The 115343-nt window shown below is 59.6% G+C and carries 93 protein-coding genes and 1 tRNA gene (2 of these 94 cut by a window edge); 45 read left to right on the top strand and 49 right to left on the bottom strand.

The features are described from left to right. On the bottom strand, window positions 1-769 hold the 5' portion of the coding sequence (locus KVG87_RS00265) for an alpha/beta hydrolase (RefSeq protein WP_217848484.1). 158 nt of this gene lie to the left of the window's left edge; 769 of the gene's 927 nt are visible here — the first part of the coding sequence; the start codon lies at window positions 767-769; its stop codon lies beyond the left edge, outside the window. Between the two features lie 118 nt (window positions 770-887). On the opposite strand from KVG87_RS00265, the gene KVG87_RS00270 reads away from it, so the two are divergent. Further along, window positions 888-1793, top strand: coding sequence for a LysR family transcriptional regulator (locus KVG87_RS00270; protein ID WP_076563151.1), 906 nt, complete (start codon window positions 888-890; stop codon window positions 1791-1793). A 140-nt stretch (window positions 1794-1933) separates the two neighbouring features. Here the strand turns inward: KVG87_RS00270 and KVG87_RS00275 are convergent, their stop codons facing one another. The 3 genes from KVG87_RS00275 to KVG87_RS00285 form a co-directional block, all read right to left on the bottom strand. Then, entirely contained in the window at window positions 1934-4393 is a 2460-nt protein-coding gene (locus KVG87_RS00275; RefSeq protein WP_225930725.1) for a fimbria/pilus outer membrane usher protein, read from the bottom strand. 197 nt (window positions 4394-4590) lie between these two features. Continuing rightward, on the bottom strand, window positions 4591-5340 hold the full coding sequence (locus tag KVG87_RS00280) for a fimbrial biogenesis chaperone (protein ID WP_041478776.1): 750 nt from the start codon (window positions 5338-5340) through the stop codon (window positions 4591-4593). A gap of 68 nt (window positions 5341-5408) precedes the next feature. Beyond that, window positions 5409-6014: a fimbrial protein gene (locus KVG87_RS00285; protein WP_016774577.1), complete on the bottom strand. Its 606-nt coding sequence runs from the start codon at window positions 6012-6014 to the stop codon at window positions 5409-5411. Window positions 6015-6334: 320 nt separating this feature from the next. Between KVG87_RS00285 and KVG87_RS00290 the strand changes: the two genes are divergently transcribed. The 6 genes from KVG87_RS00290 to KVG87_RS00315 all read left to right on the top strand — a co-directional run bounded on the left by KVG87_RS00290 (window position 6335) and on the right by KVG87_RS00315 (window position 15069). Continuing rightward, window positions 6335-7555 carry an EAL domain-containing response regulator gene (locus KVG87_RS00290; RefSeq protein WP_024012832.1) on the top strand — a complete coding sequence of 407 codons (1221 nt, stop codon included), beginning with the start codon at window positions 6335-6337 and terminating at the stop codon, window positions 7553-7555. Window positions 7556-7728: 173 nt separating this feature from the next. Further along, window positions 7729-8436: a response regulator transcription factor gene (locus KVG87_RS00295; RefSeq protein WP_217848488.1), complete on the top strand. Its 708-nt coding sequence runs from the start codon at window positions 7729-7731 to the stop codon at window positions 8434-8436. A 7-nt stretch (window positions 8437-8443) separates the two neighbouring features. Further along, complete coding sequence (locus KVG87_RS00300) at window positions 8444-12076, top strand: transporter substrate-binding domain-containing protein (RefSeq protein WP_217848490.1); 3633 nt, start codon at window positions 8444-8446, stop codon at window positions 12074-12076. 102 nt (window positions 12077-12178) lie between these two features. Then, entirely contained in the window at window positions 12179-12556 is a 378-nt protein-coding gene (locus tag KVG87_RS00305) for a type 1 fimbrial protein (RefSeq protein WP_016774580.1), read from the top strand. 308 nt (window positions 12557-12864) lie between these two features. Further along, window positions 12865-13326 carry a hypothetical protein gene (locus tag KVG87_RS00310; RefSeq protein ID WP_073474637.1) on the top strand — a complete coding sequence of 154 codons (462 nt, stop codon included), beginning with the start codon at window positions 12865-12867 and terminating at the stop codon, window positions 13324-13326. Between the two features lie 114 nt (window positions 13327-13440). Then, entirely contained in the window at window positions 13441-15069 is a 1629-nt protein-coding gene (locus KVG87_RS00315; RefSeq protein WP_073474635.1) for a methyl-accepting chemotaxis protein, read from the top strand. Between the two features lie 38 nt (window positions 15070-15107). Here the strand turns inward: KVG87_RS00315 and KVG87_RS00320 are convergent, their stop codons facing one another. After that, window positions 15108-15692, bottom strand: coding sequence for a hypothetical protein (locus KVG87_RS00320; RefSeq protein WP_217848492.1), 585 nt, complete (start codon window positions 15690-15692; stop codon window positions 15108-15110). A 329-nt stretch (window positions 15693-16021) separates the two neighbouring features. Between KVG87_RS00320 and KVG87_RS00325 the strand changes: the two genes are divergently transcribed. Continuing rightward, window positions 16022-16978: a fimbrial protein gene (locus KVG87_RS00325; RefSeq protein ID WP_056785684.1), complete on the top strand. Its 957-nt coding sequence runs from the start codon at window positions 16022-16024 to the stop codon at window positions 16976-16978. Here the strand turns inward: KVG87_RS00325 and KVG87_RS00330 are convergent. Both KVG87_RS00330 and KVG87_RS00335 read right to left on the bottom strand, forming a co-directional pair. Next, window positions 16973-17332, bottom strand: a complete 360-nt coding sequence (locus tag KVG87_RS00330) for a response regulator (protein WP_122507244.1) — start codon at window positions 17330-17332, stop codon at window positions 16973-16975. The genes KVG87_RS00325 and KVG87_RS00330 overlap by 6 nt on opposite strands. Before the next feature lie 23 nt (window positions 17333-17355). Then, a complete protein-coding gene (locus KVG87_RS00335; RefSeq protein WP_122507245.1) occupies window positions 17356-18795 on the bottom strand; it encodes an ATPase domain-containing protein in 1440 nt (479 codons plus the stop codon). A 313-nt stretch (window positions 18796-19108) separates the two neighbouring features. On the opposite strand from KVG87_RS00335, the gene pstS reads away from it, so the two are divergent. The 6 genes from pstS to KVG87_RS00365 all read left to right on the top strand — a co-directional run bounded on the left by pstS (window position 19109) and on the right by KVG87_RS00365 (window position 24361). Then, window positions 19109-20140, top strand: coding sequence for a phosphate ABC transporter substrate-binding protein PstS (pstS, locus tag KVG87_RS00340; protein WP_051600442.1), 1032 nt, complete (start codon window positions 19109-19111; stop codon window positions 20138-20140). A 74-nt stretch (window positions 20141-20214) separates the two neighbouring features. After that, window positions 20215-21180, top strand: coding sequence for a phosphate ABC transporter permease subunit PstC (pstC, locus tag KVG87_RS00345; RefSeq protein ID WP_024012838.1), 966 nt, complete (start codon window positions 20215-20217; stop codon window positions 21178-21180). Further along, complete coding sequence (gene pstA, locus KVG87_RS00350; RefSeq protein WP_110646555.1) at window positions 21180-22091, top strand: phosphate ABC transporter permease PstA; 912 nt, start codon at window positions 21180-21182, stop codon at window positions 22089-22091. Before pstC ends, pstA begins: the two co-directional genes overlap by 1 nt. A 75-nt stretch (window positions 22092-22166) precedes the next feature. Beyond that, window positions 22167-22928: a phosphate ABC transporter ATP-binding protein PstB gene (pstB, locus tag KVG87_RS00355; RefSeq protein ID WP_016774591.1), complete on the top strand. Its 762-nt coding sequence runs from the start codon at window positions 22167-22169 to the stop codon at window positions 22926-22928. 93 nt (window positions 22929-23021) lie between these two features. After that, window positions 23022-23720 carry a hypothetical protein gene (locus KVG87_RS00360; RefSeq protein ID WP_024012840.1) on the top strand — a complete coding sequence of 233 codons (699 nt, stop codon included), beginning with the start codon at window positions 23022-23024 and terminating at the stop codon, window positions 23718-23720. Next, the gene (locus tag KVG87_RS00365; protein ID WP_225930727.1) at window positions 23720-24361 is read left to right on the top strand and encodes a hypothetical protein; all 642 of its coding nucleotides are present in this window, start codon (window positions 23720-23722) and stop codon (window positions 24359-24361) included. Before KVG87_RS00360 ends, KVG87_RS00365 begins: the two co-directional genes overlap by 1 nt. 137 nt (window positions 24362-24498) lie before the next feature. Here the strand turns inward: KVG87_RS00365 and KVG87_RS00370 are convergent. Further along, a tRNA-Ser gene (locus tag KVG87_RS00370) sits at window positions 24499-24586 on the bottom strand. A gap of 123 nt (window positions 24587-24709) precedes the next feature. Between KVG87_RS00370 and KVG87_RS00375 the strand changes: the two genes are divergently transcribed. Next, window positions 24710-25381, top strand: a complete 672-nt coding sequence (locus tag KVG87_RS00375) for a Bax inhibitor-1/YccA family protein (protein WP_008006561.1) — start codon at window positions 24710-24712, stop codon at window positions 25379-25381. A gap of 65 nt (window positions 25382-25446) precedes the next feature. Here KVG87_RS00375 and KVG87_RS00380 read toward each other — a convergent pair whose 3' ends face one another. After that, window positions 25447-25776, bottom strand: a complete 330-nt coding sequence (locus KVG87_RS00380) for a YceK/YidQ family lipoprotein (RefSeq protein WP_217848494.1) — start codon at window positions 25774-25776, stop codon at window positions 25447-25449. Between the two features lie 58 nt (window positions 25777-25834). Beyond that, window positions 25835-26272: an Lrp/AsnC family transcriptional regulator gene (locus KVG87_RS00385; protein WP_056785725.1), complete on the bottom strand. Its 438-nt coding sequence runs from the start codon at window positions 26270-26272 to the stop codon at window positions 25835-25837. A 147-nt stretch (window positions 26273-26419) separates the two neighbouring features. Between KVG87_RS00385 and KVG87_RS00390 the strand changes: the two genes are divergently transcribed. Further along, the gene (locus tag KVG87_RS00390; protein ID WP_217848503.1) at window positions 26420-27313 is read left to right on the top strand and encodes a DMT family transporter; all 894 of its coding nucleotides are present in this window, start codon (window positions 26420-26422) and stop codon (window positions 27311-27313) included. 3 nt (window positions 27314-27316) lie between these two features. Here KVG87_RS00390 and KVG87_RS00395 read toward each other — a convergent pair whose 3' ends face one another. From KVG87_RS00395 to KVG87_RS00410, 4 genes are all read right to left on the bottom strand, one after another. Then, window positions 27317-28357 carry an FUSC family protein gene (locus KVG87_RS00395; RefSeq protein ID WP_217849359.1) on the bottom strand — a complete coding sequence of 347 codons (1041 nt, stop codon included), beginning with the start codon at window positions 28355-28357 and terminating at the stop codon, window positions 27317-27319. 57 nt (window positions 28358-28414) lie between these two features. Beyond that, window positions 28415-29374, bottom strand: a complete 960-nt coding sequence (locus tag KVG87_RS00400; RefSeq protein WP_016774598.1) for an HlyD family secretion protein — start codon at window positions 29372-29374, stop codon at window positions 28415-28417. Between the two features lie 2 nt (window positions 29375-29376). Then, window positions 29377-29733, bottom strand: a complete 357-nt coding sequence (locus tag KVG87_RS00405) for a DUF3302 domain-containing protein (protein WP_095179895.1) — start codon at window positions 29731-29733, stop codon at window positions 29377-29379. 102 nt (window positions 29734-29835) lie between these two features. Then, on the bottom strand, window positions 29836-31461 hold the full coding sequence (locus KVG87_RS00410; protein ID WP_217848512.1) for an NADP-dependent glyceraldehyde-3-phosphate dehydrogenase: 1626 nt from the start codon (window positions 31459-31461) through the stop codon (window positions 29836-29838). Window positions 31462-31874: 413 nt separating this feature from the next. Here KVG87_RS00410 and KVG87_RS00415 point away from each other — a divergent pair, with 413 nt between their 5' ends. The 10 genes from KVG87_RS00415 to KVG87_RS00460 all read left to right on the top strand — a co-directional run bounded on the left by KVG87_RS00415 (window position 31875) and on the right by KVG87_RS00460 (window position 42060). After that, window positions 31875-32486: a transposase gene (locus KVG87_RS00415; protein ID WP_217848514.1), complete on the top strand. Its 612-nt coding sequence runs from the start codon at window positions 31875-31877 to the stop codon at window positions 32484-32486. 54 nt (window positions 32487-32540) lie between these two features. Further along, complete coding sequence (locus KVG87_RS00420) at window positions 32541-34139, top strand: ShlB/FhaC/HecB family hemolysin secretion/activation protein (protein ID WP_217848516.1); 1599 nt, start codon at window positions 32541-32543, stop codon at window positions 34137-34139. A gap of 12 nt (window positions 34140-34151) precedes the next feature. Then, entirely contained in the window at window positions 34152-35951 is a 1800-nt protein-coding gene (locus tag KVG87_RS00425; RefSeq protein WP_217848518.1) for a DUF2341 domain-containing protein, read from the top strand. A gap of 11 nt (window positions 35952-35962) precedes the next feature. Further along, the gene (locus KVG87_RS00430; RefSeq protein WP_047228946.1) at window positions 35963-36388 is read left to right on the top strand and encodes an ExbD/TolR family protein; all 426 of its coding nucleotides are present in this window, start codon (window positions 35963-35965) and stop codon (window positions 36386-36388) included. Between the two features lie 3 nt (window positions 36389-36391). Continuing rightward, on the top strand, window positions 36392-37096 hold the full coding sequence (locus KVG87_RS00435; RefSeq protein ID WP_095179904.1) for an energy transducer TonB family protein: 705 nt from the start codon (window positions 36392-36394) through the stop codon (window positions 37094-37096). A 39-nt stretch (window positions 37097-37135) separates the two neighbouring features. Then, window positions 37136-38833 carry a putative porin gene (locus KVG87_RS00440; protein ID WP_024012852.1) on the top strand — a complete coding sequence of 566 codons (1698 nt, stop codon included), beginning with the start codon at window positions 37136-37138 and terminating at the stop codon, window positions 38831-38833. 17 nt (window positions 38834-38850) lie between these two features. Next, the gene (locus KVG87_RS00445) at window positions 38851-39480 is read left to right on the top strand and encodes a DNA repair protein (protein ID WP_217848520.1); all 630 of its coding nucleotides are present in this window, start codon (window positions 38851-38853) and stop codon (window positions 39478-39480) included. Window positions 39481-39497: 17 nt separating this feature from the next. Next, a complete protein-coding gene (locus tag KVG87_RS00450) occupies window positions 39498-39968 on the top strand; it encodes a YbjN domain-containing protein (protein ID WP_217848523.1) in 471 nt (156 codons plus the stop codon). Then, the gene (locus KVG87_RS00455) at window positions 39965-40912 is read left to right on the top strand and encodes a peptidylprolyl isomerase (protein ID WP_217848525.1); all 948 of its coding nucleotides are present in this window, start codon (window positions 39965-39967) and stop codon (window positions 40910-40912) included. The genes KVG87_RS00450 and KVG87_RS00455 overlap by 4 nt, the downstream gene beginning before the upstream one ends. Before the next feature lie 167 nt (window positions 40913-41079). After that, complete coding sequence (locus tag KVG87_RS00460) at window positions 41080-42060, top strand: substrate-binding domain-containing protein (protein WP_217848527.1); 981 nt, start codon at window positions 41080-41082, stop codon at window positions 42058-42060. Between the two features lie 203 nt (window positions 42061-42263). Here KVG87_RS00460 and KVG87_RS00465 read toward each other — a convergent pair whose 3' ends face one another. The 4 genes from KVG87_RS00465 to KVG87_RS00480 all read right to left on the bottom strand — a co-directional run bounded on the left by KVG87_RS00465 (window position 42264) and on the right by KVG87_RS00480 (window position 48175). Then, the gene (locus KVG87_RS00465) at window positions 42264-43211 is read right to left on the bottom strand and encodes a cytochrome D1 domain-containing protein (protein ID WP_076563115.1); all 948 of its coding nucleotides are present in this window, start codon (window positions 43209-43211) and stop codon (window positions 42264-42266) included. A 213-nt stretch (window positions 43212-43424) separates the two neighbouring features. Further along, entirely contained in the window at window positions 43425-43784 is a 360-nt protein-coding gene (locus KVG87_RS00470) for a DUF6124 family protein (protein WP_217848529.1), read from the bottom strand. A 426-nt stretch (window positions 43785-44210) separates the two neighbouring features. Beyond that, entirely contained in the window at window positions 44211-47423 is a 3213-nt protein-coding gene (locus KVG87_RS00475) for a hypothetical protein (RefSeq protein ID WP_217848542.1), read from the bottom strand. A 392-nt stretch (window positions 47424-47815) separates the two neighbouring features. Beyond that, window positions 47816-48175 carry a DUF6124 family protein gene (locus KVG87_RS00480; RefSeq protein WP_217848544.1) on the bottom strand — a complete coding sequence of 120 codons (360 nt, stop codon included), beginning with the start codon at window positions 48173-48175 and terminating at the stop codon, window positions 47816-47818. Between the two features lie 493 nt (window positions 48176-48668). Here KVG87_RS00480 and KVG87_RS00485 point away from each other — a divergent pair, with 493 nt between their 5' ends. Beyond that, entirely contained in the window at window positions 48669-49187 is a 519-nt protein-coding gene (locus KVG87_RS00485; RefSeq protein WP_217848546.1) for a GNAT family N-acetyltransferase, read from the top strand. A gap of 1 nt (window position 49188) precedes the next feature. On the opposite strand, the gene KVG87_RS00490 is transcribed toward KVG87_RS00485, so the two are convergent. Further along, window positions 49189-49881, bottom strand: coding sequence for an aspartate/glutamate racemase family protein (locus tag KVG87_RS00490; RefSeq protein WP_217848548.1), 693 nt, complete (start codon window positions 49879-49881; stop codon window positions 49189-49191). A gap of 197 nt (window positions 49882-50078) precedes the next feature. Here KVG87_RS00490 and KVG87_RS00495 point away from each other — a divergent pair, with 197 nt between their 5' ends. The 10 genes from KVG87_RS00495 (at window position 50079) to KVG87_RS00540 (ending at window position 66043) form a co-directional block, all read left to right on the top strand. Then, window positions 50079-50570: a hypothetical protein gene (locus tag KVG87_RS00495; RefSeq protein WP_217848550.1), complete on the top strand. Its 492-nt coding sequence runs from the start codon at window positions 50079-50081 to the stop codon at window positions 50568-50570. A gap of 247 nt (window positions 50571-50817) precedes the next feature. Beyond that, on the top strand, window positions 50818-51792 hold the full coding sequence (locus KVG87_RS00500; RefSeq protein WP_217848552.1) for a hypothetical protein: 975 nt from the start codon (window positions 50818-50820) through the stop codon (window positions 51790-51792). A gap of 129 nt (window positions 51793-51921) precedes the next feature. Continuing rightward, window positions 51922-52599 carry a DUF3313 domain-containing protein gene (locus KVG87_RS00505; RefSeq protein ID WP_039760442.1) on the top strand — a complete coding sequence of 226 codons (678 nt, stop codon included), beginning with the start codon at window positions 51922-51924 and terminating at the stop codon, window positions 52597-52599. A gap of 286 nt (window positions 52600-52885) precedes the next feature. After that, on the top strand, window positions 52886-53386 hold the full coding sequence (gene tpx, locus KVG87_RS00510) for a thiol peroxidase (protein ID WP_076563099.1): 501 nt from the start codon (window positions 52886-52888) through the stop codon (window positions 53384-53386). A 174-nt stretch (window positions 53387-53560) separates the two neighbouring features. Continuing rightward, window positions 53561-54865 carry an MdtA/MuxA family multidrug efflux RND transporter periplasmic adaptor subunit gene (locus tag KVG87_RS00515; RefSeq protein ID WP_217848554.1) on the top strand — a complete coding sequence of 435 codons (1305 nt, stop codon included), beginning with the start codon at window positions 53561-53563 and terminating at the stop codon, window positions 54863-54865. Further along, window positions 54862-57954 carry an MdtB/MuxB family multidrug efflux RND transporter permease subunit gene (locus KVG87_RS00520; protein ID WP_041481000.1) on the top strand — a complete coding sequence of 1031 codons (3093 nt, stop codon included), beginning with the start codon at window positions 54862-54864 and terminating at the stop codon, window positions 57952-57954. The genes KVG87_RS00515 and KVG87_RS00520 overlap by 4 nt, the downstream gene beginning before the upstream one ends. 112 nt (window positions 57955-58066) lie before the next feature. Continuing rightward, a complete protein-coding gene (locus KVG87_RS00525) occupies window positions 58067-61174 on the top strand; it encodes an efflux RND transporter permease subunit (RefSeq protein ID WP_041480999.1) in 3108 nt (1035 codons plus the stop codon). Further along, a complete protein-coding gene (locus tag KVG87_RS00530; RefSeq protein WP_217848556.1) occupies window positions 61171-62640 on the top strand; it encodes an efflux transporter outer membrane subunit in 1470 nt (489 codons plus the stop codon). The genes KVG87_RS00525 and KVG87_RS00530 overlap by 4 nt, the downstream gene beginning before the upstream one ends. A gap of 436 nt (window positions 62641-63076) precedes the next feature. Continuing rightward, window positions 63077-65158, top strand: coding sequence for a putative bifunctional diguanylate cyclase/phosphodiesterase (locus KVG87_RS00535; RefSeq protein ID WP_095179932.1), 2082 nt, complete (start codon window positions 63077-63079; stop codon window positions 65156-65158). A gap of 138 nt (window positions 65159-65296) precedes the next feature. Then, complete coding sequence (locus tag KVG87_RS00540; protein ID WP_041480996.1) at window positions 65297-66043, top strand: SDR family oxidoreductase; 747 nt, start codon at window positions 65297-65299, stop codon at window positions 66041-66043. Window positions 66044-66174: 131 nt separating this feature from the next. On the opposite strand, the gene mapR is transcribed toward KVG87_RS00540, so the two are convergent. The 3 genes from mapR to KVG87_RS00555 all read right to left on the bottom strand — a co-directional run bounded on the left by mapR (window position 66175) and on the right by KVG87_RS00555 (window position 69828). Further along, window positions 66175-67584 (bottom strand): GntR family transcriptional regulator MpaR, encoded by a 1410-nt coding sequence (mapR, locus tag KVG87_RS00545; RefSeq protein WP_217848558.1) that lies wholly within the window; start codon window positions 67582-67584, stop codon window positions 66175-66177. Between the two features lie 369 nt (window positions 67585-67953). Beyond that, complete coding sequence (ccoG, locus tag KVG87_RS00550) at window positions 67954-69384, bottom strand: cytochrome c oxidase accessory protein CcoG (RefSeq protein WP_217848560.1); 1431 nt, start codon at window positions 69382-69384, stop codon at window positions 67954-67956. A 195-nt stretch (window positions 69385-69579) separates the two neighbouring features. Then, a complete protein-coding gene (locus tag KVG87_RS00555) occupies window positions 69580-69828 on the bottom strand; it encodes a DUF3203 family protein (RefSeq protein ID WP_217848562.1) in 249 nt (82 codons plus the stop codon). 121 nt (window positions 69829-69949) lie between these two features. Between KVG87_RS00555 and KVG87_RS00560 the strand changes: the two genes are divergently transcribed. Continuing rightward, window positions 69950-70462 carry an MgtC/SapB family protein gene (locus KVG87_RS00560; protein ID WP_041480993.1) on the top strand — a complete coding sequence of 171 codons (513 nt, stop codon included), beginning with the start codon at window positions 69950-69952 and terminating at the stop codon, window positions 70460-70462. A gap of 60 nt (window positions 70463-70522) precedes the next feature. Here the strand turns inward: KVG87_RS00560 and KVG87_RS00565 are convergent, their stop codons facing one another. Then, a complete protein-coding gene (locus KVG87_RS00565) occupies window positions 70523-70681 on the bottom strand; it encodes a hypothetical protein (protein ID WP_217848564.1) in 159 nt (52 codons plus the stop codon). Between the two features lie 217 nt (window positions 70682-70898). On the opposite strand from KVG87_RS00565, the gene KVG87_RS00570 reads away from it, so the two are divergent. The 3 genes from KVG87_RS00570 (at window position 70899) to glgB (ending at window position 78658) form a co-directional block, all read left to right on the top strand. After that, the gene (locus tag KVG87_RS00570; protein ID WP_217848566.1) at window positions 70899-72896 is read left to right on the top strand and encodes an alpha-1,4-glucan--maltose-1-phosphate maltosyltransferase; all 1998 of its coding nucleotides are present in this window, start codon (window positions 70899-70901) and stop codon (window positions 72894-72896) included. 186 nt (window positions 72897-73082) lie between these two features. Further along, window positions 73083-76424: a maltose alpha-D-glucosyltransferase gene (gene treS / locus KVG87_RS00575; RefSeq protein ID WP_217848575.1), complete on the top strand. Its 3342-nt coding sequence runs from the start codon at window positions 73083-73085 to the stop codon at window positions 76422-76424. A gap of 2 nt (window positions 76425-76426) precedes the next feature. Continuing rightward, entirely contained in the window at window positions 76427-78658 is a 2232-nt protein-coding gene (gene glgB / locus KVG87_RS00580; protein WP_217848577.1) for a 1,4-alpha-glucan branching protein GlgB, read from the top strand. 128 nt (window positions 78659-78786) lie between these two features. On the opposite strand, the gene KVG87_RS00585 is transcribed toward glgB, so the two are convergent. The 18 genes from KVG87_RS00585 to KVG87_RS00670 all read right to left on the bottom strand — a co-directional run bounded on the left by KVG87_RS00585 (window position 78787) and on the right by KVG87_RS00670 (window position 101973). Further along, complete coding sequence (locus KVG87_RS00585; protein WP_217848579.1) at window positions 78787-79839, bottom strand: autotransporter outer membrane beta-barrel domain-containing protein; 1053 nt, start codon at window positions 79837-79839, stop codon at window positions 78787-78789. Window positions 79840-80218: 379 nt separating this feature from the next. Then, the gene (locus tag KVG87_RS00590) at window positions 80219-81001 is read right to left on the bottom strand and encodes an endonuclease/exonuclease/phosphatase family protein (protein ID WP_056786852.1); all 783 of its coding nucleotides are present in this window, start codon (window positions 80999-81001) and stop codon (window positions 80219-80221) included. 214 nt (window positions 81002-81215) lie between these two features. After that, a complete protein-coding gene (locus KVG87_RS00595; protein ID WP_016774638.1) occupies window positions 81216-81974 on the bottom strand; it encodes a PIG-L deacetylase family protein in 759 nt (252 codons plus the stop codon). A 178-nt stretch (window positions 81975-82152) separates the two neighbouring features. After that, window positions 82153-82812 carry a glycosyltransferase family 2 protein gene (locus KVG87_RS00600; RefSeq protein ID WP_217848581.1) on the bottom strand — a complete coding sequence of 220 codons (660 nt, stop codon included), beginning with the start codon at window positions 82810-82812 and terminating at the stop codon, window positions 82153-82155. Beyond that, window positions 82809-83408, bottom strand: coding sequence for an SAM-dependent methyltransferase (locus tag KVG87_RS00605; protein WP_217848583.1), 600 nt, complete (start codon window positions 83406-83408; stop codon window positions 82809-82811). Before KVG87_RS00605 ends, KVG87_RS00600 begins: the two co-directional genes overlap by 4 nt. Further along, window positions 83405-84163 carry a PIG-L deacetylase family protein gene (locus KVG87_RS00610; RefSeq protein ID WP_217848585.1) on the bottom strand — a complete coding sequence of 253 codons (759 nt, stop codon included), beginning with the start codon at window positions 84161-84163 and terminating at the stop codon, window positions 83405-83407. The genes KVG87_RS00605 and KVG87_RS00610 overlap by 4 nt, the downstream gene beginning before the upstream one ends. Further along, complete coding sequence (locus tag KVG87_RS00615; protein ID WP_217848593.1) at window positions 84160-85158, bottom strand: acyl-CoA dehydrogenase family protein; 999 nt, start codon at window positions 85156-85158, stop codon at window positions 84160-84162. Before KVG87_RS00615 ends, KVG87_RS00610 begins: the two co-directional genes overlap by 4 nt. 1 nt (window position 85159) lies before the next feature. Further along, the gene (gene glgX / locus KVG87_RS00620) at window positions 85160-87319 is read right to left on the bottom strand and encodes a glycogen debranching protein GlgX (protein ID WP_076563068.1); all 2160 of its coding nucleotides are present in this window, start codon (window positions 87317-87319) and stop codon (window positions 85160-85162) included. Between the two features lie 239 nt (window positions 87320-87558). Continuing rightward, the gene (locus KVG87_RS00625; protein WP_217848595.1) at window positions 87559-87897 is read right to left on the bottom strand and encodes a DUF2934 domain-containing protein; all 339 of its coding nucleotides are present in this window, start codon (window positions 87895-87897) and stop codon (window positions 87559-87561) included. Between the two features lie 21 nt (window positions 87898-87918). Then, window positions 87919-90693 (bottom strand): malto-oligosyltrehalose synthase, encoded by a 2775-nt coding sequence (locus KVG87_RS00630; protein ID WP_217848596.1) that lies wholly within the window; start codon window positions 90691-90693, stop codon window positions 87919-87921. Further along, complete coding sequence (gene malQ / locus KVG87_RS00635; protein WP_217848598.1) at window positions 90690-92768, bottom strand: 4-alpha-glucanotransferase; 2079 nt, start codon at window positions 92766-92768, stop codon at window positions 90690-90692. The genes KVG87_RS00630 and malQ overlap by 4 nt, the downstream gene beginning before the upstream one ends. Then, a complete protein-coding gene (gene treZ, locus KVG87_RS00640; protein ID WP_217848600.1) occupies window positions 92765-94567 on the bottom strand; it encodes a malto-oligosyltrehalose trehalohydrolase in 1803 nt (600 codons plus the stop codon). The genes malQ and treZ overlap by 4 nt, the downstream gene beginning before the upstream one ends. 17 nt (window positions 94568-94584) lie before the next feature. Then, window positions 94585-96171 (bottom strand): glycogen synthase GlgA, encoded by a 1587-nt coding sequence (glgA, locus tag KVG87_RS00645; RefSeq protein WP_076563059.1) that lies wholly within the window; start codon window positions 96169-96171, stop codon window positions 94585-94587. Between the two features lie 590 nt (window positions 96172-96761). Next, window positions 96762-97715 carry a D-2-hydroxyacid dehydrogenase family protein gene (locus KVG87_RS00650; protein ID WP_217848602.1) on the bottom strand — a complete coding sequence of 318 codons (954 nt, stop codon included), beginning with the start codon at window positions 97713-97715 and terminating at the stop codon, window positions 96762-96764. Between the two features lie 12 nt (window positions 97716-97727). Next, complete coding sequence (locus KVG87_RS00655; RefSeq protein WP_076563056.1) at window positions 97728-98774, bottom strand: alpha/beta fold hydrolase; 1047 nt, start codon at window positions 98772-98774, stop codon at window positions 97728-97730. An 86-nt stretch (window positions 98775-98860) separates the two neighbouring features. Continuing rightward, a complete protein-coding gene (locus tag KVG87_RS00660; protein ID WP_217848604.1) occupies window positions 98861-99295 on the bottom strand; it encodes a YqaA family protein in 435 nt (144 codons plus the stop codon). Continuing rightward, window positions 99295-99741: a DUF411 domain-containing protein gene (locus KVG87_RS00665; RefSeq protein ID WP_076563052.1), complete on the bottom strand. Its 447-nt coding sequence runs from the start codon at window positions 99739-99741 to the stop codon at window positions 99295-99297. Before KVG87_RS00665 ends, KVG87_RS00660 begins: the two co-directional genes overlap by 1 nt. A gap of 240 nt (window positions 99742-99981) precedes the next feature. Then, on the bottom strand, window positions 99982-101973 hold the full coding sequence (locus KVG87_RS00670; RefSeq protein WP_217848607.1) for a methyl-accepting chemotaxis protein: 1992 nt from the start codon (window positions 101971-101973) through the stop codon (window positions 99982-99984). Window positions 101974-102326: 353 nt separating this feature from the next. On the opposite strand from KVG87_RS00670, the gene KVG87_RS00675 reads away from it, so the two are divergent. Further along, entirely contained in the window at window positions 102327-102854 is a 528-nt protein-coding gene (locus tag KVG87_RS00675) for a hypothetical protein (protein ID WP_024012886.1), read from the top strand. Window positions 102855-102899: 45 nt separating this feature from the next. Here KVG87_RS00675 and KVG87_RS00680 read toward each other — a convergent pair whose 3' ends face one another. The 5 genes from KVG87_RS00680 to KVG87_RS00700 are packed head-to-tail and all read right to left on the bottom strand — an operon-like array spanning window position 102900 to window position 109948. Continuing rightward, a complete protein-coding gene (locus tag KVG87_RS00680) occupies window positions 102900-103835 on the bottom strand; it encodes a GNAT family N-acetyltransferase (RefSeq protein ID WP_217848609.1) in 936 nt (311 codons plus the stop codon). Continuing rightward, window positions 103804-105114 (bottom strand): phenylacetate--CoA ligase family protein, encoded by a 1311-nt coding sequence (locus tag KVG87_RS00685; protein ID WP_217848611.1) that lies wholly within the window; start codon window positions 105112-105114, stop codon window positions 103804-103806. The genes KVG87_RS00680 and KVG87_RS00685 overlap by 32 nt, the downstream gene beginning before the upstream one ends. Before the next feature lie 42 nt (window positions 105115-105156). Beyond that, a complete protein-coding gene (locus KVG87_RS00690; protein ID WP_217848613.1) occupies window positions 105157-107559 on the bottom strand; it encodes an aldehyde dehydrogenase family protein in 2403 nt (800 codons plus the stop codon). A gap of 1 nt (window position 107560) precedes the next feature. Continuing rightward, window positions 107561-108691, bottom strand: a complete 1131-nt coding sequence (locus KVG87_RS00695) for a LuxE/PaaK family acyltransferase (protein ID WP_217848615.1) — start codon at window positions 108689-108691, stop codon at window positions 107561-107563. A gap of 9 nt (window positions 108692-108700) precedes the next feature. Continuing rightward, complete coding sequence (locus tag KVG87_RS00700; protein WP_217848617.1) at window positions 108701-109948, bottom strand: MFS transporter; 1248 nt, start codon at window positions 109946-109948, stop codon at window positions 108701-108703. Window positions 109949-110258: 310 nt separating this feature from the next. On the opposite strand from KVG87_RS00700, the gene KVG87_RS00705 reads away from it, so the two are divergent. Beyond that, the gene (locus KVG87_RS00705) at window positions 110259-110447 is read left to right on the top strand and encodes a hypothetical protein (protein WP_122507300.1); all 189 of its coding nucleotides are present in this window, start codon (window positions 110259-110261) and stop codon (window positions 110445-110447) included. A 9-nt stretch (window positions 110448-110456) separates the two neighbouring features. Here KVG87_RS00705 and KVG87_RS00710 read toward each other — a convergent pair whose 3' ends face one another. After that, window positions 110457-110834 carry a fe2+ zn2+ uptake regulation protein gene (locus KVG87_RS00710; protein ID WP_041480968.1) on the bottom strand — a complete coding sequence of 126 codons (378 nt, stop codon included), beginning with the start codon at window positions 110832-110834 and terminating at the stop codon, window positions 110457-110459. A gap of 243 nt (window positions 110835-111077) precedes the next feature. On the opposite strand from KVG87_RS00710, the gene pvdQ reads away from it, so the two are divergent. Continuing rightward, window positions 111078-113423, top strand: coding sequence for a bifunctional acylase PvdQ (pvdQ, locus tag KVG87_RS00715; RefSeq protein WP_217848619.1), 2346 nt, complete (start codon window positions 111078-111080; stop codon window positions 113421-113423). A 53-nt stretch (window positions 113424-113476) separates the two neighbouring features. Here pvdQ and KVG87_RS00720 read toward each other — a convergent pair whose 3' ends face one another. Next, on the bottom strand, window positions 113477-114478 hold the full coding sequence (locus KVG87_RS00720; protein WP_217848621.1) for a FecR family protein: 1002 nt from the start codon (window positions 114476-114478) through the stop codon (window positions 113477-113479). A 153-nt stretch (window positions 114479-114631) separates the two neighbouring features. Between KVG87_RS00720 and KVG87_RS00725 the strand changes: the two genes are divergently transcribed. After that, window positions 114632-114901, top strand: a complete 270-nt coding sequence (locus tag KVG87_RS00725; protein ID WP_041480965.1) for a PepSY domain-containing protein — start codon at window positions 114632-114634, stop codon at window positions 114899-114901. 71 nt (window positions 114902-114972) lie between these two features. On the opposite strand, the gene KVG87_RS00730 is transcribed toward KVG87_RS00725, so the two are convergent. Further along, on the bottom strand, window positions 114973-115343 hold the 3' portion of the coding sequence (locus KVG87_RS00730; protein ID WP_217848623.1) for a dermonecrotic toxin domain-containing protein. Its footprint extends 4477 nt past the window's final position; only the last 371 of its 4848 coding nucleotides appear in the window; its start codon lies beyond the right edge, outside the window; its stop codon occupies window positions 114973-114975.

Consider the following 115343-nt stretch of genomic DNA (forward strand, 5'->3'; position numbering starts at 1 on the left):
TGGCCAGACGCATGGCGTCACTGAGCATCAGTTCGTTTTCGCCGATCTGCACCAGAATCGGTGGCAGTCCGGTGACGTCGGCGAACACCGGCGACGCCAGCGGATGGTTGGCCAAGGTGTCGCCGAGAAAGGCTCGCGCGAGGATATCCAGCACGGGCTTGGAGTTCAGCGGGTCAAGGCCTTCACGATTGCTCATGGAGGCGCCGGTGTGTTCGAGGTTGGCCCAAGGCGAGATGGACGAACCCACTGCGGGCAAGGGCAAGCCTTTGGATTTTGCCGCGACCATCACGCTGACCACCATCGCGCCACCCGCCGACTCGCCTGCGAAGGCAATCTTGCTGGCGGCGATGTTCTGCTCAAGCAACCACTCATAGGCGCGCAAAGTGTCATCGATGGGGGCGGGGAACTGATGCTCGGGTGCGAGGCGGTAATCCGGCATGTACACCCGCGCGCCGAGCATTTTTGCGTAGTTGCCGCCGATGCCGTGGTAGCCGTCAGGTCGACCGACGATGTAGGCACCGCCGTGGATGTACATCAGCACCGCGTCGGTCTTGAGTTCATCCGGAGTCACCAGCGTAGCGGGCACGCCGCCCATGTCGACTGCTTCAAACCTCACGCCAGCCGGTGTTTGATTCTGCCCTAACATTTTTGCGTAGGCATCGCGGATGTCGCTCATCTTAGTGGTGGTATCGATACCCTTCAGCACGGGCACCAGATCGCTGAGGCTGTTGGCCCAGGTTTTTACAGCTGCTTTTACTTCAATGTTCATATGACCTCGATCAGACGTTAGTGATGGCTTAACTAATCGAGATGGTATGCTCATGATTGGGGAATGGGGTTCCCCATAACCGGTGCCAAGCCGCCTGAATGCCAAACCCGGAGGCCACATGGAACTGCATAACCTGAACGACATCGCCGCCTTCGTCGCCTCGGTGGATACCGGAAGTTTTACGGCGGCTGCCAGGCAACTCGGGCTGACCCGCTCGGCCGTTGGTAAATCGATCGTGCGGCTTGAATCGCGTTTGCAGGTCCGCCTGCTCAACCGCACCACCCGCAGCCTGAGCCTGACCGACGATGGTCGGGTGCTGTATGAGCGATGTGTGGGCATCCTGCAGGATCTGGACGAGGTCGAAGATGCCTTGGCGTTCCGCCGTTCGACGCCCAGCGGCCGCTTGCGCATGAGCCTGCCGGTAGCACTGGGCCGGCTGCACGTTGTGCAGCACATCGAGCGCTGCTTGAGAGACTGGCCGTCGCTCGCCATCGACGCGACGTTTTCCGATCGGCTGGTCGACCTGATCGACGAGGGTTTCGATCTGGCGATTCGCATCGGTCCGCCCAAGGAAGACTCCGGACTACTCACGCGCACGGTGGCTTACCAGCAAATGATCACCTGTGCCTCGCCCGATTATCTGAAAGAACATCCGGCACCGCAGACACCCGAAGATCTGGCCGGGCATGCGTGCCTGCACTTCGTCAGCGGCGGCCGATTGCTGGCGTGGAATTTTCGCGTCAATGGTCAGCCTGTGCCGGTCATTCACGCCGGGCGGCTGCAGATGGACAGCGCTGAAGCCTTGCATCAGGCGACTGCCGCCGGCCTCGGTATCGCGACGTTGCCATCCTATGTAGTCAACGATGACTTGCGCAGTGGCAAGCTCGTGCAGTTGCTCGCAGAGTACGCTGAGGCTGCCGAGCCGATCCGGGTGATTTACCCGAGCAAGCGACACCTGTCGCCGAAGATTCGGCTGTTTATCGACAGGCTGGTGGAAGCGTGGTCACCGGCGCCTTGGGAGTGATTGCCTGGTCATTGCAGCTGTTTTGCAAACTCCGATGTTATTGATGACGGCAATGTCCAAACTGTGCGCATTAAAAAGCCCTGAATCATCAGGGCTGAGTTCTGGCTGAGGGGGCGTAGGGTGACAAGCTCGCGGTCGGTCTACTTCGCGCTCGAAGAGCAAGCCAACCGATATTGCTCGTAGTTCAAACCTTCGACCTTTTCCGGCAGCTTGTATGGCACGGGGCAGCTTTTGCCTTGCCACTTGATGGTGATGACACCGTGATCTTTGGTCACCAGCGCCAGGGCCTTGCCCGTCGGATCTGACAATGCCAGTTGTTTGCCGTCGCTATCCAACAGCACCGCGCCGAATGGAATCGGCTGGCCGTTGGCATCGTACAGTTCAAACTGGACGCGTCTGCCGTTGCTGCCTTCGAAGCGTGCAAGAACTATCGAACCTCGTCTTGGCACCAGTTGCTGGGTGGCATTGTCCAGCTCGATCTCACCGCCCAGGTTACGCGTGTCCAGCGTTACCCAGTTCACGCGGTACGGTTGCGCGTTAGGCAGAACCGCATAGCCGTTCAGGCCGGTTTTCACACCCGAATAGCTGCTGACTTCGACGCCCGACATGCCGGGCACTTCCACCAGACCGAACGTTTCACCGACGGTCTGGCCCATATTGATGCCGCCGGCATGAGCCACGATCGATCCGGCCGCACTCAGGTTCTGCGACTCATAGCCGCTGCCTCGGTTGTAGCCAAAGCCCAGATCGCCCATCGACGTACGGGTACTCAAACTGAGCGAGCCAGAGCGCTCGCCCTGGACGCTGCGCCCGGTCTGCACGGAATAGTAGGTGTCGCTGTCCTCGGTCAGATAACCATTGATCCCGGCTTGCGTGCTGGTACCGGCGTTCTGATGGTTACTGGAAACGTAGGCACGCGGTGCGCGTGGTGTCGATCCGAGCGGGAACGATATTGAAACGCTTAATTGCGTATCGTTGCTGGTGTCACCGCGTGCGCCGAATTCCTGGGTTTTGCTCAGGCTGATGTTGTAGTTCAGGTCGCGCCAATTGTTGTTGTAGCCGGCGGAAAAGCTGCGCGAGCCACCGCGATCCCAATAGCGCTGGTCACTGGCATTCAAATAAAGCGAGCCGAACTGGCGCGCTTCGCCAAGGGTCTGGTTGACCGTGAGATCTGTACGGGTTTTGGCATTGCCCGCGCGCCGCGTAGCGCCAGCGCTGGTGTCCTGCACATGGTCGGTCAGCGTGCGGTAACCCTCGGTCGAATAACGATAGGCGGCGAGAGTGAAGCTGGTATCGGTACCGGTGAAGGTCTTTGCATAGAGCGCGCGGACACTGCTGCCCTGGGTAGTTTTGCCGAATGCCTTGCTGGACGATTGCGTAACGTCCAGGGACATCGCGCCAATCGAGGTGTTCTTCGCCGCACCGATGGACAGCGCCTTGAAGCCGTTGCTCGCCTGAATGCCGGCAATGCCCGTCAGATTGCTGGTCAAGCCGTAGGCGAAAGTGCCCCCAAGGAAAGCCGGTTTGTCATAGCCCTCGCTGTTGTTGTTGAACTTGCCGCTCGACAGGCTGTACTTCAGTTGCCCCTCACGCACCATCGTCGGCAGGGCGGAGAACGCCTGCCGGGTTACCTTGCGCCGACCATCCGCTTCGACAATGGTGATCTCCAGGTCACCGTTGGAGCCCGATGGGTAGATATCACTGATCTCGAACGGACCCGGCGGTACATTGGTGGTGTAGAGAATGTAGTTGTCCTGGCGGACCTCGATCTTCGCATTGGTTTCCGCCACGCCACGAATGATCGGTGCATAACCGCGCTCACTGTCCGCACGCATGCCTTCATCAGAAGCGATCTTGACGCCTTGGTAGCGCACGCTGTCGAACAGATCCGAGTCGGAAAAGATTTCACCCGCGCTCAGTTGCCCCTTGATCGCCGTGAGGTCGCGCTGGATGAACGTGCGGTTGCTGACAAAACGGTTGGGCCGGCCGGTGGAGCTGCTCAGGTTGGATTCGTTGCGCAGACGCCAGGCACCAAAGTTGATGCCGTTGCGCAGCCCCAGGTTATTGGAGATTTGCGTGGTGTAATCGGTTTTGCTGCGGGTGCTGCTCAGCTGGTAGTTGATGAAACCGGCGGCCACACCTTGGTCCCAAAGCTCTGGATCTACATAGCCGCGCATGCCACGCGCCATGGCGACCTGCGGCACACTGATATTGAGGCGCAGGCGGTTGGCATCGAAATTGAGACTCGCTTGCTCGATCATTGCAGGCAGGTCGTAGTGATCGGCAGGGTGCTGCTCGTCAACAAGACCCTGCTCACGCAGTTTGCGCATGTCCACACCCAGCTGCTGCAACAGTTCCAGGGTGATGCGTGGCTCGACTTTGCCGTTGACCGGGTTGGCCGCGAAATCGATATCGCGACGCCCGACCAGCGTGCCGTTGCTGAACACGTCGACACGGTATTGGCCTGGCAAGACGCTGTTGGCATTCAGCAACGGTTGCAGATCGACCGCCGATGAACCTTCAAGGAACAGCGTATTGAAAGATTCACTCGCCACTGCGGCCGGGGCTTCGGCGCCCACGGCGAATCCGCAAATGGCCATGTTGATAGCAAAGCACAATGGATGCAGGCAGCCCAACGCCGCTTTGTTTTTCTGGCGCGCAACATGATGCTTAACACAACTTTCAGATGTGTGGTGTTGGGAGGAAAACATGCAATTTGCCTTATCAGTCCGTGTTGCTTCAACCGGAGTCCGGAACTTGTGAATAGCTTGTAAGTTGGCAGGGTGGGGCGGGGGATTTACTGGGCGGAGGCATCTTTCACGCGCTCGGCATGGCTTTCGGCAACGCTTAGTGGTGCATCGAATCGTTGTTGTGCGCCGTAATCGTTAATTGCTGAAAAACTCAAATGCGAAGTACCAGCTGGCAGATCTTTCAGATTGAATGAGCGAACTTCCCCTGGAACGATCATTGTCGAATCAATTACCAATTCCGCTTTTTTCCCTGCAACGACTTTCAGATCCGCCAGCGACACGTGGTAGTTGCTTTGGTTTTTTACTTTCAGCACCGACTTGCCAGCCTGAGTGACCAATTGCCATGCAAGTTGCTCCGGTGCCTTTGCGGCATCACCGGTGAGTCCGTCCGGGCGGAAGAAGACCTTGATACGCTGACGTACCGCCAATTGCAGCGTGTTGACATCGGCAGCACTGGCCTGGGGGATTTCCTGCACGTTCAGCCATACCACCGACTCCTTGTCCGCAGGCATGCCGCGGCCTTCATAAAGAATCCTCAGTAATTGCTGTTGATTGGGCTCAAGTTTGGCCAGTGGTGGAGTAACTGCGAAAGGCGGTGCGCTGCCAGCCGTGTCGCCGGCATCCAGCCACGATTGCGCCAGAATGGTTTGTCCGCCGTTGCGCACGGTGACATTCGCCTCTTTGTGCGCACCATCGAAGATAATCCGGGTGGAGCTCAAGGAGATGCTGGCGAATGCCGAGTGCGTCATCAACACCCCGGCAAGCCCCAGGCAAAGCGGAAAGTAGCGACTTAACATAGATTTCACCGATTAATCTGGTCGGGAAGGACGAGGCACAGCGGCCCCGTCCAGGTATTGCGGGCTGCTTATTCGTATTCGAGAACGAACGGCAGAGTGGCGTTACCGGTACCGGCAGTAGCGGTGGTCTTGTCGCCGGTGGTGACGTAAGCGGCTGCGAACGACAGGGTGCCGTCACCGCCTGTGGTTGCGTCGCCAGTCAGGTTGGTCTGCACTTTGGCAGTGGCTTCGGAGCTCAGGTCGATCAACTGGCCATTGCTGTCCAGCAGTGCGATACCAACGCCTTTGGCCGCGTCTGCACCCTGTAGCTTGAGAACTTTCTTGCCATCAACCAGGCCCGAACCGCCGTTTACGGTTGGTTTGAACAGCATCGAAACCTTGGTGCCAGCGTTGCAGTTCACTTTCAGGTTGAAATCGTTGGCGGCCACACGACCGGCGCCCGGAGCGGAGTCGGTGCCCATGTCTTTGATCGACACGCTGCCCATGTCCACGGCAATCATCTTGTCGTTACCCAAGGCGCCATCTACCGAGCAAGCGTCGTTATTGATAACGCCGGTGAAGCTGATTTGACCGCTGCCGCCCTTGACAGCTTTGGCCGCTTCTTCTTCAGCCACTGCGCCAGTGGAGGCAGCCAGTACGGAAAGAGTGAGTACTGCGAAAGCGAACTTTTTCATGTTTATATCCGAAGTTATTGTGAAGTGCTGCATTGAAATGCCAGGCCATATTAGGTGTGCGGTGGTGGCGGGTCTTTGGGATTTGTCTTAAAGCGATAAAGGTGCGAGCCAGTCAGTAATATGGCAGTGGCGTATTCATATTTGCGGTAATGGTGCAGCGAACCAAATGAGACAATTCTCAAAGTCGTGCGGTCTTTGTCTGGCTAGTATTCACGGATGCAGAAATTCTCAGTCAACGCAAAGTTTGTGAGCGGGCGTCCTGCTTGAAAGATTATTCAAACTTTCGCTATTAACGACTGATAGAAAGAGGTTCCAGGTTTGTGAACACGCTTCGTATATTGGTCTTGGAAGATCACGCCTTTCAGCGCACGGCGGCAGTCAGTGCGCTTAATAGTCTGGGGTACAAAAATATCTTTCAGGCGGCTGACGGCAAGGATGCGCTGGCTGTGATATCCCAGGCTGGAGGCGTGGACGTTGCATTGTGTGACTTGAGCATGGCCGGGATGGATGGTTTGACGTTCTTGCGCCTGGCGAGAGAGGCCGGTTTGATTCGTGCAGTGATCATCTGCAGTTCACTGCCTGAAGACTTGTTGCGCACGGTTGACCGGATTGTCACGTTGCAGGGGCTGGAATTGCTTGGCAGTGTCGGCAAGCCTCTGATGGTCGATGTGCTGGGGCCATTGTTGGCGCGTTATCGGCCGCACACTCCGGGCGATGCCAAAGTGGTGGAAAGTCATCTCGATCAGCCTTCGGAGAACGAAGTGCTCGAAGCGATACGCCGTCAGGAATTTCGCGCCTATTTCCAGCCCAAGTTTCATCTGCGCAGTGGTGAGGTGGATGGCGCCGAGGTGCTGGTGCGATGGCAGAGCCCCAGTCGCGGCTTGCTCTCGCCAGGCATGTTCTTGCCGACGATCGAGCGTTGCGGTCTGCTCGATGAGATGTTTTTCAGCCTGCTCACGCAAGGCTTGAGTCTGCAGCGCTTCGTCCAGTCTCACGGCAAGCCGTTCAAGCTGGCGTTCAATCTCGACGTGACGCAGATGGCCAATCCGAATCTTGTCGACCGGATCAAGGCGCTGTTGCGCATCCATGGCGCCTCGCCAGCTGGGCTCATTTTCGAGCTCACGGAAACCGGCCTGCTGCAGATGCCCGAGATCAGCATGGAAAACATGGTGCGTCTGCGCATGCTCGGCTTCAGTCTGGCAATCGATGATTTCGGTGTCGGCTATTCTTCACTTGAGCGGCTGTGCCAGATGCCGTTCAACGAAATCAAACTCGACGCCGGCTTCGTGCAGAATTTCCATCAGGCGCGCTACAGCGCGGTCATCCACGGGGCGTTGGCCCTGGCCCGGGAATTGGACATGCGCGTGGTGGCAGAGGGTATTGAAACCGCAGATCAGGTTCAGCATCTGGCGCGGCTTGGTTGTCAGTGGGGGCAGGGCTTCTTCTATGCTCGCCCGATGAATTGGGCGCATTTGGTCGACTGGCGTTTCGAAGGCCAGAAGTCGTCCTGGCGCCGCGCAATAGGCACGTCCGATCGTTGATGCAAGCGGCATTCTGACTTTTGGGACAAAGCCCTATTTCGTCACGCCTTTAAAACACTCATCATGTGCCGAGAAATCAATCAGATGCACCTGAATGCTTCGGTGATGCCCGGGATTTGCTGCGGTTGCCAAGTGCTGATGGTCCTCCAACACTCTTCATCATGGAGCTGTTCATGCATTGGTCAGTCGTGAATCCGTTACGCGTTGCCATCCTTGATGATCACTCGCTCATACGTCTGGCGATGAAGTCGCGGCTGACGCGCGAAGCCGAGTTCAGTGTCGTAGGTGTGTATGGCAGCAGCGCGCAGTTGCTCGCCGGATTGCGCGAAATCGACATCGACCTGCTGATACTCGATTACAAACTGCACGATGGGGAGCTGGACGGGCTCAATCTGATCCGCCTGCTGCGCAAGCAATATCCGGGCATGCGCATCCTCGTCTCATCTTCCGAAGAACGCCCGGCGGTGGTGAACATGGCGATCGGGGCGGGCGTCAGCGGATTCTTCGGCAAGTCGCAGTCGGTCGATGACCTGATCACCGCCATCCGCAGTGCTGCGTCCGGGCAGTTGTATCTGTCGCCGGAAATGGCCTTCGAACTCGATGTGCTGCCTGCGTCGGTCGATGAACCTGCCGGTGCCAATGACGACGGTGCGGCGCACAGCGACGATTTCCTCAGTAATCCTCTGCTGTCACCTAAAGAGAAAGAAGTCTTGCGCTGTTGTCTCGAGGGGATGGGGGTGACGCAGATTGCCTTGAAGTTCTCGCGCAGTCGCAAAACCATCAGTGGGCAAAAACAGGCCGCTTTCAAAAAGCTTGGCATTCGTGGTGACGCAGAGCTGTTCAAGTTGCAGCACAGCCTGACAGCCGACAACCAGGGATAACACGCTTATGTTTCATCTGTTGCGCGGTGTTTTGCTAATCAGTGTGCTTTTCGTATTCAGTAGTGGTGTGTTATTGGCAGCAGAGCCGCGCACCTTGCAGGTGTTCGGTCGCTCGGACTGCAAGGAGCTGCAAGTCGATCTGCCCAATGAAGACTGGAGTTGGCTGCGGCAAAAGCGCAGCCTGATATTGGGTTCTGCGCTTCCGGATTTCCCGCCTTATGTCATGACCGCCAGCGGTACGCGCTATGAGGGGATTGCCGCCGATATCGCCTGCATTATCGGTCAGGCACTGCATGTCGAGATTACCGTCAAGGCTTACCCTGACCGGCGTGACGCCATGGCCGCACTTGAGCGCGGTGACATTGACATGTTGGGCAGTTCCAACAGTTTCGAATTGATCGATGGCCTCGTCACGCTCAGCAAACCTTATGTCGAAGACGTGCCGGCGATGTTCATGCGCGGCGATGATCGACGACCGATGCCGGCCAATCTGGCCGGTTTGCGTATTGCGGTTGCCGACGATTACCTGCCTTCCAGTCAATTACACGCGTTATACCCCAACGCCGAATTCGTGCTTTTTCCATCGAACGAGTTGGCACTGGCTGCGCTGGCTTTTGGCAAGGTCGACCTGTTTCTCGGCGATACGGTGTCGAGCAATTACCTGATCAACCTCAACTACTTCAACTATGTGCGGCTGCACTCTTTCGTCAAAACCCAAACCAGCGGTTTCAGCTTTGCCTTGCGCCGGGGCAACGACCAATTGCTGCGTCTGATCGATTCGACCCTCGAGTCGCTGGGTGATGCGAAGATTGCCGAAATTACCAAGCGCTGGTCGGGCGGCGGCGGGGCGCTGACGCCCAAACGCATTGACCTGACACCCGGCGAAGCACGTTGGCTTGAGCTGCATCCGGTCGCGCGGTTCGTGATCAATGACGATCAGGCACCGTTTGCATTCTTTGATGGTGACGGCAACTTTGGCGGGATCGGCGCTGATCTGCTCGAGCTCATCCAGCGGCGTACCGGCTTGCAGATCAATGTCGAGCGCACCGACAGCTTTTCCAGTCTGAGCACGCGTCTGCTGGATGGCAGCGCGGATATTTCTCTGCTGACACCAACGGTCTCGCGGGAAGTCGGCATGCGTTTCACTCATCCGTTCCTTGCCAGCCCCTTTGTGATCGTCACCACCAAGGACGCAGGCGCGCCTTCAAGCCTGCAGGAGCTGCGCGGCAAGCGCGTCGCAGTGCCCGAAAGTTCGGCTGAGCGTGAGCTGCTCAAGGACTACCCCGACATCGAGATCGTTGATAACGAAACAGTTCTGGGCGCCTTGGCTGACGTGAAGGACGGTCGAGCGGACGCGATGATTACCACGTTGCACAGTGCGCGCTACTACATCGCCCACATCTACAGCGACAGCTTGCGTATCTCCAACATCGTCGGCATGAACAAAGGCTTCCTCGCTTTCGCCGCGCGGCGTGCCGATACCGAACTGGTCAGCATTCTGAACAAGGCGTTGCTGAGCATTCCGCCGGATGAGCTGGACGTAATCCTCAACAGGTGGCGTCCCATTGCAGCGTTTTCGGGGTTGTCGTGGCGCGATTACAAGGCGCTGATCTACCAGATCAGCGCTGGCGCGTTCCTGATTATCCTGGGATCGCTGGCGTGGAATTTCTATATTCGCCGGCAGATCCGCGAACGCAGCCGGGCAGAGCGCTTGCTGGGCGATCAGTTGAAGTTCATGGGCGCGTTGATCAACGGCACGCCGCATCCCATCTACGTACGTGATCGTGAAGGTCGGCTTGTCACCTGCAATAATAATTATCTGCAAACATTTGGCCTGCTGGAAAAGGACGTGATCGGCAAGACCGTGCTCGAAAGCGGCAAGCGCAATCGTCAGGAGGCGTTGCAATTTCACGACGACTACCTGCGCGTCATCGAGCAGGACGAACCTTACGAGGTGGATCGCACGCTGCATGTCGGTGATACGCGGCTGATCATTTACCACTGGATCCAGCCGTATCACGACACGGCGGGTGAAGTCAGAGGCGTGATCTGCGGCTGGATCGATATCAGCGAACGCCGTGAACTCATCGAGGAGTTGCGTTCGGCGAAAGAGCTGGCTGACGAGTCGAGCCGCGCCAAAACCACGTTCCTGGCGACCATGAGCCACGAAATCCGTACGCCGATGAGCGCCGTGATCGGCATGCTCGAACTTACCCTCAAGCGTGCCGAGCAGGGACACTTCGATCGGCCGGCGATTGAAGTGGCATACGACTCGGCAAAAGGTCTGCTGGAACTGATCGGCGATATCCTCGATGTGGTACGCATCGAATCGGGCCATGTCAGCCTTTCGCCGAAACGTGCCAACCTGCGCGAATTGGTCGAATCCGTGGCGCGGGTGTTCGACGGCTTGGCCAGGCAGAAGAGTCTGGTGCTGAAGCTCGACATCGACGCCACTGTCGGCTGTGACGTATTGGTTGATCCGATGCGCTTCCAGCAGGTGCTCTCGAACCTGGTGGGCAACGCGATCAAGTTTACCGACACCGGTCATGTCAGCGTCTCGATTCGCGGCCAACGTCTCGCTGACGAACGCTTACAGGTCGACCTCAAGGTCGAGGACACCGGCATCGGCATTTCCAGCGCCGATCTGCAGAATCTGTTCCAGCCGTTTTCCCAAGCCAATCATGGTCCCTCCAGCAGAGGCGGCACCGGTCTGGGACTGGCGATCTCCCGTTCATTGTGCGAATTGATGGGCGGGCGGCTGAACATTACCAGTACGCTTGGCAAAGGCACGTGCCTGGAAGTGTCGCTGTTCTTCAATATTCTCAGCCCGCTTGGCGGCAAAGTGCTGCCTGTTTCGGTTGTTCAGGACAAACCGGTACCGACACTCAGGATTCTCGTAGTCGATGACCAGAGCGCCAACCGCCTGCTGTTGACGCAGCAGCTGAGTTTCCTTGGCCAGGCGGTGCGTGATGCCGCCGACGGTGCCCAGGCATTGGCGCTGTGGCGCTCGGAGCCGTTCGACATTGTGATCACGGACTGCAACATGCCGGTCATGAACGGCTATGAGCTGGCCCGCACCATTCGCCAGGACGAACGCGAAAGTGGTGGATCGCCGTGCATCGTACTGGGCTTCACGGCCAACGCGCAGCCGGAAGAAAAAGTGAAATGCCGGGAGGCCGGGATGGATGATTGTCTGTTCAAACCGATCAGTCTCGGCACCTTGTCGATCATGCTTGCAGGCTGGGAAAAAAATGTTGAAACCCAGCCATTTGAAAGCCCGCCTGCGGCGACTATCAAGGAGCTGGGTTCGATTCGCGAGCGTCTTGACGAGCTCACCGGAGGCGATCTCGACATGATGAAAGAACTTCTGCGCGAGGCGCTGTCGAGTTGCGAAAAGGATCTGGAGGAGTTGCATTCGCTAATACCCGAAAGCGATCCCGGGCTGTTGGCTGACCTGGCGCACCGCATCAAGGGGGCGGCGCGCATTGTTGCCGAGCATCAGGTCATTGAGGCGTGTAACGAGCTTGAAGCCGAGTGCGAGGCGCCTGTTATCGATCCGCTGGACCTCAATCGCAGTGCATTGAAGCTGGAGCATGCACAGGCTGATCTGATCAAGAAAATCAAACGGATCGAGCTGTAAACGTATCGGCTCATGACCATCCGACTGGCCTTGCATTGAAGCTGACGTTAAAGATCATTTTGCAGCGGGCGATACCTTGGTTAATAACCATGGAGTTTCGCGATGATCATTCGACGTCCTTTATTGATTGCCTGCCTTTGCCTGCTCGGTTTTGACACCGTCAGCGCAGCCCAGTCTGCGCCGGTCAGCGGAGTGATTCGCTTCAGCGGTCGAATTGTCGAGGCAAGTTGCATTGCCAGTGGCGCCAGCCATTCTTCTGTCGAGTTGCTTGATTGCCCCCAGGCAAGCACCGGGCAGATTTTTACCGTGAACAACGTCAGTGCGGCAGGGCGAGGTGAGTCGCGCCAGCAGGTGTTTGTGAAGGTGATTGCCGATACTCATGAGCAGGACGATTATTACGACCAGCGCTTGCTGCTCACGGACAACAAGGGTCACCAGATAACGAGCGGTAATTACGTAGTGACGATGACGCTGCCTTGATGGCTTGGAAAGAATGAGTCTGCGCCCCTTGTTTCAAGGTTACTGACAAAAAGGGGCGTTAATAATGAGAATTGTCTGGTTCGCACAGAACCGTCCCGCGCTTCTGGCTTGTCGCCACTCCCCTGCGTTGCAAAATCCCTCCTTCAACACTTTCTGAGCCAGACCATGCGCCGATCGCGTGGGCTGTCGTCAAGGTGTGGCTTTTTATTATCTATCCCTGCGTTCACTTTTGAGACAAGTCTCATATCAGGCAGCTTGGCCCTTGGTTATTTTCTTGAAAGGAAGAATGGAGCTGCCAAAGGTGTCCGATGTTTCTTGAAAATAACCGCAGTCGATCCTTGCGGATCCTGATCGCCGACAGCGACGTGCGAAGAGGCCAGTCGATCGAACAGCAGTTCAATAAGCTGGGCTGTCTCAGCGTCTTGAACGTTTGCACTTATCGTGACCTGAAAATACTGACGTATTACTGCCCTCAACGGTTGAGCCTGGTCGTCGTCAATGCTGAGTTGCTCAGCGAAATGGCGATGGATCCGCTCGACTTTTTCGGGGAAAACCCGCTGATTCGTCATCTGCTGATTTTCAATCCCAACGATGATCACCAGTGGTCGAAGACCTTCTTCAACCCGCATCCGCAACGCTGGATGCGCCTGGTCTCGAAAATCAATCTGCCGCGACTGGCAGATTTTCTGATGCTGGCCGATCCGGCGCTCAAGGAAATTGCGGAGCCGGCCTCGACCAACTCCACACTCTCTCCGTGCGCCAACCGCTAGCTACCGCACCTTCCCGCGTTGATCCAGGTATGCGCCGAGGCGCTATACCGCAGCGCCGCTCTGCTGCCCACTCGTTTACCCCATTGTCTTGAATACACTCTAAGGTAAGGCATCATGCTGCTTCGTAAACTCAATCTCGCGCCGCGTTCGGCGCTGTGTTTCGGCTTGTTCTGTCTCATGATTATCGCGATCGGATTGATCGCTCTGCAGCAAGTCGACTTGCTCAACAAGGCAGAAACGTACGTCGAGACGACGATCGTGCCGAGTATCAAGCTGCTCGGCCAACTCGATCGAGAGTTCGTCGAAATCAAGGGCAACAACGCTCGCTTGCGCAATCCCATTGAAACGAGTGAGCGCAAAGCGCAGGCCCTGATTGACATCCAGCAGTCGCGTCAGATGATCAAAAATCATCAGCGTGCGCTCATTGACCTGCTGGCGACTGACGCCGGGCGCGAGGCGTTCGAGGAGTTTGCCAAAGCACAGAAGGTCAACGATCAGGCGCAGGATCAATACCTTGAAACAGTGGCGAACGGGCAGCTTGAAGCGGCCATTGCGCTGTCCAGGAATCAGATGCGTGCGGCGTCGGATGGCGTACAGGTCGCGCTAAAAAAGTTGATTGCTCTCAACGAGATAGAAGCTTATGAGGCGGGCAAGCAGGCCGACAATGTCTATGAGCACACGCTGTTGATCGTCAGTGTGTTCATTCTCATCGCGATCGGTGCTTCGTTGGCCCTGGCCGTGTTGTATACCCGCAGCCTGACGGTACCCATTGCAGGCTCGCTAAGGGTGGCCGAATGCATCGCCGCCAATGATTTGAGCGAAACCATTGCGCTGGATGGCTCCGATGAGGCGGCGCAAATGCTGTCGTCATTGGCGGCGATGCAAACCAGTCTGCGAGATGCCTTGATCATGATCCGTGATTCGTCCACGCAGTTGGCCGAGACCTCGGAGGTCATGCACGGCGTCACTGAAGATATCTCGCGTATCACTCAACGTCAGAGCCATGAAATCGAAATGGCCGCCACCGCCGTCACTGAAATGAGTGCAGCGGTGGAGCAGGTTGCAGACAACGCCGCATCGACCTCGCAGCTGACGTCGGAATCAAGCGCGGCAGCCATTGCCGGTCGAAGTCAGGTCAGCGACACGGTAGCCGCAATCAACCTGATGGTGTCCAGCGTGCACAGCACCTCGGCTGAGGTGCAGGCGCTATCGACCATGGCGAGCGATATCAGCAGCGTGCTGGACGTTATCCGAGAGGTTGCCGAACAAACCAATCTGCTTGCCTTGAACGCAGCGATCGAAGCGGCGCGGGCGGGGGAGGCGGGTCGCGGTTTTGCCGTGGTTGCCGATGAGGTGAGAGGGCTGGCGCAGCGTACTCAGAAGTCGACCGAGGACATCGAGTCCATGGTCAGCTCCATTCAGTCGGGCACCAGCCGCGCAGTTTCCTCCATGAGCCACACCCGCGCTCAGGCCGAGAGAACGCTCGAAATGGCCAATATCGCCGGCGAAGTGCTGACCGACATCACTGGCTCGCTGAATCTCATCAACGAGCGAAACCTGCTGATGGCAACCGCTGCAGAAGAGCAGGCTCAGGTTGCGCGTGAAGTGGATCGCAGCCTGATCAGCATTCGCGACCTTTCGTGTGAAACCGCAGAGGGATCGAAACAGACCGCAGTCGCATCGGCGGAGCTGTCGCAATTGGCGGCGTCGCTGAACAAATTGACCAAGGAATTCAAACTTTAATCAGTAAACGTAAAGCCCTGGCTACCAGGGCTTTTTGATCAGCGCTCGATCGGCGCAGCAAAGTCTTGCGCATGGGGTGCAGAGTCAGTTTGTGCTGGCGATGCGGTTTGTGCTGTCAACTGCTCAATGCAGCTGGCGAGTTGTTTTTCATAGCTTTCAAGTACCGCTTCGGCTTCAGCTTCGCGCTCATCACGCAGGCGGAAGAAATCGTCGCGATTGAGTTGGTCCGCAACAAGTCGGATGTTTTGCTCGATGATCGCGCACAGTGAATCTTCATCCTCTAACGCCGCGCTGGTCAGGGCTGCCTGTCGATTGTTTTCGAGTTCGGTTTTTGCGTGCTCAGCGGCCTTCGCCTGTTCCTTTGCGCTAAGCAGGTCGGCTTCCAAAACCCGTTTCTGTTCCGCCAGGCGCTTCAGTTCTGCGCTCATCGACTGGATTGCATCGGCGCGCTGGGTGAGTTGGACCTCCTGTTGTTGCACCACAGCCTTCAGTGGAAACAGTTCATTGAGTTGGTAGCCGGCGACCACAGTCATGGCGATCAGTGCCAGCGCAAGAATGGTCAGGCAGTAGATGGCGGCGTTGCTCTGGGGTTTTGAGCTATTGAGGGTATCGAGGGCTCTCACGGAATCGTTTCTCCTATCAAGAGTAGACAGTGTAATAACCTCGATTCGCTGGGCCTTTAAGACGAGTCTTAAATTGTGCTCTATTTGCGTATGTCGATAACGGCTAACATTTGTTAACGAATTCGCAGAAGGCTTCTTGTTTAAACCGACTATCTAAAGTTTCTTGTGGGTCCATGAGAATTGTCTTGTTTGCGAATAAATAAACTTTTTGCTCAAGCTCCTTTTTTTCATTATCGTCTGCTGCCGCTTTGGTGGCGTTACTGCTGATAGTTTACGCAATCGTCCGCCATTCAATTGTTTGCAAACACGGCGAGTCCAGAGAGATTGCTATGAAGTTTTCCCATGTTTTAATTGTCGGTTTTTTGTATTTACTGCCATTTAACGCAATGGCTGCAGTTTGCGAATTTTATCCCGACCATTCCAAGGGCAGTGTCAGGGTGGTTCTTCCAGCCACGATCTCGGTGCCTCGTGACACGCCCAACGGCACGGTTATCTATGAAAGCCCGATCGTGACCCTGGGCGCCATACCCAGCTCATTCAGGTGCTCTGCGGTACACAACGAAGGTGTACGCAATACTGTCGGCGTTACTCAGCCGGGCGCGGAGATTTTTCCTATCGGAAATACCGGAATCGGCTGGCAATGGGTCCGACCGCCATCGGGGAAAGCGTGGAAAGGCTTTCCAGGAACTACCGACACTGCTGGCGGTTGGGGTTGGAATGGTTCTGAGCACATCTTGCGTTTTGTAAAGACGGGAACTATTTCCGGCAGTGCGACGATACCCTCAGGCCAACTTGGGACCTTCGTCGCTGCAGAAATCGAGCCTCTGGCAATGAATACAAATGGCACGCGGATCGTCTCGCAGTCTTGTGAAACGCCTGATGTGAAAGTGGATATGGGCAGCTACACCATGAGCGATTTTTTGCAGAACGGTGACTATGCCAAGGAGAAATACTTCTTTCTTGATATGAAAAACTGTCCTCCCGGAATCAATAACTTCAGGTACTCCTTTTCGCCCACTGCGGGCAGCCCTGCATGGAGCGCTGATACCGGCGTGGTACACCTCAACAGTAATTCCACTGCCAAAGGGCTGGCATTGCAAATGCGCTTCAGTGACAGGACGATACTCAAGCTGAACCAGAATTACATAATGAAAGCGCCAACATCGAGCGGCGGTAATGCATCCGTTTCCTTGCAAGCCCGCTTCGTGCGCATCGAGCCTTCCAATGCGCAAATGCGGGCGGGCGATGCCAATGCCGAAATTGCCTTTGTCGTCGAGTATCTATGAGCCCAACAGCCTCTTTACCTCAGCCACAATCACCGCAATATCAAACGGCTTGGGCACCACCACATCAAACAGATCCGAACGCTGCATGCCGATGTGCGCTTGCGCGCCACTCATGAGAATGATCGGCAAGTGTTTGACGGACGGCTGGGCACGCACGGCTTCGGCGAATTCGAGGCCGTCCATGATCGGCATCATGAAGTCGGTGATGACCAGCGCCGGACGTTCTCTTTCCAGCACCTCGAGCGCTTTCTTGCCGTTGCTGGCGGTCACTGTCATGAAGCCCTCATCCTCAAGCGCAAAGCCAAGAATGTCAGCAATCAGATACTCGTCGTCGACTACCAGAATGGTGGTCATGTTATTTCAACCCGCTTGAAGACTTACGAAATTGAACCAGGCAATGACTCAGCTGCGACTGAAGGTTCATTTTTCAAAGCCTTTTCCAGGAACACATCTTGATCGCGTACAACCACCTCGAACCGCGACGGGTTGTAGGAGCTATCGCGTACCTTAAGAATGGAAAGCGTCCTGCGAAGTTCAGCGTGATTTTCAAAGAAACGCATGAGCATCAGGTTGTCGACAATACTGGACAGGTCAGAGTTCGGTGCGCTGACCTCGGAGCCGAACAAATCGCGCATTTCCCATGAGGCGAACACCGTAACGCCTCTGGATCGAAGCTCATTCATCAGCGCGCTGAAAAAGTCGGTGATGCGTTCCGGTGTGGTTGAAACCCGAGTCATGCCGCTGAGGCTATCGATGAACAGGCGCTTGATGCCTTTTTCATCGACCAGGCTCAGCAAGCGTGCGCCGAGGCCGTCCAGCAAGCCTTCGGTAGTTGGCTGCCAGGCAATGCTCAGCGCACCGCTGTGTTCCATGTGTTCGATATCAATGCCCAGCGAACGGCCTTTCAGCCGCAGCCGCTGCGGGCTTTCATAGAAGCCGAAGTGCAGGCCCGGCGCTTCGGCCGTCGACTGTGCGATGAACTTCAGACCCAGCGTGGTCTTGCCGATCCCGGAAGGCCCCATGACCAGCGTCACGCTGGAGCTGTGCAAGCCACCACCGAGGATGTCATCCAGTGAAGCAATGCCGCTTGGAATGCGCGTCATGTCCGCGCTGTCAGGGGCGGAAGGGCGCTTGTAGAGACTTTCGAGGCGCGGGTAGACGACCAGGCCGTTATCGGTGATCTCGCACTCGTGAAGACCGGTCAACGCGCCGCTGCCGCGAGTCTTGCGCAAATGAATGCGGCGCACCGAACGGGTACCGAACAGCTCTTCGCCCATTTCGATGACGCCGTCGACCATCGTGTGCTCGGGGCTGCCGTCATCCAGGCGCGAGCTGGTCAGGAACAGCACGGTGCAACCGGCAAATGCGGCATGGCCTTGCAGTTCAGAGATGAATTTTTTCGTGTCGATCGGCGAGTCGGCTTTGGAACGTGCATTGAGCAGGCCGTCAACGACCATGACGGTCGCCTTCTGCCGGGTGATTTCGCGTCGCAGCAGTTTCACGACTTCATCGAGGCCTTCGTTTTCCAGCGTATCGAATGCGCTGACAAACTGAATTTCCGCGCCGACTCGCGAAGCGTCGAAAAAACTCATGGTCGACAGGAACTGGAACAGGCGGTCGTGGGACTCGGCCAGCAACGTGGCGACCAGCACACGACCGCCATTACGGGCATGGTGAAACCCTAGCTGGTTGGCAAGGATGGTCTTGCCGGAGCCCGGACGCCCTTGAATGATGTACGAGGCACCGGCGACAAAGCCCCCCTGAAGCAGCGCGTCGAGCCCTTCGATCCCGCTTTGAAGGCGTTTTAGCTTTTCCACAATGCGACCCTGATCTGAATAAACAGGCTTGTTCAGCCGAATGAGTGAAATGCTAACGCCATTTCCGGTTGAGGGCCATAAAGGCTGGGGAAAAGTAGCGTTTTTGCAATGTGAACCTGGCACGTGACTGCTCGGGATCAGGGGGTAGTGACAAGTCCGGCACAGGAAGATTCGATTTTTCGAAACCCGGAAGCCGATTACATCCATAGGCGCTGCTGCGGACCGTGAGGGTAACGCTTGCCACTTTGCTTTCATGAAATCGTCACAAAACTGCTGCAGAGTTCGGGAGCCCGTAATCACTAGGTGTCATTTAATGAAAAGTTTGATGAAGTCTGCTGCGCTCGCCATTGCGGTATCTCTTTGTGCCACCTCGGCCTCATTTGCAGCAGAAAATGTTCGCCTGACGGGGTCCGGAGCAAGTTTCCCGGCACCGATCTACCTGACCTGGTTCAAGGATTTCAGCAAGAAGTCCGATGGCGTCACTGTCGATTACCAATCCAAGGGCAGTGGCGCGGGCGTACAGGACTTCTTGAACAAAACCGTGGATTTCGCTGCCAGTGACTCGGCAATGAAGGACGAAGATATCGCCAAGGTCGCCGAAGGCGTGCAGTTGCTGCCAATGACCGCCGGGGAAATCGTGCTGGCCTATAACCTGCCGGGCAATCCCAAGGGCCTGAAGCTGCCACGCGACGTCTATTCCAACATTTTCCTGGGCAAGATCACGCGCTGGAACGATCCGCAGATCGTCGCAGCCAACCCGGACCTGAAACTCTCCGATACGCCGATCACCGTTGTCGTGCGTGCAGATTCCAGCGGTACGACCGCGGTATTCACCAAGCACCTGGCAACCGTCAACGCCGAGTTCAAGCAGGCGTTGGGTGAGGGCAACACCGTCAACTGGCCGGCCAGTGACAAGTTCATCAAATCGCCGAAAAACGATGGCGTAACCGCTACCGTACGCCAGACCCCTGGTGCGATTGGTTACATCGAATATGGCTTCGCCAAGCTGGCCAAGGTCGACTTTGCGCAGTTGCAGAACAAGGCTGGCAATTACGTCGTGCCAAACGCCGAAAGCGGTGCCGAGGCCCTGGCGGCGGTGAAGATGCCGGAAAACCTGGTGGCCTGGCTGCCTGATCCGGACGGTGCCAAGTCCTATCCGATCACCTCTTATACCTGGATGATTTTCCGCAAGGACAATGGCAACCCGGCCAAGGCCAAGGCCATGCGTGAAATGGTCGAATACAGCCTGACCGAGGGGCAGAAGATTGCCGATTCGATGGGTTACATCCCGTTGCCGCAATCGGTCGTCGAACAGGTTCGCAAAGCGTCCGCCAACATTCAGTAACGCCGTGAGGTCTCTCCCGGCGTGTGCGTCTGCGCCACGCCGGGAGAGTTTTCCCCCTGTTCCGGACTTAGCCCATGAACAAACCTTTTGTCGTACCGGTTAATCCCGACTCTGCCTGCCAGCCGCCTTCGACGAAGGATTTTCTGGTTGATCGCACCTTCCGCGCGCTGGCGCGCATCGGTGTGGTACTGATTCTGGCGCTGGTATTTGCACTGGTGTTCGAAGTCGGACGCAAGGCACTTCCCGGTATGGAGAAGCACGGCTTCGATGTGCTTCTGGGCAGCGTATGGGACGTCAACCAAGGCAAATACGGCATTCTGCCAGCCATCTGGGGCACGCTCTACAGCGCCTTCATCGCGTTGCTGATCGCCGGTGTTTTTGGTGTGAGCATGGCGATTTTCCTGACCCAGGATTTCCTGCCGACCAAGCTCGCTGCGCTGTTTCGCACCATCGTCGAACTGCTCGCGGCCATTCCCAGCGTGGTCTATGGCCTGTGGGGGATCTATGTGGTGATCCCGGCGATTCGGCCGCTGACGACCTGGTTGAACAGCGAACTGGGCTGGATACCTTTTTTCGGCACGTCCCTGAGCGGTCCGGGCCTGCTGCCCGCAGCGCTGGTGCTCGCGATCATGATTCTGCCGACCATTGCCGCCGTGTCGCAGGACGCGCTGACGGCTGTGCCGATGAAAACCAAACAGGCCGCGTACGGCATGGGCACAACCCATTGGGAAGCGATTCTCAAAGTGATGGTGCCTTCGGCCGCCACCGGCATTTTCGGCTCTCTGGTGCTGGGCCTGGGCCGCGCGCTGGGTGAAACGATGGCGCTGGCCATGCTGGTCGGCAATGCCAACAACATTTCCCTCTCGTTGTTTGCACCGGCCAACACGCTTGCCGCTCTGCTGGCGCTGAACTTCCCCGAAGCCGGGCCGAACGAGATCGAGGTGTTGATGTATGCCGCGCTCGTGCTGATGTTGATTACGCTGATCGTGAACATTTTCGGCTCGATGATCATGATGTACGCCCAACGGGGTAACAAGTGATGACTGATCTGACCGCAGCAACAGACCTGACGGCGCCAACCGGTGCGATGCCCAGCTTGCAACGCAGGTTCGAAGGCCGTGCGCTGCGCAGCCTGATCCTGACCACCCTGGTCTGGGCAGGTGCTTTGCTGGCCAGCGTGCCGCTGATTTCCGTGCTCTACATGCTGATCACCCGCGGTGGTGCGCGTCTGAACCTGGAAGTCTTCACCGAACTGCCGCCGACCGGCTTCGAGATGGGCGGCGGTTTCGGCAACGCGATGGCGGGTACCTTTGTGATGGTCGGTATCGCGGCAGCGATCGCGGTGCCGGTCGGGATCATGGCGGCCATTTTTCTGGCTGAACTGGGGCCTGACAGCAAGCTGGGGAACGCCGCACGTTTTGCCGCCAAGATGCTCACGGGCCTGCCGTCGATCCTGGCGGGGGTGTTTGCCTACGCTTTGGTAGTAATGACCACCGGCACGTATTCGGCACCGGCAGGTGGCGTGGCGCTCGCCGTCCTGATGCTGCCTATCGTGGTGCTGACCGCCGAAGAATCGATGCGGATGGTGCCCAAGATCATGAAAGATGCTGCTTATGGCATGGGCTGCACTCGCTCGCAGGTCATCTGGAAAATCATCTTGCCGACCGGCATGCCGGCGATCCTGACTGGCGTGATGCTCGCCGTGGCGCGTGCCGCAGGCGAGACGGCCCCTTTGTTGTTTACCGCGCTCTTCAGCAACTACTGGATCTACCACCAGGGCAGTCTCGATGTCATGAATCCGACTGCCTCGCTGGCGGTGCTGATCTACAACTTCTCCGGCATGCCTTTCGATAACCAGCTCGAGCTCGCATGGGCGGCCTCGTTGGTGCTGGTGATGATCGTGCTGTTCGTGAACATCATCAGCCGGATTTTCGGCAAGCCCAAGTATTAAGAACGGGAGCATCTGATTTTGAACGTATCCACTGCGCAAATTGCCGCTCCGTTTGTCACCCAGGCGCCTGTAGTCATGGACTGCAAACTGGACAAGATTTTCTACGGCAACTTCATGGCAGTACGTGACAGCCACGTGCCCATCGAGAAAAACAAGATCACCGGATTCATCGGTCCCTCGGGCTGCGGCAAAAGCACCGTGCTGCGCAGCCTCAACCGGATGAACGATCTGGTGAAGGGCTTTCGTTTCGAGGGCCATGTGCATTTCCTCGGGCAGGACGTCTACGGCAAGGGCGTCGATCCGGTGGTCGTACGTCGCTACATCGGCATGGTGTTTCAACAGCCTAACCCGTTCTCGATGAGCATCTTCGACAACGTCGCGTTTGGCCTTCGCCTCAATCGCTACAAAGGCGATATCGGCGACCGCGTCAAGCATGCGCTGCAAGGCGCCGCGCTGTGGGACGAAGTCAAGGACAAGCTCAAGGTCAGCGGCCTCTCGCTCTCCGGTGGCCAGCAGCAACGCCTGTGTATCGCCCGGGCGATCGCCACTGAGCCGGAAGTCCTGCTGCTGGATGAGCCTTGTTCGGCACTGGACCCGATCGCCACTAGGCGCGTCGAAGAATTGATGGTCGAGTTGAAGAAGGACTACACCATCGCACTGGTGACCCACAACATGCAGCAAGCCATCCGTGTTGCTGACACCACGGCGTTTTTCTCGGTGGATATTTCCCAGGGCACACGCACCGGTTATCTGGTCGAGATGGGCCCGACGGCGCAGATCTTCGACAACCCCCGTGAACAGATGACCGGCGATTACATCAGCGGCAAGTTCAGCTAAGTCACAGCACCGGTCACGGCCGCCTACCTGCACAAGCCAAATGGATTTGGCGGGCATCGGTGGACATTTACCAAGCGTTTCCAAGGAGCTCCAATGCCTGCCACGCATCGTCTTGATTTGCCTGCGATTGAACGTGCACTGCGGGAAGTGCAGAGCCGTTTCGCCGAGCTCAGCCGGCACTTCACCGAGCCCCGAGACCCGTTGACTGATGAAGTGCTGCACAACGTGCTTGAAGGCTATGCGTTGGTTGACGAGTATGTTGCCCGCGGCGTCGACCTGTTCGATCTGCAGCAACTGAACCTGATGCTGGAGATCAATGCCACGGTGCTTTGTGGCCGGGATCCGGCGCGCCGGCTGGAATACGCCCAGCATCTGGCAGCCACCGAGGCGCATTTCTTCAACAACGTCGAGGGCGGCATCAAGGACTTGTACAACTGGTATTGCGCTTATCGCAGTGAGTCAGTCTGGAAGCGTGCAGCGGGTGTCTATGTGCGCATTCTGAGCAAGCCGCAGCTGTTTATCGAAGGCAACAACCGCAGTGGCTCGCTGATTGTCAGCTACTTGCTCATGCGGGCAGGGCTGCCTCCATTCGTGTTGACCCTGGAAAATGCCGAGGGCTATTTCAACCCGTCTTCGGTCATCCGCAATTCCGCCAAGCATGGCGTCAAGGCGTTGTACGAATTGCCAAAGATCAAGAAAAAATATGCAGCATTCTTAGAAGAACAGGCGCCCGATCCAATGAAGTTCTTTCTCAAAGGCAAGCCTTTGCCTCTCTCTCAAGGTGGCCATTGATGAACTGGGCACCAGCATTTGCCAGATTGACAACCTTCGGCAGCCGGGCAGGGCAGGCTATCCGCTGCGCTTTGCCGCAGTTGTTCGAACGTCAGCGCATACGGATTTCGTTCGATATCGATGACACGCTCGCCTGCCAGCTTCATCACTGCGCAGTCGAGAACAGTCGACTACCGGCCTGTATTCATCGTTGGCTGGGTGAGCCGTTGCGGATGGGCACACGATCGCTGATCCGAGAGCTGCGTCGCCAGGATTGCAGTGTCTGGGTCTACACCTCATCCGGGCGCACGCCGTCCTATATCAGGCGCTGGTTGGCGCTGTACGGTATCCGCGTCGATGGCGTGGTCAACAGCGTGCTGCACAACCGTGCGCTGACGGCGCACGGGATGTCGAATGCGCCTTCCAAGTATCCGCCAGCGTTCGATATCGACTTGCATGTCGATGATTCGGAGGGCGTGCAGATTGAAGGCAAGGATCATGGCTTCCGGGTGGTCGTGGTGCATCCCGAGGATGATCGCTGGGCGCAGAAAGTGCTGGATTCGGTGGCCAAGGTCCAGGCGCAGCTCGCTTGGCAGCAAATGCTCAGACCTCAGGCGCCGGTGCAACAGCGTGCGGAGGCTGTCTTTGAGTCGCTTGGCTGAGCGAGTACGCATTGGCTATCTGGACAGCAGCGCCTCAGGTGTACGAGGCACTGCTGAGAAATGACTCAATAGATGCGCAAAACATGTCTCGCAGAAACGACAAAGCCCTGAATAATCAGGGCTTTGTCGTATAAAGATGGCGGAGGCGATGGGATTCGAACTCATGGACCTGTTACAGTCGACGGTTTTCAAGACCGTTGCCTTAAACCACTCGGCCACACCTCCGTTTGCGTTGCGGGCGCCATAATACCTGAATGAAACACACTGTCAAACTCTCTGCATGGCTTGTTACAGAGCGTCTGTTATGATCTTTGCGACTGAACGTTTCAAACCAACAGGAGTGTCGCCATGCGCGAACAGGATTACGCAGTTAATAACAGCGTGCAGGCTGAGCAGCTAGAGGTTAGCCGCGTCCTGCGCAACACTTATGGTCTCTTGGCTCTGACCCTCGCATTCAGCGGCGTGATGGCCTTCGTAGCCCAGCAGATGCGTGTCGGCTACCCGAACATTTTCGTGGTGCTGATCGGCTTCTACGGGCTGTTCTTCCTCACCAACAAACTCCGTGATTCCGCGTGGGGCCTGGTATCCGCCTTCGCGTTGACCGGTTTCATGGGTTTCCTGCTCGGCCCGATCCTCAACCGTTACCTGGGCATGCAGGGCGGCGCTGAAGTGGTCAGCTCGGCTTTCGCCATGACCGCACTGGTGTTCGGTGGTCTGTCGGCCTACGTGCTGATCACCCGCAAGGACATGAGCTTCCTCGGTGGATTCATCACCGCAGGTTTCTTTGTCCTGCTGGGCGCTACGCTGGCGAGCTTCTTCTTCCAGATCAGCGGCCTGCAACTGGCGATCAGCGCCGGCTTCGTGCTGTTCTCGTCGGTCTGCATTCTGTTCCAGACCAGCGCGATCATCCACGGCGGCGAGCGCAACTACATCATGGCGACCATCAGCCTGTATGTATCGATCTACAACCTGTTCGTCAGCCTGCTGCAACTGTTCGGCATCATGAGCCGCGACGACTGATCGTAATGGCTGCAATAAAAAACCCGCTTCGGCGGGTTTTTTATCGTCTGGAGAAAAGTGTCTGCTCAGTTGATGACGATGCTGCCGTCCACTTGCTGACGGTAGATCGTGTAGGGCAGCAGCAAGGTATCGAGCGCGCCGGACACCACGGCGTCCACCAGCACCACCGGAATGGCCGCGTTGCGGTGATCATCGGGATCGATGCCTGAGGCCAGCGGAGCGTTCAGCGTGCAGAAGTCATAAGCGAGGCCGCTGTAGATTCTCGGTACCGCGCCGCAATAACTTTTCTGCTGCTTGAGTCCGTCAACGGCAGCCTGATCGTTGCGCGCTATTGTTTGAATCGTGCCACAGCCGCCGAGCAGCATGCCGGCCAGCAGTATTGCCTGAATTTTCATAGCGCCATTCCTTAGCCGCGAAAAACCCCAATCTACCCTGATCATTGGTAAAAGACACCTACGCCATCGGTGGCAGTCGCCGCTTGACCGGGGTCTTCTTGACGATCGCGGTGTTGGTTTCGGCCAACGTATTCAGTCGGTCGAGCAGGGTATCGAGCTGCTCCATCGAGCGCACGTGCAGGCGGGCAATAAAGCAGTCGTCGCCGGTGACCTTGTCGCACTCGGTGAACTCCGGGATCGACATGATCTGCCGCTCAACCTCCTGCAGTTGCCCTGGCAGCGGCCGCACCCGGACGATCGCCTGCAACTGATAGCCGAAGCATTTCGGATCGATCTCCACCGTGTAGCCCTTGAGCACGCCGCGTTCTTCCAGACGCCGCAACCGCTCGGCCACGCTGGGCGATGACAGGCCGCTGATCTGCGCCAGCGCTTTGAGCGAGCGACGCGAGTCTTCCATCAGCGCGCTGATAAGGATCTGATCGATATCGTCAGTCACATTCAAACTCCGGATTAGGCAAAGGACGCAAATCACCCTCGATAAAAAAGGCAAAAACCAAGTTTAGCCTGCTTTATGCGCTGGAGCAGCCCGAGGTGCGCTTGGCATACTTTTGCCATGCTTCGCTCACAGCCTCAGGAGAAGATGATGGACAACGCAATCCGCCGCGGTTCGCTGGAAATGACCGCCGCCATGCTGATATCCGGGACGATCGGCTGGTTTGTGCTGGTGTCCGGGCAACCGGTGCTGGAGGTGGTGTTCTGGCGCTGCGTGTTCGGCGCCGGCACCTTGCTGTTGGTCTGCGCCGCGTTCGGCTTCCTGCGTCCGGGGATGCTGACCCGCACAACGTTTCTGCTGGCGGTGCTCAGTGGAATGGCGATTGTCGGCAACTGGGTGCTGCTGTTCGCATCCTATTCCCGCGCCTCGATAGCCATTGGTACGGCGGTCTATAACGTGCAGCCGTTCATGCTGGTCGGTTTGGCAGCGTTGTTCCTCGGCGAGAAAATTACCCTGCAGAAGCTGTTCTGGCTGGCGATTTCGTTCATGGGCATGCTGGCGATTGTCAGTGCCCATAGCACGCAAGGCGAGGAGGGTAACGATTACTTGATGGGAATTGCCCTGGCGTTGGGCGCGGCGTTTCTCTACGCGATTGCCGCACTGATCATCAAGCGCCTGACCGGCACGCCGCCGCACCTGATTGCGCTGATTCAAGTCTGCACCGGTGTGTTGTTGCTCGCGCCGTTCGCGCATTTCGATGCGTTGCCACAGGGCGCCGATGCGTGGGCGAGTCTGGTGACGCTGGGCATTGTGCATACCGGTTTGATGTACGTCTTGCTGTATGGCGCGATTCAAAAGCTGCCGACGGCATTGACCGGCGCACTGTCGTTCATTTATCCGATCGCGGCGATTTTCGTTGACTGGTTCGCCTTCGGCCATCGCCTCGAATTGCTGCAATGGATAGGCGTTGCAGCGATCCTGCTGGCCGCCGCCGGCATGCAACAAGGTTGGGGCTGGAAAGCCCGGCGGCTGGCGGCGCAGTAAGGATCAGATGTTCCAGCGCGGTGCGGTGGCTGCCAGGCGCTGGCGCATCTCGCTGATATTGGCGGCGAGTTGCCGGGTCAGCATCCGGTAGCCGTCGAGCGTATTGGCGACTGGCGCATCAAGGTCCGCTGCTGGCAGCTCCATCGGTCGCTCCAGCCGTTGCGAGGCCCCGGTTTTCAACGCGCGAGCCATGCCGATCAGTTGCACACGAATCTGCCGGTGCTCAGCCTTCAGTGCCGTTTGCAGATGTGCCGTGGCCTGCGGGTCGCTTGCGTTGGGGCGGATATTGCCGAGGATCTCCAGCGTGCTGATGCACATGCGCAGGTTGCGCTGAATCGCGTCGAGCTCGGTCATGGAAATCTTCACTTCCTTGGACACCGACGGCATCAGCGAGCGTAACTGCACCATCACCGCCCCCACCTTGCTCATCAGCCGCACATGCTCGTCGGCGCTGACCGCTTCACCGTTGATGATGCGCCCGTACACTGTGGCGCAGTCGCGCAAGGCGTCGGCGAGGTTGTAACGCCACGAGTAGACCGCGTACAGCGGCAGGGCGAAGGAAAACGCCAAGGCGAGGGCGATGCCGATCAGGATGTCGACGCCGCGCCACAGTCCATCGGTGATCGGGTTGTCGCCATGCCCGGCAACGATGAACACGGTGATCGCCGAGAGCAGGGCGGTGTAGCCGCCCTTGCCAATCGCGTGATACGAGAAAAAACCGCACACCACAGCCATGGAAAAGTAGGTCAGCCACGGCATGTCCAGCCAGGCGTGCTGCGCCACTAGGGCCAATCCGACCCCCGCGCCGATCAAGGTACCAATGGCGCGCTCGGCGGCTTTTTTGCCGATGTTGCCGTGATGCTGCAAACCGCCGATGACCACCAGCATGGTCACTGACGCCCATTCGCCGTGGGGCAGATTGATGCCAGTGGTCAGCAGAATCGTCGCCAACAATCCCAAGGCCACCCGCACGGAATGGATCAGTCGGGCGTGACGGTAGCGCCGATACGGGTCCAGTAACGGACGCAGGATACGGCGCAACAGCGGTGGCAGGCGGTGGGTGCTGTAAGTAGTCAGTGCGAACCTCGTGAGTCAGTCAAATCAATGGAAGGGGAAAATGTAATTCATCCAGGCGGACATGCGCAGCAGGATTTTGCGCATCGCGCCGATGTGATGAAAGTGCTGACTGTAAAGCGCCGCTTGCCCGTAGGCGCCGCCCGGCATGAGCGCGCTGTATTCGGCGAACGCCGGGTCAGTGATTTCAATGATCACCGGCACGCGTCCGGCCGGTGGCGAACCGGTGTAGCTGATCAGGGTACCGGAAGGTTGCACCTGGCCCTCGGCGATCACCCCGATCACACTTTTCACCCGACCGGCGAAGACCTTGCCGGGAATGCCATCGAAGGCGACTTCGGCCTCGTCGCCCACGGTCAGACGCAATAGGCTGTTCTGGCGCATCCAGGCGGCGAAGTATTGACCTTCCTGCGGAATAAACACCATTGACGGGCGCAGCGGCAGCTTGCTCGCCATCATCCCCGGTCGCAGCGAAACGTGGGTGACGAAGCCTTTGCTCGGCGCTCGAACCACGGTGTTGTCCAGCTCGAACTGCGCATTGTCCAGTTGCGCCTGCAGATCGTCGGTGCGAGCAATGGCCGCGTCCAGTTCTCGCTGGGTGCCGAAGTTGCGGCGGATCAGTTCGGTGATGCGGTAGCGGTCGCCTTTGGCTGCAACCAGTTGCGCCTTGAGCGATTTCAGACGGTTCTGGAAAGGCGTTGGATCGATGCGGAACAGCACGTCGCCTTTTTCCAGGGGTTCGTTGCCCTTTACCGGCACGTCGATCACCTGGCCGCTGATGATCGGAATGACCGGCACCGAGACGAAGTAGGAGCGCGCCACCTCAGAATAGGGATGGTTGTAGTTCATGGTGAAAATCAGCGCGCCGATGATCAGCACGCCACCCAGGACAGCGGTGGGCACCGTCCATTTGTTCAGCGGAATGCGGAAGATCTTGAAAATCGCGACGCAGAGCGCGGCATACGTGAGGATGAGCAACAGATCCATGCTCAGATCCCCCGGCTGTCAGAGTGAGGCGCAACCGGCGACTGCGCTTCCAGCCGCTCGATCCGGGCTTGCAGCTCGACGACCTGTTGCTCCAGTTGATCGACGTGATTCTGAATGGGTTTGCCATCGCCGAAACCCCAACCGCGATCCTCGCGATAGGCCATCGCCCAGATCCACAGAAATGGCCAGAGTGCATGCAAGGTGAACAGACTGACCCAGCCAGTGGCATGGATCGCGTCCTGGTGCGGGTGGTTGCGGTGGACAGCGATCTCGTACGGGATGTCATGCAGCACGATGATCCCGTAAAACAGCACGAGACCGACAAAAACCAACAGACCCAATGCGAAGTAATCGAGCATGGTCAGCCTCCCGGGCATCCAGCAATGCTGGGCTGAGTGTAGTCACTGAATCGCCGGGGGGCTGACGGATCGGCAGGATCATTCAATCCTGCCGATCACCCGTCAAAAGATGTAATCGGTGGTCAGGAAGCTCGAATCACGCCCGCGAATGATCTCGCTGATCAGATCCTTGTTGCTCTCCTGGAACTTGGTCGCCACCAGGGTGCGGATCGAAAACACTCGCAATGCATCGTGAACCGACAGCGTGCCTTCGGCGGAGTTTTTGCGACCGTTGAACGGGTAAGTGTCCGGGCCGCGCTGGCACTGGGCGTTGAGGTTGATACGCCCGACCTGGTTGGCGAAAGTGTCGACCAGCCGGCCGACCGCCACCGGGTTGGTGCCGAAGATGCTCAACTGCTGGCCGAAATCGGATTCCAGCACATAGTCGATCACCGTATCGAGGTGGCGGTACGGCACGATGGGCACGACCGGACCGAACTGTTCTTCCTGATAGACGCGCATTTGCGGATTCACCGGATACAGCACTGCCGGGTAGAAGAACGAGGCGTGGGATTCACCGCCATTCGGGTTGACTACCTGAGCGCCTTTGCTTTGCGCATCCGCGACCAGACCGTGCAGATAATCGACCTTGCCCGCCTCCGGCAGCGGCGTCAGCGCCACGCCGCTGTCCCACGGCATGCCCGGTTTCAGCGTGGCCAGTCTGGCGTTGAATTTCTCGATGAAGCTGTCGACCACGTCTTCATGCACGAAAAGAATTTTCAGTGCGGTGCAGCGCTGACCGTTGAACGACAGCGAACCGGTGACCGCTTCGCTGACGGCGTTGTCGAGATCGACTTCAGGCAGGACGATACCCGGGTTCTTGGCGTCCAGACCCAGAGCCGCGCGCAAACGGTGTGGTTTCGGGTGCAGCTTCTTCAGGTCACTGGCAGCCTTGTTGGTGCCGATGAAGGCGAAGATGTCGATCTTGCCGCTGGCCATCAAAGCACTGACAGTCTCGCGGCCGCTGCCGTAGATGACGTTGATCACGCCGCTCGGGAAGCTGTCGCGGAAGGCTTCGAGCAACGGGCGAATCAGCAGCACGCCGAGCTTGGCCGGTTTGAACACCACGGTGTTACCCATGATCAGTGCCGGAATCAGCGTGGTGAAGGTTTCGTTCAGCGGATAGTTGTAAGGCCCCATGCACAAGGCGACGCCGAGCGGCACGCGGCGGATCTGGCCGAGGGTGTCCTGCTCCAGCTCAAAGCGGCTGGAACGGCGGTCGAGTTCTTTCAGGGCATTGATGGTGTCGACGATGTAATCGCAGGTGCGATCGAACTCTTTTTCCGAGTCCTTGAGGTTCTTGCCGATCTCCCACATCAGCAGCTTGACCACCGCCTCGCGCTGCTCGCGCATGCGGCCGAGGAATGCTTCGACGTGCTGGATGCGCTCGGCCACGCGCATGGTTGGCCACAGGCCTTGGCCGCGATCGTAAGCGCGAACGGCAGCGTCTAGGGCGGTAAGGGCGGTGTCGGCATCCAGCAGCGGCGTGCTGCCGAGGATCACCTGTTCTTCGCCGTTTTCGCTTTTCAGATACACCGGGCTGCGCACCTGCGCGAGCGGGCCGTCCCAGCGGCGCAACTGGCCATCGACCAGATATTCACGCTGCTCGACCTGAGCGTCGAGGCGATATTTTTCCGAGATGTCGCTGACCGAAGGGAACAGGTTGCCAAGGATGTTTGCTGTGGTCATGTCACTACCCTGTGTTGAAGTCGGCGTGCCGATTGAAAGTCTTGTGAAGGTTATACGCCTGAACGGGCCGGGATTTAACCCTGTGAATGTCACGCGAATGTCACGCAACGGTACAGAGCAAAAGGGCAGGCGCGTCGCCGAATCTCATGCCACCCCTAATCCCTGTGGGAGCTGGCTTGCCAGCGATGGGGTCGGCACATCCACCCGCTTGATTGAATGACCCACCGCCATCGCTGGCAAGCCAGCTCCCACAGGGTCTGAGTGATTTCGCGGGCCATGTGCAGTTTCGTAATGAAGCTTTTATGACAAAAGTTCGGTAGCCCTTTGCCAGTCCGGTCATGCCTGTGTAACGCGCTTGAGGGGCCTTTCGGGGCGCACTTTGCAAGCCGAGGCGGGACGCCGGGAGTGAGGCAATGGGGACTATGGAACGCTATTCGAAAGTGGGCATGCAGGAGCTCGATCAACGCCTGTCGAAGATCGTCGAAGCCGCGCGCAAGAAGCCGGTTTCGGTGTATCGCTACGGCGCGCCGTGGGTCTGGATCGTCTCGCAGGATGACTGGCAGGGCGCTTTGAAAGAAGTCTCCAGCTACATTCCGCCGGGCCATTCGCTGGTGCTGCTGCGCCCGCAGATCGACGATCTGCTCGACGCCCATCGGGACCTGCTGCGCGACCTCAACGCCGCGCCCGGCATGCTCATTCCCGCGCAGACGGTGATGCACATCCTGCTCCTGCAATTGCTGTATTCGGTGCCCAGCGAACAGCAGCTCTATGAACAGCTCAATTACAACCTGCTGTTCCGCTGGTTCGTCGGCCTTGGCCTGAACCAGAAGGTCTGGAGTTTCACCGCCCTCAGCCGTGACATCGCCACGCTGCTCAACGAGCCGCGTGCGGTGCTGCTGATTCAGAAAATCATCGGCGAAGTGTTCTGCGGTGCCTTGCTGCAAATGCCCGAGTTCTCGCTGAACTTTGCGCTGTTGCACACCTGGCTGGGCAAGCACGCCTGCGCCACAACGATCAGCAATTGACGCAGCACACCGGGCGCTAACGCCCACAGGTCATCGCGAATTTCAGGGGGTAATGTGGAACGGATTTTCACGTCACGGCTGGCGCTGTGGGGCTGGCTGCTGGTGACGGCGGGCGCGCAGCCGGCTCTGGCCGAGGAGGGCACAGAAGCGCCCGCCGCGCAGCGGCTGGTCGACGTCAACGAATACTTCGTGCGCGGCAATACCGTGCTCGATGCCCGGGCGATCGAAGAAGCGGTGTACCCGTTTCTCGGCCCGCAGAAAGCCTTGAGCGATATCGAAGGCGCCCGCGATGCGTTGCAGAAGGCCTATCAGGAGCGCGGCTATCAGTCGGTGTTTGTCGAGCTGCCCGAGCAGGCTGTGGCCGATGGCATCGTCTATCTGCAAGTCAGCGAAACCAAGGTCGGCCGGGTGCGCGTGGTCGGCGCCAGACACTATTCGCCGCTGGACATCCGCGACAACGTCCCGGCGCTGAAAGAAGGCGAGGTGCCGGACTTTGCCAAAGTCCAGGGCGAACTGGCGCAGCTCAACAAGACCCCCGGTCGCCAGGTCATGCCGCTGGTGCGTGAAGGGCAGCGCCCCGGCACCATGGACGTCGACTTGCAGGTCGAAGACCAGAACCCGTGGACGGCCAGCGTCGGCCTCAATAACGACTACAGTGCCGACACCGAAAAGCTGCGCAGCGTCACCAGCCTCGGTTACAACAACCTCTGGCAGCTTGGCCACAGCGTCAACCTGACGTTCTTCACCGCGCCGCAGGAAACCGACAACGCCAAGGTCTGGTCCGGGTCCTACACCGCGCCGCTGAGCGAGCGCTGGAGCGTGCAGTTCTCCGGTTACCAGTCCGACAGCAACGTCGCCACCATCGGCGGCAGCAACGTGCTCGGCAAGGGTCACAGCTACGGCGTCGCGGCGATTTACACGCTGCCCTCGAGCGGCAACTGGTCGAACTCGTTGTCCGCCGGCATCGACTTCAAGGACTTCGACGAGCGCCTGAGCCTGTCCGGCGAAAGCGACAAGGTGCCGCTCAAATACGCGCCGTTCACCTTCGCCTACAACGGCTATCGCTACAGCGAAAAGAGCCAGCTCGGCCTCGGCCTGAGTCTGGTTGCCGCCACCCGCAGCGTGTTCGGCTACGGCAGTGACGACGAAGATTTCGACTACAAACGCTATCGCGCCAAACCGAGTTTCGCCGTGCTCAAGGGCGACACCAACTACACCTGGACCTTCGACAGCGACTGGCAGAGCGCAAGCAAAGCCGCATTCCAACTCGCCTCGGGGCCGCTGGTTTCCAACGAACAATTCTCCGCCGGCGGTGCCACTTCGGTGCGCGGCTATCTCGCTGCCGAGCGCACCGCCGATGACGGCTACCTGCTCAGCCAGGAATTGCGCACACCGTCGCTGGCGAAATTCGCCGGCACGTGGATGCAGGACTGGCGCTTCTATGCCTTCGCCGAAGGTGCGCAGCTGTACCTGCGCGACGAACTGCCGGATCAGGACGCCAATTACGCTCTGGCCAGCGTCGGCCTCGGCACCCGCGCCAGCCTCAGTAAATGGCTGTCCGGCAGCCTCGACTGGGGCTACCCGCTACTCGAAGGGCCGAACACCTCAAAGCAGGAATCGCGCCTGCACTTCAACCTCCAAGCCACTTTCTAACGGAGCACGTCCATGCAACGCCTCTTCCTTTCGTTGTTGATCTGCCTGGGCTTCGTGCTCCCGGCCACGGCTCAGGCCTGGTGGCAGGACGACTGGCATTACCGCAAGCAGATCGCCGTCGACACCACACCGCAAGGCGCGGCGATCAATCAGGCCCTCGGCCGCACCGCGCTGCTGGTGCGCCTGCACACCGGCAACTTCACCTTCGACGGCGTGAAAGAGGACGGCTCCGATCTGCGCTTTGTCGCCGCCGATGACAAAACCGTGATCAACCACCAGATCGAGAGTTTCGATGCGCTGATGGGCATGGCGCTGATCTGGGTCGATGTGCCGAATGTCGAGGGCGGTCAGCGTCAGGACATCTGGATGTATTACGGCAACCAGAAAGCCCCGGCTACCGGCAACGGCCAACTGACTTTCGATCCGAATTACACCGCGCTGTATCACTTCGACGGCGCCACCGGCACCCCGGCGAAAGACACCACGGCGTACGGCAACACCGCGCAAAGCGCGACCGGCACAGCGATCGATGGCGTCGTCGGCCGTGCCTTGCAGTTCAGCGGTCAGCCGTTGTTGCTGCCGGCCAGTCCGTCGCTGCAACACAACGCTGGTAGCGCGTTCACTTTCAGCGCCTGGCTGCGTCTGGATCAGGCCACTGGCGAGCAACTGATCCTGGCTCGGCGCGAAGGCATGCAAAGTCTGCTGATCGGTGTCAGCCAAGGCCTGCCGTTCGTGGAAATCGACGGCCAGCGCGCTGCCGCCACGCAAGCTCTGGCTCCTTCGCAATGGCAGCACGTTGCGCTGACTGCCGAGGGCTCGAAAGTCACGCTGTACGTTAACGGTCGCGAGAGTGCTGCGTTGGCCCAGGCGATGCCGGCGTTCAACTCGGTCATGGCCATCGGCGCTGATCTGCAGGAAGGCGCGTTCCAGCCATTCGCTGGCGCTATTGATGAACTGCGCCTGTCGAAGGTCGCCCGTCCGGCCGCGCTGTTGCTGGCGGATGCCACCTCGCAAGGCGCCGAGTCGAAACTGGTCGCTTACGGCGTCGATGAAGAACAGTCGGGGTTCGGTTTCGGCAGCCTCGGCTTCCTCCTTAACGCGGTGCCCATCGACGCCTGGGTGATCATCGCCGTGCTGGTGCTGATGATGTTCCAGTCGTGGATCATCATGCTGCGCAAGAACCGCAGCCTCAGTCGCGTCACTGCGGCCAACGAAGACTTTCGCGTGCAATTCGCCAAGGTCGGCACGCGTCTGGAAATGTTCGCCGACGACGCGCAACTGGCTCAGCGTCTGCAGCATTCGTCGCTGTGGCGCCTGTATCTGGTGGCAGTCAAAGAGATCCGCACCCGCCGCGAGCAGGGCGCCGATACCTCGTCGGTTTCCGCCGCGACCATCGAAGCCATTCGCTGCTCGATGGACGGTGTGCGCACCCGCGAGAACCAGCAACTGAGTTCGAAACTCTCGACCCTGTCCAACGCCATCGCCGGCGGCCCGTACATCGGCCTGCTCGGTACGGTGCTGGGGATCATGGTGGTGTTCCTCGGCACGGCAATGGCCGGCGACGTCAACATCAACGCCATCGCGCCGGGCATGGCCGCAGCACTGCTCGCCACGGCGATGGGCCTGTTCGTCGCGATCCCCGCGCTGTTTGGCTACAACCGCCTGATCACCCGCAACAAGGAAGTCAGCGCCGACATGCGCGTGTTCGTCGACGAGTTCATCACTCGTCTGGCGGAGATGCATGGCGAGAGCCAGTTCAGTGAGGCGTCGCACCAGCGCGGCCATCACGCCAACCACTCCGTACCGGCCTGAGGAGCATTGACATGGCGTCCGTAAATGCCTCCCACGACGATGATGACGATGCCGCCGTCGACAGCATCAACATCACTCCGCTGGTCGATGTGCTGATGGTGGTGCTGGTGATGTTCATCCTCACTGCCACCGCGCAGGTCTCCGGGATCCAGATCAACCTGCCCAAGGCCAGCGCTTCGGTGTCGCTGTCGGAGGCCAAGACCAAGGCGATCTCGGTCAACGACGGCGGCCAGGTGTTTCTCGATGCCTATCCGGTGACCTTGGGCGAGTTGGAAGAGCGCCTGCGCATCGAGAAAGCGCAGAGCCCGGATTTTCCGGTGATCGTGCGTGGCGATGCGACGGTGCAGTACCAGAAAGTCATCGAAGTGCTCGACCTGCTGCGCCGGCTCGAACTGTCCCAGGTCGGTCTCGTCACCGGCAAACCGAGTCAGGGCTGAGTCATGACCGCACAACTCCCAATCGAACCGCCGCCCGTGAAAAAGTCGCCGTTGCGCTATGTGAAGTGGGGCGCCGGATTGCTGGTCGGCGCACTCGCCGCGTGGTTCCTCTGGCAGTGGGCCAACGACATGGCCGGCGTGCGTCGCGAAGCGCCGAAGGTGCCGACGATCATTCCGTTGCCGCCACCGCCACCACCGCCGCCGGAGAAACCGCCAGAGCCGGAAACGCCGGTGGAAGAAAAAGTCGTCGAGCCCGAGCCAACGCCGGAGCCGGAGGAGGTCAAGCCTGAAGAAGAGGCGCCGCCATCGCCGGCCGACGATCTGGCCAACCCGATGCAAATGGACGGCGACGCGCAGTCCGGTAGCGACGCTTTCAACATCGGCGCAGGCAAGGGCGGCGGCATGGCTGGCGCGGGTGGTGGGCGTTTGGGCACGGGCACGTACAGCCAGTTTCTCGCGTTCACCTTCCAGCGTTTGCTGCGTGAGAACCCCGAGCTGCGCAACCTCGCATTCTCGCTGCAGGCCGATGTCTGGCTGAGCAGCGTCGGCGAGATCACCCGTGTCGAGCTGATCAAGTCCAGCGGCAACCCGCAAATCGATACCCAGGTGCTGGCCGCTTTACGCGGTGCGCCAGCCCTCAGCGAACGGCCTCCGGCCTCTATCACTTTGCCCGTGCGCCTGTCCCTGCAAGGGCGGCGTCCGGGTTAATTCACTTATTCAAGCTTTGGCAAAAGGAGTTGTGTGCAGATGATTTCCAACGTGAATCGATTGTCCCTGGCGGTCGGCATGGTCATTGCGACCCTGGTCGGTCAGGCCGTGGCAGCGCCTGCGCCGTCGGAGAACGCCACGATCAATCTGATCCGCTTGCTGGTCGAGCAGGGCATTCTCAAGCAGGACAAGGCCGACGCGCTGATCGCCCAGGCGCAGAACGAAGCGGCGCAGGCCAAACAGGCTGCCGCGTCCACCGCGGTCGCGGCCGGGCCGGTCGCCGCGCCGGGGGATGTGCGCGTGCAGTACGTACCGGCAGCGGTGCGCGACCAGATCCGCGATCAGGTCAAAGCCGAGGTGATGGCCACCGCCAAACAGGAAAACTGGGCAGCGCCGAATACCTTCCCGGACTGGGCCTCGCGCATCAGCTTCGACGGCGACATTCGTCTGCGTGACGAATCGCGTTACTACTCGGGCAACAACAGCAACGAAATCGTCGACTTCGCCAAGCTCAATAACAATGGCCCGTACGACGTAAACCCCAACAGCAGCACCAGCCTGCCGCCGTTGCTCAATACCCGCGAAGACCGCGAAAACCTCTTTCGCCTGCGCGCTCGTCTGGGCATGAAAGCGGTGATTTCGGAGGAATGGACCGCCGGCATTCGCATCGGCACCGGTTCGGACAACAACCCGGTATCGACCACGCAGAACCTCGGCGGCGGCTTCGCCAAGAAGGACATCTGGCTCGATCAGGGCTACCTGACCTGGAAGCCAATGGACGAATTGACTCTGACCGGCGGACGCTTCGCCAACCCGTTCATGTCCACCGACATGCTCTATTCCAACGACCTGAATTTCGACGGTGTGGCGGCGATCTTCGACCACAAGCTCAACCGCGATTGGGGTGTGTTCGGCACGGTCGGCGCGTTCCCGGTGGATTACACCAACGACACCTCCAGCAGTAACGGTTTCGACAAGGAAGAGAGCGACAACAAATGGCTGTATGGCGCGCAGCTCGGCGCGAAGTGGGCGATCAATAGCAACAACCGCCTCAAAGGCGCGCTGGCCTATTACCGCTTCGACGACATTCAGGGCCAGCGCTCCAGCCCCTGCGAACCGTGGGCCGGCGCGCCGGGCTGCGACAGCGATGGCACCCGCGCAGCGTTCATGCAGAAGGGCAACAGCGTGTTCCTGCTGCGTGACATCACGCCGAACCCGCTCAACCCGAGCGCCACGCCGCAGCCGCAATTCGTCGGGCTTGCGTCCGAGTTCAACCTGCTCGATCTCAACGTCGTGTGGGACGCCGACCTGCCGCAGGACTTCAAACTGCGCAGCCAAGGCAACTACATCCACAACCTCAGCTACGACGAAGGCGACATGCGCAAGCGTTCCGCCGGGCAGATCGTCAACAACCTCGACAGCAACGGCGAGATCGAAAGCGGCGCCAATGCATGGATGGTGCAGTTCACCCTCGGCAACGCACTGGACCTCAAACGCAAGGGCGACTGGAACCTGTTCGCCGGCTACAAGTACATCCAGCCGGACGCCTTGCCGGACGGCTTCAACGACTCCTCGTTCCACCTCGGCGGCACCAACGCCAAGGGCTATTTCATGGGCGGCAACTACGGCCTGGCGAAGAACGTTTCCGCCACGGGTCGCTGGATGAGCACCGAAGCGGTGTACGGCGCGCCGTTCGACATCGACGTCTTGCAGCTTGAGATCAACACGCGCTTCTAAGGCGCCGGGAGAGCTTTATGAACACGCGTTTTCTCGCGCTGGGCCTGGGTTTGCTGCTTGCCACCGGGGCGAACGGCGAAGGCATGGAAGAACGCCTGCGCACGCAATTGCGCAGCACCACCCAGCAATTGCAGGCCCTGCAAAGTCAGCAGGCCCAGGCCAGCGCCGCGCAACTGGCGGCGCAGAACGAGGCCAAGGCAGCCCAGGCGCAGATCAAGCAGCTGACTGCCGAACTGACCAAGGCCAAAGGCCTCGCCGAGCAACTCGCAGGGCAGCAACAGAGCCTGCATAGCCAGGCGCAGGCGCAAGTCGCGGCCAGTGCCGAGCAGACCGGCAAGTTCAAGAAAGCCTACGACGAGTTGCTGGTCCTCGCTCGCGGCAAGGAAGCCGAACGCTCGAAGCTGCAAGCGCAACTGGCGGAACGTGACACACAAGTGCAGCAATGTTCAGCCAAGAATCAGCAAATGTACGGCGTCGCCAAACAGATCCTCACGGCCTACGAAAACATCGACGTCGCCGAAGTGATGAAGATCCGCCAGCCCTTCGCCGGCAGCGCCCGGGTCAAGTTCGATGAACTGGCGCAAGGCTTTGGCGACGAGCTGTACAAAACCCAATTCGACGCGCCGCAAGCGGCGATCGCTCACTGATAGCAAGGAAGAAAGCCATGACTCAATTGATCACCCACGTTTCCCCGCAATCGCTGACCGACGTTCTGCAAGCCGCCGGTTATCGTGTCAACCAGAGTGAACAGAACGGCATCGTCCAGTTGCTCAGCGCCAGTCAGGGCATCGGCTACGCCGTGCGTTTCGGCAACCCGGCGGTGGAGCAGGGCAGCTTTGTTGATTTCACCTTCAGCTGTGCGCTGCGCGTGCAGGGCGACTTGCCCCAGGGCGTGGCCGAGCAGTGGAACGCTACGCGGCGGTTTGCACGGTTGTCGTTGCAGGGCGAGTTTCTGCTGATGGAAATGGACGTGGTCGTGGCCGCTGGGGTGAGCAACGAGCACCTGCGCGGCAATCTGGAACTGTGGGATCGCCTGTTGCAGGAATTCATCGTTTACCTGCGCGACTTCAGCCAGACCAATGGTGTGCAAACCGCCAAATCCGCTGTCGCCGAACAAGAGGAAGTCGCACTGTGAAAAAGCCTGCCATGGTGATCGGCGCCGGAGCGCTGGCGTTGTTGGTGGTGGCCGTGGCATTGGTGCTGCGGCCGGGCAGTGATCCGGTCGCCGCTCAGCAGCCCTCGCCGGTGATGGCGGTTGCAGCCGGGCCAGCAGTGGCGCGGTTAGGCAATCAGCAGGTTTCGCCAGAGGAATTGCAGGCGCTGCTGGCCACCGTCCCGGCGCAAACCCGCGAACAGCTGCGCGGCAACCGTGAGGCGCTGGAGCGCTGGATTCGTGCGCGGCTGGCGGAAAAAGCCGTGCTTGAACAGGCCGATGCGCAGGGTTGGGCGCAGCGGCCGGACGTTGCCCGGCAGACTCGCGCAGCGACTGAGCAAATCGTGTTTCGTGATTATTTGCGCTCGGTGAGTCAGGTGCCGGCGGAGTATCCGAGCGCAGCTGAATTGCAGCAGGCGTACGACGCCGGCAAGGCCAATTGGCAGACGCCGCCGATGTACCGGGTCAGTCAGATTTTCCTTGGCGTCAGTGACGCAGCGAATGTGGAAACAGTGCGCAAACAAGCCGCTGAATTGAGCAAGAAGGTGCAGACAGCACCGGGCGATTTTGCGGCGCTCGCTACGCAATATTCGCAGGATCGCGTCACGGCAGAGCGGGGCGGTGATACCGGCCTGCAACCGTTGCAACAACTGGTGCCGGAAGTGCGTGGCGCTGTGGCGCGGCTCAAGGTCGGCGCCGTGTCTGATCCGGTGCAAAGTGCCGCCGGCTTCCACGTGATCAAGCTCACCGAACAACAACCGGCCCGCACCGCGACGCTGGAGGAACTGCGCGACCAACTGACCCAGGCCCTGCGCGCACAACGCCAGGAACAGATCGCCCAGGCTTACCTGGACGGCATGCTCAACACCGCCACCCTGAGCATCGACGGCGCTGAACTGAACAAAATCCTCGAGGAAAAACACTGACGTCAGCCAAACACCATTCACCCCTGTGGGAGCGAGGCTGCTCGCGAATGCGGTGGGTCAGTCAGCGAGGATGTTGAATGTGCCAACGTTTTCGCGAGCAGGCTCGCTCCCCCAATGAGAATCCGGTGTATTCAGAGCAACCACATTAGATCGACAGGGAGTCATCAATGTCATTCACCGAACCCGCAGGACGCGACGCCGCCAGCGTTCACCTTTCGCCGCGAGACAACTCCGAACCCTGGCTCAACCAGGCCGCGACCATCGACAGCGAAGTCGCCCAATATTTCCTCGTCAGCGCCCGCTGCGGTTGCTTCATGCAAGCCGCGCGCAGCCTGAATGTGCGCTCGACGCTGCTGCGCAAACAACTCGCGCAACTCGAACAACAACTGCAACACAGCCTGTTCAGCTTCCAGGGTAGCGCCCTAACGCTCACCCGCGAAGGCCAACAGTTGCAGGCCCGACTCATCACCCTGGCCCACGAACGCAAACTCCCGGTCATCGAACAGCCACTGATCCGCCTCGCCGTCGCCGCATCCATCCTCCACGACATCCTCGGCCGCGACCTCATCGCGTTGCTGCGCCGCAATGCCAGCCTGCGTCTGGAAATTATTGCTCTGGATAGCGAACTGGCCCGGCGTGCGGTCAGTGCTGACATCGTCCTCTGGCTCGCTTCTGGCGAGCGCCCAAACCCCGGCCCGACCTTTTCCACCAGCGAACCGCAACACCTCGCGCGGATCGAGTATCTGCCGCACATTGCCAAGCGCTATTCACGGGTGACAGCGCGACCGGAAACGCCGGAAGATCTGGCGGACTTCATGCTGGTGCAGTGGCAGTGTGATCGGCAGGTTGAGAGCTTTCGGCCTTGGAATGAGTTGGTGGAGGAGAGGTTGGCTGGGGTGGTGCAGATGCAATCTTATGAGTTGATGCTGGAGATGATCCGGTGCGGCGCCTGCATTGGCTTGCTGCCGGCGTATATGAGCCGCTTCGACCGTGGCCTCATCGCACTGCCCGGATTATTCGCCGAAGCGATGCAGCTACACGCGTGGCTCGCCGTAAACACCGACTCGCAAAACTCCCCCGAAATCAAAGCCCTCATCGACCTCATCCAGCAAACCTTCAACGAACGCCACGAATGGTTCCAGCCCTGATGCGGTCCTCCTGTCGTAGCGAGCCTGTTCGCGAAGGCGATGTAGATCCGGGCGCGTTTTCTTCGACTTAAACGACCGCAGATGCCAGAGCGCAAACCTGCGGCCAACGCCTGCGAACCCCTTGCCCAAACGCACGCATAGCGTGCGGTTCGGGAAGGGATGCGGAGCTTCTTGGTGGCGTTGTTTGCTGCAGATGAATGTGATTAAGCTACCTCGATCACCCACACTGCGTTGTCCTGGAACTTGCAAACATAAGCGTGTTTACCATCCTTACTAAAGGCCATTTCGGTAGGGAAGCGGCCTACGTCGATGTTCCTGCGTACTTGAAGCGTTGCCGTATCAATTACCGCGATCATGCCATCTCTGCAGGAGGCGTACAGAAGGCTACCGTCCTGACTGAAAACGAGGTTTTGTGGACCGTGTGGGACTTCGATTTTCGCCAACACTTGCTTTAAATCCTGGTCAAACACCCAGACCTTAGTGCTTTGGTCCTGACTGACATAAACGCGGGTACCGTCCGGGCTGACAGCGACGTAAAAGCCTCTAAGATCAAACGCGACTCCAGTCGAGGTTTGATTTGTTTTAGTGTCAATCAACCGAACCGCCAGCCTGTCGGGACAAGTGAAATACGCGCGGGTACCGTCCGGACTGAAAGCAATATGATACGGATGGCCGTCGACCGAGAAGGTGGTCAGGACTTCATTCGTCGACGTATCAATGACAGAGATGCTTTTATCACTGGCATTACAAACATATGCACGGGTACCGTCCGGATTGACGGCGATCCCGGACGCGGCAAGTCCGACTTGAACTCTCTTCACGACGGTACTGCTCGCCGTGTCAATCACCAAAACCGTGTCTCCAGTACTGCCCATGTAAGCGCGCTTACCATCCGGCCTAAAGGCGATATGCCTGGCTATGTACGGGATTTTGGCGCTGACCTTATTTGTTGCGGTGTCAATCACCCATACTGATTCTTCTTCAAAATGGGCGACATAAGCCCGGGTACCGTCCGGGCTGATGGTGATGTACCTCGGTTCGTATCCGACCTTGATTTCGGCGATTGGCGTGGGCTCAACCGAGTTAGCTGATACAGGACTGCTACCGGTAATATCGAGTTCTTGAACGAGGGTATCTTTGGGACTGGACATGGCGCTGACTCCGTTCTGTGAAGTGACGGAATGAGTTAATGCGCGTTGGCGAAATTGCGCACCTGTCAAAGTTGACAGGTGCGCAGTGGTATCCGACGAGTGGTTGTCGCCGCGAACCGGCCCGCAGCCACGCTTGGAATGCGGTCAAACTGTGGGAGCGAGCCTGCTCGCGAAGGGGCCAGAATGGACACCCAACAGCTCAGCTTTCCTGCATTACTGTGGCAACTCCAGATTATCCAGCACCCGATTCACCGCCAATTCCCCGAGCATGATCAACTGCGCGATCCCCATCAGCGTGCGGCGTTGCGATGGCTTGACCAGTCCGGCGAATTCCTGGGCGATGGTTTTGGCCGAGGCGAGGGTTTCGCAGGCGTTGGCCAGCAGGTCTTCGTTTTTGGTGTCGGCGGTGACGGCGTACATGGCGCGGGGGCTGAGGGGCGGTGGGGTGGAGCCGGGTGGGCAGAGGTAGTGGTCGAGGGCGCGGTCGGCGGCTTGGTGGAGTTTTTTTGAGTCGAGGGATTCGTAGGGGGAGGTGGGGTCGGATTCGGGTGGGTTGGGTGTTGGTTTGATCATGGTGAAGCCTCTAGAGTGGTGAAGCTGCCACCGTTCGCTGCTAACGAAGGAGGTGGCGGCTGTACGCGGGTTAGCAGACCAGGACTCTAGAACCCGGCGCACCGAAGTGCCCCACGCAAAGCCGCCATAACGGCAAGACCTTGTGCGTCTAGAGATAACCCGGGCTGCTAAACCCGATCACTGAACATTCAGCGATCGGACCACAATAGAATCCGCCCCCAAGGCGCACAAGCCGGCGGATTCTGACTTGGCTGTAGGCAATGGCGCAAGGGTTTGTAGCCTGGAAGGCGTGTCAGCGCGTGTCTTTTAAACGCCTTGGTTTAAATCAAAAAATTGCGCCAAACCTGTCGGCCCTTTCGCGATCAGAAGAGATGCCTTGATCATGCCCGCTGCTTAAATCACCGGTTGGATAGATCCGCCCCATATTTATGAGTAAAGCTTGAAGGTGTCAAAATAAAAGCCTGTACCCGTTGCAGGCGGTGCGGGTATGTATGGAATGATCCTGATTTTTCGAATGTCTTTGCCCGAGAAATCAATATTTTTCTGGCTTGGAGTTGGCGAGGCTACCATGTCAAACTTTCCCAAAAGTTGGTTTTGAATGTCTAGAAATTCGATGGAGCCTACAGTTTGATGAAAATTATTTATATTAACGGCGCAATACCAGAAATTCACTGCATGGTAATTTGAGTGAAGGTGCAGAGTGAATTCGCTCACGTATGGCGCTGTATTTGTAACCGTGTAGAGCGCTTGGTTTTGCATCTCTTCGGTTATCGGGAGAGGGGGGTTCGAAGGCTTGTCTTGAAGCTTGAGTAAAAAAAGTGTGCCTTTAGTGCATGCAAATTTCATTAACGGGCTATCTATTGACTGACCTGCAGTAATCGTAAAAGAGCGTAATAAATCAAAGTTTTCTAATGTATAGCTCGGATTCGCAGTGAATACATATGTTCGCGCAGGAAAAAATATTTCAGTATTGTTGTTCGCGTCGGCTTCTGGTTTCGTGCCAAAGTTGATATTTAGCTTGCTTTGGCTTTTAAGTGTACGCAGCCACTCCATTGGTGCTGCCACAGATAATCCGTCGGTCGAATAATGGGGTTGCCCGTTATATATCACTTGTTCCGTGCTATTTCCCTCGGTGTCAATGCCTTCCAACTTCAAAAAAACCGGATTTCCACTTTCCTGAAATGACCATCTGCTGACAATTATTTCAGCGTTGTCCGGAAGTAGATCAATATTGAGTTGATCACCGGTTTCCCCTGCAATATTTGGCGTCGGCAACCGCGGGTCGTACTCGGCTATGGCATTGATAACCAACGTCAACTCCGGCGAATTCCCCACCGGGTCACCGTCACTGATCAACGTCCAGTAAAAACTTCTACTGCTTCCCCGGCGCGCCACCAGAAACGCTGAACTGAGCGAAAAATCAGCCTGTTTACCTGGATCAAGCGCCAGTACCGGAAACGGTTTACTCCCCGGCAACGGATCATGTTCCTTGAGCTGCGCTTGTTGCCCTGGTAACGCTTCCGGAAACATGACACGCAAGATGACACCTTGTACGTAGGCCAGGACATCGATGGGGGTGACAGCTGGAGACAGCAATACTGGCGGCTGCATGGCCACAACATTGATCGTATAGACATCGGAACTCTGCCCCGCTCCATACAGTTCCTTCGCCACGAAAACGTGTGTGGTCTTATCTAGCGCGGTAATGAGCAGCGTCCAGACGCCTGTTACCGGGTCGGCAGTCGGCTGCCCCTTTGAAGTAATGCCATCCAGTACATCGACTTTCTGCCCTTTGGCAGCAACCCCGCTCAAGGTTATGGCGGTTTCGACGGTGGTGCCGCCGTTGGGAATCTCCTCGCCGTTGTCAGTAGCTGTAATCGAATCAATCGTCGGCGCAACATCCGCTGTCACCGTAAAACTCCGCGCGCCAGAATCCACCTCACCACTGTGATACAACGATCTCGCAAATAACCGGTGCTTCCCTTCGGCAACAGTTACTTCCCGTGTCCAGATTCCCGTCAGCGGGTCGGCCGTCGCTCGGCCTTTGGCAACCGCGCTCGACCCATCATCATCGAACACCTCAATCTCCAGCCCCTTACTCGCAGTTCCCGACAACGTTAAGTTAGTGCTGACCGTCCATCCCCCTTCCAGCACTTCCTCACCGTTCGAGTCCAATACCCTGTCCAGTGTCGGCACAACCAGTTCCACAGACTTGATCGTGTAAACCCGATCCGGAAATTTCACTGCGTTCGTTTCGATATTGCTTTTGTCGAGCGCCACCAGGTATTTAAGCGTCAGCGTCGTGCAATGCCCCAATTGAACGAGATAACTGTTTGCCAGTGTCTGTGGCCAGAAACCCTGGTTGATCCAAGTGCTGTTGACTCTAGCTGGCAACCCAGCCCAGAGAGTCAAGTCATGTGCAGTGCCATCAGCCTTCTTACCCTCAAGCCGCAGCCAGCAGGGCTGTTCGGCTTCAATCAAGGTATGCAGCAGCGCATGAATGGTTGCGTTTTTGGTGCCAAGCGCCGTTATGTCGAGAAAATTGTTGGCATCGGCCTCGACAATTTTCGGGGGGTTCAAGGCGGTTGCCGGCAGCGGCAGAATGTCCAGCAGCAACACAGCCGACTCCACGGGTTTGTCGTCGCGGTCGATAAAATAACTGACTGCAACCCGTTGGCCCAGGCTGTAGGCGAGCACCGAGCGCGGTACCGCAATCTCCAGGCCGGCACTGACCAGCCGAGGCGGGCTTGGGTAGGAGCCTTCAGGGACAGCCGTCGCGCCTTGCCAGTTCACCCACAACGTGTCGGTGGGCAGTAACGAACCCTGCGGTACGAGGACTCTGATTTCCGGAGTGGTCGGACTGAACTGATTGCCGTTCATGCCACGGACGGTGGGTGCCAGCAGAGAAAGGCGACCGAGGTGAATGTCCACGCGCTTTTCACCTGACATGACGGCATTGCCCAATTGGTCAAATACTCTGAATTCCGCCACAGCATTCGGGTTGTCACCGGCACGCTGGAAGGTATCGGTGAGCAGGGTCAGGTTGATCGGGGCCGGCGCGTCGGGCACGTCGAAGCGCACGGTGGTATCGCCGAGCGCAAAAACGATGGAGTCGAAGTGGCGTCGGTTGGTGTAAGTAAACGCAAATGTCACACCTCGTGCGGCGAGCTCCGGCCCCACGCCTTCACGTACTACTTCCGGCGGAATGATCAGATCCAGAGATTCCGGCAGACGCAAATGGTAGAGGGCTAGCGTGTCCCGAGACGATTCATCGTTACCTCCTACGCGCGTGACCTTGTAATACAGGCGATTGACGCCCTGATTGAGCCAGCCGTGGGGCAAGTACAAGCGCACCCGCTGTTGTTCTTCGCCCGGGGCAACGGTCTTGCCCGTTGCGGGAGTAGGGTTGTCGTTGACGTACAGATCGACGCGGTCATCAGCGGCCATGGTCCAGGAAGCGAGCTGCATTTCCGTCCACGGATCTATCAGACATTCCAGACCCTGCGTCTCGCCATCGTAAAGCACCTTGGGAATCCCGCCTTGGGCAATGCCCTGCGGCTTCACCGGTGTGACCCAGCCCCTGATGATGACCGGATACAAGACAAACAATTCGTTGAAAATCGAAGACTGGATATCCATGGAAGCGCTCCCTGAGAATTTTGCCGTGCCGTGCCGTGCCGTGCATTGAATGGGATCCATCTCACTCCAGTTTGAAAAAAAGCACACCTGTCAGATCTGACAGGTACAAGCGGTATTCAGACGAGCGGTCGAGCCGGCTCTTGTTTGCGCGGTTGTTGTGGGAGCGAGCCTGCTTGCGAATTTGTCGTAATGTTCGGTTGCAACGCTGACTGCTCCGACGCTTTCGCGAGCAGGCTCGCTCCCACAGGAATCTTCATTGCTTACGCATTGATCTTTCCCGCGCTCCGCGTGGGAATGCAGCCCGGGACGCTCTGCGTCCCCCCAGAACTGGAACGCGGAGCGTCCCTTGAGGCATTCCCACGCAGAGCGTGGGAACGATCATCAAAGGCCCGCTACTGCGGCAACTCCAGATTATCAAGCACCCGATTCACCGCCAGTTCGCCGAGCATGATCAACTGCGCAATCCCCATCAGCGTTCGGCGCTGGGATGGCTTGACCAATCCGGCGAACTCCTGGGCGATGGTTTTCGCTGAGGCGAGGGTTTCGCAGGCGTTGGCCAGCAGGTCTTCGTTTTTGGTGTCGGCGGTGACGGCGTACATGGCGCGGGGACTGAAGGGTGGCGGGATAGAGTCGGGTGGGCAGAGGTAGTGGTCGAGGGCGCGGTCGGCGGCTTGGTGAAGTTTTTTTGAGTCGAGGGATTCGTAGGGAGAGGTGGGGACGGTTTGGGGTGGGTTGGGTGTGGGTTTGATCATGGTAAAGCTCCTAGAGTCAACGGAGCTGCCACCTTTCGCTGCGATACGAAATGGTTGGTGGCAGCTGTACGCGGGTCGCAGACCGGGACTCTAGAACCGGCAGACCCGAAGGTCTCCCACGTACAGCCGCCATAAAAACAGCGGGTGTTGTGCGTCCAGAGATCGACGGGCTGCGAGACCCGATCGCTGATTCGTCAGCGACCGCACCACAATAGAACCCGCCCCCAAGGCGCACAAGCCGGCGGATTCTGGCTTGGCTGTAGGCAACGACGCAAGGATTTGTAGCCTGGAAGGCGTGTCAGCAGGTGTCATTTAAACAGCGGTGTTTAAAAAGCAAAAAATTGGCGACAGCACGGTAGACGTTTTTGCCGGGAAGCAGGTGTTGGCTATGAGGTCGCTTTCGCGAGCAGGCTCGCTCCCACAATTTCATCTCGCCAGATTCCAGATCAGCGGTTTAGAGTGACCAGCCACACGCTGATCACGGACCGATCCCATGTCAGACCCAACCTCCACGATCCATCTCGAACGCTCCAACGAATCCCACCTCGAGGGTATCACCGCGCTTTACAACGACCCCGTCGTTGCACGGCAAGTGCTGCAAATGCCGTTTCAATCCACCGAGGTCTGGCGCCAGCGACTGCAGGCCGACAACGAGCGCGCGCTGAAACTGGTGGCGCTGCATCAGGGCGTGGTGATCGGCAATCTGGGCCTGGAAGCTTATTCACGCATGCGCCGCGCCCACGCCGGCAGTTTCGGCATGGCAGTCGGGGCGGCTTGGCAGGGCAAGGGCGTCGGTTCGATGTTGTTGGCGGCGGCGCTGGAGGTCGCCGATAGCTGGATGAATCTGCACCGCGTCGAACTCACGGTCTACGCCGATAACGAGGCAGCCATCGGCCTTTACCGCAAGTTCGGTTTCGAGGCCGAAGGGCTGTTGCGTGATTACGCGGTGCGCGACGGGCAGTGGGTCGACACCCTGAGCATGGCCCGTCTACGCAATAGCCCGAAAGCCTGAGTCAGTCGCCCAGTGCGAACGCCACTGCCGACTGCGCGTGCAGTTCAGTGGTGTCGAGCAGGGGCAAGGCGCTGTGTTCGGGTTTGATCAGCAGACCGATTTCGGTGCAGCCGAGGATGATCGCCTGGGCGCCACGGGCGGTCAGGGATTCGATAACGCTTTGATAGATTTCTCGCGATTGTTCACTGATCACACCCACGCAGAGTTCGTCGTAGATGATCCGGTGCACCTGTTTGCGTTCGGCATCATCCGGCACCAGTACGGTCAGGCCTTGGGCGATCAGACGCTGCTTGAGAAAGTCCTGCTCCATGGTGAACGCGGTGCCGAGCAACCCGACGGTGCGCGCTTCGATTTCCAGTGCAGCCTGCGCGGCGGGTTCGGCAATGTGCAAAAACGGAATGCTGATCGCGGCCTGAATCTGCTCGGCGACCTTGTGCATGGTGTTGGTACACAGCACCACGCATTCTGCGCTACCAGCCTCAAGCCTGCGTGCGGCATCCACCAGAATCGCCGCTGCATCGTCCCAGCGCCCGGCGTGCTGGGCCTGTTCGACCGGACCGAAATCGACGCTGTACATCAGCAACTGCGCCGAACGCAAAGGGCCGAGGCGCTCGCGAACCTGTTGGTTGATCAGGCGATAGTATTCGGCGCTGGACTCCCAGCTCATGCCGCCGATAAGGCCGATGGTGCGCATTGAATTTCCTCAAGCAAATGTCAGTGTCGGGCATTCAGGTGTGCCCGAAGTTTCCTTCTGTTCGAGACTCGACGCCAGTACCGACTGACTGTACCGCCGATCTTTCCCGCAACTGTGCATCTGCAAGAACTAAACGTACGCCGCGCCGGGGATCTGCCACTATCAACCTTCGCAGGTCCTTTCCGAGGAACACCGCAATGAACGACATACAGCAACTGGGCGAAATGCTTCGCCACTATGCCGAAAGCGAAGCGCACAAGAAGCAACTGTTCACCACGCAATCGGCTGCTTGGGCGGCTCGGATTGGCGCGCTGTTCGACGAGATCGAGCAATGGCTTGAGCCGGTCAAGGCGCCCAATCTGCTGGAGGTAAGCCGCGAGGCGTATGTCGCGTCCGGGCCGAGCGTGCCGGTGGAGACCTCGACGTTCAAGACGGAAAAATTGAGCATTGTGATTGCCGGCAAACCGGTGGAGTTTGTGCCGGATGTGATGGGCAGCGGCGGGCAGATTTCCCTGGCAGTGATGGGGCTGACGGCGGCCCGGTATGGGAGCATTTCCCTGGTTGGCTTGGCGGATGGTGCGTGGCAGTGGCGCAAGACCAATGGTTTGAAGGATCCGGATACCTTTGCCTTCGATGCCGATTTCCTCGCCCAGCAACTGCAAAGCCTGATTCCTCGCGATCGCAGCTGACTGCACGCGACGTCTGTAGGAGTGAGCCTGCTCGCGATAGCGGTGGGTCAGTCACCTCATTTGAACCTGACAAAACGCTATCGCGAGCAGGCTCACTCCTACAGGGGGTGAGGCGTAGACCGGGGAAACCCTTAGGTTCGGTGCCAATCCGGCATTTTCCCTTGGGTCACTGATGGCCTTTTGGTAGAGTCGCCGTCGCCAGCGGGTTTTCGGCTGGACGATGGAACCGAAGAAGGGAGTCTTATCAGTGAGTCCGGGTAAAAAAATCCTCGGTCTCACGGCGTCGCTTTTGCTGCTGACGCTGTGGGCCAGCTACTTTTATGTATTCAAGGAAAACCGCGACGGTCAGCTCGGCGGTGTCGGCGAAAGCACCGCGTGGTGCGGCACGCCACCGACCAGTGCAGCGGCGTTGCTGGGCAAGGATCAACTGACCTTGCGCGTCACCAACAACCTGCGCGGCGAATTCATGGTTGGCGGCTCGCTGGTGGTTTCCGAACGAACCTTCAACCGCTACGACCTGGGCCGCAACGAACTGCGCCTGCGTCTGGAACCGCTGCAGTGGTCGTTCGGCGTCACGCCGATCTTCCTCGAGCAGGTCAAGGTGCAGCCGTTGAGCCGCAACCTCTCGTCGACCAATAAAAGCGCCTTCGCCGAACTTGAGCCTCGCGCAATCGGCGTGCATGCTCAGACTGCCGCGTTCCCGTTCGATACCTATCGCTACGGCTATAAACCGGTGCTGTATTACCTCAAGGGCAGCGAGCGCATCGATCTGCGCTTCAAGAACATCACCACGCTGATGGAGATGTCCAACACCTTCACGCCGATCCAGAAGTACAACCGCGCCGACTACATCAACGAGAAAAACTCGATGATCCGCGATGAGGACTACAAGCCGTACGGGGCGCATGAGTGCGCGTTCAGCGTCGAACGCAAAGGCTCGTTCAAGGTGGTGGTGCTGTTGCTTCTGCTGGTGCTGTGCCTGCCGCTGATGCTGGTGTTCTACCGCGATGAACCGGGGATCGACTTTCTCGCGACGCTGGTGGGGATTGCGGTGGTGCGCACATTGCTGATCGGGCCGGTGGAAGATTTCCAGCTGTACAACATCGATTTTCTGTTTGGTGCGGCGATTTTGCTGGTGGGAACGGTATCGCTGATCAAGGCGATGCGCGCCAATAGCCGGCGAGAGATGGCGTTGCGCAGTGGCGAGACATCGTCCTGGTAATACCGGTTGGCGAGGCACACGCGCTGTCGGATGTGAACTTTGCAATTGGCCATCGCATTTGCCGGGGTTTTGGCTATACCTGTATCTCCCCTATGCAAAATGTCTTGGCCTTCTCAAAGGAATTACAGCATGAAGCTAGCCGTCGTGATGGGCACGCTGTGCATTGCCACCCTTGGCGTGGTGGGTTGTTCCAGCAAAACCGTCGAGCCTGACCAGTATTCCGGCTTTCTCAAGGATTACAGCCAGCTGAAGGAGGCCAAGTCACCCTCTGGTGCCGAGGTGATGCGCTGGATGGACCCGAAACTCGACATCAATAAATTTACCAGCGTTTACGTAGAGCCAAGCCAGCTCTACCCGAAGCCGCAAGCCACCGAGAAAATCCCCCAGCAGACTCTCAATGGCATCACCAGTTATTACGATCAGGCGCTCAAGCGCGAACTCGGCAAATCGCTGCCTTTGGCCGCAGGTCCCGGACCGGGCGTAATTGTGGTGCGTCCGGCGATTACCGCAGTCAGCAGCAAGACCGAAGGCCTGCAAGTCTATGAAGTGATTCCGATCGCACTGGTCGCCGCAGCAGTAAGCACGGCCACTGGGATCCGCGACCAGGAAACCACGCTGGCCACCGAAGCGGTATTCATGGACGGCGCGACCAATCATGTCATCGCGCAGGTGGTGCGCAAAGGTACCGGCAAACCGCTGGAAAACTCTTCCCAGGTGATGAAAGCCGACGACATGAAAGCGGTGATCGATGGCTGGGCAAGCGATCTGCATCAGTCGTATCTGAAACTCAAATCTGAAAGCAAATGATGCAGTAAGGCTGGTTGCCTTTTCGCGAGCAGGCTCGCTCCCACTGGACACGTATTCAGTATGGGAGTGAGCCTGCTCGCATTTCGGTGTATCAGTTTCGAGTGTGCTGCCTGACACAACGCTTTTGCTAGCAGGCTTACCCCTTCAGGGAAGCTGCGGCGGGTTGTATACAATGTCACCGCTCAGCACCCAACAATTTCAAACAGGGCATAGGTCGTCAGCCGATTTCGTGGTTAACTTCCGCCTCTTGCATGCTTTCCAATCAAAAAACAGAAGGACTCAAGTCATGGCTCAAGTCACCCTCAAAGGCAATCCGGTTCAAGTCAACGGCCAGTTGCCACAAGCCGGTTCCAAGGCGCCAGCCTTTTCCCTGGTAGCCGGCAATCTGTCCGACGTTACCCTGCAAGACTTCGCCGGCAAGCGCAAAGTCCTCAACATCTTCCCAAGCGTCGACACCCCGACCTGCGCCACCTCCGTGCGCAAGTTCAACGCCCAGGCCAACGACATCAGCAACACCGTGGTGCTGTGCATCTCCGCTGACCTGCCATTCGCCCAGGCGCGCTTCTGCGGTGCTGAAGGCCTGGAAAACGTACAGAACCTGTCGACCCTGCGCGGCAGCGAGTTCATCGAAAACTACGGCGTAGCCATTGCTGACGGCCCATTGAAAGGCCTGACCGCTCGCGCCGTTGTGGTGCTGGACGAAAACGACACCGTCCTGCACAGCGAACTGGTCAAGGAAATCGCCGAAGAGCCTAACTACGAAGCGGCACTGTCCGTTCTCAAGTAAGGCTTTTACAATTGTTAACGGCCTGGCCCTGTCCAGGCCGTTTTCATTTGTGTATCAGGGTTTTGCCTCACACCTTGAAACGTAAGTGGAAGGTAAATTGCCGGTAAAGCTGCTTTGCTTAAATCCACTCAGTGCTTATCGTTCAGCCTCCCGTAATAGAAGCCCACGCGCCCAATGGTCAATAACTCCATGCAATCGTCCCCCCGCAAATCCCGTCGCTGGCTGATCAGCCTGCTGGTCCTGTTGGTCATCGCTGTCCTGTGCTGGAAATTCTGGCCCGCCGGCTCTGCTGACAAGGCGGGCGGCGACAAAGCGGCCGCCGGGCATACCGGGCGCTCGGGGATGATGCGGCCGGGCTTCGGCGGCGGTACCGGGCCGATTCCGGTGCGTGTGGCGCCGGCGGTGAAGGGCGACTTCCCGCTGTATTACAAGGCACTGGGCACGGTCACCGCGCTCAATACCATCAACGTGCGCAGCCGGGTGGGCGGCGAACTGGTGAAGATTCATTTCGAAGAAGGGCAGATGGTCAAGGCGGGCGACCTGTTGGCCGAGATCGATCCGCGTCCTTACCAGAATGCTTTGCTCCAGGCCGAAGGCACGCTGCTGCAGAATCAGGCGCAACTGAAAAACGCCCAGGTCGACGTCGAGCGTTACCGCGGTCTGTATAAAGAAGACAGCATCGCCAAACAGACCCTCGACACCGCCGAAGCGCTGGTTGGCCAGTACCTGGGCACGGTCAAGACCAATCAGGCCGCGGTCAACGATGCCAAGCTCAATCTCGAATTCACCAAGATCCGCGCGCCGATTGCCGGCCGCGTCGGTCTGCGTCAGGTCGACGTCGGCAACCTCGTCGCCGCCAACGACACCACGTTCCTCGCGGTGATCACCCAGACGCAACCGATCAGCGTGGCCTTCACCTTGCCGGAAAACAGCCTCGACACCGTGCTGGCCCGTTACCGCAGCGGCGCCAAATTGCCTGCCGAAGCGTGGGATCGAGGCGACACCAAGCTGCAGGCTACCGGTGTGCTGCAAAGCTTGGACAACCAGATCGACGTGGCCACCGGCACCCTCAAGTTCAAGGCCCGCTACGACAATCGCGACCAGTCGCTGTTTCCCAATCAGTTCGTCAACGTCCATTTGCTGGCCGACACGCTCAAAGATGTAGTGCTCGCGCCGTCGGCAGCGATTCAGTTCGGCACCAACGGCACCTTCGTCTATGCGCTCGACGGCGACAAGAAAGTCACCATTCGCCAACTGAAAATCGGTGCCAGTGACGGTGACAACACCGTGGTTACCGAAGGCCTCGCCGCGGGTGATCGCGTTGTGCTTGAAGGCACCGATCGCCTGAAGGAGGGCAGCGAAGTCGAAGTGGTCAATGACAGCAGCGAAGTGCCGACCTCGCCGACCGAACACCTGCAAGGCAAATCCGCCGCCAATCCTGATGCGACCACAGCCGATAAGGCCAAGAAGGGCGCATGAACATTTCGCGGCTGTTCATCCTCCGTCCGGTAGCCACCACCCTGAGCATGCTGGCCATTGTTCTGGCCGGCCTGATCGCTTATCGCCTGCTGCCGGTTTCGGCCTTGCCGCAGGTCGATTACCCGACCATCCGCGTCATGACCCTGTACCCCGGCGCCAGTCCGGACGTGATGACCAGCGCCGTCACCGCGCCGCTTGAACGTCAGTTCGGGCAGATGCCGGGCCTCACACAAATGGCCTCGACCAGCTCCGGCGGCGCTTCGGTGCTGACCCTGCGTTTCAGCCTCGACATCAACATGGACGTCGCCGAACAGCAGGTGCAGGCCGCGATCAACGCCGCGACCAACCTGCTGCCCACCGACCTGCCGGCGCCGCCGGTGTACAACAAGGTCAACCCGGCGGACACCCCGGTGCTGACCCTGGCCATCACTTCGAAAACCATGCTGCTGCCCAAGCTCAATGACTTGGTCGATACGCGCATGGCGCAGAAGATCGCCCAGATCAGCGGCGTCGGCATGGTCAGCATTGCCGGCGGTCAGCGTCAGGCGGTGCGGATCAAGGTCAACCCCGAAGCGCTGGCGGCCAACAGCCTCAACCTGTCGGATGTGCGTACGCTGATCGGCGCCTCCAACGTCAACCAGCCGAAAGGCAACTTCGATGGCCCGACCCGGGTGTCGATGCTCGATGCCAACGACCAACTGACCTCGCCCGAGGACTACGCGAATCTGATCCTGACCTACAAGAACGGCGCGCCGTTGCGGCTCAAGGACGTCGCGGAAATCGTCGATGGCGCCGAGAACGAGCGTCTGGCCGCGTGGGCCAACCAGAATCAGGCGGTGCTGCTGAACATCCAGCGTCAGCCGGGCGCCAACGTCATCGAAGTGGTCGATCGCATCAAGGCCTTGCTGCCAAGCATCACCGACAACCTGCCGGCCGGCCTCGACGTCACGGTGCTGACAGACCGCACCCAGACCATCCGCGCCTCGGTCACCGACGTGCAACACGAACTGCTGATCGCCATCGCGCTGGTGGTCATGGTCACGTTCCTGTTTCTGCGCCGCGCCAGTGCGACGATCATTCCCTCGGTCGCCGTGCCGCTGTCGCTGATCGGCACCTTTGGCGTGATGTACCTCGCCGGTTTCTCGGTGAACAACCTGACGTTGATGGCGCTGACCATTGCCACCGGTTTCGTGGTCGACGACGCCATCGTCATGCTCGAGAATATTTCGCGCTTCATCGAGGAGGGCGACAGTCCGATGCAGGCCGCGCTCAAGGGCGCGAAACAGATCGGCTTCACCCTGATTTCCCTGACTCTGTCGCTGATCGCCGTACTGATTCCGCTGCTGTTCATGGCCGACGTGGTGGGGCGCCTGTTCCGCGAATTCGCCATCACCCTGGCGGTGGCGATCCTGATTTCCCTGGTGGTGTCGCTGACCCTGACGCCGATGATGTGTGCGCGACTGCTCAAGCGTGAACCGCAAGAACACGAGCAAGGCCGTTTCTACCGCGCCAGCGGTGCGTTCATCGACTGGATGATCAAGGAATATGGGCGGATGCTGCGCTGGGTACTCAAGCATCAGCCGCTGACCTTGCTGGTCGCCATCGGCACGCTGGCGTTGACGGTGTTCCTGTACGTGATCGTGCCGAAGGGTTTCTTTCCGGTGCAGGACACCGGGGTGATTCAGGGCATTTCCGAAGCGCCGCAGTCGATCTCTTTCGCGGCGATGGGCGAGCGGCAGCAGCAACTGGCGAAGATCATTCTTGAAGATCCGGCGGTGCAGAGCCTGTCGTCCTACATTGGCGTCGACGGCGACAACGCCACGCTCAACAGCGGCCGCTTGCTGATCAACCTCAAGCCCCACGGCGAGCGCGATCTGACGGCCAGCGAAGTGATCGCTCGCCTGCAACCGCAACTGGACAAACTGGTCGGCATTCGTTTGTTCATGCAGCCGGTGCAGGACCTGACCATCGAGGATCGGGTCAGCCGCACCCAGTACCAGTTCAGCATGTCCTCGCCGGACTCGGAATTGCTCAGCCAGTGGAGTGGCCGTCTGGTCGAAGCCCTGGCGCAGCGTCCGGAGTTGACCGACGTTGCCAGTGATTTGCAGGACAAAGGCTTGCAGGTCTATCTGGTGATTGACCGTGACGCCGCATCGCGCCTGGGCGTGTCGGTGGCGAATATCACCGATGCGCTATACGACGCCTTCGGCCAGCGGCAGATTTCGACCATTTATACTCAGGCCAGCCAGTACCGCGTGGTGCTGCAAGCCCAGGCCGGGGAGAAGATCGGCCCGCAGGCACTGGATCAGATTCACGTCAAGACCACCGACGGCGCGCAGGTGCGCCTGTCGAGTCTGGCGCATGTCGAAGAGCGTCAGGCGCAATTGGCGATCACCCACATCGGCCAGTTCCCGGCGGTGATGATGTCGTTCAACCTCGCGCCGGGCGTGGCGTTGGGGCATGCCGTGGATATCATCGAGCAAGTGCAGCAGGACATCGGCATGCCGGTCGGCGTGCAGACTCAGTTCCAGGGCGCGGCGCAGGCGTTCCAGGCTTCGCTGTCGAGCACCTTGCTGCTGATTCTGGCGGCGGTGGTGACCATGTACATCGTCCTCGGCGTGCTCTACGAGAGCTACATCCACCCGATCACCATTCTTTCGACCTTGCCGTCCGCCGCAGTCGGTGCCTTGCTGGCGTTGCTGCTCAGTGGCAACGACCTGGGCATGATCGCGATCATCGGCATCATTCTGTTGATCGGTATCGTCAAGAAGAACGCGATCATGATGATCGACTTCGCCCTCGACGCTGAACGCACCCAGGGCATGGCCCCGGCGGAGGCGATCTATCAAGCGGCGTTGCTGCGCTTCCGACCGATTCTGATGACCACACTGGCAGCGTTGTTCGGCGCGGTGCCGCTGATGCTGGCCACTGGGTCTGGTGCTGAATTGCGTCAGCCGTTGGGTCTGGTGATGGTCGGCGGCTTGTTGGTGAGCCAGGTGTTGACGCTGTTCACCACGCCGGTGATTTACCTGGCTTTTGATCGGTTGGGGCGGCGTTGGACCAAGCCTGTCGCGGGAGAGGTGGTGTGAGCGGCGTGGTGAAAGCAGCTGCAAGCTGCAAGCTTCAAGCTGCAAGAAAACAGCAGCCTGCGCGCGCAGGAAGAGCTTGTAGCTCGCAGCTTGCAGCTTGGAGCTCGACGCTATGAATCTTTCAGGCCCTTTCATCAAACGCCCCGTGGCAACCATGCTGCTATCCCTGGCAATCATGTTGCTCGGCGGTGTCAGCTTCGGTCTGTTGCCCGTATCGCCATTGCCGCAGATGGATTTCCCGGTGATCGTGGTTCAGGCCAGTCTGCCGGGCGCGAGTCCCGAGGTGATGGCTTCGACGGTGGCGACGCCGCTGGAGCGGTCGTTCGGTGCGATTGCCGGCGTCAATACCATGAGCAGCCGTTCCAGTCAGGGTTCGACGCGGGTCATTCTGCAGTTTGACCTCGACCGCGACATCAATGGCGCGGCGCGGGAAGTGCAGGCGGCGATCAATGCTTCGCGCAATCTGCTGCCAAGCGGGATGCGCAGCATGCCGACCTATAAAAAGGTCAACCCGTCGCAGGCGCCGATCATGGTGCTGTCGCTGACTTCGGACGTGCTGGAAAAAGGCCAGCTCTACGACCTGGCCTCGACCATCCTCTCGCAAAGCCTGTCGCAGGTGCAGGGCGTTGGTGAAGTACAGATCGGTGGCAGTTCGCTGCCGGCGGTGCGCATCGAGCTCGAACCGCAGGCGCTGAACCAGTACGGCGTGGCCCTCGACGATGTGCGCAAGACCATCGCCGACGCTAACGTGCGCCGGCCCAAGGGCTCGGTCGAGGACGGCGAGCGCTTGTGGCAGATCCAGGCCAACGACCAGTTGGAGAAAGCCAAGGATTATGAGTCGCTGATCATTCACTACGCCGACGGCGCCGCGTTGCGTCTCAAGGATGTGGCGAAAGTCAGCGATGGCGTCGAAGACCGTTACAACAGCGGTTTCTTCAACGACGACGCGGCGGTATTGCTGGTGATCAACCGTCAGGCCGGCGCTAACATCATCGAGACGGTCAACGAGATCAAGGCGCAGTTGCCCGCGCTGCAAGCGGTGCTGCCGGCCAGCGTCAAACTCAATCTGGCCATGGATCGCTCGCCAGTGATCAAGGCCACGCTGCACGAAGCCGAAATGACCTTGCTGATCGCCGTCGCCCTGGTGGTGCTGGTGGTTTACCTGTTTCTGGGTAACTTCCGCGCCTCGCTGATCCCGACCCTGGCGGTGCCGGTGTCGCTGGTCGGTACCTTTGCGGTGATGTACCTGTACGGGTTCTCGCTGAACAACCTGTCGCTGATGGCGCTGATTCTCGCCACCGGACTGGTGGTGGACGACGCCATCGTGGTGTTGGAGAACATTTCCCGGCATATCGACGAAGGCGTCAAGCCGATGCAGGCCGCGTACCTCGGCGCCAAGGAAGTCGGTTTTACCCTGCTGTCGATGAACGTCTCGCTGGTGGCGGTGTTCCTGTCGATCCTGTTCATGGGCGGGCTGGTCGAAAGCCTGTTCCGCGAGTTTTCCATCACCCTGGCGGCGGCGATCGTGGTGTCGCTGGTGGTCTCCCTGACGCTGACACCGATGCTTTGCGCGCGCTGGCTCAAGCCGCACACGCCGGGGCAGGAAAACCGCCTGCAACGCTGGAGCCACAAGACCAACGACTGGATGGTCGGCAAATACGCCACCAGCCTCGACTGGGTGTTGCGTCATCGGCGTCTGACCTTGTTCAGTCTGCTGCTCACAGTGGGCGTCAACATTGCGCTTTATGTGGTGGTGCCGAAAACCTTCCTGCCGCAGCAGGACACCGGCCAGTTGATCGGTTTCGTGCGTGGCGACGACGGTCTGTCGTTCAACGTCATGCAGCCGAAAATGGAAACCTTCCGCCGCGCCGTGCTCAAGGACGAAGCGGTGGAAAGCGTGGCCGGCTTCATTGGTGGTAACAACGGCACCAACAACGCCTTCATGATCGTGCGCCTCAAACCGATCAAGGAGCGCCAGCTGTCGGCACAGAAAGTCATCGAACGTCTGCGCAAGGAAATGCCCAAGGTGCCCGGGGCGCAGTTGATGCTGATGGCCGACCAGGACCTGCAATTTGGCGGCGGCCGCGAGCAGACCAGTTCGCAATACACCTACATCCTGCAAAGCGGCGACCTCGCCGAGCTGCGCAAGTGGTTCCCGAAAGTGGTCACCGCGTTGCGTGCCTTGCCCGAGCTGACCGCCATCGATGCCCGCGAAGGTGCCGGGGCGCAGCAGGTGACACTGATTGTCGACCGGGATCAGGCCAAGCGCCTGGGGGTCGACATGAACATGGTCACCGCCGTGCTCAATAATGCCTACAGCCAGCGGCAGATTTCGACGATCTACGACAGCCTCAACCAGTACCAGGTGGTGATGGAGGTCAATCCGAAATACGCCCAGGATCCGGTGACGCTCAAGCAGGTCGAGGTGATTACCGCTGACGGTGCGCGGGTGCCGCTGTCGACGTTCGCCCATTACGAAAACAGCCTGGAAAACGACCGGGTCAGTCATGAAGGCCAGTTCGCGTCCGAAAGCATTTCCTTTGACATGGCAGAAGGCGTGACCGTGGAGCAGGGCAGTGCCGCCATCGAACGAGCGATCGCCAAGGTCGGCTTGCCGGAGGATGTGATTGCGAAAATGGCCGGCACTGCGGACGCCTTCGCGGCCACGCAGAAGAGCCAGCCGTTCATGATCCTCGGTGCGTTGCTGGCGGTGTATCTGGTGCTTGGTGTGCTGTATGAAAGCTACATCCACCCGCTGACCATTCTCTCGACCTTGCCCTCGGCCGGGGTTGGCGCGTTGCTGTCGATCTATGCGTTGGGCGGCGAGTTCAGCCTGATTTCCCTGCTGGGGATATTCCTGCTGATCGGCGTGGTGAAAAAGAACGCCATTCTGATGATCGATCTGGCGCTGCAATTGGAGCGGCATGAGGGCCTGTCGCCGCTGGAGTCGATCCGCAGCGCCTGCTTGCAACGCCTGCGTCCGATTCTGATGACCACGCTGGCCGCGATTCTCGGCGCCTTGCCGTTACTGCTCGGCCGCGCCGAGGGTGCGGAAATGCGCCAGCCGCTGGGCCTGACCATCATTGGCGGCCTGGTGTTCAGCCAGGTCCTGACCCTTTACACCACCCCGGTGGTTTACCTTTATCTCGACAAGCTGCGCCATCGTTTCAATAAATGGCGTGGCGTGCGCACTGATGCCGCTCTGGAAACTCCGCTATGACTGACCGTTCGCTTCTCCAATTGGCCACCGTTCGCGGCTCGCGCCTGTTGAGCCTGTCACTGTGCGTGGCGCTGCTCAGCGCTTGCGCAGTCGGCCCGGACTACCAGCGCCCGCAAACCGCCGAAATCGCTCAGTTCAAGGAAGCCGAGGGCTGGCGTCAGGCCAATCCCAGCGACTCGCTGGCCCGCGGCGCCTGGTGGGAGTTGTACGGCGACCAACAGCTCAACGCCTTGATCGAAAAACTCAACAGCTCCAACCAGACCGTCGCCCAGTCCGAGGCGCAGTTTCGTCAGGCGCAGGCTTTGGTGCGCAGCGCGCGTGGGGCGTTTTACCCCAGCGTCGACCTGAGTCTGGGCAAGAACCGCTCCAGTCAGGGCACCGGCAGCAGCAGTTCGAGCCTGAGCAGTTCCTCAAGCGGTATTCGTGATACCTACACCGCGCAACTGGGCGTCAGTTGGGAAGCCGATGTCTGGGGCAAGCTGCGCCGTGGGCTGGAGGCGGATGAGGCCAACGCCCAGGCGAGTTTTGCCGATTTGGCAGCGATGCGTCTGAGTCAGCAATCGGAACTGGTGCAGAACTACCTGCAACTGCGCGTGATCGATCAGCAGAAGCGTTTGCTTGAGGCCACCGTTGCCGCTTATGAGCGTTCGCTGAAAATGACCCAGAACCAGTACCGCGCCGGGGTATCCGGGCGCGATGCGGTGGCGCAGGCGCAAACCCAGTTGAAAAGCACCCAGGCCGATCTCGTCGACCTGATCTGGCAGCGCGCACAGTTCGAAAACGCTATTGCCGTACTGACCGGCGAAGCACCGGCCAACTTCAGCATCGCCGAAAGCCAGAGCATCCCGAATCTGCCGCAAGTACCGCTGAGCTTGCCTTCAAAACTGCTGGAACGCCGTCCTGACATCGCTTCGGCAGAGCGCTCGGTGATCGCCGCCAACGCCAATATCGGCGTGGCGAAAGCCGCGTATTACCCGGACCTGACCTTGAGCCTGAGCGGCGGCTACAGCAGCAGTACCTCGAAAAACCTGATCAGCCTGCCGAACCGCTTCTGGTCGGTCGGCCCGCAGCTGTCGTTACCTCTTTTCGATGGTGGCATTCGTTCGGCCGAGGTTGACCGCAGCGAGGCGGCCTATGACGAAACCGTCGCGCGCTACCGGCAGACCGTGCTCGACGGTTTCCGCGAAGTGGAAAACTACCTGGTCCAGCTCAAGGTGTATGAAGACGAAGCGGCAGTGCGCCAGGAAGCGCTGGATGCCGCCCGCGATTCCCTGCGCCTGACGGAAAACCAGTACAAGGCCGGGCTGATTGCCTATATCGACGTGGTCGTGGTGCAAGCCACGGCGCTGAGTAACGAACGCAGTGTGCTGAATATTCTGCAGAACCGACTGATCGCCAGCGTGCAACTGATCGCCGCACTGGGCGGCGGCTGGGACGGCCAACTGGACGTCAGCGACAACCGCTGAACCTGTGGGAGCGAGCCTGCTCGCGAAAGTGGTGGGTCAGGCAACTACGATGGTGGCTGTGCCGACGCCTTCGCGAGCAGGCTCGCTCCCACAGGGATTCGCGTTCGAATGGTGAGGGTTGGCTGGGCGCTGAAAAATTGTGGGAGCGAGCCTGCTCGCGAAAGCGGTGGGTCAGGCAACTACGATGCTGGCTGTGCCGGCGCCTTCGCGAGCAGGCTCGCTCCCACAGGGATTTGTGTCTGGCGTGAGATCGCTTTCACAAGGTGTGCTTAAAGCCCGCCACAGAGCCTTGTAGGACGATCGAACAAGCGTTTCATCGGCTTGATGGCAATTTGGTTACTTTGTCAGTGCGTTATTTCGCGCAATCAGTACAATCGCCGCATTTGCCCGACCGAGAATGGAAGCAGTACGGTTTCGGCTTGTCACGAGAACGTCCATGCTCATCGGCAGCTACTCCTTCACCCTGGTTTTCATTTCGTTGTGCGTGGCCATTCTGGCTTCCTACACGGCGCTCGATCTCACCGGACGCATTGCCACGGCTAAAGGCCGGGCCGTGCATTTCTGGACGGCGGGCGGGGCGTTGGCGATGGGCGTTGGCGTCTGGTCGATGCACTTCATCGGCATGCTCGCCTTCAAATTGCCGATCGACCTGGGCTACGACTTCGCCCTCACTGCGCTGTCGCTGCTGATCGCGGTGCTGTCCTGCGGTTTCGCCTTGTGGCTGGTCAGCCAACCGAAATTGCCACTGGCGCAGCTGGCTTTCGGTGCGCTGATCATGGGTTCGGGCATCAGCGCCATGCACTACACCGGTATGGCCGCGCTGCGCATGACACCGGGCATCGATTACGACCCGACCCTGTTCAGTGCCTCCCTGCTGATCGCCGTCGGCGCCTCGGCAGCGGCATTGTGGATTGCCTTTCGCCTGCGTCAGCAATCGCCCTATGTGCGGCTGATTCGTGCCGGCGCGGCGGTGATCATGGGTGTGGCGATTGTCGGCATGCATTACACCGGCATGGCGGCGGCGCAATTTCCTGACGGCAGTTTCTGCGGCGCGACGCTCAATGGCTTGAAGGGCAATGGTCTCGACAGTCTGGTCGTGGTGACCACGCTTGCGGTGCTGTCGATTGCCTTGTTGACCTCGATCCTCGACGCCCGGCTCGAAGCGCGCACGGCTGATCTGGCGCACTCGCTGACGGTGGCCAACCGCGAACTCACCCAACTGGCCCTGCACGATCCGCTGACCAGTCTGCCCAACCGCATGCTGCTCGACGACCGCATCAATCAGGCGATCAAAAAGGTGCAAGAGCAGGGTGGCTGCTTCGCCTTGATGTTCATCGACCTCGACGGCTTCAAACCGGTCAACGACGCATTCGGCCATCACATGGGCGACCAATTGCTGCGTGAAGTCGGCGCGCGTCTGCGTGAGGACTTGCGCAGCCAGGACACCTTGGCGCGGATCGGTGGCGATGAGTTCGTTCTGCTGGTGCGTTTGAGCGAGCCCAATGACGCCTTGAGCCTGGCTGCGCGTCAGGTCAGCCTTATCGGTCGCACGTTCCGCGTCGCTGAACATGATCTGCAGATTTCCGCCAGCGTCGGCATTGCCCTCTACCCGGGCAACGGTGAAAACGCCCAGGAACTGCTGATGAACGCCGACGCCGCGATGTACCACGCCAAGGGCGGTGGCAAGAACGGCTACAGCTTCTTCGATGCGTCGATGAACACCAACGCGCGCAAACAACTGCAACTGTTACAGGACCTGCGCGCGGCCATTGAGCACAACCAGTTCTGCCTGCATTACCAGCCCAAATTCGACGCCGCCAATGGCCGTCCGGTCGGTGCCGAAGCGCTGCTGCGTTGGAAGCATCCGCTGCATGGCATGTTGATGCCGGACAAGTTCATTGATCTGGCGGAGAAAACCGGGCTGATCATTCCGATGGGCGAATGGGTGCTCAACGAAGCCTGCCGGCAGATGCGCGAATGGTACGTGCTCGGTTACACCGACTGGCGCATTGCCGTGAACCTCTCGGCCTTGCAGTTCTGCCATGCCGGGCTGGTGCAAAGCGTGGCCAAGGCGCTGGCGACCCATCACCTGCCGGCCAACAGCCTGACCCTGGAAATCACCGAAACCACAGCGATGAGCGACGCCGATGCGAGCATGACCGTGCTGCAAGAGTTGTCGGACATGGGCGTCGACCTGTCGATCGACGACTTCGGCACCGGTTATTCCAGCCTGATGTACCTCAAACGCTTGCCGGCCAATGAGCTGAAGATCGACCGCGGTTTCGTCCGCGATCTGGAGCATGACAGCGATGATGCCGCAATCGTCTCGGCGATCGTTGCGCTGGGGCAGGCCCTGGATTTGCGGATTGTCGCCGAAGGTGTCGAAACCGGCGCGCAACAGGATTTCCTGACCAAACTGGGCTGTGATTCGCTGCAGGGCTATCTGCTCGGCCATCCGATGCCGGCGGAGCGCTTCATGCAGGACATCGTGCGTGGGCAACGGCTGGCGGTGGTCTGAGAGACCGAGTCATCGTTCTTCGCGAGCAGGCTCGCTCCCACAGGGGATGGCGGTAACACCATAGAACCCATGCAAAAGCCATGAATGGCAGTTATTCTTGGCCCCGACTGTTACGTGTGCACGTGGGGGAAGGCCAGCATGGATAAAGTCATTGTCATCACCGGGGGCGGGCGCGGAATCGGCGCGGCTACGGCATTGCTGGCAGCCGAACAGGGCTACCGGATCTGCATCAACTATCAGTCGGATGAACAGGCCGCACACAGCGTGCTCGAGCAGGTTCGCGCCTTGGGCGCGCAGGCCATCGCGGTTCGCGCCGATGTCAGCATCGAAGACGAAGTGATCGCGATGTTTCATCGCGTCGACACCGAACTGGGCCGCGTCACCGCGCTGGTCAACAACGCCGGCACCGTCGGGCAGAAATCGCGGGTCGATGAGATGTCCGAATTCCGCATCCTCAAAATCATGAAAACCAATGTGCTGGCGCCGATCCTCTGCGCCAAGCACGCGATCCTGCGCATGTCGCCCAAACACGGCGGGCAGGGGGGCAGCATCGTCAACGTCTCCTCGGTCGCGGCACGCCTCGGTTCGCCGAACGAGTACGTTGATTACGCCGCATCCAAGGGTGCGCTCGACACCTTCACTATCGGTCTGTCGAAAGAAGTCGCGGGTGAGGGCATTCGCGTCAATGCCGTGCGTCCGGGTTACATCTATACCGACTTCCATGCGCTGAGCGGCGACCCGGATCGGGTCAGCAAGCTCGAATCGGCGATTCCCATGGCCCGGGGCGGGCGGCCGGATGAAGTTGCGGAGGCGATTGTCTGGTTGCTGTCGGACAAGGCATCGTATGCGACCGGGACGTTTGTTGATTTGGGGGGTGGGCGGTAAACCGGTGGGTTTGCAGTGTTAAAACCGGCCTCTTCGCGAGCAGGCTCGCTCCCACAGTGGATTTGTGAATACAGACCCCATGTGGGAGCGAGCCTGCTCGCGAAGGGGCCAGTCCAGACAACATCTATCCCTCAGAACGACCGCACAATCCGCCCCAACGTCTCCATGGCCTTTTCCGATTCCTCGGTCCACGGGCTGCCGTAATTCAAGCGAATGCAATTTCTGAAACGCTGGGTCGGCGAGAAAATCGGCCCCGGCGCGATGCTGATGCCTTGTGCCAGTGCCATCTGAAACAGCTTCAGCGAATCCATCTGCTCCGGCAATTCCAGCCATAGAAAGTAGCCGCCCGCCGGTTGGCTGACCCGGGTCTGCGCCGGAAAGTAGCGGGCAATCGCCGCGAGCATCGCGCTCTGCTGTTCTTCCAGAGCGTAACGCAGTTTGCGCAGATGCCGATCGTAGCCGCCGTGTTGCAGATAATCGGCGATAGCCGCTTGCGCCGGCATCGAAGCGCACAGCGAGGTCATCAGCTTCAGCCGTTCGATTTTCTGCGCAAAACGCCCGGCCGCCACCCAGCCGATGCGATAACCGGGCGCGAGACTTTTGGCGAACGAGCCGCAATGCATGACCAATCCTTCGGTATCAAAAGCCTTGGCCGGTTTTGGCGCCTGTTGCCCGTAATAAAGCTCGGCGTAGACGTCGTCTTCGATCAACGGCACCTGATGCTGACGCAGCAGTTCGACCAGTTCCTGTTTCTTCGCCTCGGGCACAGTCGCGCCCATCGGGTTCTGGAAACTGGTCATGCACCAGCAGGCCTTGATCGGGTGACGATCCAGAGTTTGCGCGAGCACACCGAGGTCGATGCCATCGCGCGGGTGCACGGGGATCTCCACGGCTTTGAGCTTCAGACGCTCGAGCACCTGCAGGCTGGCGTAGAACGCCGGGGCCTCGATGGCCACCAGATCACCAGGCTCGGTCACCGCTTGCAGGCACAGGTTCAGCGCTTCGAGCGCGCCGTTGGTGATGAGCAATTCTTCCATCGGCAGCATCAGCCCGCCGACCATGTAGCGCAGAGCAATCTGCCGGCGCAGTTGCGGGTTGCCCGGCGACATATCGGTGACGACCATGCGCGGGTCCATCTCCCGCGCGGCGCTGGCCAGGGAGCGCGACAGGCGTTGCAGCGGGAACAGCGTCGGGCTGGGGAACGCCGAGCCGAAGGGCACGGTGTTGGGGTCTTTGATCGAATCGAGTACCGAGAACACCAGTTCGCTGACGTCAACCTCGGTGGATTCATTGACCTGGCTGCTGATCACCGGCTCGGAAAATGTGCTCGGCGTATGGGCGTTGACGAAGTAACCGGAGCGCGGCCGGGCGCGGATCAGGCCACGGCGTTCGAGCAGGTAATAGGCCTGGAACACCGTGGACGGGCTGACGCCGTAGGTCTGGCTGGCGTAGCGCACCGACGGCACCCGCTGGCCGTGGCCGAGGACGCCGGAGCGGATCAGTTCAGCGATGTCGTCGGCGAATTTTTCGTAGCGTTTCATCGGTGGGCCTTGGTGGACTTGATTTTGTGGGGTGTCAGGGAAGGAGCCCTCACCCTAGCCCTCTCCCAGAGGGAGAGGGGACTGATTGGGGGATGCTGATGAAATATGCCGACCTGACAGTGCTTTGCCGAATCCATAATCGACTCGGTCTTTCAGGTCGATGCATAGCGACAGACACCTCGGTCGGCTCCCTCTCCCTCCGGGAGAGGGGACTGATTGGGGGATGCTGATGAAATACGCCGACCTGACAGTGCTTTGCCGAATCCATAATCGACTCGGTCTTTCAGGTCGATGCATAGCGACAGACACCTCGGTCGGCTCCCTCTCCCTCCGGGAGAGGGCTGGGGTGAGGGCAGCAATGCCAAATTCTCAACGATTTATCGGCGCCACAAACCGGCTCTTCGTCACGCTGTAAACCTGGGGCTCGTCACTGTCTTCAATCCTGAAACTCAATGTCTGCGAACTGCTCGCCGGGCGCTCGGTGGTCATCGCCACCGACACCGGCACATCGACAATCTCTCCCGGCGCCAGGCTCAGGGCCGTTTTGCCCTGCAACTCAAACCCGTCGCCATCAACCAGACTCAACCGGTATTCCTGTCGCTGCTGAGTCTTGTTGATCACTTTCAGCGAATAAATATTCTCGATCTGCCCCTGAGCGTTCTCGCGGAACAACCCGCGATCCTTGGTCACGTCCAGCGACACCATCGGCCGCTCGATCAATGCCAGCGCCAACGTTCCGATCATCACCAACAACACCGCCGTATAGCCAATCAAACGCGGACGCAGCAGATGGGTTTTGCCGCCCTGCAATTCGCGCTCGGAACTGTAGCGGATCAGGCCGCGCGGGTAATGCATTTTGTCCATGATCGAATCGCAGGCGTCGATGCACGCTGCGCAGCCGATGCATTCCATTTGCAAGCCATCGCGGATGTCGATGCCGGTCGGGCAGACCTGCACGCACAACTGGCAGTCGATGCAATCACCCAGGCCGGCTTCGACCGGGCGCACATCACGCTTGCGTGGACCACGGTTTTCGCCACGGGCGGCATCATACGCAATGGTCAACGTGTCCTTGTCGAACATCACACTCTGAAACCGCGCATACGGGCACATGTGCATGCACACGGCTTCACGCAGCCAACCGGCGTTGATGTAGGTGGCGGCGGCGAAGAACAGCACCCAGAACAGACTGACGCCACCGATCTGCAGGGTCAGCAAATCTTCAGCCAGCGGCCGGATCGGGGTGAAGTAACCGACGAAGGTCAGGCCGGTCATCACGCTGATCGCCAGCCACAACGTGTGCTTGGCGGCGCGCCGCGCCAGTTTGTTCAGGCTCCACGGCGCCGCTTGCAGTTTGATCCGTTGGTTGCGTTCGCCTTCGGTGATCTTCTCGCACCACATGAAGATCCACGTCCACGAACTCTGCGGGCAGGTGTAACCACACCAGACGCGACCGGCAAACACGGTGATGGCGAAGAGTCCGAACGCAGCGATGATCAGCAGCGCCGAGAGCAAAATGAAATCCTGCGGCCAGAACGTCGCGCCAAAGATATGGAATTTGCTTTCCGCCAGATCCCACAGCACCGCCTGCCGACCGCCCCAGTTCAGCCACACGGTGCCGAAGAACAGCAGGAACAGAAACCCGGCACCGCTCATACGCAGGTTGCGGAACAGGCCGGTGAAACTGCGGGTGTGGATCTGCTTGTCGGTGGAGCCGGCAGTCGCCTTCAGTGGGCGCGCGGGTACGCTTTTTATCGTTGGCGATGCTTCTACGGTTCGGACGGGGATTTGCTCGCTCATGGTCGTTCGCTCATCAGCCTCCATCAGGCCGATGCACTATGAGCGCCGATCTGTTTGCAGAACAGACTCAGGTTTGGCAATAAAAAGCGGATCAGATGGGGTTTGGCGCAATCCCTGCGACAACTTGAAGCATCAGGGTGGGCGCGGCGCAAACGCCTATCGCGGATGTTTGCGCAGCGTATTGAGCGAGGTCAATCAAACCACCGAACCACTGTCATCGGCTTTAACGTGCTTGCGCCCGTCTTTAGCCCCGGCCACGGTCAGGGCATTGGCTTCTGCTTCGGTGATGTAGGCGCGTTTGCCTTCGATTTCCACGAACGACATGGCTTTTTCGCTATCGGTCTCGACTGTCAACGTGTCGCAGATACGGATTTCCTCACCATGCTCGACGGTGAAAAAACACACTTTCTGCTCAGGGTTGGATTCATCGATTCGAACGGGCATGGCGGCAGTCCTTGTTCCAGTGAGGTCTTCATATTAGGAAGCGCAGCGCGCCGATCGTTCTGCGCAACCGATTAATGGTCGCTGTTGTCCATCGTTTATCTAACCAAACAAGGGAGGCACGATGGAAGACTGGTGGGATGAAGTGTGGGCAACGGTGCAAGCCGAATTTGCCGACATCGGCGACGCCTCGCAAATGACCCGGATCACCGTACGCCTGCTGATGGCGGCGATTCTCGGCGGGATTCTCGGATTTGAGCGCGAGCATAAAGGCAAGGCAGCGGGCGTGCGCACGCACATGCTGGTGGCGTTGGGGGCTGCACTATTTGTGTTGGTGCCGCAGACCTCGGGCGCGGAATCCGATGCGATGAGTCGAGTCTTGCAAGGCGTAATTGCCGGGATCGGCTTTCTCGGCGCCGGCACCATTCTGAAAAATCAGCAGGGCGACGAATCCCATGTCAAAGGTCTGACCACAGCAGCTGGATTGTGGATGACTGCAGCGATCGGCGTGGCGGCGGGGCTGGGCAAGGAGGCGACGGCATTGCTCAGTACCATTCTGGCACTGGCGATCTTCAGTGTGATGCCGTACGTGGTCAGAGTGTTCGAAAAGGATGTCGACAAGAACGACCACCTCTGACTCCCCGCCGGCTGATTATCGTTCCCACGCTTCGCGTGGGAACGATCAGGGGGGCAGGGGTCAGACGATCACTGGTGGCATCGTATTCGGTGGCTCTTCTTTCGGCGGTGGCGTGATGCCTGGTGGCTCTTGCTCAGGGACCGGCGGCGGCTCGGTATCCGGCAGGGTGGGTTTGTCGATGTTCGGATCAGGCGTTTCCGCCGGGATCGGGATGTTCATCTGATGACCTCCATATGGCACATGGCGTGGGACGTGCTTAAGTGAGTTGACCCGGGCACGGCAAATTCGATCCGCCGGTTTGTCTTGTTAATTTCATCTGAACTTTTCCCCGCGCCGGTTGCTCGGAACCTATGTGAGTTCATGACAGGGCCGGCGCTTTGTCGCGAATACTGTTCCGGCACAAGAGCGTCCTTGGGGCGTTAAGGAGAGATGCTCAATGACTGCTGAAAGACCTTCAGAGCTGAGTTACAACCCGCACATGCCATTGTCGCAGGCGTTGCTGCTGCCTCGAATCGTCATCGAAAACACCATGCCGACCCTCGACGGCGGCCAGTTCGCCGCCAAATCGATTGCCGGGCGCGAAGTGGTGGTGACTAGCAAGGTGTTTGCCGACGGCCATGACAAGCTCGCCGTGCGCATTCGCTGGCGCGAGGAAGGCCAGGAAACCTGGCAAACCGAGGTCATGTCCGATCAGGGCAACAACACCTGGCAAGGCCAGTTCCGCCCCGAGGAACAGGGCCGCTACCTGTATTGCATCGAAGCGTGGATCGATCATTTCGCCAGCTTCCAGTACGAACTGGAAAAGAAGCACAACGCTGCTGTGCCGGTTTCCCTGGAGCTGCAGGAAGGCCGGAGCATGGTGCAACAGGCCGCCGAACGCAGCGAAGGTCAGCTCAGCGAGCAGCTTGCCGCGCTGCACCATGAATTGTCCGGTCTGCTCGAAACCGAGCAGGTCGCGCTGTTTCTGCACTCGCGCAGTGCAGAGCTGATGGCTCAGGCCGATCACCGCGCCTACCTCAGCATCAGCGCCGAATTCCCCATGGACGTCGAGCGCGAACTCGCCGAGTTCGCCAGTTGGTACGAGCTGTTTCCGCGCTCGATCACCGACGATCCCCAGCGTCACGGCACTTTCAACGATGTGCATTCGCGTCTGCCGATGATTCAGGACATGGGCTTCGACGTGCTGTACTTCACGCCGATCCACCCGATCGGCCGCGCCCACCGCAAGGGCCGCAACAATTCCCTGACTGCCGGCCCGGATGATCCGGGCAGCCCGTACGCGATCGGCAGCGAGGAGGGTGGCCACGAAGCGATTCACTCGCAACTCGGCACCCGTGAAGATTTCCGCCGCCTGGTGGCTGCCGCCGCCGACCATGGCCTGGAAATCGCTCTCGACTTCGCTATCCAGTGTTCCCAGGATCACCCGTGGCTCAAGGAGCATCCGGGCTGGTTCAACTGGCGCCCGGACGGCACGATCAAATACGCCGAAAACCCGCCGAAGAAATACCAGGACATCGTCAACGTCGATTTCTATGCGCCGGATGCGATTCCGAGCCTGTGGGTCGAGTTGCGCGACATCGTCGTCGGCTGGGTCAAGGAAGGCGTGAAAATCTTCCGCGTTGACAACCCGCACACCAAACCGCTGCCGTTCTGGCAATGGCTGATCGCCGATGTGCGCACGCTGTATCCGGAAGTGATCTTCCTCGCCGAGGCCTTCACCACGCCGGCGATGATGGCGCGTCTGGGCAAGGTCGGGTATTCGCAGAGCTACACCTATTTCACCTGGCGCAATACCAAGGCCGAGCTGGCGGAATATTTCACCGAGCTGAACCAGTCGCCGTGGCGCGAATGCTACCGGCCGAATTTCTTCGTCAATACCCCGGACATCAACCCGGCGTTTTTGCATGAGTCGGGGCGTCCCGGTTTCCTCATTCGCGCGGCGCTGGCGACTATGGGCTCGGGTCTGTGGGGCATGTATTCCGGCTTCGAGCTGTGCGAATCGGCACCGGTGCCGGGCAAACAGGAATATCTGGATTCGGAGAAATACGAGATCCGTGTCCGCGACTTCACCGCACCGGGCAACATCATTGCCGAGATCGCCCAGCTCAACCGCATCCGCCGGCAGAACCCGGCGCTGCACACCCATTTGGGCCTGAAGATCTACAACGCCTGGAACGACAACATTCTGTTCTTCGGCAAGCGCAGCGCCGATGGCACGAACTTCATTCTGGTCGCGGTCAGCCTCGATCCGCATAACGTGCAGGAAGCGAATTTCGAACTGCCGCTGTGGGAAATGGGCCTGCCGGACGACGCCACCACCCATGGCGAAGATTTGATGAATGGCCATCGCTGGGACTGGCACGGCAAATATCAGTTCATGCGCATCGACCCGGCGTATCAGCCGTTCGGGATTTGGCGAATTACAGCTTCGTAACATTTGCACCGCACTTGTGGCGAGGGGATTTATCCCCGTTGGGGCGCGCAGCGGCCCCTTTTTTCAAGCTGCACCGCGTTAACAATTTGCGACTGCTGCGCAGCCGAACGGGGATAAATCCCCTCGCCACAGGGGCTCACCACTGCGAGTCCCTCGGTGTATCAGAGAATTTTTCAGGAGTTCCACATGGCGAAGAAACCCAAGGCAGCCGCCTTCATCAAAGACCCGCTCTGGTACAAGGACGCGGTGATCTATCAGGTTCACGTCAAATCGTTTTTCGACTCCAACAATGACGGGATCGGCGACTTTCCCGGGCTTATCGCCAAACTCGATTACATTGCCGACCTCGGCGTCAATACCATCTGGCTGCTGCCGTTCTATCCCTCGCCACGTCGCGACGACGGTTACGACATCGCCGAATACCGTGGCGTGCACAGCGACTATGGGACCATGGCCGACGCCAAGCGCTTCATTGCCGAAGCGCACAAGCGCGGTCTGCGGGTGATTACCGAACTGGTCATCAACCACACCTCCGACCAGCACCCGTGGTTCCAGCGTGCGCGTAAAGCCAAGCCGGGTTCGGCGGCGCGGGATTTCTACGTCTGGTCCGATGACGACCAGAAATACGACGGCACGCGGATCATCTTCCTCGACACCGAGAAGTCCAACTGGACCTGGGACCCGGTCGCCGGTCAGTACTTCTGGCACCGCTTCTACTCGCACCAGCCGGATCTGAACTTCGATAACCCGCAAGTCATGAAAGCCGTGTTGTCGGTGATGCGCTACTGGCTGGACATGGGCATCGACGGCCTGCGCCTCGATGCGATTCCGTACCTGATCGAGCGCGACGGCACCAACAACGAAAACCTGCCCGAGACCCACGACGTCCTTAAGCAGATCCGTGCCGAGATCGACGCCAACTACCCCGACCGCATGCTGCTGGCCGAGGCCAACCAATGGCCGGAAGACACTCAGCTGTATTTCGGCGATACCGATGCCGCTGGCGTCAATGGCGACGAATGCCATATGGCCTTCCATTTCCCGCTGATGCCGCGCATGTACATGGCGCTGGCGCAGGAAGATCGTTTTCCGATCACCGACATCCTGCGTCAGACCCCGGAGATTCCGGCGAACTGTCAGTGGGCGATTTTCCTGCGTAATCACGATGAGCTGACCCTGGAAATGGTCACCGACCGTGAGCGCGATTACCTGTGGAATTACTACGCGGCTGACCGTCGCGCGCGGATCAACCTCGGTATTCGCCGTCGTCTCGCACCGTTGATGGAACGCGACCGTCGCCGCATCGAACTGCTCAACAGCCTGCTGCTGTCGATGCCCGGCACGCCGACCCTGTATTACGGCGACGAAATCGGTATGGGCGACAACATCTACCTCGGCGACCGCGATGGCGTGCGTACACCGATGCAGTGGTCGATCGACCGCAACGGCGGTTTCTCCCGCGCCGATCCGGCCAGTCTGGTACTGCCGCCGATCATGGACCCGCAGTATGGCTATCAGTCGGTCAACGTAGAAACCCAGTCCGGCGATCCGCACTCGCTGTTGAACTGGACGCGGCGCCTGCTCGCGGTGCGCAAGCAGTCGAAAGCCTTCGGCCGTGGCACCTTGAAAATGCTCTCGCCGAGCAACCGTCGCGTGCTGGCTTACACCCGCGAATACACCGATGCCGACGGCAAGCACGAAATCATTCTGTGCGTGGCCAACGTCTCGCGCAGTGCGCAAGCGGTCGAACTGGACCTGTCGGCGTATGTCGGCATGGTGCCGGTGGAAATGCTCGGCGGTAACGCGTTCCCGCCGATCGGTCAGTTGAATTTCCTCCTGACCCTGGCGCCGTACGGTTTCTATTGGTTTGCACTGGCGGCAGAAAACCAGATGCCGAGCTGGCACGTCGAGCCGGCGCAGAGCCTGCCGGACTTCACCACGCTGGTACTGAAAAAACGCATGGAAGAACTGCTCGAAGCGCCATCGCGGACGACGCTGGAGCAAAGCATTCTGCCGAGCTGGCTGCAGAACCGTCGCTGGTTCGCCGGCAAGGACGCGGCGATCGAGAAGGTCAATCTGGCTTACGGCGTGCGTTTCGGTGATGCCCAGCATCCGGTGCTGCTCAGCGAAATCGAAGTCACCAGCGGTGGCCAGACCAACCGTTATCAACTGCCGTTCGGCTTCATTGCCGAAGACCATGTCGGCCCGCCGTTGCCGCAGCAATTGGCGCTATCGCGTGTACGCCGTGTGCGTCAGGTCGGCCTGATTACCGATGCGTTCAGCCTGGAAACCTTCGTCCGCGCCGTTCTGCAAGGCATGCAGAACAACACCGTACTGGAGTCGATCGAAGGCGAAATCCGCTTCGAACAGACAGATCATCTGGAAAAACTCGGCCTCGGCGCCGAGTCGGATGTGCGCTACCTGTCGGCCGAGCAATCGAACAGCTCCGTGGTTGTCGGCAACAGCCTGGTGCTTAAGCTGATACGCAAAGTGGCTTCTGGCGTACACCCGGAACTGGAGATGAGCGCTTACCTGACCGAGGCCGGGTTTGCCAATATCTCGCCACTGCTGGGTTCGGTGATTCGCCGTGACGCGCAGGGGGAAGACAACTTGCTGATGATCGCCCAGGGTTACCTGAGCAATCAGGGCGATGCATGGGAATGGACGCAGAACAACCTCGAACGGGCGTTGCGCGATGAGCTGGCCGACGCCATGTCCGAGCAGGAGCAGCATTACAACGCGCTCGGCGAGCTGAAGGACTTCGCCGGCATGCTCGGCCAACGTCTGGGCGAGATGCATCAGGTGCTCGCTGCGCCAACCGACAACGCCGACTTTGCGCCGCAAGTGTCGTCGAGCAAGGACATGGCCACGACAGGCAAGGACGTCACCGCCCAAGTCGAACACGCCTTGAAACTGCTCAAACAGCATCAAGGCGAGTTGAACGCGGCGGATCAGAAACTGGTCAAGCGTCTGCTCGACGAGAAGAAAACCATTCTTGCCCATGTGCAGGATCTGGCGAAGAAAGCCACCGGCGGCTTGCGCATTCGGGTGCATGGCGACTTGCATTTGGGCCAAGTGCTGGTGATCAAGGGCGACGCCTACTTGATCGACTTTGAGGGCGAACCGGCGCGGCCATTGAGCGAGCGTCGCGGCAAGCACAGCCCGTACAAGGATGTCAGCGGCGTACTGCGTTCGTTCGATTACGCAGCGGCGATGACCATCAATGTGCACAACGTCGATAACAGCGTCGAAGCCGAAGCGGCGCGCAAACGGGTCGCCGAGCGTTATCTGCGCGAAGCACGCGAGGCATTTGTCCAGGCATACCGCGAGGCAGCAGCTAGTCTTGAGCATGCCTGGCAGGATCCTGAGGGTGCCGACGCCGCGCTGGCGTTGTTTGGCCTGGAAAAAGCCGCTTATGAAGTGGCCTACGAGGCGGAAAACCGCCCAACGTGGCTGCCCGTGCCATTGCACGGCTTGTATGGATTATTGACAGGGCTTAAACCCTTTTCCGATCTTGGTGGAGAGTAGTCATGAGTTTCTCGAACAAGGAACAGGGTGTGGTAAAGGAAGCATTGTTACCCTCGGCGCGCGACATCGATGCTTTGGTGCGCGCTGAACATCAGGACCCGTTTTCCATTCTCGGCCCGCACGGCGATGGCGCTGGTGGGCAGTTCATCCGCGCTTATCTGCCCGGTGCGCTGAGTGTGACGGTGCTGGACAAGGACAGCGGTGAAGAGCTTGGCCCGCTGGAGATGACCGAGACGCCGGGGCTGTTTGTCGGCCATTTCGATCAGGCGCGACCGTACCTGTTGCGTACGCGCTGGGCCGGTGGCGAGCAGGTCGCCGAAGATCCGTACAGCTTTGGTCAGCTGCTCGGCGAAATGGATTTGTATCTGTTCGCCGAAGGCAATCACCGTGACCTCAGTGCTTGCCTCGGTGCGCAGCTGAAAACCGTTGATGGCGTGGACGGTGTGCGCTTTGCCGTGTGGGCGCCGAATGCCCGCCGTGTGTCGGTGGTCGGCGATTTCAACGTCTGGGACGGTCGTCGTCACCCGATGCGTCTGCGCCATCCTTCGGGCGTGTGGGAGTTGTTCATCCCGCGCCTGCAAGCGGGGGAGTTGTACAAGTACGAAATCCTCGGCGCCCACGGCATTTTGCCGCTCAAGGCCGACCCGATGGCACTGGCCACCAGCCTGCCGCCGGACACCGCTTCGAAAGTTGCCTCGCCCCTGCAGATCGACTGGCAGGATCACGACTGGATGAATTCCCGTCAGGATCGCCAGCAGCGCTCCAAGCCTTTGTCGATCTATGAGTTGCACGCCGGTTCCTGGCAGTGCGAGCTGGATGATCTCGGCGAAGTCGCGCGCCAGTACACCTGGCCGGAACTGGCCGAGCGGCTGATTCCTTATGTGAAAGAGCTGGGCTTCACCCACATCGAATTGATGCCGATCATGGAACACCCGTTCGGTGGTTCCTGGGGTTATCAGTTGCTTTCGCAGTTCGCCCCGAGTGCGCGTTATGGCACGCCGGATCAGTTCGCCGAGTTCGTCAACGCCTGTCACCAGGCCGACATCGGCGTGATCCTCGACTGGGTGCCGGCGCATTTCCCCACCGATACCCACGGTCTGGCGCAGTTCGACGGCACCGCGCTGTACGAATACGGCAATCCGCTGGAGGGCTTCCATCAGGATTGGGACACGCTGATCTACAACCTCGGCCGCACTGAAGTGCACGGCTACATGCTGGCCTCGGCGTTGCACTGGCTGAAACACTTTCATATCGACGGCCTGCGGGTGGATGCCGTGGCTTCGATGCTGTACCGCGACTATTCGCGCAAGGCTGGCGAATGGGTGCCGAACCGCCACGGCGGTCGCGAGAACCTGGAGGCCATCGACTTCCTGCGGCATTTGAACGACGTGGTTGAACTGGAAGCGCCGGGTGCGCTGGTGATTGCCGAAGAATCCACCGCATGGCCGGGCGTCAGTCAGAGCACCCAGCAGGGCGGTCTCGGGTTTGCCTACAAATGGAACATGGGCTGGATGCACGACTCGCTGCATTACATCCAGCAGGATCCGGTGTACCGCGCCCATCACCACAATGAGTTGAGTTTTGGTCTGGTCTACGCCTGGTCCGAGCGCTTCATCCTGCCGATTTCCCACGACGAAGTGGTGCACGGCAAGCACTCGCTGATCGACAAGATGCCTGGCGATCGCTGGCAGAAGTTTGCCAACCTGCGCGCCTATCTGAGCTTCATGTGGACTCATCCGGGCAAAAAGCTGTTGTTCATGGGCTGCGAGTTCGGACAATGGCGCGAGTGGAACCACGATCAGCAGCTGGACTGGTACCTGCTGCAGTATTCCGAGCACAAAGGCGTGCAGAAACTGGTTGGCGATCTCAACCGGCTGTATCGCGAAGAGCCGGCGCTGCACGACCAGGACGATGCGCCGCAGGGCTTCCAGTGGTTGATTGGCGATGATGCGATCAACAGCGTTTACGCTTGGTTGCGCTGGAGCAAGGATGGCTCGCCAGTGCTGGTGGTTGCCAACTTTACGCCGGTACCGCGCCAGGCGTATCGGGTCGGCGTGCCGTTTGCCGGGCGCTGGACCGAGCTGTTCAACAGTGACGCCGACATTTACGCCGGCTCCAACTATGGCAATGGCGGCGGGGCATTGACCGATGAAGTACCGAGTCATGGTCAATCGTTGTCGCTGGAACTGAATCTTCCGCCGTTGGCGGTGTTGATTCTCAAGCCGCAGGGCTGATCCAGGAACAGTAAAACTGTGGGAGCGGGCTTGCCCGCGATGAGGCCGTCATATTCAGCATTTTTGTTGACTGACACGCCGCCATCGCTGGCAAGCCAGCTCCCACAGGGTTTTCGGTAGTCTGGAGATCACCAGCGCATCCGCACGCCGAGGCTGCCGATAATGCCGTTCAGATCATTGTCATCCACATCGCTGCTGTAATCGGCGCTCATGTACAGGCTTAACGCCGGCGTGACCCGCGCCACCAGTCCCAAGCCCAATTCCACTGTCGATGATTTGCGGCTGCTGCTGATCTTGTCGACCTGATCGAGCGTCACCGTGCTGCCGGTGTAAACGGTGTGCCAAAGGTTGGTGCGCACGTAGGGTTCAACAGGCAACCCGTTCAAGTCATAACTGCCTTTCAATCGCGCACCGACACGGCCACTCCACGCGGTGAGGTCGGTCGGCGAGGCGTTGCCCGAGCCTGCATAAGGCGCGTCGAGGCTGATGCGCTGGTTGATCAGTTGCGCCTGTGGTTCGACCACCCAGTTGTCACTCAAGCCGATCGGATAACCGCCTTCGACGGAAAAGGTCAGCGCATTGCCTTCGGTGGCTTGCCGATTGCCTTGCGGGGTCCGACTGAAACCGCTCACCCGACCGCCGCTGGCCGAGAGGTCGACGTGCCAGCCCTGCGCGCCGACCAGGCTGTAATAGGCGCCAAGGCTCTGGCCTTGCAGGTTGAGGCTGTCAGTGTTGCGGTCGGCGAGGGCACGTCGGGTCAGCGAACCAGCGGCATTCAGCTGGACCTGATTGTCGCCACCTATGAGACCAAGGGTCTGGGTAGTCCCATTACCGCTTTTCAACGTGATCACGGCCGGACCTTTGAACTCGCCACCGGCCATCGCATAGCCGGAAGACAGTGCGTCGGTCTGTGCTCGTCGAGCGCTTTTGCCGTACAGCTCGTCCCATGCGGAGGGCGCAAGATCTTCGGTGATCAGGCGCGAGCTTTGCTGACTCAATGGCAGCGGTCCGGGTGTTATCACGGTCACTGGCAAGGTCATCACAGGGACATCGGCGCGATACCACGCGGGCTCATCCGCCGCAGATCCCGCATGCGCCTCCATGGACGAGCACAGCAACAGCGAACCTGACACTGTGCAAAGGGTGATTTTCAGTTCATTTGGGGTCAGTGAAGTTTTCATGGAGGTCTACCTTGCAAGCGCATGCGTCATCTCGTGTTTGGCGTCTCTCCTACCCCGAACGAGGGGCGACCGAATAGAGCGGGGCGAACCGCGGCTGCTCGATTTCGCGAGTGCCGGAAGGTCAGCCCCAGTAGTGATTCCGGGGGTAGTAAGGTAGAGATAAGAAGAGCGATGCCCGCGCGTCAAGAAAATGCACGATGAATGGCGCGCTTAAATCAGCAGCCGCAAGCGTTTGTTTTTCTGCACATAACTAAGTGCTTGTTTGCATGGAAAAACGCTTGCAAAGGGTGCGTATGACGGTTTTTTGCCGCCGACGAAAGGTCCTTCCGAGCGGTAATTGCCAGAAGGACCTGTCATTAGATGGCTGTCAAAAATGCAGCTAGAGGTGCACTTCAACCGCCAAGGGAAGATGATCCGACAAATGCGTCCACGGCTTGTTGCCGAGAATCCTTGGATCGTGGCTGCTGGCATTGCGCAGGTAAATCCGGTCCAGGCGCAACAGCGGAAAACGCGCCGGATAGGTTTTCGCCGGGCGCCCATGATGACGTTCAAAAGCTTCGTGCAAATAGTCGCGACGGGCGAGGGCGGCGTTGCCCTGTAACTGCCAGTCATTGAAATCGCCGGCAATGATCACCGGCGCATCGTCGGGCAGTGATTCAAGCAACTGGCAAAGCAGCTGCAACTGCAATTGCCGATGGCTTTCCAGCAGACTCAAATGCACACAGATCGCGTGCACCTCGGCATGCCCGGGCACATCAAGGATGCAGTGCAACAGCCCGCGCCGTTCTGGGCCGGTGATCGATACATCGAGATTACGGTATTCGCGGATCGGGTATTTCGACAGCAGCGCGTTGCCATGATGGCCGTCGGGGTAAACGGCGTTGCGCCCGTAGGCAAAGTCGCTCCACATACTGTCGGCGAGGAATTCGTATTGCGAGGTCTGCGGCCAGTCGTTGTAACGACTGGAATGGCGTTCGTGCTCACCCACCACTTCCTGCAGGAACACCAGATCGGCCGAGGTACTGCGCATCGCTTCGCGCAGCTCCGGGAGAACGAACCGCCGATTCAGCGCGGTGAAGCCCTTGTGGGTGTTGACCGTGAGTACCCGCAGGCGATGAATGACTGGCGCGTCGACCACTTGACGCTTGGGATCGCTGGACACGTTCACTCCTCTGAATTGGGCCATGCCTGTTCATGCGACTGGTTTGAGGGGGTGGCAGTTCCTTCCAGAAATGTTTGATCGTACACAGGACTCTGTGGGAGCTGGCTTGCCAGCGATGGGGCCAAATCAGCAGTATCTCTGTTGCCTGATACACCGCTATCGCTGGCAAGCCAGCTCCCACAGGGTTTCACGGTGTCAGAGGGGTCTTTGGCGTTCAGAAGAAGACGATTTCATACGGCAAGCGCATCCGCTCCAGCAGCACCGGGGGCAGCAGCGGGGCGATACCGATGGCCGGTTCGCCCTTGAGCTGGCTGGCGTACGCGTGGGTGGCGTGGCTCTTGCGCGCGACTGTCCAGGTGTCGAGACGCAGCTTGCGCGCGCGTTCCCAGGGAATCATTTGCTGCTCGCGCTCCGGCCAGTGCCAGGCCCACACCGGCACATCATGGTAGGTCGCCCCGGCCTTTTGCGCCGCGTCGAAACTGGCGCGGCCAACCACTTCATGATCCGGCGGGCCATCCTTGCGCCAGGTACTGAACACTACGTCGCCCGGTCGCAGATAACGGCCGATGAACTCGGTGAGCTGGCTTTGCTGATCACTCAGTGCATTGTCGGTAAAGCCGCCGCGCACCCACTTCAGGCTGTGCATGGGCAGGCCTAGGCGGCGCAGGGCTTCGACGCTTTCCTGCGGGCGGAACACGCTCAGGCGTTGTTCCGACCATTGCCGCGAGCCGGGGTGGCTGGCGCTGCCGTCGGTAATCGAGAGCAATTGCAGTGGATGGCCAAGGCTGGAAAGTAATTGCAGCAGACCGCCGCAGGTGACCACTTCATCGCCCGGATGCGGAGCGATGACCACGGCGCGGGCGCCGGCGGGAACCAGGCTGTGGGTGTTGATGACGGGAATATTGTCGAGTTGCGGCGCGCTGTTCCAGATCTGTGCCGGCAGGCCGTGTTCGTTGAGCAATGACGATTTCATGAGTGCGACGTCCTTGTGGTATCTCGCCCTCAGTCGTGAGCAGCCAACGCTGATCGCGGCCCGTGAAGGCAAATGAATAGCAACGGTGCAGTGCTCCAACCCTTGGATTACTGCGAGGCAGAGTATTGCTCAAGACAGCCGATTCGTCGCGTCACAGATCAATCTGATCCGTAATTTTTTATTCCAGCTGTGCCAGATTGCGCAGAAAGTCACCGAACCCGCCCTTGGCCCGACTGTCGAGACGGGCGCTGGTGTGCACTTGCGGACGGTGACTCCAGGCGATATTGGCGCCGCTGCGCTCCAGTGCACGCACCAGTTGCACGTCCTCGTCACAGGTCAGCGGCTTGAAACCGCCGGCCAGACGATAAGCCTCGGCACTGACACCGAGGTTAGCTCCGTGTATGTGTCGATGGCCATCGCGAGCCTGATAGTGATGGTGATAGCGAATCTGCGCCGCTTCATCGATCGATTCGTGCCAGTGCTCGACGGTGACTGTGCCGCACACTGCGTCCGCCTCCAGTCCCAGTTGCGCCGCCAGCCAGTCATCGGCGACGCGGCTGTCGGCGTCGGTGCAGGCGATCCAGCGGGCACCGCGCTCGAGCAGCAGTCGCGCACCGGCGGCTCGGGCTTCGCCGACGTTGCGTGCGTCGATCTGCAGGCTCAGCACCGGATAAGCGCTGACAATCTGCGCCGAGGCGTCGCTGCAACTGTCGAGCACCACCAGGATTTCCACCGGCTCGCCGCCCAGTTGTGCATGCTGGCCGGCGCGCAGGGCGGCGCGCAGGCATTCATCGAGCAGCGCCTCTTCGTTGTGTGCAGGAATCACGATACCGATCAACGCAAGCCCTCCAGTGCCGCCACCGAGCGTGGCTCGCGGCTCCACAGTTCGAGAATGAAATCCGCTTCCTGATGCAGCACCAGACGCGGCAAAGCCAACTGATCGTGGATCTGATCGTGAACCTGACGCGCATTCAACGGACAGCCCTCGATCGGCGGGCGCCAGTGGCAGGCCAGCAATTGGCCGTCGGCGGTCAGTGACTCACTGATCCGGCGGATCATTTCTGTCAGATCTTTTTCGTCCAGGTAGTAGCCGATTTCGCTGAATACGATCAGGTCGAATTTTTCCTCCGGCCAGTCAGCCGGAAGGCGTCCCAGGCGGACTTCGGCATGCTCGAATACGCTCAAGCGAGTGCGCGCCAGCTTCACCGCCGCGCTCGCCGTGTCGCAGCACAACAGGCGGTCGCAGCGCGTAGCCAGTTCTGCACTCAGTTCGCCGTTGGCGCAACCCGGTTCGAACACCGACCTGTAGCGCGGACGGGGCAGGGCGGCGAGGGTGATCGCGCGCTTGCGCTGTTCGTACCAGCGCTGGCGGAACGCCCACGGGTCGTCATTGCCCGCGAACAGGCCGTCGAAATAGCGATCATCGACGCTCACAGGAACACCACTTCAAAAGGTTGCAACAAACGATCGAGCACATAGGGCGCAAGTACTGGCCCGAGTCCGACGTCGCGGTCGCCTTCCAACTGGCTGGCGAACGCGTGGGCCGCGTGGCGTTTGCGCGCGATGTGCGTCGGTGACAACAGAATCTTGCGCGCCCGCTCCCATGGCACCGCGGCGTCTTCCGGGGTTGCCCAGTGCCAGGTCCAGACCGGAAGTTCATGGCAGGTCGCACCAACGCGTCGCGCCGCCTCGACACTGGCGCGGCCGACGGCCTCGTGATCGCTGTGGCCGTCCTGGCGCCAGGTAGTGAAAACCACGTCACTGGCATGCAGATAACCGGCGATGAATTCGCTCAACTCGATTTCCTGAGCCGCCACTTGGGTGTCGGTAAACCCGCCGCGCAGCCATTTCAGGCTGTGCATCGGCAAGCCGAGGCGGCGCAGCGCTTCGGCGGATTCCTGCGGTCGCACTACGCTCAAGCGTTCGACCGTCCAGCGTTGCGAGCCGGGGTGACTGGCGCTGCCATCGGTGACCGAGATCAATTGCAACGGCCGTCCGGCTGCCGCCAGCAACTGCATGATGCCGCCGCAACCGAGTACTTCATCATCCGGATGCGGCGCGATGATCACCGCCCGCGAACCCAGCGGTACCAGGTCAAGAACGTCGATGGCGGGCAGTTCGGCCAGACGCTGCGAACCCTGCCATTGCTGCAGTGAAGTGCCCTGGCCGACGATCGGGTTGTCCTTCATAACGCCCAGACCTCGCAGGATTGACCAGCAATGTGCTGGCCCAGCGCAGCAAGGTCGCGTTCGGCGTGACTCTGGCGTAGAAACACCGGCAAGTCGGCACTCAGTCGCGCAAAATGCCGATCCTGACAAAACGGCCCGGCACCCAGCGCGCGCCCGACCTCACGCATGACCTGTTCGGCAGACTGCTCGACCACCGCGCGGGCGCGACGGGCCAGCAGTTCAGCGTCAGCCTCAGGCTGCGCATCGATTTGCAGCGCGCTGAAGCGCAACACATCGGCTGCCGCTTGCAGTGCTGTGTCAGTCGCACCGAGATGGGCGAGGGCGTGCGGTTCATCGCGTTGCGCGCAATGCTGACGCAGCCCTTCGGCAATCCGCCGTGAAGCGCCATACCAGCAAGCCGCAATACCGATCCCGCCCTGCCAGAACCCCGGCCGTTGCAGGTAATCACCGGGGTTGCCGATGGCCTGCGCTTCGGCGTTGTCAAAGAGCACTTCGACGCTGCCGGTGGCCGCCATGCCCACCGCTTGCCAGCCTTGATCGGTGATGGTCACGCCAAGTTGATCGAGTGCGACTGCAACCAATTGCTGCTGACCGTCCGCGTCCCATGCGGTGAGCAAGGCGTGGCTGAGCACCGCAGCGCCAGAGCACCAGGCCTTGCGCCCGTTCAGCGTCACCATGTGCCCGGACGGCGTGACTTTCACCCGTGCCTGCGGCGGCTCGGCAGCCCACATGCCCCACGTGCTGCCTGGGGTTGGCGTACCGCCCAATTGCTCGATGATCGCCAGCGCATCCGTGTGGCCTTCATAGAGTTTGCACAGCCCAAGATCGTGTCCGCCCACCTCCGATAGACGCTGAAAGCGCTCCAGCGTGTGACCGCTGCCGGGCAACGGCAAGCGGTCAAGGCCGGCCTCGACCATTGCCCGCAGGCAACGGCCGAGGGCATTGGTATCGGCGTAATCTGGCGGACGGCGGGCCAGATAATGTTGAAAGTCCATATCAATCTTCTTCGTCGCGTTGCAGTTCAAACAACAGCAACGAACGCCCGGTCACCGAATACTCGTGACCGAATTCGAAGCGTTCCTGGCCGCGAATCGATGGCTGATTGGTATCAATCATGCACGTCCAGAAGCCACCATCCGGTACTTCCGGCAGGGTGAAGTTGACGATGTCATGGTGCGCGTTGACCACCAGCAGCAGCGTCGCGTCGGCACCTTTGCGACGGATGCCGGTTTCCTGCGCGCGACCGTCGAGCAGCATACCGAGGCAGCGGTTGTGTGCATCGTGCCAGTGCTCGGTGGTCATCTCGGTAGCGTCCGGTGCCAGCCAGGTTACGTCCTTGACGCCGATGTCTTCGTTGTACTCGCCGACCAGGAAGCGTCCGCGACGCAGGATCGGATAAGTCAGGCGCAGCTTGATCAGGCGTTTGACGAACTTGAGCAGGGCCTTGCCGTCCTCGCTCAGGTCCCAGTTGACCCAGCCGATCTCGCTGTCCTGGCAATAGGCGTTGTTGTTGCCGTCCTGGGTGCGGGCGAACTCGTCACCGGCGACGATCATCGGAGTACCTTGGGCCAGCAGCAGAGTGGCGAAGAAATTGCGCATCTGCCGATGGCGCAAAGCGATGATTTCCGGATCGTCGGTCGGGCCTTCGACGCCGTGGTTCCACGACAGGTTGTTGTTGCTGCCGTCCTGATTGTTTTCGTCGTTGGCTTCGTTGTGCTTGTCGTTGTACGAGACCAGATCGTTGAGAGTGAAACCGTCGTGGGCGGTGATGAAGTTCACCGACGAATACGGCCGGCGCCCGCGCTGGTTGAACATCTCCCCGGAAGCGGTCATGCGGCTGGCGAAATCGGCAAGCTGAGCGTCGTCGCCTTTCCAGAACGCACGCACGGTGTCGCGGAACTTGTCGTTCCACTCGACCCAGCCCGGCGGAAAGTTGCCCACCTGATAACCGCCGGGACCGCAGTCCCAAGGTTCGGCGATCATCTTCACCTGACGCAGCACCGGGTCCTGACGGCAGGCGACGAGGAAGCTGTGGCGCTCGTCGAAACCATCGTGGTAACGGCCAAGAATGGTTGCCAGGTCGAAGCGGAAACCATCGACGTGCATCTCGCTGGCCCAGTAGCGCAGGGAGTCGGTGACCATTTGCAGCACGCATGGGTGGCTCAGGTCCAGGGTGTTACCGGTGCCGGAGTCGTTGATGTAGTAGCGCTTGTCGTCGGGCATCAAGCGGTAGTAGGAGGCGTTGTCGATACCGCGCATCGACAGGGTCGGGCCTTGCTCGTTGCCTTCGGCGGTGTGGTTGTAGACCACGTCGAGAATGACTTCGAGGTTGGCATCGTGCAGGTGCGCGACCATTTCCTTGAATTCGGCAATCTTGCCACTGGCCAGATAACGCGGGTCCGGGGCGAAGAACGCAATGCTGTTGTAGCCCCAGTAGTTGGTCATGCCCTTTTGCAGCAGATGCTGATCGTTAACGAAGGCGTGAATCGGCAGCAGTTCGACAGACGAAACACCGAGCTTGCGAATGTGCTCGAGCACGTCGTCGACCATCAGACCGCCGAAGGTGCCACGCAGGTTTTCCGGCACCGACGGGTGACGCATGCTGATGCCGCGCACGTGGGTTTCATAAATGATGGTCTTGTCCCACGGCACGCTAACGCGATGGTCATTGCCCCAGGTGTGCGCCGGGTCGATGACCTTGCACTTGGGCACGAATGGCGCGCTGTCACGCTCGTCGAAACTGAGGTCGGCGTCGGGGTGGCCGATGGTGTAGCCGAACAGCGCCTCCGACCATTTCAGCTCGCCGACCAATTGTTTGGCGTAAGGGTCGATCAGCAGTTTGTTGTGGTTGAAACGGTGACCATTGGCCGGGTCATAAGGACCATAAACGCGGTAGCCGTAGATCAAGCCAGGATGCGCATCCGGCAGGTAGCCGTGGTAGATCTCATCGGTGTATTCCGGCAGCTCGATGCGTTCGAGTTCGACTTCGCCGGCATCGTCGAAAATGCACAGCTCGACCTTGGTGGCGTTGGCGGAAAACAGAGCAAAGTTCACCCCCAGACCATCCCAGGTCGCACCGAGCGGGAAGGGCAGGCCTTCACGGATTCTCGACGGCTCGGCGTGCGCAGCGGGTTCGGCTTTCTTTGGACGGGTCATGATTGCTCCTGCAAAAAAACGGGACAGTTCGGGCAATGAGATTTCCTGGTGGGAGCGAGCCTGCTCGCGAAAGCGTCGGTACATTCGACATCTTCACCAACTGACCTAGCGCTTTCGCGAGCAGGCTCGCTCCCACAGGGTTGTGTGTTTTTCCCAATAAGGGGCTTTCTTCGGGGCGCAAGAACCCCTTGTGGCGAGCACGCTCGCCACACAGTCATTCAGTTCAAATATGGATCGGGTCAGTTCGCCGGAGGCTTTTTCGCTGCTCGCGGCTTTTTCTCGGCAGCCTTTTCGCCCGGCGGGACTACTTTGGCCGTGGCCGCAGGCTTGGCTTTCGCCGCTGGTTTGGCTTTGGCGGCTGCCGGTGTCTTGCCGTCGCTGCTTTTCGCTGCTGCGCCTGTAGTCTTGCCAGCCACTTTGCTGCCAGCCGCCTTGGGTGGCTTCTTCGGTGCCAGCGCCTCGGCCTCGGCCAACTTGCGCGCCATTTCCCAATGACGTTCTTCGTGGCCTTCAGGTTTCCCTTCTGACTCCCAGATCTGATAGGCGAATTCGCGAATGCGTTTATCGTCGGTGCTCATCGCAATGCTCCTGAACTGAACTCATGCTTGTGTTAAGTGTTGGATAAAGAGATTGACCGGGACATCCCCCAGCGCTTCGCTGACATTCAGCTCCCTGTTTTGTGTGACTACGCTGCTTGCAAAAAGTCCCTTCAGGTTTGCATCCGAAGCGGCAGACGGTAAAACCACCCGCGTATCGCCCCAGCGCAGCGCATCGACCTGCGGGATGGCACTGTTTTCCAGCAACGTTGCGCAACGCACCGGCACCACCACAATCGCCCGTACGCCTTGGTGTTCACGCGCGAATGCCAGCACGTTGTGCGCCTGACTGCCCAGCACTTCCAATGGCTGGTAATCGCCACGGCGGAACAGCTCGCTGTGGTCTTTGCGCAGGTTCAGCACCTCGCTGATCAGCGCCTGTTTGATGCGCCCGTCACGCCAGTCCTTGAGCAGTTCGGTACCCGGCACGGATGCCTGCAACGCTTGCTCGCGGGCGGCGTAATCCACCGGGCGGCGGTTGTCCGGGTCGACCAGACTGAAGTCCCAGTACTCGTTGCCCTGGTACAGATCCGGCACACCCGGTACAGTCATGCGCAGCAAGGTTTGCGCCAGCCCGTTGAGCGCGCCGGCAGCGGCGATGCTGGTGACGGTCTTGCTCAGCGCCGCACGCAGCAACTCGCCTTCTTGGCCGGTCAGCAGTTTTTCCGTGAAGGCTTGCGCTGCGTTTTCATACGTTTCGTTCGGCGCGCTCCAGCTGCTTTGCAGCTTGGCTTCGCGCAGGGCTTTCTGTTGCCACTGCCAGATGCGCTTGGCGTAATCGGCGAAACTGGCCTGGTCATCGTCCTGCAGGTCCAGCGGCCAACTGCCAAGCAATGCCTGATAGAGGATCAGTTCGTCGCCAGCGGAAGGCGCGTCATCTTCGATGCGCACCGGGCGGGCGAGGGCGCGCCACAGTTCAACCTGATCGGCGTACCAATGGCTGCGTTCGCTGAGCACGGCCAGCCGGGCACGGGTGTCTTCGCCGCGCTTGTGGTCATGGGTGGCAGTCGCGAGCAGGTTGTCAGGAAACTCGGCCATGCGCTGTTGATTGACTTCGTGGAACTCGCTGACTGGCGCGCTGAATTGCTCGGTGTTGTAACCGACATCATTGCGCGACAGCAGCACCGCCGAGCGATACAGCGCGGTATCTTCCACTGCTTTGGCAGCTGCCGGCGAAGTCAGTTGCTGGAAACGCACGCACGCATGCTTGAGGATCTTGCGCGAGCGCCCCCGTGGCTTGCGGCGCCAAGGCGTGCCGCCGAGCCAGCTGGCGACCGAGTCGAGCACTGGCCAGTCGGCTTCGCTGAGGGTTTGCCGCGCACCTTCCATGGCGTGCTGGAAAATCGCTTCGTCCTGCTCGGAACGGCCCATGGCGCTGATGTAAGTGCGATAAACCGGGAAGTGCACGATCAACGCATGCAGCACGCGGCGAATCGCGCCCAGGGTCAGGTCGCGGGTCATCAGGTCATCACGCGCTACTTGATGCAGCGCCTGCGCGACGCTTTCGAAGTCGCTGGCCAGCGAGCCGTTGAGGATTTGCTGACGGGCCAGTTGCGCTTCTTCCATGAACGCAGCCGGGCGCTCGGTGCGGCGCTGCCAGAGTTCGCCGAGCACCTGTTCGCCGTCCGGGTCGTGTTGCAGCAGCGACAGCTGGTTCATGAACTCGTAGCCGGTGGTGCCGTCGACGCTCCAGTCGCGGCGCAGGGTTTCGCCCTCGCCGAGGATCTTCTCGACATAGATGGGCAGGTGACGTCCCGGCGCCAAGTGATCAAGGCGACGGCGCAATTTTCGGCAGTAGCCACGCGGGTCGGCGAGGCCGTCGATGTGGTCGATGCGCAATCCGTCGACCAGACCTTCTTCGACCAATTGGAAGATTTTGCCGTGGGTCGCTTCGAACACCGCCGGACGCTCTACGCGCAGGCCGCCAAGCTCGTTGATGTCGAAGAAGCGCCGCCAGTTGATGTCGTCCGCCGCCGTGCGCCAACTGGCCAGGCGATAACTCTGCCGTTCCAGTAACTCGTGGAGCTTGTGAAAGCCCTCGTCAGTGGTGGAATCGTAGTGGGCGACATTGCTTTCGATGGTGGCCAGAACACGCGGATCGCTTGCCAGCTCGCGCAACTCTTGCTTGAGCGGCATCGCCAGCGAGTGGGCATCGGTCTGGTAGCTGAGTGTGCTGAAGCGATCTGCCAGGGACTTCAGCGTGTCGTCGGACTTGAGCAGTTCGCCGTAATTGTTCGGGCAGATCGGGAAGTGGTGGTCGTAGTGCTCAACGTAAAAAGTCCCGGTCTGCGCGTTGAATTTGAGCTTCAGCGTGCCTTCCTGCAACGCCACACCGTAATCGCTGCCGAGAAACGGCAGCAACAACTGGCCTTCCATCAACGGGTCCGGCGAGTGCCACTGAATGTCGAAGAATTCGCCGTACGGGCTCAGGCGTCCCCATTCCAGCAGGTCGAGCCACCACGGGTTGTCATTGCCGCCCACGGCCATGTGGTTGGACACGATGTCGAGAATCAGGCCCATGTTGTGTTCACGCAGGGTGCTGACCAGTTTGCGCAATGCAGGCTCGCCGCCCAGTTCCGGATTGACTTGGGTCGGGTCGACCACGTCGTAGCCATGCATGGAACCGGCGCGCGCCGCCAGCAGGGGCGAGGCGTAGATATGGCTGATGCCGAGGCGGGCAAAGTACGGCACCAGTGGCACCGCTTGTTCGAGAGTAAAACCTTTATGAAATTGCAGGCGCAACGTGGCGCGCAGTGGCTGGATTTGCTGTTGATTCATTGGTCACGCTCAGAGGCTTGAAGGCGCGCGCAGGCCAGCAGTTCCAGGCGGCGGGCGGCATCGGGGCCGTCCAGCAACGCTTCACTGGGACCGGGCAAGCGTCGCGACCAGTTCGGATGTGAATCGGTGGTGCCAGGCAGATTCGGCTGTTCATCGATACCCAGGGCATCTTCCAGCGGCAGCAGCACCAGCGGCGCGCGGGTGTGGCCGAGGAAACGCACACTGGCATCGACCACTTGATCGGCTTCGTGGGACTCTTCGCGGAAGTTTTGCGGATCCTGACGCAGCGCATCGCGCAGGCCTTCGCGTTCACGCTCGCGATGCCGGCGCCAGTCGATTTCGCCGTTGGCATCGACCAGACCGAGGCGCGCGTTCCAGTCGATATCGCGGCCATGCCACCAGCCATTGAGTGTTGGCAGGTCATGGGTGCTGGTGGTCGCCAGGGCATCATCCGGCCAGTCGAGAATCGGTTTGAAGCGGGTATTGTCCTGTTCGAACAACAGCACGCGCATGCCCAGAATCGAGCGCGCAGCGAGTTTTTCCCGCAGGCCTTCCGGCACGGTGCCGAGGTCTTCACCGAGCACGATGGCTTGATGCCGATGCGACTCGAGGGCCAGCAGACGCAGCATGTCGTCGAACGGATAATACAGATAGGCGCCATCGGCCGGGGCGGCGCCGTTGGGAATCACCCACAGGCGTTGCAGGCCCATGACATGGTCGATGCGCAGGCCTCCGGCGTGGGCGAAGTTGGCGCGCAGCATCTCGATGAAGGCACGGAAACCATTGCGGATCAGCCCTTCCGGCGAGAAGGCGGAAATACCCCAACCCTGACCGCTGCGATTGAGAATGTCCGGTGGCGCGCCGACGGTCAGCGAGGCGAGCAATTCATCCTGAAAACTCCAGGCCTGACTGCCGGCACCGTCAGCACCGACGGCGAGGTCGGCGATCAGGCCAATGCCCATGCCGGCACTGCGCGCGGCAGATTGCACGCGCTCGAGGCAGCGATGGATCAGCCATTGGCAGAAGGCGAAATAACCGATGCGCTCGGCATATTCTTCGGCAAAAGCGCCCAGCGCCGCGCCGCGCGGGTCGTGCCAGTGCTCCGGCCATTCGCGCCAGTCGAGGCTTTCGCCACGGGCGGCGCGCATTTCCTGAATCGCTTCGAAGCGGCAATGGTTCTCCAGCGCTTCGCCACCGGCATGCCGGAAGCTGGCGAAGTCGGCGTGCAGAGGATGCTCGCCAGCGACGAAGCCGTCATACAAGGCTTGCAGCAGTTTCTGCTTGGCTTGTGCGGCGGCAGGCCAGTCGATCAGCTTGAGATTTTCCAACTGGTCGAACTGCGCGGCCAGGCCACTGGCATCGATTGCGTCACGCAATGCGCGCTCGCCGAGAATGCTGCCCGGCGCGGCATACAGTGAATTGAGAAACAAGCGGCTGGACGGCGAATAGGGGCTGTAGCGGCCATGATCGGAACTGAACATCGCGTGCATCGGGCTGATCGCCAGTGCATCGGCACCACGCTCGCCGGCCACGCGGACCAGCTCTTCCAGCGCCTGGGTGTCGCCGAAGCCACCGTCACCCGGACGGCGCAGCGAATACAACTGGGCGCTCAGACCCCAGGCGCGCGGGACCGGGCTATCGACCGCATCGCCAACGCTGAAACAACGCTCAGGCGCCACAGCGAGAGTGAAATACTGATCGCCGATGTGCACTTGCTGGTAACCGACCGGAATCAAGCCGGGCAACATGGCTTCGTTGTCCAGCTTGAGGTTCATCTGCGAGCCGTCTTCAAGATGAATCTCGCAGGGCGTCTCCGGTGTGAAGTAGCGACTCAGGTCGAGGGCAACGCCAACGTCGCAGGTCAGCAGGGGCGGCAAATGGCGGTCTTGCTGGACTTCTTGCAATTCCAGCAGGCTGGCATCGATTTCTTGCGCGGTGCTGGCGGGGTGACCGAGTCCGATCAGGACATTGCGCAACACAGCGGGAGCGACTTTTTGCTGACGCCCGTTGGCGTCGATCCAGTCGACGGCAAGGCCGGCTCGACTGGCGAGTATTTCCAGTTGCGCATCGCTCATAGGCGCTCTCCATCCAGGGGGTGCAAAAGGGGTGCGGCCGTGAGGCTGACGAGCGCGGTGTACGCCGGCAGTTGGTTCGGGTCCGACAGCTCGATCGCGGCTGGCTGTTGAAACAGCCACTCGGTATCGGTCTGTGCAGGGTTGACCACTGGCGTGTCACTGAGGTTCAGGTCAATTCGCAGCTCACTGCCGTTGCCCAGTCGCCAGCGTGCGCTGACCGCGCCATAGCCGAGCATCTGCGCGCCCAGAGCCTGGGTCCCGGAGAGGTTGGGAATGATGTATTGGTGCCGCAACTTGAGCAGTTGCCGATAGAGCTCTTGGGTCTGCTGTTGCAATGGCGTGCCGCTGCCGGACAATCGCGGCTGCGAAGCGTGGAAAGTGCTTTCGGCATTCGGATCGGGAATCTGTTCGCGCTTGTGCGGATCGGTAAAGGCACTGAATGCGGCGAACTCGTTGCGCCGACCTTCACGCACCAGTTTCGCCAGCTCACCGTGGTGGCTAGTGAAAAACAGGAACGGTTGCTCGGCGGCAAACTCGTCGCCCATGAACATCAGCGGAATCATCGGCGACAGCAGCAACAACACCGTCGCCGCCTGCACCGCACGCGGGTCGGCAAGCTGATGCAGACGTTCGCCAAAGGCACGGTTGCCGATCTGGTCATGGTTCTGCAGGAACAGCACGAAAGCGGTGGAGGGCAGGTGCTCGCTTGGCTCGCCGCGAGGTTCGCCATGCCGAGTGATGTGGCCCTGAAACACGAAGCCCTGACTCAGGCAGCGCACCAGTTGCTCGGTGGGCTGCGCGGCATAGTCGGCGTAATAGGCGTCGGTTTCGCCGGTCAGCAGCACGTGCAACGCGTTATGACCGTCGTCGTTCCACTGCGCGTCGTAATCGTTTTCCAGCAGGCTCGACTGGTTGAGCTCGTTTTCGACGGTCAGCCAGACGTGCCGGGTCGGGTCGATCTGCTGGCGAATGCGGCGGGCCAGATCGCTGAGGAAATCCGGGTCTTCAATCGCGTGCACCGCGTCCAGGCGCAAACCGTCGAAACGGTATTCGAGCAGCCACATCAGCGCGTTTTCAATGAAGAACTCACGCACTTCAGGACGGCGGAAATCGATCGCGGCGCCCCATGGCGTGTGCTTGTCCTCGCGGAAAAAACCTTTGGCGTAACGATGCAGATAGTTGCCGTCGGGGCCGAAGTGGTTGTAGACGACGTCGAGAATCACCGCCAGGCCATGGCCGTGGGCGCTGTCGATCAGGTGTTTGAGTTGTTCGGGGGTGCCGTAGGATGCTTGAGGCGCGTAGGGCAGCACCCCGTCGTAACCCCAGTTGCGATCACCGGGGAATTGCGCCAGCGGCATCAGTTCGATGGCGGTTATGCCCAGCGCCACCAAGCGCGCCAGATGCTGTTCAACTTCGGCAAATCCACCGAGCGCACCGACGTGCATCTCGTAAATCACCGCTTCGCTCCACGGCCGACCATTCCAGGTCGTGTGCCGCCATTGATAGGCATGGGGGTCGACCACCACGCTGTGGCGGTCAAGGTCACCATCCTGCGCTCTGGAGGCCGGGTCCGGCACCTCCAGTTCGCCATCGATGCAGTAACGGTAGCGACTGCCCGCCGGGCAATTGGCCTTGATTACAAACCAACCGTCGCCCTGGGGCAGCATGGGCAACGATTTTCCATCCTCCAGTTCCACACTGACGTAGAACGCGTCAGGCGCCCACAACGCAAATTGCGTGTGCTCGGCATCCAGCATGATCGCGCCGTGGGGCCAGGTTTCTTGGGTCCTTGACGGCATTTTCTGCAACTCCCTGGTTATTTGTGGCTGGCTTTACCCAACGCCTTGGCGACCAGTTGTTCGTAAAGTTCGGCGTACGGTTCAACCGCTTTGCTCCAGTTGAACGGTGCAGCCATGGCGCGGCAGCGCATGGCATTGAGCAGTTCCGGGAAGGCGAAGACCTTGAACGCGCGGCTCAGGGCTTCCTTGTAGCTATCAACGGTGGACTCATCGAAGAGGAAACCGGTGACGCCGTTTTCAATGGTGTCGGCCAGACCACCGGTGTTGCGCGCGACCGGCAGCGAGCCGAAACGCTGGGCGTACATCTGGCTCAAGCCGCAAGGCTCGTAGCGCGACGGCATCAAGAGGAAATCGCTGCCGGCGAACATGCGTCGGGCATCGGTTTCGTTGAAGCCGATCCGCACGCCGATCTGGCCAGGAAAGCGTAGGGCCAGTTCACGCATGGCTTGCTCTTCTTCCGGCTCGCCGCGACCGATGATCGCGATCTGACCACCGTTCTGCACGATGAACTCGGACACCGCTTCGGTGAGGTCCAGACCTTTCTGATAGACCAGTCGCGAGACCACGGCGAACAGCGGACCGGTGGAGTCATTCAGGCCGAACAGCTCACGGACATGGGCGGCATTGACCGCTTTACCTTCCCAGTCGCCGATGGCGAACGGGGCAAACAGGTGCGGGTCGGTCGCCGAATCCCAGCTCTCGTCGATGCCGTTCGGGATACCGCTGAGCAGGCCTTGCTGGGTCTTGGAAGCAAGGAAGCCGTCGAGGCCGCAACCGAAATCAGGCGTGGTGATTTCCTGCGCATACGTCGCGCTGACCGTAGTGATATGGCTCGAATAGGCCATGCCGGCCTTGAGGAACGACATCTTGCCGTAGAACTCCATGCCTTCCTGTTGCAGGGCATGGGTGGGAATTCCCAGCTCCGGGCAGGAACCGAGGCTCGTCACGCCCTGGTAGGCAAGGTTGTGAATGGTGAACAGGGTCGGCGTGCGCTGCCCGCGCCAGTGCATGTAAGCGGGCGCGAGGCCAGCCGGCCAGTCATGGGCGTGCACCAGATCCGGGCGCCAGTGGATTTGCGCAAGATTGGCGGCAATGTCGGCAGCGGCCAGGCCGAGACGGGCAAAGCGGATATGGTTGTCCGGCCAGTCGCGACCGTTGTTGGCGCCGTAAGGGCCACCTTCACGCTCGTAGAGTTCAGGGCAGATCAACACGTAGATCACCAGGCCATCGGGCATGTCCATGCGACCGATCTTGCAAGGTGGCAGCGCGGCGTGGCCACCCAGCTCGCCGATGATGTGAATCGGGTTTTCGCTGTGCACCACCTGCGGATAACCGGGAATCAGCACCCGCACATCATGCAGATGAGCCATGGCCCGGGGCAGGGCGGCGGAGACGTCACCGAGGCCGCCGGTCTTGACCAAATCGGCGATTTCCGAAGTCACGAACAACACTTTTTTCTTGTTGGGATTCTGGCTTGCTACCGGAGCAAGCGTCTTGGTGCCGGGTACGTTGATCTGTCGGCTGCCGGGAACACTGATGGTGCTCGATTCTCCAAGCGACTGGTGAGCACGCTCTCCCTGAATATCCAATGCCGCACTGATCATATGTATCTCCCGTGTGTGATCTGATTCTTGTCTCAAACAAGCTGTTTCGTGGCCAAGTCCTGTGGCCGGGCGCAAAGGCGCCACGCATCGGTGAGCAAATGCTGACCCAACACGCGCAAGCAGAATGGGTGGTGAGGCCGTTGCAAGGATTACACCAGTCGCTTTCGCCCAGTTGTTCTGATGACCTGTGGCGTGAAGCAAAAGTTTCGACTTTTTTTCGTCGGTATGACCGAGTGGTTTGGCCACTGAAAAATCAGTCTAGGCCAGATCCTAGAGCGGGTTGGGGCGAATGGGTAAATTGTTCGACAATCGGTTGTGTCGGGATGTAAGCGAGGGTTCAGGAGGGGAAACGCTCCGACGAAGGGCATGTTTTTCGGTCGGAGTGGGCCAAAACAGTGACTGGGTAGTCACGGTTTTGTGCTAGGGGATGGGCGAGTTGCACCGTTGTGGTGCGAGGGTATTTCAGCGTGGTATCTGAAATGACCCCATCGCGAGCAGGCTCGCTCCCATATTGGACCGTGTACACCCTGTGGGAGCGAGCCTGCTCGCGAAGAGGGCGGTTGCAGCAACTCAACTTTAAAGTGATGGACTCAATTCAACAGACGCACCGGCTGCCCAGCTGCCCATCCCTGAATATCCTCGATCATCTGCCGGAAGAATTGCTCGTAATTCTGCCGACTGACATACCCCACATGCGGCGTGGCGAGGACATTGTCCAGCGTGCGAAACGGGTGCAGGGCCGGCAAAGGCTCTTGCTCGAACACATCCAGCGCCGCCCCGGCAATGCGGCGTTTCTGTAGCGCCTTGATCAACGCCGCTTCATCGACGATCGGCCCGCGAGCAGTGTTGACCAGCAGCGCGCTCGGTTTCATCCAGTCCAGCGCCTGGGCATCAACCAGACCGCGACTGCGTTCACTGAGCACCAGATGCACCGACAGCACGTCGGCCTGCTCGAACAATTGCTGCTTGCTGACGTACGTCACGCCGGCCTGTTCAGCGCGTTCGGCGGTGAGGTTTTCGCTCCAGGCGATCACCCGCATGCCGAACACCTGACCGAACTGCGCGACGCGCTGGCCGATGCTGCCCAAACCCAGGATTCCCAGGGTCTTGCCGTGCAGATCGCCGCCGAGGCCCTGCTGCCACTGGCCGGCCCGCAGGGCATTGGCTTCCTTCACCAGATCACGGGTGGCCGCCATGATCAGCGCCCAGGTGAGTTCCGGCGCGGCGTGTTTGTAACTGTCGGTGCCGCAGACCTTGATGCCCAGCGCTGCAGCGGCCGGCATGTCCAGCGCGGCATTGCGCATGCCGCCGGTGACCAGCAACTTCAGATTGGGCAAGCGCCCGAGCAAATCGGCGTCGACGCGCGTGCGTTCGCGCATGACGCAGATCACCTCGTACTTGCCAAGGCGCTCGGCCAGTGTGGCGTTGTCGGCCGGGTAATCATGCACAAAGGTCACTTCACCGATGCTCTCCAGCACGGACCAGTCGACCACGTCGCGGGCCACGTCCTGCCAGTCATCGATCACTGCAATCTGCACCGTCATCGGCTTGCCTCATCAAGGAGCGGAAGGAGTCTTGCCCAGCCAGCCGAGCAGCGCCTGATGGAATTTCTCCGGTTCTTCCATTTGTGGCGCGTGGCCCATGCCCGGGAATTCAATCAGCGTCGACTGCGGAATCAGCTTGGCGACCTGTTTGCCGAGCACCTCGTAATGACCGATTTTCGCTTTCACTTCCGGCGGTGCGAGGTCCTTGCCGATGGCGGTGGTGTCGGAGGTGCCGATCAATAACAGGGTCGGCATCTTCAGGTCTTTGAACTCGTAGTACACCGGCTGCGTGAAGATCATGTCGTAGATCAGTGCCGAGTTCCACGCGACCTGGGTCTTGCCCGGACCGTTGCTCAGGCCGGCGAGCATGTCGACCCAGCGATCGAATTCCGGCTTCCAGCGGCCATCGTAATAGGTGGTGCGCTCATAGTCGCGAATGCCCTTGGCCGTGACCTTCAATTCACGCTGATACCACTGATCGACGGTGCGATACGGAACGCCGAGGGCTTTCCAGTCTTCCAGTCCGATCGGGTTGACCATTGCCAATTGATCGACCTGCTCCGGGAACAGCAGCGCATAACGGGTGGCGAGCATACCGCCGGTGGAGTGGCCGAGCAGGGTTGATTTCTGAATGCCCAACGCCTTGAGCAATTGCTGGGTGTTGGTCGCCAGTTGCTGGAAGCTGTACTGATAGTGCTCAGGTTTGCTGGAGGTGCAGAAACCGATCTGGTCCGGCGCGATCACACGGTAGCCGGCGTCGCTCAAGGCCTTGATTGAACTGTCCCAGGTCGCTGCGCAGAAATTCTTGCCGTGCATCAGCACCACAGTGCGGCCGTTGGCCTTGCCATTGGCGGCGACGTCCATGTAACCCATTTGCAGTTTCTGACCCTGGGATTCGAAGGCGAAGTGTTTAAGCGTGTAGGGATATTGGAAACCCTGCAGCTCCGGGCCATAGGCAGGCCCTTCGGCGGGGGCGGTTTCAGTGGCTGCGTGCGCCATTAATGGCAGGGCAGCGCTGAGGACGAGGCCGGGCAGCCAGCGGGAAAGCGTGACGGACATAAGCACAAACTCCTTGAAAATTGGCTGACTCTGGAAGGTCGGGATTACGCCGACGTTAAACAAAGGCAATCACCCTGAGGGTTGGTTCAACCGAGCCAGCCAAGTGTCAGCAGGGCCAGCACGCCATAGCGCGCGCCTTTGGCCAGGGTGACGATCAACAGAAAGCGCCCGAGCGGTTCGCGCATGACGCCGGCAATCAAGGTCAGCGGATCGCCCATCACCGGCAGCCAACTGAGCAGCAGCGACCAATGCCCATAGCGCTCATAGTGCTTGCGTGCCTTGGCCATATGCTGCGGACTGACAGGGAACCAGCGTCGATCCTGAAACCGCTCGATGCCACGGCCCAGCCACCAGTTGACCAGCGAGCCGAGTACGTTGCCGAGCGTCGCCACCGCGAGCAAACCCCACAGCCAGTAACGCTCGCTGACGATCAGGCCGACCAGCAGCGCTTCGGATTGCAATGGCAACAAAGTTGCCGCACCAAACGCAGCAAAGAACAGGCCGAAGTAGGCTGCCCCCATCAACGGGCCGGGTAGTCCGCGACTACCACGTCAGCGCCGTCCTTTTTCAGGCCGATAACCTGATACGCATCGCTCATGCCGTCCATTTCCATGCCCGGCGAGCCCATTGGCATGCCCGGTGCAGCCACACCCAGCAGATCGTCGCGCTTGCTCAACGCAAGCACCTGATCGGCCGGCACATGGCCTTCGACGAATTTGCCATTGATGATCGCCGTGTGGCAGGACGCCAGACGCGGTGGTACGCCGTGCTGCTGTTTAAAGCTGCTCATGTCGCTTTCGACGTGATCTTCGACTTTGAAGCCATTGGCTTCGAGATGGCTGATCCACTTTTTGCAGCAGCCGCAATTGGCATCGCGGTGCACTTCGATCGGGATCAAATCGGCGGCTTGCGCCAGGGAGGAGGTGAACAGGGCGCTCAGGGCGAGCAGACGCAGTTGGCTTCGCATGGGAATGGGCTCTCGACTCGGTGAAGGTCAGAAAGAGCGCATTTTGACCGGTTTTTCCATCCCGGCATCAACTGAGTGTTTCCAGTTGCTACAAAACACCCGAACCATTGTAGGAGTGAGTCTGCTCGCGAGTGCGGTTGACCAGCCGCAGATACAGTGACTGAAAAATCGCTTTCGCGAGCAGGCTTGCTCCCACAGGGGATTGGCGTAAAGGCCAAAATCCCCGTGGTCGCGGTTGGCTCAAATAACCTTGAACCGCCCCATGATTGCGCTCACGCGGCTGTTGGCTTCGAGCAACTGGCGGGTATTCAGCTCGCTGGCCTGGCCGCTCTGCACAAGTTCATCGACCATGTGGCGAATCTGCACCATGCTGCGGTTGATCTCTTCGGTGACGGCGCTTTGCTGTTCGGCGGCGGTGGCGATCTGCGTGCTGAGACTGTTGATGTGGCTGACCGAACCGGCCATTTCGTCCAGCCCCGAGTTGACTCGGGCGGTGGCGTCAGCAGCGGACTGGCAACTGGCCTGGGTGTTTTCCATGGCGCTGACCGACGAACTCACGCCTTGGGTCAGACGGGTCAACATTTCGTTGATTTCCGAAGTGCTGGCCTGAGTGCGGGCGGCGAGGGCGCGGACTTCATCCGCCACCACCGCAAAGCCGCGCCCCTGTTCACCGGCCCGGGCCGCTTCAATCGCGGCGTTGAGGGCGAGCAGGTTGGTCTGCCCGGCAATCGCGCCGATGACGCCGAGGATTTCGGTGATGCGCTGGGCGTCCTGCTGCATGTTTTCAACTTTGTGTGTAGCGCTGGCCACTTCGTCGATCAGCGCGACCACGCTATTGGTCGCTTCACCCACCACGACGCGCGAGCGGTCTGCGTTCTCATTGGCACGCTGGGTGAACGCAGCGGTTTCAGCGGCATTCTGCGCGACGCTTTCAGCGGTCGAACTCATCTCAGTAATGGCGGTGACGGTCTGGTCGGTTTCCGAGGCGTGACGCAGCAGAATCTGGCCGGTATGTGCCGAGGTGCGCTGCAGGTTGTCGAGGCTGGAAGCCATGGCGCCGGTGGCCTGAGTGACTTCGCCGATCATGTTCTGCAGATAGGCGATGAAGGTGTTGACCGAGTGACCGATGGCGCCCAGTTCGTCTTCGGCGCGAATGGTGATTCGGCGGGTCAGATCGGCGTCTCCGCTGGACAGCGAGTCAATGTTGGCCTTCAGCGCTTTCATGCGCAGCACCAGCTTACGAATCGCGTAAACCTGCAACAGCACCAGCAGGATCACCAGCGGAATCTGGATCAGGCTGAGGCTATGGAGCACGTCATCGCGCTGGGCAGTGAGCATCTTGGTCGGCAGGGCGGTGGCGAGGAACCACGGTGTGCCCTCGATAGGGCGCATGAAGAAGGTGGCATCTTCACCGTTGTTATCGAACTCGACGCGTTGCGCTGTATCGCGATTCTGCAGGCCGGTCTTGATCTGATTGACGAAGGTCGAGCTGGCCGCCAGTTCGCTGATGTTTTTCAGCACGATCGGGCCGCTGATGCGCGAGCTGTTGCTGATGATCTTGCCGTCCGCCTCGACGATGAGCATTTCGGCGTTGAGGTCTTTTTCCTTGCGCGCCACCAGGTCGTTGAAGAAGCCCAGGGTCACGTCGATGGTCGAAACGCCCCAGGCGCTGCCGTTCTTGTAGATCGCCATGGCGCAGTTGGTGCGCGGCTCGGCACTGGCGTCGTCTTTATAGGCAGCGGCCCACGCGCACTGGCCGCGCGGAGTGGCCATGCCGCCCTTGTGCCAGCTCTGGTCGTAATAGTTTGGCGCCGCATCGCTGTTCCAGAACGTGTTGACCTTGAGTTGGCCAGAGGCGTCACGGTGCCAGAAAGTGCTGAATTTGTTACGCCCGGCTTCGCGCTGGCCCGGCAACGGCCAGATACCGCCGCCAAAGACTTTCAGTTCGCCATACTGATCCACCAGCCCTGGCAGCACCACGTCGATGGCGGCGCTGTCGAGCAGCGGGATAGTCTGGGTGATGCTGCGTTGCTGCGCCTGGACCTTGTTCAGTTCGCCCTGGATCTGCACGGCGACTTCGGCGATGCGGTTGAGCACGACCTTCTCTTCGGTATCGCGCAGGGTCGGTGCCACCAGTTGGCTGATGCCGACCACGGTCAGTACGGACAACAGCAGGATGAACAGAATCAGAAACAGCGTGTAGCGAGCCTGAATAGTGCGCAGTGCGGGCATGGAACTGATCCTTGAGCGGCTTTTTTGTTGGAGGGCAGGAATAAAACAGGGCGGGTATCACAGCGTATCGTCGTTGCGGGCCGAAGCTTTAGGTGCTTGCGCGCCGAAACAACGCTGGGCGATGACCGGTTGGTATCGGGATGGGTACAAACCCCCGGATCGCCACGTTTGTTACATCAAGATGACGGCTCTGAACCAATGTTTACGGGATGCAGGCTTGTGTCACGAATGTACGAGATTTGTAAAAAAGCGCACAAAAGACTTGGTGCGATCAGGCGCATCGGCCGATACTCGCGCCCATTCAATTGGTTGGAACAAGGACATTTCATGCTCACCGCACAAGGAATCCTCGCATGACGATCGGCTATACCGGCGCCTGGGAAAGCAAGGCAGGCGTAATGGTCCGTGATACCGGCGCGAAAAAGCAGGTTTCGCAGAGCGTCAAAGTGCAGCAGATGCTGACGCTGGTCGGCAACGATCCGAATGCGCTGAATGTGGCGGAGATGGATAAGCAGGGTTTGCGCAAGCAGATCAAGGGCTTCGACCCGGCCAACGTTTCCGTCAAGCAGTTGGGCAACCTCAGCGAATTCCTGCGCGGGCGCGGCCTGATTTCCGAGATCACCTCGATCACTTTGCTCAATGCCGGCGACAAATTCGACCGCTTCGGCGTGCAGAAAGACCCGGAGGCCAAGTTCAACGCGCTGGAATATTTCGCCACTCAGCTCGATGCCATCCAGACCAACAGTCTCAATGGCAATTACTACGGCAAGAGCCTGATCCCCGAATTCAAGAAAGCCATTTACGTCCTGCAGAATCTAAAGACCTATGGCGAAGGCAATGCTGCAGTTCCGTCCGACAAAGGCCTGAAGGCAAAGGCGTAACGTCTGCTGATGATGCCCGCTCATCCGTGTGCGGGCTCATGCTGTTTACGCCGCCGGCACGGCTTGCCGAGTGATGGGACGTTGTGCCTGGTCATGCAATTGCTGCATGTGCGGACAATGCAATGTCAGTCTGCGCGTGCGGTAGCCACGATGAAACAGTGCCAGCCATCCCCCTCGATTGTCTTGCGCAGGCGCCAGGCCGGTGAAGACGAAACCGATGGCGTTGAGGCTGTGCAGATCCACGGCAAACTGTCGCGAAAGCTGTAGACGAATTGAAACCAGCCAATGCCCGGGCAGTGATCGCAACTGGTCAAGCAGTTCCGGATTGAGTTTTTCCAGCCACATTTCATGGCGGCTGCCGTGCTGCTGGACCTGAACCGAAGCTCCGCGCCAGCGTCCTGCATCAGCCCCGACGCCGAACACAGCGCTCAGACGCTCCATCAAGGGGCGGCAACTGGCTGGCCATGCCTGTTCTGGCAATGGCCGTTGATAGCCATCGATAGCACGTACACCCAATACGATCGACTCGGGATTTTTACAACCAAAGGGTGAGCGGACATAGTCCGGCAACAATCCAGTGTTGTGAAAACCGAGGTTGATAGCCATGCGTTGGGTGTAAGGGTGATGGGTGACCTGTTTGATCGAGACGCTGCGACAACCCAACGCCTGCGCATGAGTCAGCAGTTGTCCGCCCAGCCGCGTGGCAATGTTCTTTCCACGGGTATCGGGATGTACGACGCTCAAGGCCAGTTCGGCATCGTGCGAGCTTTCGCTCTGCCGATACAAAGTGGCATGGCCAAGAATCCGCTCACCCTCCACTGCAACCAGTGAATGCCAGCGTTTGTCGGCGTGGTTCTGATTGATCAGGCAGGGCATGTAAACGTCGGTTTGCACGTAATGATCACCGTAGACCTCGCGAAACAGCTGGCTGACGGCCTTGGCGTCGGTGTCACGGTAATTGCGCAGAATCAACGACTCCATCACGCACCTCCCGCTCTTCCTGGTCATAGCAGCGCAAGTCGACGATCCGCAGGCTTTTCCCTGCGCGAGGATGGCGCGCCAAGTCCTCAAACCGGCAACTCTTGATGCGCAGCTCCAATAACCGCTCAGCCCGCAGTTGCGTGATCGGCGGGTACAGTTCGATCAAGCGGGCCTCAAGTTTCTCGTCGATGCGAGCCGATCGTTCGATGACTGCATATTTCAACGTCAACACATCTGCGCTGTTGGCTTGTTCGATAAGCAATTGCCAATCGTCGCTGCCAGTAATGCTCCGTACGCTTTCGCTGATTTCATCGGTCATCAGCGACAGAATGCCGACCCGCACCCGCTGGCTATTGCCGCTGCGTCCTCTCAGGGCGAATTTGCGTCGTGCAGTGCCTGGCGGTTCGCGCCAGCACGCAAGATCTCCGACGGGATAGCGGATCAGCGGCATCAAGCGGCGATGCAGATTGGTCAATACGAGCAGGCCGGTTTGATTGCAGGTCTCGATCGTTGCGCCGCTGTGCTGATCGACAATCTCCAACAGGACGTGACCGTCGGGTGTGCGATGTTCTCCTTCGATGCAGTCCGGATGACAGGCGCCGATAAATCCGCCGTCGACGCTGGCGTAGCCGATCGAGGCAATGCGCGCGTTGGGCAGCACTTGCTCAAGGAGCTGGCGTTGTGAGGCAAACAGGCTCTCCCCGCCGTAAAGCACGCTATCAACCAGGGGCAACGTCAGTCCGCGCTGTTTGAGCCAACTGGCGAAAGTCAGTAATTGCGCGGGCACGCCAGCCAGTACATTGATTCGATGCTGGTTGATGGCATCGGCCAACTTCGGTGGATCAACCTCGCCGGTAAACGGAAACTCGGTAACAGCTGTTCCAGCATGGGCGAGTGAGTCATGAATAAACAGAAAACTGGCGTAGAGGTCGCCAGCGAAAAACAGGTTGGCGACACGGTCGCCGGAGCTGAATTGTTCACTCAGGCTGCGGCCGAAATCTTCCACCGTGCGCTGCCATTCCGTGCGGGCATACACGGAGAGCCTGCCGCCGCCGGTTGAGCCACCGGTCTTGAACACCAGGGCGTGGGCAATCGGTGCTGTCAGAACCGGCCATTGCGCCAGATCCGCGCTGTCTTTCCAGAAGTCTGCCGGATCAAGCAGTGGCAGTTCGCACAGTGAGCTTATTGCCTCGGGGATGTTGGCGAGACTGTTCTTGTAGTAGGGCGAATGCTCACGGGCGAAACCCGTTAATTCGCTAATCGAGTCGGTTGTTTTCACGTGTGTTCTTCTTGATTCGAATGAGCCAGCTCACGGCAAGCGTCAGCGGCGGGAGTCAATGACCAGCGGTGTCTTGCCGCTGTGTTTGTTTCGAACGAAGTGTTCGGGCGAGCATTGCTCGATCTGCAGAACCAGCAATCCGCTGTTGATGACGGTCGTCAGGGTCAGGTAATCGGCGAGACGTGTATCAACCGTGGCGGCTGTAAGCTCGCTGTGCAGTTGCATGCGCTCGACGCCGTCAGCGCTGTGGTCCAGCTGCAACTGAAACGGCACTTGCAGCCGCGATGCCAATTCGCTCAGGGAGATAAAGTCAGTGCCGATACGCAACAACTTGCCGTGGCGTTGCAACAGTTCAAAGCGGGGCGACGTCAGCCCGCAGGTGCAGAGGCCCGGCAGCCAGCGTCCACTGTCGCCAATCTCATAACGCTGCACGCGCTGACCACCCTCGCGGGCGAGCGAGGTGACCAGCAGCCGTCCCACTTGATCGTCGATCACCGGCACATCCGCATCGAACGCGACAATCTCCAACTGCTGGATCTCGCTCATCAGATGGAAAACCCCATCCGCCGAATCCTCGCAGGCATGCCCAAGCGGGCCGGCATCAACGCTGCCGTAGATCGCCGAGCGAATGCTCGACACGCCACAACTGCGCAGCAATGCACGGTTCTGCTCGCTCAGGTGCTCGCCACCCAGAAAGACTTTTTCAACCCCGCCATAAGCGCGCAGCCGCTGCTGCTCATTCAAGAAAAGGCGATGCAGCGTGGCGGGCATTCCCACCAGCACGTTGACCCGTTGATCGATGATCAGTTGGGCAATCTCCCGATAATCGTCATCAGCAGGGGCGGCCATGGGCAGGTGCGTCACCTCAAGCAGTTCCAGCGTTTTGCTGAAGCTGAGAAAGCCGCCGTACAGCCCGCCACAGAAGAACAGGTTCATGACTCGGTCTCGTGCTGGATCCAGACCGGCGGCGAACAGGCCATCAGCGGTCGCGCGCATCTGCCGATCAAAGTCGCGATAGCTGTAGCCGGCCAGAGCAGGGGTGCCGCCGCTGCCTCCGGAGCGGAAATACAACTGCGCCTGATCGTTGATGGGCTGGGCGACGAAGGCTTCTTTGTCCATGATCGCAGCGCACGGCGTCGCCGCTGATGGCGCTGGATCGAGACTGGCCTGATTCGGCAGTTGCATGGCCGCCAGACTCACCGATACCCGTCGACTCAAACGTTGCAGCGCATAGACGCCATCATGGGGTTCGCCCTCGTAGCCGTCGTGAATGTTGCCGATCGGTGCGATCCGCGTGACTCCGGCAGCGATCAACGCATGGGTAAGCTCGACAATTTGCGGTTGTGCGCATACCAGCGCACAGCTTTGCAGGACGTTGCGCCACGGCAATAAGGTGGCGGGCAGCAGCGCCTGCGGCAGCGGGTGCAGCAATACGCTGCGAAACAGCGGTGAAGGTGCGAGTTGCCGATCATGGGTCCAGATCACCCGCCAGCCTGGGCCATTCCAGACTTGCCCGGTGTGACCGGCAAAACTCTGACCGAGGCGGGCCATCTGCGTGTGCGTGGTAATTTGCGCAGCTTCCTGGCGTGTCGGCACCAGTGCCGGCCACTGTGCGGCGCGTCGTTGCAGGGCCTGCGCCAGGCGTTCACCGATATCGCACAAGACTTGCGTGTCGTCGCTGTCCACCAGCAGCCATTGCGGGCTGGAGCAGGCCTGTTGATCCAGTCGGCAGACTTCATCGGCGACGGCATCCAGCGCCCCTGGCGTAGCCGATGCAGGAGTGAGATAGACGAAGCTGATGCGATGCCCCCAGTCGATCCAGCGACAACCCGGCGCGAGCTGTTGCCGAATGGCTTGCAGGGCCGCTTCGCCACCCCACGCTGCAACGCCGTTGGCGGGTTTGCACAGCTTGCCGATCTGCTCGGTGCTTGCCGGAATCACCGCCACATGTCCGGCCAGTTGTCCGCTTGCATCGCAATCCACCAACGCGCGCAACAGTCGCGCCGTCAGGCCTTGATCGCTGCGGCTGGGGCGCAACCAGTTGACGTTGCCGGCGAGCAGACTTTCCACCACCGCGCAGAACGCCAGCAACGGCGCGTTGGCCGGGGTGATGTGCACCACCAGCCCGAGCGGGCGCCAGGCTTCGAAGCGTGGCTGACAATAATCGAAACGACGCAGGGAATCGGCTTCGGCGCCAAGTTCGCGCTGGCGTTTGGTCGTCAAGGCTTCAGGTTGGCAGAAATCGATCAAGGCTTGCCGTTGTTGGCTGTCGAGAGGCAGATCCGTGCGCGAGTCACGCAGCAGCTGGGCAAAAACAGTGATCGCCGTGATGACCGTGCTGCTGGCTAGTAACGTCGCCAAGCGCTGGGGCAACTCGCGTTGCAGGTCCTGCAGCGCTTGGTCGAGGCTGTAAATGTCGTGCAGTTGTCCATTGATCAAATACATTTCAGTGACTTCCCAGTAATTCGGCGGCGGCCATCGCGCAGCTTCTGCCGGCCGTGGTGCCGGCGCGGCCGTGCAGTTCGAACCAGTCGCTGGTCAATCCACAGCCGCAACTTGCGCCCGGGTGCAGCGTGGCAAGGTCGCTCATGACCACGGCATGCGCCGGGCTGGATGAGATGTAAGGCGAGACGAAGCCGAGCAGGCCTTGTTGGCCATAGGGCAGCAGGGAAAAATCCGCCGCATCGCGAATCAGCACCCGCGAATACACCGGCACATGAAAGCGGTGACGGGCGCATTCGATGTAAGGCACCGCGTGTTCGACAGCACCGTAACCGTCGCGGCAGCGGGCGGGTTCGATGCCCAGTTGCCGATGGATATGGGCATAAAACTGTTGTTTAGGAATTTCCTGCGCAGCCTGGGTTTTCCAGCCGCCGCCAAAAAAGGCCAGCGAACCGGCGGGCAATTGCACATCCTGCACAGCGGTAGCCTGCATGCGTTGCAGGGTCTGCCAGAGAAACGCCGGGAAGCCGAAAATCCTCACCGGCAAACCCTCTTCAGCGAATGACTGCAATGCGGCGATGACACCGAATACGTCGAACTGATGGCCGCTACCGGTGTTGCGCAAGGCGTAAACCACGCGATTGACCGGGGCAAACCGACAGAGAAACTGGTCGGTAAACGACGTTCCCAGGGTAATACGCCCCTCCGGCTCATAACTGAGCAACAGGTAATTGCACGGCGTATCCGGAGTGTCCCAACCGTAATGGCGGAAGATCTGCGCAACCATGAACTGCGCCCGCGCCAGGCTGCGTTCGTCGTAACGCATCCGGCTTTTCTGTCCGCTGGTGCCCGACGAGGTCAGTTCGAGGGCGTCTGCGCCGGTGCTGCTGAGCAGCAGGTGTTGCTTGAAGAAACTGGCAAAGATCGGCGGCAGACGCGACCAGTCATCAAGACTGTCGAGGTCTTGCGGTGCCAGCCCATGGGCGTTGAGCCAATGGGCGTAACCCGGGGTGTGGTCGCAGTGAAAGCGGCTGATTTCAGTCATCGCCCGATCAAACAGACCGGGCGCGGCTGAATCCGCGCAATAGGGTTGCTTCAACGCGCACAGCGCGTCGGCATAGGGTAGATGAGTCATCAGTGTTCCTTACTGAGGCGAGGCCACATCAGCTGTGGTGGTTTGCAGGAGCCGGTACACCATGGGCAGGCACATCAGCCCGCCGATTGCGACCCAGAGGGCGAAGTATTCAAGACGGTCGCCGCCACCGATGGTCGCAATCAGCGCACCGCCAAGTCCCATGACGGCGATCGAGATCATGCCGGTCAGCGCCGACACCAGGCCTTTGCTGTCGTCACTGGCAAACAGTGCCAGGCGATACACCGCCGCGTTGCTCATGCCCAGACCGACGGCGTACAGCGACAGACTCGCCACCACCGGTCCAAGCCCCGCACCGAGCAATGCGCACGCGGCCAGAAACAGAAGGCCCAGACAGAACGGCCAGAGCGCCAGTTGAATCAATTGCTGCAATGAGTGGGTCTGCAGCAAGCGGTCGAGAATCAGATTGCCGGCAATCACCGCTGAGAAAACCGGAATCTGCCACAGGCCATATTCCAGCGGCGGCAGTTCCAGCACCCGCACCAGCAGCAATGGCGCCAGGCCTATCCAAGCGATCAGCGGCAGACTCATCAGGCCCAGCGCCAGGCTGGCACAGAGGAAGCGCGGATTGCCCAACAACGCGCCATAGCGCCGTGAAGTGCAACGCCAGGAGAAGGGCACACGGGGTGTTCGATGACCATCGCGGCGCTCGACGCCTACGGTTTCCGGCATCCACAGCAACAGGCCGAGCCAGACCAGCGCTGCCGTGAATCCCAGCAGCAGAAAGATTTCCCGCCAGCTCAGCCATTCCAGCAACAGAAGCCCCAGTAGCGGGCCGAGCAAGGGTGATAACAACGCAACATTGCCGAGCAAGGCCATCAGCCGGACGGCGTCCGCTTCACAGAACACCTCCTGTAGCGCCGGATAACTGACTGCGACGACAAACCCCAGACCCATGCCTTGCAACAGCCGCAACAGGTTGAACGCTCCAATACTGTCGGTGAAAAAAGCTGCCGCGCACGACAATCCGAACAGCGCGCTGCCCGATAACAACAGTGGTCGTCGGCCGTATTGATCGGACAACGGGCCGAGTAACCATTGCAGGCACACGCCACCCAACAGATACAGGTTGAAGGCATGGGGAACATGCCGTACGTCCGCGTCGAGGTCGGTGGTGACATCCAGCATCGCTGGCATGATCACATCGCTGGCCATGTAAGTGAGCAGTTCGAAAGCGGTCAGCGCAAGACAGAAACCCGCAACCTGTCTGGGGCCGATATTGATAAGTGTTCTCTGCATGAACATCCCTGTTTATGAGTTATAGGAAGTTCGCAGAGCCTAGGCGCAGGCGCACAGCCGACCTAGCCGTTTGCTGCGTCAGCAGATTTCAAAAACTTACGACATGTTTAAAGGACTGGCGCGGCGCGAAATCTGTTTACCTGGTTGCGCCAGAGCAGGGAGGGCGGGCCATGCCTCAAGGTCGGCTGACCTTGCAGCCAAAAGTCTTCAGGGGCGGTAACATGAGCACCCGTTTGCCCCGGCGCATCCCCGTCATCCAGGAAACGCTCGGCGCGCAACCGGCTACATTTCAATGTTTCAGGAAACCGCAATGACCCAGAAGCAACGCTTGATTTATTCGATTCTGATCGCTCTGTCGGTACTGGCGATCATGCTGGGCCTGTCCTGGCTGCAGAATACCGGCATGATCACCGAGAAGACGTTCCAGTACGTGGCAATCGGCGTGGCGGTCGTGGTGGTCATCATCAACGGCGTGATGCGCCGCAAGGTCAAGCCCTGAAGGCGAGCCTCATTCGTGGTTGAGGACCGCTGCAGCCTGCGGATGCAGGCTGTAACTCTTGTCGGCGTTGAAGGTGATCACGCCTTCGGCGCACAAGCGTTTAAGCACTTCGCGCACGCTGAGAAACGACAGCGGCACGTCCAGATCGAGCAATTGGCTATGCACGCCACGTACGCCAAGGCGACGATTGCTCTGTGCCGCCACGAGCAGGGCGTCGATGACTTTCAGGCGAATCAGGCTGGTGCGCAGGCCGAAACTCTTCAGTAGCACACGAATACGCTCATTGCCCGGACGCTCGCCACGCTGGGTGAAATTACCAGAGTGCGAACTCATGGAAACGCCCTGTGGCGTCTGGCTACCGTCCGTTGGTAGTTGCGAGTTGTACATGCGATTACTCCTTTTCAGAGCCAGATCGGGAAAGGTTTTGTTGCGCTCTCTAAACAAGACGTTTCAGCACGACAAATCATGAAAGAAAAGATGTAGAAATTTCGTCGCTAATTCGTCTCAGCCTTGTGATGACGGCATTGCCCCAATGGGCTACCCGCTAAATTTTTTCCCTCAGCTTCGTTTCTTCGACAGGCTCATTGCGCGTGGACGCAGGGGCAATCGACCTTTCGATCAGGAGCAAGCGTGATTATTTCCAGGCAACTCACCGGGCTGGCCCTCGCCAGCACCTTGTTCGGGCTGAGCCTGTCAGCCCATGCGCTGAGCCCATCGGCACAGACCAGCGCTGACATTCGCCGCACCAGTTTTGGCGTGCCGCACATTCGCGCCGAAAACGAACGCGGTCTGGGTTTCGGCATCGGTTACGCCTACGCCCAGGACAATCTGTGCCTGCTGGCCAACGAGATCGTCACGGTCAATGGTCAGCGCTCCCAGTATTTCGGCCCGGAGCAGTTGACTGTCGAGCAGCGGCAAAACCGCGTCAGTGATGTGTTCTTCACTTGGCTCAATACCCCTGAAGCAGTCAAGGCGTTCTGGCAGGCACAACCGGCGCAGGTGCATGATCTGGTTGAAGGCTACGCCGCCGGTTACAACCGCTATCTGGCTGAGCGCCGTCAGCAAGGATTGCCGCAGCAATGCCAGGGCGAGTGGGTACGTGATATCAGCGCCGAGGATCTGGTCAAACTGACGCGGCGCCTGTTGGTTGAAGGTGGGGTGGGGCAGTTCGCCGAAGCCCTTGCTGGCGCGACACCGCCGCAAGCGACGGCGCAGGTCAAGCACGACACCGAGGCGTTCCAGTTGGCCGACGCGCGTCAGCAACGTTTCGCCCTGGATCGCGGCAGCAATGCCGTGGCAGTCGGCAGCGAGCGCTCATTCAATGGCCGTGGCATGTTGCTGGCCAACCCGCATTTCCCATGGGTCGGGGGCATGCGCTTCTATCAGATGCACCTGACCATCCCCGGCAAGCTTGATGTGATGGGCGCCGCTTTGCCGGGATTGCCGATGATCAATATCGGTTTCAACCAGCATCTGGCCTGGACCCATACCGTCGATTCGTCGAAACACTTCACGTTGTATCGCCTGCAACTCGACCCGAAGGATCCGACTCGATATTTGCTGGACGGCAAGTCGCTGCCACTGAGCAAACAGACGGTTACCGTGCAGGTCAAGCAGGCTGACGGACAGGTCGTAGCAGTTGCGCGCGATATCTACAGTTCGCAGTTCGGCCCGATCGTGCAATGGCCGGGCAAGCTCGACTGGGACAGGCAATATGCCTACAGCTTGCGCGATGCCAACCTCGACAACGATCGCGTGCTCGAACAGTGGTATGCGATGAACCAGGCCAGCAATCTCAAGGATCTGCAAGACGCGGTGCACAAGATCCAGGGCATTCCGTGGGTCAACACCCTGGCAGTGGATGACAAGGGCCAGACGCTGTACATGAACCTGTCGGTGGTACCGAACGTAAGCGCGGAAAAACTAGCCAAGTGCAGCGACCCACGCCTCGGTCTGCGCATGATCGTGCTGGACGGTTCCAACAGCGGCTGTGCCTGGGATGTCGATCCGCACGCGGCGCAGAAGGGCATCTTCGCTTCCAGCCAGTTGCCGCAATTGCTGCGCAGGGATTTCGTTCAGCACTCCAACGACTCGGCATGGCTGGCCAACCCGGCTCAACCGCTCACCGGCTATTCACCGCTGATCAGTCAGGAAGGACAACCGCTGGGCCTGCGCTCACGATTTGCGCTTGATCGTTTGGGTGAACTGAGCAAGAAAGGCCCGCTGGCAGTCAAGGATCTGCAGCACATGGTCATGGACGATCAGGTCTATCTGGCCGCGCAGGTCATGCCCGATCTGCTGAAGTTCTGCGGCTCCGATCTGGGCAGCGATGCCGCGACACTCAAGTCTGCGTGCGCCAGCCTCAAAGCCTGGGACGGCCGCGCCAATCTGGATTCCGGGCTCGGTCTGGTGCATTTTCAGAACATCATGCAGGCGCTGCTTGAATCAGCGGATATCTGGCGTGTTGCATTCAATCCGGCAGATGCGCAACACACTCCTCGCGGCCTGGCAGTCGAACAACCTGCCGTAGCCAAAGCACTGCGTGAAGCGATGCTGGCGTCGGTCGAGCGGGTCGGAAAAATGGGCCTGAAACCTGAAACGCGCTGGGGTGATATCCAGGTGGTCAGCAGCGGCGGGCAGCAAACGCCGATTCATGGCGGGCCGGGGACGCTGGGCATCTATAACGCGATGCAAAGCGTGCCCCGTGAGGATGGCAAACTTGAAGTGGTCAGCGGCACCAGCTACCTGCAAGTGGTGAGCTTCGATGAAAAAGGCCCGCACGCCCAAGGGCTGCTGGCGTTCTCGTTATCCAGTGATCCGATGTCGAAATACTCGCGGGATCAGACTGCTGCGTTTTCGAAGAAACAGTGGAGTGTTCTGCCGTTCACCGAACAGCAGATCCAGGCGGATCCGCAATATCAGGTGCAGACGATTCAACAGGCACAGGATCAGGAAGGGAAGGTGGCAGCGCAGTAAAACAGTCACAGCTCGAAACAAACGAAGGCCGCTTCCCGCAAGGGACGCGGCCTTCAGCTTTTCGGCGGGCGTTGCGGCATCGAATTGATCACCGGGTTGCCTTCCTTGTTGCGCGTCAAATAGACCGGCAGCACTTTCGGCAGGCTGTTGGCGAGGTGGTTCATCTCTTTGATGTTGTAGACGCCGCCCACGCGGATCGCGCCGGTATTGGTGTCGGCCAGCATCAACGGCTTGTCGAGGTAACGGTTGATCAGCGGCAGAGCGTCGTGCAGCGCAAGGTTGTCGAGCACCAATCGGCCGCTGCGCCAGGCCAGCGAGGTGTCGCCAGGGTAGGTCTGACTGATTTGCGGCGCGTAATCGCCATGCCGGTAACGTGCTTGCATCGACGGGCTCAGGCGCAGACCGTCGCCCGGCAGATCGCGATTGCTGCTGACCAACACCGAACCCTCGACCAGATTGACCCGCACCTGATCTTCGTACATCCACACATTGAACCTCGTTCCGGTCACGCGGATCTTGCCGTCGCCGGCGCGAACCACGAACGGATGAGACGTGTCATGGCTGACATTAAAAAACGCCTCGCCCTTGTTCAGGGTGACGCGACGTTCATGTTTGTAATTGCTGAAGGTCAGGTCGGTGTGCAGGTTGAGTTCGAGCTGGCTGCCGTCACTCAGGGTGATCTGACGCACACTGTCGGTGGCGGCGTAATGCTGATAACTATTGGGCACCCAGCCCAGACTCCAGCCGCTGTAAGCCGCAAGCGGCAAGGCGAGGGCGCAGGCGCCAGCAATGACCGCGAACTTGCGCCACGAACGCGAAGGCTTGCGCTGCGCGGCGAGTGCCTCGGGCTCGGTTCGCGGCAGATCTCCGGCGACTTCCCAGATCTCCTGCATGGCTTCGTATTCGAAAGCGTGCAAAGGATGTGCATCGTGCCAGGTCTCAAATGCGCGACGCTCCTCGTCCGTGCAGTCAGCGGCGTGCAGACGCATGCACCAGTGCGCGGCGGCATCGGTGATCGCATCGTATTCGGCTTCCGAGAGAGTGTCTTGGGTCATTGACTCGTCCTGATTTCGCTCATTCTAACCTCGCCGGCAGGCTGCCGAGAACATCCGTCATGGCATTTACCCATCAACGCGGAACTTATTTTTCCCTGTGGCGCCCAAAAAAACAGGAAGCAACTGCCTACTATCCATAAATGGAGTGAAAAAATGATCAAAAAGACATTCGCAGCCCTGATCGCCACTGCCGGTTTGCTCAGCGCCGGTGCCGCCTTGGCGGACAAGCCGGGCGCAGGCTGGATCACCATCGAAAAAGCCATCGAGGTCGCCAAGACCAAGGCCGGCTATGTCGAGGTCTATGAGATCGGCGCCGACAATGACGGTTACTGGGAAGGCGAAGGGCGCAAGGCTGACGGCATTGTCTACGAGTTCCGCATCGACGGCGCCTCGGGCAATGTACTGCGCGATCAGAAGGACTAACCGACCGTAGTAATTTTTGATTCTGGTCATGAGCAATGCGCTGGCGTCACGCCGGCGCATTTTTTTGGTCGTCACGCCAGCGCTTGCGAGGACCCTGCCTGATGTGCAACCGGCGCCGGTAGCGGTATGGGCGCCGGAAGCGGGTCGAGCTGGCGCCCCAGTTCGCTGATGAGCAGGGCGATAGAGTCGGCGTTGGCGAGCATCACGTCGACCCGCGCATCTGCTGAAACAGGACTGCGAAACGCTCGGCGCGCGTCTGCAAGGTTTGTGGTTTTGGTAAGGCTGAGGATTTTCAGGTAATCCGCGGCATGCGTCGGCATTTTGTCCAGATCGGTCCAGACGTGGTTATCGGATTTCACCGCAAACAGGTGCGAGAGATTGCCGTAGCGCGACAATAACCTGCGATAACGTTCAAGCGAGTCCTTGGCCGCTTGCCCCTCTG

This window comes from Pseudomonas siliginis, assembly GCF_019145195.1.
Lineage (GTDB): Bacteria > Pseudomonadota > Gammaproteobacteria > Pseudomonadales > Pseudomonadaceae > Aquipseudomonas > Aquipseudomonas siliginis.

What these genes read in the sequence shown, in the direction of transcription:
- KVG87_RS00525 (WP_041480999.1), top strand. Translation starts at nt 58,067, where the DNA reads ATGAATCTTTCAGGCCCTTTCATCAAACGCCCCGTGGCAACCATGCTG.
- glgX (WP_076563068.1), bottom strand. Translation starts at nt 87,319, where the DNA reads ATGACCCGTCCAAAGAAAGCCGAACCCGCTGCGCACGCCGAGCCGTCG.
- KVG87_RS00430 (WP_047228946.1), top strand. Translation starts at nt 35,963, where the DNA reads ATGGCGTCCGTAAATGCCTCCCACGACGATGATGACGATGCCGCCGTC.
- KVG87_RS00700 (WP_217848617.1), bottom strand. Translation starts at nt 109,948, where the DNA reads ATGCAGAGAACACTTATCAATATCGGCCCCAGACAGGTTGCGGGTTTC.
- pstB (WP_016774591.1), top strand. Translation starts at nt 22,167, where the DNA reads ATGGACTGCAAACTGGACAAGATTTTCTACGGCAACTTCATGGCAGTA.
- KVG87_RS00275 (WP_225930725.1), bottom strand. Translation starts at nt 4,393, where the DNA reads ATGGCCATTTGCGGATTCGCCGTGGGCGCCGAAGCCCCGGCCGCAGTG.
- KVG87_RS00415 (WP_217848514.1), top strand. Translation starts at nt 31,875, where the DNA reads ATGGGGACTATGGAACGCTATTCGAAAGTGGGCATGCAGGAGCTCGAT.
- KVG87_RS00505 (WP_039760442.1), top strand. Translation starts at nt 51,922, where the DNA reads ATGAAGCTAGCCGTCGTGATGGGCACGCTGTGCATTGCCACCCTTGGC.
- KVG87_RS00570 (WP_217848566.1), top strand. Translation starts at nt 70,899, where the DNA reads ATGACTGCTGAAAGACCTTCAGAGCTGAGTTACAACCCGCACATGCCA.
- KVG87_RS00475 (WP_217848542.1), bottom strand. Translation starts at nt 47,423, where the DNA reads ATGGATATCCAGTCTTCGATTTTCAACGAATTGTTTGTCTTGTATCCG.
- KVG87_RS00680 (WP_217848609.1), bottom strand. Translation starts at nt 103,835, where the DNA reads ATGGAGTCGTTGATTCTGCGCAATTACCGTGACACCGACGCCAAGGCC.
- KVG87_RS00515 (WP_217848554.1), top strand. Translation starts at nt 53,561, where the DNA reads ATGGTCAATAACTCCATGCAATCGTCCCCCCGCAAATCCCGTCGCTGG.
- ccoG (WP_217848560.1), bottom strand. Translation starts at nt 69,384, where the DNA reads ATGAGCGAGCAAATCCCCGTCCGAACCGTAGAAGCATCGCCAACGATA.
- KVG87_RS00665 (WP_076563052.1), bottom strand. Translation starts at nt 99,741, where the DNA reads ATGCGAAGCCAACTGCGTCTGCTCGCCCTGAGCGCCCTGTTCACCTCC.
- KVG87_RS00585 (WP_217848579.1), bottom strand. Translation starts at nt 79,839, where the DNA reads ATGAAAACTTCACTGACCCCAAATGAACTGAAAATCACCCTTTGCACA.
- KVG87_RS00285 (WP_016774577.1), bottom strand. Translation starts at nt 6,014, where the DNA reads ATGAAAAAGTTCGCTTTCGCAGTACTCACTCTTTCCGTACTGGCTGCC.
- KVG87_RS00650 (WP_217848602.1), bottom strand. Translation starts at nt 97,715, where the DNA reads ATGACGGTGCAGATTGCAGTGATCGATGACTGGCAGGACGTGGCCCGC.
- KVG87_RS00365 (WP_225930727.1), top strand. Translation starts at nt 23,720, where the DNA reads ATGAACTGGGCACCAGCATTTGCCAGATTGACAACCTTCGGCAGCCGG.
- KVG87_RS00670 (WP_217848607.1), bottom strand. Translation starts at nt 101,973, where the DNA reads ATGCCCGCACTGCGCACTATTCAGGCTCGCTACACGCTGTTTCTGATT.
- KVG87_RS00400 (WP_016774598.1), bottom strand. Translation starts at nt 29,374, where the DNA reads ATGGATCTGTTGCTCATCCTCACGTATGCCGCGCTCTGCGTCGCGATT.
- KVG87_RS00445 (WP_217848520.1), top strand. Translation starts at nt 38,851, where the DNA reads ATGAACACGCGTTTTCTCGCGCTGGGCCTGGGTTTGCTGCTTGCCACC.
- KVG87_RS00705 (WP_122507300.1), top strand. Translation starts at nt 110,259, where the DNA reads ATGACCCAGAAGCAACGCTTGATTTATTCGATTCTGATCGCTCTGTCG.
- tpx (WP_076563099.1), top strand. Translation starts at nt 52,886, where the DNA reads ATGGCTCAAGTCACCCTCAAAGGCAATCCGGTTCAAGTCAACGGCCAG.
- treZ (WP_217848600.1), bottom strand. Translation starts at nt 94,567, where the DNA reads ATGCCGTCAAGGACCCAAGAAACCTGGCCCCACGGCGCGATCATGCTG.
- KVG87_RS00610 (WP_217848585.1), bottom strand. Translation starts at nt 84,163, where the DNA reads ATGAAGGACAACCCGATCGTCGGCCAGGGCACTTCACTGCAGCAATGG.
- mapR (WP_217848558.1), bottom strand. Translation starts at nt 67,584, where the DNA reads ATGAAACGCTACGAAAAATTCGCCGACGACATCGCTGAACTGATCCGC.
- KVG87_RS00595 (WP_016774638.1), bottom strand. Translation starts at nt 81,974, where the DNA reads ATGAAATCGTCATTGCTCAACGAACACGGCCTGCCGGCACAGATCTGG.
- malQ (WP_217848598.1), bottom strand. Translation starts at nt 92,768, where the DNA reads ATGAGCGATGCGCAACTGGAAATACTCGCCAGTCGAGCCGGCCTTGCC.
- KVG87_RS00375 (WP_008006561.1), top strand. Translation starts at nt 24,710, where the DNA reads ATGCGCGAACAGGATTACGCAGTTAATAACAGCGTGCAGGCTGAGCAG.
- KVG87_RS00725 (WP_041480965.1), top strand. Translation starts at nt 114,632, where the DNA reads ATGATCAAAAAGACATTCGCAGCCCTGATCGCCACTGCCGGTTTGCTC.
- KVG87_RS00465 (WP_076563115.1), bottom strand. Translation starts at nt 43,211, where the DNA reads ATGTCCAGTCCCAAAGATACCCTCGTTCAAGAACTCGATATTACCGGT.
- pstS (WP_051600442.1), top strand. Translation starts at nt 19,109, where the DNA reads ATGAAAAGTTTGATGAAGTCTGCTGCGCTCGCCATTGCGGTATCTCTT.
- KVG87_RS00435 (WP_095179904.1), top strand. Translation starts at nt 36,392, where the DNA reads ATGACCGCACAACTCCCAATCGAACCGCCGCCCGTGAAAAAGTCGCCG.
- KVG87_RS00425 (WP_217848518.1), top strand. Translation starts at nt 34,152, where the DNA reads ATGCAACGCCTCTTCCTTTCGTTGTTGATCTGCCTGGGCTTCGTGCTC.
- KVG87_RS00530 (WP_217848556.1), top strand. Translation starts at nt 61,171, where the DNA reads ATGACTGACCGTTCGCTTCTCCAATTGGCCACCGTTCGCGGCTCGCGC.
- KVG87_RS00565 (WP_217848564.1), bottom strand. Translation starts at nt 70,681, where the DNA reads ATGAACATCCCGATCCCGGCGGAAACGCCTGATCCGAACATCGACAAA.
- KVG87_RS00655 (WP_076563056.1), bottom strand. Translation starts at nt 98,774, where the DNA reads ATGTCCGTCACGCTTTCCCGCTGGCTGCCCGGCCTCGTCCTCAGCGCT.
- KVG87_RS00450 (WP_217848523.1), top strand. Translation starts at nt 39,498, where the DNA reads ATGACTCAATTGATCACCCACGTTTCCCCGCAATCGCTGACCGACGTT.
- KVG87_RS00440 (WP_024012852.1), top strand. Translation starts at nt 37,136, where the DNA reads ATGATTTCCAACGTGAATCGATTGTCCCTGGCGGTCGGCATGGTCATT.
- glgB (WP_217848577.1), top strand. Translation starts at nt 76,427, where the DNA reads ATGAGTTTCTCGAACAAGGAACAGGGTGTGGTAAAGGAAGCATTGTTA.
- pstA (WP_110646555.1), top strand. Translation starts at nt 21,180, where the DNA reads ATGACTGATCTGACCGCAGCAACAGACCTGACGGCGCCAACCGGTGCG.
- treS (WP_217848575.1), top strand. Translation starts at nt 73,083, where the DNA reads ATGGCGAAGAAACCCAAGGCAGCCGCCTTCATCAAAGACCCGCTCTGG.
- KVG87_RS00310 (WP_073474637.1), top strand. Translation starts at nt 12,865, where the DNA reads ATGTTTCTTGAAAATAACCGCAGTCGATCCTTGCGGATCCTGATCGCC.
- KVG87_RS00720 (WP_217848621.1), bottom strand. Translation starts at nt 114,478, where the DNA reads ATGACCCAAGACACTCTCTCGGAAGCCGAATACGATGCGATCACCGAT.
- KVG87_RS00280 (WP_041478776.1), bottom strand. Translation starts at nt 5,340, where the DNA reads ATGTTAAGTCGCTACTTTCCGCTTTGCCTGGGGCTTGCCGGGGTGTTG.
- KVG87_RS00675 (WP_024012886.1), top strand. Translation starts at nt 102,327, where the DNA reads ATGACGATCGGCTATACCGGCGCCTGGGAAAGCAAGGCAGGCGTAATG.
- KVG87_RS00405 (WP_095179895.1), bottom strand. Translation starts at nt 29,733, where the DNA reads ATGCTCGATTACTTCGCATTGGGTCTGTTGGTTTTTGTCGGTCTCGTG.
- KVG87_RS00660 (WP_217848604.1), bottom strand. Translation starts at nt 99,295, where the DNA reads ATGGGGGCAGCCTACTTCGGCCTGTTCTTTGCTGCGTTTGGTGCGGCA.
- KVG87_RS00555 (WP_217848562.1), bottom strand. Translation starts at nt 69,828, where the DNA reads ATGCCCGTTCGAATCGATGAATCCAACCCTGAGCAGAAAGTGTGTTTT.
- KVG87_RS00410 (WP_217848512.1), bottom strand. Translation starts at nt 31,461, where the DNA reads ATGACCACAGCAAACATCCTTGGCAACCTGTTCCCTTCGGTCAGCGAC.
- KVG87_RS00295 (WP_217848488.1), top strand. Translation starts at nt 7,729, where the DNA reads ATGCATTGGTCAGTCGTGAATCCGTTACGCGTTGCCATCCTTGATGAT.
- KVG87_RS00470 (WP_217848529.1), bottom strand. Translation starts at nt 43,784, where the DNA reads ATGATCAAACCAACACCCAACCCACCCGAATCCGACCCCACCTCCCCC.
- KVG87_RS00630 (WP_217848596.1), bottom strand. Translation starts at nt 90,693, where the DNA reads ATGAATCAACAGCAAATCCAGCCACTGCGCGCCACGTTGCGCCTGCAA.
- KVG87_RS00695 (WP_217848615.1), bottom strand. Translation starts at nt 108,691, where the DNA reads ATGACTCATCTACCCTATGCCGACGCGCTGTGCGCGTTGAAGCAACCC.
- KVG87_RS00390 (WP_217848503.1), top strand. Translation starts at nt 26,420, where the DNA reads ATGGACAACGCAATCCGCCGCGGTTCGCTGGAAATGACCGCCGCCATG.
- KVG87_RS00540 (WP_041480996.1), top strand. Translation starts at nt 65,297, where the DNA reads ATGGATAAAGTCATTGTCATCACCGGGGGCGGGCGCGGAATCGGCGCG.
- pstC (WP_024012838.1), top strand. Translation starts at nt 20,215, where the DNA reads ATGAACAAACCTTTTGTCGTACCGGTTAATCCCGACTCTGCCTGCCAG.
- KVG87_RS00490 (WP_217848548.1), bottom strand. Translation starts at nt 49,881, where the DNA reads ATGCGCACCATCGGCCTTATCGGCGGCATGAGCTGGGAGTCCAGCGCC.
- KVG87_RS00710 (WP_041480968.1), bottom strand. Translation starts at nt 110,834, where the DNA reads ATGTACAACTCGCAACTACCAACGGACGGTAGCCAGACGCCACAGGGC.
- KVG87_RS00300 (WP_217848490.1), top strand. Translation starts at nt 8,444, where the DNA reads ATGTTTCATCTGTTGCGCGGTGTTTTGCTAATCAGTGTGCTTTTCGTA.
- KVG87_RS00480 (WP_217848544.1), bottom strand. Translation starts at nt 48,175, where the DNA reads ATGATCAAACCCACACCCAACCCACCCCAAACCGTCCCCACCTCTCCC.
- glgA (WP_076563059.1), bottom strand. Translation starts at nt 96,171, where the DNA reads ATGATCAGTGCGGCATTGGATATTCAGGGAGAGCGTGCTCACCAGTCG.
- KVG87_RS00315 (WP_073474635.1), top strand. Translation starts at nt 13,441, where the DNA reads ATGCTGCTTCGTAAACTCAATCTCGCGCCGCGTTCGGCGCTGTGTTTC.
- KVG87_RS00495 (WP_217848550.1), top strand. Translation starts at nt 50,079, where the DNA reads ATGAACGACATACAGCAACTGGGCGAAATGCTTCGCCACTATGCCGAA.
- KVG87_RS00330 (WP_122507244.1), bottom strand. Translation starts at nt 17,332, where the DNA reads ATGACCACCATTCTGGTAGTCGACGACGAGTATCTGATTGCTGACATT.
- KVG87_RS00270 (WP_076563151.1), top strand. Translation starts at nt 888, where the DNA reads ATGGAACTGCATAACCTGAACGACATCGCCGCCTTCGTCGCCTCGGTG.
- KVG87_RS00460 (WP_217848527.1), top strand. Translation starts at nt 41,080, where the DNA reads ATGTCATTCACCGAACCCGCAGGACGCGACGCCGCCAGCGTTCACCTT.
- KVG87_RS00380 (WP_217848494.1), bottom strand. Translation starts at nt 25,776, where the DNA reads ATGAAAATTCAGGCAATACTGCTGGCCGGCATGCTGCTCGGCGGCTGT.
- KVG87_RS00625 (WP_217848595.1), bottom strand. Translation starts at nt 87,897, where the DNA reads ATGAGCACCGACGATAAACGCATTCGCGAATTCGCCTATCAGATCTGG.
- KVG87_RS00520 (WP_041481000.1), top strand. Translation starts at nt 54,862, where the DNA reads ATGAACATTTCGCGGCTGTTCATCCTCCGTCCGGTAGCCACCACCCTG.
- KVG87_RS00560 (WP_041480993.1), top strand. Translation starts at nt 69,950, where the DNA reads ATGGAAGACTGGTGGGATGAAGTGTGGGCAACGGTGCAAGCCGAATTT.
- KVG87_RS00615 (WP_217848593.1), bottom strand. Translation starts at nt 85,158, where the DNA reads ATGGACTTTCAACATTATCTGGCCCGCCGTCCGCCAGATTACGCCGAT.
- KVG87_RS00305 (WP_016774580.1), top strand. Translation starts at nt 12,179, where the DNA reads ATGATCATTCGACGTCCTTTATTGATTGCCTGCCTTTGCCTGCTCGGT.
- KVG87_RS00485 (WP_217848546.1), top strand. Translation starts at nt 48,669, where the DNA reads ATGTCAGACCCAACCTCCACGATCCATCTCGAACGCTCCAACGAATCC.
- KVG87_RS00690 (WP_217848613.1), bottom strand. Translation starts at nt 107,559, where the DNA reads ATGTATTTGATCAATGGACAACTGCACGACATTTACAGCCTCGACCAA.
- KVG87_RS00325 (WP_056785684.1), top strand. Translation starts at nt 16,022, where the DNA reads ATGAAGTTTTCCCATGTTTTAATTGTCGGTTTTTTGTATTTACTGCCA.
- KVG87_RS00360 (WP_024012840.1), top strand. Translation starts at nt 23,022, where the DNA reads ATGCCTGCCACGCATCGTCTTGATTTGCCTGCGATTGAACGTGCACTG.
- KVG87_RS00535 (WP_095179932.1), top strand. Translation starts at nt 63,077, where the DNA reads ATGCTCATCGGCAGCTACTCCTTCACCCTGGTTTTCATTTCGTTGTGC.